General features: G+C 53.5%; 94 protein-coding genes and 1 tRNA gene (1 of these 95 running past the window's edge). 10 read left to right on the top strand and 85 right to left on the bottom strand.

Annotated features, from left to right (window positions below; all coding sequences use genetic code 11):
- From RW023_RS03705 to xerD, 3 genes are all read right to left on the bottom strand, one after another.
- Positions 1–42 carry the 5' end (the start) of a ScpA family protein gene (locus tag RW023_RS03705; RefSeq protein ID WP_315579957.1) on the bottom strand. It extends 747 nt beyond the left edge of the window, so only the first 42 of its 789 coding nucleotides appear in the window; the start codon lies at positions 40–42; its stop codon lies beyond the left edge, outside the window.
- Positions 32–898 (bottom strand): ParA family protein, encoded by an 867-nt coding sequence (locus RW023_RS03700; RefSeq protein ID WP_291459226.1) that lies wholly within the window; start codon positions 896–898, stop codon positions 32–34. Before RW023_RS03700 ends, RW023_RS03705 begins: the two co-directional genes overlap by 11 nt.
- A 68-nt stretch (positions 899–966) precedes the next feature.
- Complete coding sequence (gene xerD / locus RW023_RS03695) at positions 967–1,923, bottom strand: site-specific tyrosine recombinase XerD (RefSeq protein WP_315579956.1); 957 nt, start codon at positions 1,921–1,923, stop codon at positions 967–969.
- Between the two features lie 128 nt (positions 1,924–2,051).
- Between xerD and tkt the strand changes: the two genes are divergently transcribed.
- Positions 2,052–4,133 carry a transketolase gene (gene tkt / locus RW023_RS03690; protein WP_315579946.1) on the top strand — a complete coding sequence of 694 codons (2,082 nt, stop codon included), beginning with the start codon at positions 2,052–2,054 and terminating at the stop codon, positions 4,131–4,133.
- 10 nt (positions 4,134–4,143) lie between these two features.
- Here tkt and RW023_RS03685 read toward each other — a convergent pair whose 3' ends face one another.
- From RW023_RS03685 to uvrC, 9 genes are all read right to left on the bottom strand, one after another.
- Complete coding sequence (locus RW023_RS03685; RefSeq protein WP_315579945.1) at positions 4,144–5,175, bottom strand: YdcF family protein; 1,032 nt, start codon at positions 5,173–5,175, stop codon at positions 4,144–4,146.
- Between the two features lie 68 nt (positions 5,176–5,243).
- The gene (gene secG / locus RW023_RS03680) at positions 5,244–5,489 is read right to left on the bottom strand and encodes a preprotein translocase subunit SecG (protein ID WP_315579944.1); all 246 of its coding nucleotides are present in this window, start codon (positions 5,487–5,489) and stop codon (positions 5,244–5,246) included.
- A gap of 119 nt (positions 5,490–5,608) precedes the next feature.
- Positions 5,609–6,388, bottom strand: coding sequence for a triose-phosphate isomerase (gene tpiA / locus RW023_RS03675; RefSeq protein WP_315579943.1), 780 nt, complete (start codon positions 6,386–6,388; stop codon positions 5,609–5,611).
- Positions 6,389–6,391: 3 nt separating this feature from the next.
- On the bottom strand, positions 6,392–7,585 hold the full coding sequence (locus tag RW023_RS03670) for a phosphoglycerate kinase (RefSeq protein ID WP_315579942.1): 1,194 nt from the start codon (positions 7,583–7,585) through the stop codon (positions 6,392–6,394).
- Positions 7,586–7,695: 110 nt separating this feature from the next.
- Complete coding sequence (gap, locus tag RW023_RS03665; protein WP_315579941.1) at positions 7,696–8,703, bottom strand: type I glyceraldehyde-3-phosphate dehydrogenase; 1,008 nt, start codon at positions 8,701–8,703, stop codon at positions 7,696–7,698.
- 184 nt (positions 8,704–8,887) lie between these two features.
- Positions 8,888–9,871: a DNA-binding protein WhiA gene (gene whiA, locus RW023_RS03660; RefSeq protein ID WP_156335533.1), complete on the bottom strand. Its 984-nt coding sequence runs from the start codon at positions 9,869–9,871 to the stop codon at positions 8,888–8,890.
- A gap of 41 nt (positions 9,872–9,912) precedes the next feature.
- Positions 9,913–10,917, bottom strand: coding sequence for a uridine diphosphate-N-acetylglucosamine-binding protein YvcK (gene yvcK / locus RW023_RS03655; protein WP_315579940.1), 1,005 nt, complete (start codon positions 10,915–10,917; stop codon positions 9,913–9,915).
- A gap of 3 nt (positions 10,918–10,920) precedes the next feature.
- A complete protein-coding gene (rapZ, locus tag RW023_RS03650) occupies positions 10,921–11,877 on the bottom strand; it encodes an RNase adapter RapZ (RefSeq protein ID WP_315579939.1) in 957 nt (318 codons plus the stop codon).
- A gap of 59 nt (positions 11,878–11,936) precedes the next feature.
- Complete coding sequence (gene uvrC / locus RW023_RS03645; RefSeq protein WP_315579938.1) at positions 11,937–13,949, bottom strand: excinuclease ABC subunit UvrC; 2,013 nt, start codon at positions 13,947–13,949, stop codon at positions 11,937–11,939.
- Positions 13,950–14,059: 110 nt separating this feature from the next.
- Here uvrC and glnA point away from each other — a divergent pair, with 110 nt between their 5' ends.
- The 3 genes from glnA to RW023_RS03630 all read left to right on the top strand — a co-directional run bounded on the left by glnA (position 14,060) and on the right by RW023_RS03630 (position 19,364).
- The gene (gene glnA / locus RW023_RS03640; protein WP_315579955.1) at positions 14,060–15,484 is read left to right on the top strand and encodes a type I glutamate--ammonia ligase; all 1,425 of its coding nucleotides are present in this window, start codon (positions 14,060–14,062) and stop codon (positions 15,482–15,484) included.
- Between the two features lie 73 nt (positions 15,485–15,557).
- The gene (locus RW023_RS03635) at positions 15,558–17,417 is read left to right on the top strand and encodes an AMP-dependent synthetase/ligase (protein WP_315579937.1); all 1,860 of its coding nucleotides are present in this window, start codon (positions 15,558–15,560) and stop codon (positions 17,415–17,417) included.
- A 33-nt stretch (positions 17,418–17,450) separates the two neighbouring features.
- On the top strand, positions 17,451–19,364 hold the full coding sequence (locus tag RW023_RS03630; RefSeq protein ID WP_315579936.1) for a long-chain fatty acid--CoA ligase: 1,914 nt from the start codon (positions 17,451–17,453) through the stop codon (positions 19,362–19,364).
- Between the two features lie 132 nt (positions 19,365–19,496).
- On the opposite strand, the gene uvrA is transcribed toward RW023_RS03630, so the two are convergent.
- The 3 genes from uvrA to RW023_RS03615 all read right to left on the bottom strand — a co-directional run bounded on the left by uvrA (position 19,497) and on the right by RW023_RS03615 (position 25,838).
- Positions 19,497–22,361 (bottom strand): excinuclease ABC subunit UvrA, encoded by a 2,865-nt coding sequence (uvrA, locus tag RW023_RS03625; RefSeq protein ID WP_315579935.1) that lies wholly within the window; start codon positions 22,359–22,361, stop codon positions 19,497–19,499.
- Between the two features lie 67 nt (positions 22,362–22,428).
- Positions 22,429–24,840, bottom strand: a complete 2,412-nt coding sequence (locus RW023_RS03620) for an HAD-IC family P-type ATPase (protein WP_315579934.1) — start codon at positions 24,838–24,840, stop codon at positions 22,429–22,431.
- Complete coding sequence (locus RW023_RS03615; RefSeq protein WP_315579933.1) at positions 24,837–25,838, bottom strand: TerC family protein; 1,002 nt, start codon at positions 25,836–25,838, stop codon at positions 24,837–24,839. The genes RW023_RS03620 and RW023_RS03615 overlap by 4 nt, the downstream gene beginning before the upstream one ends.
- Positions 25,839–26,045: 207 nt before the next feature.
- On the opposite strand from RW023_RS03615, the gene RW023_RS03610 reads away from it, so the two are divergent.
- Positions 26,046–26,960, top strand: coding sequence for a hypothetical protein (locus RW023_RS03610; protein ID WP_315579932.1), 915 nt, complete (start codon positions 26,046–26,048; stop codon positions 26,958–26,960).
- On the opposite strand, the gene RW023_RS03605 is transcribed toward RW023_RS03610, so the two are convergent.
- From RW023_RS03605 to coaE, 4 genes are all read right to left on the bottom strand, one after another.
- On the bottom strand, positions 26,936–27,679 hold the full coding sequence (locus RW023_RS03605; RefSeq protein WP_315579954.1) for a phosphatidylcholine synthase: 744 nt from the start codon (positions 27,677–27,679) through the stop codon (positions 26,936–26,938). The two genes, RW023_RS03610 and RW023_RS03605, sit on opposite strands and share 25 nt — an antisense overlap.
- 90 nt (positions 27,680–27,769) lie before the next feature.
- On the bottom strand, positions 27,770–29,878 hold the full coding sequence (gene uvrB / locus RW023_RS03600) for an excinuclease ABC subunit UvrB (RefSeq protein ID WP_315579931.1): 2,109 nt from the start codon (positions 29,876–29,878) through the stop codon (positions 27,770–27,772).
- Between the two features lie 154 nt (positions 29,879–30,032).
- Entirely contained in the window at positions 30,033–31,814 is a 1,782-nt protein-coding gene (locus RW023_RS03595) for a family 16 glycosylhydrolase (protein WP_315579930.1), read from the bottom strand.
- Positions 31,815–32,088: 274 nt separating this feature from the next.
- On the bottom strand, positions 32,089–32,760 hold the full coding sequence (coaE, locus tag RW023_RS03590; RefSeq protein WP_315579929.1) for a dephospho-CoA kinase: 672 nt from the start codon (positions 32,758–32,760) through the stop codon (positions 32,089–32,091).
- Between the two features lie 97 nt (positions 32,761–32,857).
- Between coaE and brnQ the strand changes: the two genes are divergently transcribed.
- Positions 32,858–34,207, top strand: a complete 1,350-nt coding sequence (brnQ, locus tag RW023_RS03585; protein WP_399499311.1) for a branched-chain amino acid transport system II carrier protein — start codon at positions 32,858–32,860, stop codon at positions 34,205–34,207.
- A gap of 227 nt (positions 34,208–34,434) precedes the next feature.
- On the opposite strand, the gene rpsA is transcribed toward brnQ, so the two are convergent.
- Entirely contained in the window at positions 34,435–35,892 is a 1,458-nt protein-coding gene (gene rpsA, locus RW023_RS03580; RefSeq protein ID WP_009409460.1) for a 30S ribosomal protein S1, read from the bottom strand.
- Between the two features lie 127 nt (positions 35,893–36,019).
- Complete coding sequence (polA, locus tag RW023_RS03575; protein WP_315579952.1) at positions 36,020–38,704, bottom strand: DNA polymerase I; 2,685 nt, start codon at positions 38,702–38,704, stop codon at positions 36,020–36,022.
- Positions 38,705–38,732: 28 nt separating this feature from the next.
- On the opposite strand from polA, the gene RW023_RS03570 reads away from it, so the two are divergent.
- Positions 38,733–39,152 carry a PaaI family thioesterase gene (locus tag RW023_RS03570; protein WP_315579928.1) on the top strand — a complete coding sequence of 140 codons (420 nt, stop codon included), beginning with the start codon at positions 38,733–38,735 and terminating at the stop codon, positions 39,150–39,152.
- A gap of 45 nt (positions 39,153–39,197) precedes the next feature.
- Here the strand turns inward: RW023_RS03570 and RW023_RS03565 are convergent, their stop codons facing one another.
- The gene (locus RW023_RS03565) at positions 39,198–39,788 is read right to left on the bottom strand and encodes an ANTAR domain-containing response regulator (RefSeq protein WP_009409463.1); all 591 of its coding nucleotides are present in this window, start codon (positions 39,786–39,788) and stop codon (positions 39,198–39,200) included.
- Positions 39,789–39,860: 72 nt separating this feature from the next.
- Between RW023_RS03565 and RW023_RS03560 the strand changes: the two genes are divergently transcribed.
- Positions 39,861–39,937, top strand: a tRNA-Leu gene (locus RW023_RS03560).
- Between the two features lie 175 nt (positions 39,938–40,112).
- Here RW023_RS03560 and RW023_RS03555 read toward each other — a convergent pair.
- The 16 genes from RW023_RS03555 to aspS form a co-directional block, all read right to left on the bottom strand.
- Positions 40,113–40,328, bottom strand: a complete 216-nt coding sequence (locus RW023_RS03555) for a hypothetical protein (RefSeq protein ID WP_315579927.1) — start codon at positions 40,326–40,328, stop codon at positions 40,113–40,115.
- Between the two features lie 147 nt (positions 40,329–40,475).
- Complete coding sequence (locus RW023_RS03550; RefSeq protein ID WP_315579926.1) at positions 40,476–42,419, bottom strand: acyltransferase family protein; 1,944 nt, start codon at positions 42,417–42,419, stop codon at positions 40,476–40,478.
- Between the two features lie 71 nt (positions 42,420–42,490).
- Positions 42,491–43,939, bottom strand: a complete 1,449-nt coding sequence (gene pyk, locus RW023_RS03545) for a pyruvate kinase (protein ID WP_315579925.1) — start codon at positions 43,937–43,939, stop codon at positions 42,491–42,493.
- 9 nt (positions 43,940–43,948) lie between these two features.
- Positions 43,949–44,896 carry a prolipoprotein diacylglyceryl transferase gene (lgt, locus tag RW023_RS03540; RefSeq protein ID WP_315579924.1) on the bottom strand — a complete coding sequence of 316 codons (948 nt, stop codon included), beginning with the start codon at positions 44,894–44,896 and terminating at the stop codon, positions 43,949–43,951.
- 49 nt (positions 44,897–44,945) lie between these two features.
- Positions 44,946–45,818 (bottom strand): indole-3-glycerol phosphate synthase TrpC, encoded by an 873-nt coding sequence (locus RW023_RS03535; RefSeq protein WP_315579923.1) that lies wholly within the window; start codon positions 45,816–45,818, stop codon positions 44,946–44,948.
- Positions 45,819–45,892: 74 nt separating this feature from the next.
- Positions 45,893–46,597 (bottom strand): prepilin peptidase, encoded by a 705-nt coding sequence (locus RW023_RS03530; RefSeq protein WP_315579922.1) that lies wholly within the window; start codon positions 46,595–46,597, stop codon positions 45,893–45,895.
- Between the two features lie 44 nt (positions 46,598–46,641).
- Positions 46,642–47,490 carry a shikimate dehydrogenase gene (locus tag RW023_RS03525; protein ID WP_315579921.1) on the bottom strand — a complete coding sequence of 283 codons (849 nt, stop codon included), beginning with the start codon at positions 47,488–47,490 and terminating at the stop codon, positions 46,642–46,644.
- Complete coding sequence (gene mltG / locus RW023_RS03520) at positions 47,490–48,899, bottom strand: endolytic transglycosylase MltG (RefSeq protein ID WP_315579920.1); 1,410 nt, start codon at positions 48,897–48,899, stop codon at positions 47,490–47,492. Before mltG ends, RW023_RS03525 begins: the two co-directional genes overlap by 1 nt.
- Positions 48,899–49,369 (bottom strand): Holliday junction resolvase RuvX, encoded by a 471-nt coding sequence (gene ruvX, locus RW023_RS03515; RefSeq protein WP_315579919.1) that lies wholly within the window; start codon positions 49,367–49,369, stop codon positions 48,899–48,901. The genes mltG and ruvX overlap by 1 nt, the downstream gene beginning before the upstream one ends.
- Positions 49,369–52,077, bottom strand: a complete 2,709-nt coding sequence (alaS, locus tag RW023_RS03510) for an alanine--tRNA ligase (RefSeq protein ID WP_315579918.1) — start codon at positions 52,075–52,077, stop codon at positions 49,369–49,371. The genes ruvX and alaS overlap by 1 nt, the downstream gene beginning before the upstream one ends.
- Before the next feature lie 105 nt (positions 52,078–52,182).
- On the bottom strand, positions 52,183–52,806 hold the full coding sequence (gene rpsD, locus RW023_RS03505) for a 30S ribosomal protein S4 (protein WP_009409474.1): 624 nt from the start codon (positions 52,804–52,806) through the stop codon (positions 52,183–52,185).
- A gap of 120 nt (positions 52,807–52,926) precedes the next feature.
- Complete coding sequence (locus RW023_RS03500; RefSeq protein ID WP_315579917.1) at positions 52,927–54,303, bottom strand: replication-associated recombination protein A; 1,377 nt, start codon at positions 54,301–54,303, stop codon at positions 52,927–52,929.
- A 12-nt stretch (positions 54,304–54,315) separates the two neighbouring features.
- On the bottom strand, positions 54,316–55,734 hold the full coding sequence (locus RW023_RS03495; protein ID WP_315579916.1) for a L,D-transpeptidase/peptidoglycan binding protein: 1,419 nt from the start codon (positions 55,732–55,734) through the stop codon (positions 54,316–54,318).
- 97 nt (positions 55,735–55,831) lie between these two features.
- On the bottom strand, positions 55,832–56,449 hold the full coding sequence (locus RW023_RS03490; protein ID WP_315579915.1) for an L-threonylcarbamoyladenylate synthase: 618 nt from the start codon (positions 56,447–56,449) through the stop codon (positions 55,832–55,834).
- Positions 56,450–56,466: 17 nt separating this feature from the next.
- Positions 56,467–58,842 (bottom strand): TIM-barrel domain-containing protein, encoded by a 2,376-nt coding sequence (locus RW023_RS03485; RefSeq protein ID WP_315579914.1) that lies wholly within the window; start codon positions 58,840–58,842, stop codon positions 56,467–56,469.
- A gap of 156 nt (positions 58,843–58,998) precedes the next feature.
- Complete coding sequence (gene aspS / locus RW023_RS03480) at positions 58,999–60,807, bottom strand: aspartate--tRNA ligase (protein ID WP_315579913.1); 1,809 nt, start codon at positions 60,805–60,807, stop codon at positions 58,999–59,001.
- 157 nt (positions 60,808–60,964) lie between these two features.
- On the opposite strand from aspS, the gene RW023_RS03475 reads away from it, so the two are divergent.
- A complete protein-coding gene (locus RW023_RS03475) occupies positions 60,965–62,347 on the top strand; it encodes an MFS transporter (protein ID WP_315579912.1) in 1,383 nt (460 codons plus the stop codon).
- Between the two features lie 12 nt (positions 62,348–62,359).
- On the opposite strand, the gene RW023_RS03470 is transcribed toward RW023_RS03475, so the two are convergent.
- From RW023_RS03470 to glgA, 22 genes are all read right to left on the bottom strand, one after another.
- The gene (locus RW023_RS03470) at positions 62,360–64,348 is read right to left on the bottom strand and encodes a DEAD/DEAH box helicase (protein WP_315579911.1); all 1,989 of its coding nucleotides are present in this window, start codon (positions 64,346–64,348) and stop codon (positions 62,360–62,362) included.
- A 191-nt stretch (positions 64,349–64,539) separates the two neighbouring features.
- Entirely contained in the window at positions 64,540–65,895 is a 1,356-nt protein-coding gene (hisS, locus tag RW023_RS03465) for a histidine--tRNA ligase (RefSeq protein WP_315579910.1), read from the bottom strand.
- A gap of 67 nt (positions 65,896–65,962) precedes the next feature.
- Entirely contained in the window at positions 65,963–66,694 is a 732-nt protein-coding gene (locus RW023_RS03460; protein ID WP_315579951.1) for an MBL fold metallo-hydrolase, read from the bottom strand.
- Positions 66,695–66,702: 8 nt separating this feature from the next.
- Complete coding sequence (locus tag RW023_RS03455; protein WP_315579909.1) at positions 66,703–68,016, bottom strand: DUF349 domain-containing protein; 1,314 nt, start codon at positions 68,014–68,016, stop codon at positions 66,703–66,705.
- A 165-nt stretch (positions 68,017–68,181) separates the two neighbouring features.
- Positions 68,182–70,488: a bifunctional (p)ppGpp synthetase/guanosine-3',5'-bis(diphosphate) 3'-pyrophosphohydrolase gene (locus tag RW023_RS03450; protein WP_315579908.1), complete on the bottom strand. Its 2,307-nt coding sequence runs from the start codon at positions 70,486–70,488 to the stop codon at positions 68,182–68,184.
- A gap of 42 nt (positions 70,489–70,530) precedes the next feature.
- Complete coding sequence (locus tag RW023_RS03445) at positions 70,531–71,073, bottom strand: adenine phosphoribosyltransferase (protein WP_315579907.1); 543 nt, start codon at positions 71,071–71,073, stop codon at positions 70,531–70,533.
- Complete coding sequence (gene secF / locus RW023_RS03440; RefSeq protein ID WP_315579906.1) at positions 71,073–72,140, bottom strand: protein translocase subunit SecF; 1,068 nt, start codon at positions 72,138–72,140, stop codon at positions 71,073–71,075. The genes RW023_RS03445 and secF overlap by 1 nt, the downstream gene beginning before the upstream one ends.
- The gene (gene secD / locus RW023_RS03435) at positions 72,137–74,089 is read right to left on the bottom strand and encodes a protein translocase subunit SecD (RefSeq protein ID WP_315579905.1); all 1,953 of its coding nucleotides are present in this window, start codon (positions 74,087–74,089) and stop codon (positions 72,137–72,139) included. The genes secF and secD overlap by 4 nt, the downstream gene beginning before the upstream one ends.
- A 28-nt stretch (positions 74,090–74,117) precedes the next feature.
- Positions 74,118–74,492 (bottom strand): preprotein translocase subunit YajC, encoded by a 375-nt coding sequence (locus RW023_RS03430; RefSeq protein WP_315579904.1) that lies wholly within the window; start codon positions 74,490–74,492, stop codon positions 74,118–74,120.
- Positions 74,493–74,592: 100 nt separating this feature from the next.
- Positions 74,593–75,627 carry a Holliday junction branch migration DNA helicase RuvB gene (gene ruvB / locus RW023_RS03425; RefSeq protein WP_315579903.1) on the bottom strand — a complete coding sequence of 345 codons (1,035 nt, stop codon included), beginning with the start codon at positions 75,625–75,627 and terminating at the stop codon, positions 74,593–74,595.
- Entirely contained in the window at positions 75,617–76,210 is a 594-nt protein-coding gene (ruvA, locus tag RW023_RS03420; protein WP_314501431.1) for a Holliday junction branch migration protein RuvA, read from the bottom strand. The genes ruvB and ruvA overlap by 11 nt, the downstream gene beginning before the upstream one ends.
- A 50-nt stretch (positions 76,211–76,260) precedes the next feature.
- On the bottom strand, positions 76,261–76,890 hold the full coding sequence (gene ruvC / locus RW023_RS03415) for a crossover junction endodeoxyribonuclease RuvC (RefSeq protein WP_315579902.1): 630 nt from the start codon (positions 76,888–76,890) through the stop codon (positions 76,261–76,263).
- Positions 76,891–76,892: 2 nt separating this feature from the next.
- Positions 76,893–77,489: a pyridoxal 5'-phosphate synthase glutaminase subunit PdxT gene (gene pdxT / locus RW023_RS03410; RefSeq protein WP_315579901.1), complete on the bottom strand. Its 597-nt coding sequence runs from the start codon at positions 77,487–77,489 to the stop codon at positions 76,893–76,895.
- Positions 77,483–78,385 carry a pyridoxal 5'-phosphate synthase lyase subunit PdxS gene (gene pdxS, locus RW023_RS03405; RefSeq protein WP_315579900.1) on the bottom strand — a complete coding sequence of 301 codons (903 nt, stop codon included), beginning with the start codon at positions 78,383–78,385 and terminating at the stop codon, positions 77,483–77,485. The genes pdxT and pdxS overlap by 7 nt, the downstream gene beginning before the upstream one ends.
- Before the next feature lie 3 nt (positions 78,386–78,388).
- Positions 78,389–79,150 carry a YebC/PmpR family DNA-binding transcriptional regulator gene (locus RW023_RS03400; RefSeq protein ID WP_009409495.1) on the bottom strand — a complete coding sequence of 254 codons (762 nt, stop codon included), beginning with the start codon at positions 79,148–79,150 and terminating at the stop codon, positions 78,389–78,391.
- Positions 79,151–79,531: 381 nt separating this feature from the next.
- On the bottom strand, positions 79,532–80,203 hold the full coding sequence (locus RW023_RS03395) for a histidine phosphatase family protein (RefSeq protein WP_315579899.1): 672 nt from the start codon (positions 80,201–80,203) through the stop codon (positions 79,532–79,534).
- 27 nt (positions 80,204–80,230) lie between these two features.
- The gene (locus RW023_RS03390) at positions 80,231–83,254 is read right to left on the bottom strand and encodes a bifunctional [glutamine synthetase] adenylyltransferase/[glutamine synthetase]-adenylyl-L-tyrosine phosphorylase (protein ID WP_315579898.1); all 3,024 of its coding nucleotides are present in this window, start codon (positions 83,252–83,254) and stop codon (positions 80,231–80,233) included.
- Complete coding sequence (locus tag RW023_RS03385) at positions 83,188–84,525, bottom strand: glutamine synthetase family protein (protein ID WP_315579897.1); 1,338 nt, start codon at positions 84,523–84,525, stop codon at positions 83,188–83,190. Before RW023_RS03385 ends, RW023_RS03390 begins: the two co-directional genes overlap by 67 nt.
- 9 nt (positions 84,526–84,534) lie before the next feature.
- Entirely contained in the window at positions 84,535–85,488 is a 954-nt protein-coding gene (locus RW023_RS03380; RefSeq protein ID WP_315579896.1) for an SPFH domain-containing protein, read from the bottom strand.
- 36 nt (positions 85,489–85,524) lie between these two features.
- Positions 85,525–85,956 carry an NfeD family protein gene (locus RW023_RS03375; protein ID WP_315579895.1) on the bottom strand — a complete coding sequence of 144 codons (432 nt, stop codon included), beginning with the start codon at positions 85,954–85,956 and terminating at the stop codon, positions 85,525–85,527.
- A gap of 35 nt (positions 85,957–85,991) precedes the next feature.
- Entirely contained in the window at positions 85,992–86,780 is a 789-nt protein-coding gene (locus tag RW023_RS03370; protein WP_315579894.1) for an ATP-binding cassette domain-containing protein, read from the bottom strand.
- Positions 86,781–86,831: 51 nt separating this feature from the next.
- Positions 86,832–88,043, bottom strand: a complete 1,212-nt coding sequence (gene glgA, locus RW023_RS03365) for a glycogen synthase (protein WP_315579893.1) — start codon at positions 88,041–88,043, stop codon at positions 86,832–86,834.
- Between the two features lie 118 nt (positions 88,044–88,161).
- Here glgA and RW023_RS03360 point away from each other — a divergent pair, with 118 nt between their 5' ends.
- Positions 88,162–89,400 carry a glucose-1-phosphate adenylyltransferase gene (locus tag RW023_RS03360; protein WP_315579892.1) on the top strand — a complete coding sequence of 413 codons (1,239 nt, stop codon included), beginning with the start codon at positions 88,162–88,164 and terminating at the stop codon, positions 89,398–89,400.
- A 58-nt stretch (positions 89,401–89,458) separates the two neighbouring features.
- Here the strand turns inward: RW023_RS03360 and RW023_RS03355 are convergent, their stop codons facing one another.
- The 25 genes from RW023_RS03355 to RW023_RS03235 form a co-directional block, all read right to left on the bottom strand.
- On the bottom strand, positions 89,459–89,974 hold the full coding sequence (locus tag RW023_RS03355; RefSeq protein WP_315579891.1) for an NUDIX domain-containing protein: 516 nt from the start codon (positions 89,972–89,974) through the stop codon (positions 89,459–89,461).
- Positions 89,971–91,239 carry a PrsW family intramembrane metalloprotease gene (locus RW023_RS03350; RefSeq protein WP_315579890.1) on the bottom strand — a complete coding sequence of 423 codons (1,269 nt, stop codon included), beginning with the start codon at positions 91,237–91,239 and terminating at the stop codon, positions 89,971–89,973. Before RW023_RS03350 ends, RW023_RS03355 begins: the two co-directional genes overlap by 4 nt.
- Positions 91,240–91,863 carry a hypothetical protein gene (locus tag RW023_RS03345; RefSeq protein WP_315579889.1) on the bottom strand — a complete coding sequence of 208 codons (624 nt, stop codon included), beginning with the start codon at positions 91,861–91,863 and terminating at the stop codon, positions 91,240–91,242.
- On the bottom strand, positions 91,856–93,034 hold the full coding sequence (locus RW023_RS03340; RefSeq protein ID WP_315579888.1) for a glycosyltransferase family 4 protein: 1,179 nt from the start codon (positions 93,032–93,034) through the stop codon (positions 91,856–91,858). Before RW023_RS03340 ends, RW023_RS03345 begins: the two co-directional genes overlap by 8 nt.
- Positions 93,035–93,955 (bottom strand): lipid A biosynthesis lauroyl acyltransferase, encoded by a 921-nt coding sequence (locus tag RW023_RS03335; RefSeq protein WP_315579887.1) that lies wholly within the window; start codon positions 93,953–93,955, stop codon positions 93,035–93,037.
- Positions 93,955–94,584, bottom strand: coding sequence for a phosphatidylinositol phosphate synthase (gene pgsA, locus RW023_RS03330; RefSeq protein WP_315579886.1), 630 nt, complete (start codon positions 94,582–94,584; stop codon positions 93,955–93,957). Before pgsA ends, RW023_RS03335 begins: the two co-directional genes overlap by 1 nt.
- Positions 94,584–95,147 (bottom strand): HIT domain-containing protein, encoded by a 564-nt coding sequence (locus tag RW023_RS03325; protein WP_315579885.1) that lies wholly within the window; start codon positions 95,145–95,147, stop codon positions 94,584–94,586. Before RW023_RS03325 ends, pgsA begins: the two co-directional genes overlap by 1 nt.
- A 5-nt stretch (positions 95,148–95,152) precedes the next feature.
- The gene (gene thrS, locus RW023_RS03320; protein ID WP_315579884.1) at positions 95,153–97,141 is read right to left on the bottom strand and encodes a threonine--tRNA ligase; all 1,989 of its coding nucleotides are present in this window, start codon (positions 97,139–97,141) and stop codon (positions 95,153–95,155) included.
- Between the two features lie 134 nt (positions 97,142–97,275).
- Complete coding sequence (locus RW023_RS03315) at positions 97,276–98,295, bottom strand: GNAT family N-acetyltransferase (protein ID WP_315579882.1); 1,020 nt, start codon at positions 98,293–98,295, stop codon at positions 97,276–97,278.
- A 13-nt stretch (positions 98,296–98,308) separates the two neighbouring features.
- Positions 98,309–99,559: a carboxylate--amine ligase gene (locus tag RW023_RS03310; protein ID WP_315579881.1), complete on the bottom strand. Its 1,251-nt coding sequence runs from the start codon at positions 99,557–99,559 to the stop codon at positions 98,309–98,311.
- Positions 99,560–99,632: 73 nt separating this feature from the next.
- Complete coding sequence (locus tag RW023_RS03305) at positions 99,633–100,115, bottom strand: metal-sulfur cluster assembly factor (protein ID WP_315579880.1); 483 nt, start codon at positions 100,113–100,115, stop codon at positions 99,633–99,635.
- Positions 100,115–100,582 (bottom strand): Fe-S cluster assembly sulfur transfer protein SufU, encoded by a 468-nt coding sequence (sufU, locus tag RW023_RS03300; protein ID WP_315579879.1) that lies wholly within the window; start codon positions 100,580–100,582, stop codon positions 100,115–100,117. Before sufU ends, RW023_RS03305 begins: the two co-directional genes overlap by 1 nt.
- On the bottom strand, positions 100,582–101,859 hold the full coding sequence (locus RW023_RS03295) for a SufS family cysteine desulfurase (protein WP_315579878.1): 1,278 nt from the start codon (positions 101,857–101,859) through the stop codon (positions 100,582–100,584). The genes sufU and RW023_RS03295 overlap by 1 nt, the downstream gene beginning before the upstream one ends.
- 9 nt (positions 101,860–101,868) lie before the next feature.
- On the bottom strand, positions 101,869–102,621 hold the full coding sequence (sufC, locus tag RW023_RS03290) for a Fe-S cluster assembly ATPase SufC (RefSeq protein ID WP_009409518.1): 753 nt from the start codon (positions 102,619–102,621) through the stop codon (positions 101,869–101,871).
- Between the two features lie 60 nt (positions 102,622–102,681).
- Positions 102,682–103,863: a Fe-S cluster assembly protein SufD gene (sufD, locus tag RW023_RS03285; RefSeq protein ID WP_315579877.1), complete on the bottom strand. Its 1,182-nt coding sequence runs from the start codon at positions 103,861–103,863 to the stop codon at positions 102,682–102,684.
- A complete protein-coding gene (gene sufB, locus RW023_RS03280; protein WP_315579876.1) occupies positions 103,863–105,308 on the bottom strand; it encodes a Fe-S cluster assembly protein SufB in 1,446 nt (481 codons plus the stop codon). The genes sufD and sufB overlap by 1 nt, the downstream gene beginning before the upstream one ends.
- Positions 105,309–105,347: 39 nt before the next feature.
- Positions 105,348–106,040 carry an HTH domain-containing protein gene (locus RW023_RS03275; RefSeq protein ID WP_315579875.1) on the bottom strand — a complete coding sequence of 231 codons (693 nt, stop codon included), beginning with the start codon at positions 106,038–106,040 and terminating at the stop codon, positions 105,348–105,350.
- Positions 106,041–106,177: 137 nt separating this feature from the next.
- Positions 106,178–106,795 (bottom strand): NUDIX hydrolase, encoded by a 618-nt coding sequence (locus RW023_RS03270; protein ID WP_315579874.1) that lies wholly within the window; start codon positions 106,793–106,795, stop codon positions 106,178–106,180.
- A 14-nt stretch (positions 106,796–106,809) separates the two neighbouring features.
- Positions 106,810–107,715: a copper transporter gene (locus RW023_RS03265; protein WP_315579873.1), complete on the bottom strand. Its 906-nt coding sequence runs from the start codon at positions 107,713–107,715 to the stop codon at positions 106,810–106,812.
- A gap of 12 nt (positions 107,716–107,727) precedes the next feature.
- Positions 107,728–108,936 (bottom strand): putative cytokinetic ring protein SteA, encoded by a 1,209-nt coding sequence (steA, locus tag RW023_RS03260; RefSeq protein ID WP_315579872.1) that lies wholly within the window; start codon positions 108,934–108,936, stop codon positions 107,728–107,730.
- The gene (gene recN, locus RW023_RS03255; RefSeq protein WP_315579871.1) at positions 108,933–110,618 is read right to left on the bottom strand and encodes a DNA repair protein RecN; all 1,686 of its coding nucleotides are present in this window, start codon (positions 110,616–110,618) and stop codon (positions 108,933–108,935) included. Before recN ends, steA begins: the two co-directional genes overlap by 4 nt.
- Entirely contained in the window at positions 110,615–111,472 is an 858-nt protein-coding gene (locus RW023_RS03250) for an NAD kinase (protein ID WP_399499299.1), read from the bottom strand. The genes recN and RW023_RS03250 overlap by 4 nt, the downstream gene beginning before the upstream one ends.
- Before the next feature lie 14 nt (positions 111,473–111,486).
- Positions 111,487–112,338 (bottom strand): TlyA family RNA methyltransferase, encoded by an 852-nt coding sequence (locus RW023_RS03245; protein WP_315579869.1) that lies wholly within the window; start codon positions 112,336–112,338, stop codon positions 111,487–111,489.
- Entirely contained in the window at positions 112,338–112,475 is a 138-nt protein-coding gene (locus RW023_RS03240) for a hypothetical protein (protein WP_315579868.1), read from the bottom strand. Before RW023_RS03240 ends, RW023_RS03245 begins: the two co-directional genes overlap by 1 nt.
- A gap of 2 nt (positions 112,476–112,477) precedes the next feature.
- Positions 112,478–114,985 carry an HAD-IIA family hydrolase gene (locus tag RW023_RS03235; protein ID WP_315579867.1) on the bottom strand — a complete coding sequence of 836 codons (2,508 nt, stop codon included), beginning with the start codon at positions 114,983–114,985 and terminating at the stop codon, positions 112,478–112,480.
- Positions 114,986–115,343 lie beyond the last annotated feature (358 nt).

The raw sequence follows: 115,343 nt of genomic DNA, 5'->3' as shown, positions 1-115,343 counted from the left end.
ATCATCAAGCGCCGCTTGAGTCCCGTCATATTCAGGCGACATCTCCACGCGCGATGATCTCTCTGGCCAAACGTCGGTAGGAACGCGCGCCCGGGTGGTTGGGCGCGTAGCTGGTAATTGGCACTGTCGCGACTGAAGCATCGGGGAACTTCACAGTACGCGCAATCCGTGTTGTGAAAACAAGGTCACCGAAGGCCTCGTCAAGTCGTTCCAAAACCTCACGCGAGTGCAAGGTGCGGGTATCAACCATCGTCGCGAGGATTCCATCGATCTTTAAGCGCGGATTAATTCGATCGCGCACTGTTTCAATAGTTTCGACCAGCAAAGCGACACCGCGCAGAGCAAAAAACTCTGCTTCCATAGGAACAATCACGCCGTGTGCCGCGGTCAAGGCATTGACGGTGAGTAATCCAAGCGAAGGCTGGCAGTCAATCAGAATCACGTCGTAATCATCGACGACTGGTCGAAGAACACGCGAGAGCGCTGATTCACGCGCAACCTCGTTGACCAGCTGAACTTCGGCAGCCGAAAGGTCGATATTCGCGGGCACAATATCAAGGCCGGGAATCGAGGTGTGGCACAGGGCCTGATGAATATCTTCCTTCGGATTCATCAGGAGGTTATAGATTGTGTGTTCCAACTCCAGGGTATTGATGCCCAGGCCAACAGATGCAGCGCCTTGAGGATCAAAGTCAACGATTAGAACACGACGTCCATATTCAGCTAGCGACGCAGCGAGATTGATGGTCGTTGTTGTCTTTCCAACCCCACCTTTTTGATTACACATCGCAATAATGCGTGCGGGTCCATGCCCGGTCAGTGGTGCCGGGACGGGGAAATCATTTTCTTCGTTGGCAGGAAGATCCCCGGTAAGCGTAGGCTGAGATGGATTCGTCACGTTCTCCATCTTAGTGCATTGCTCCATACAATTCGCCCTACCCCGCTTAACGTGTGCGCCCGCTTGTCTTATTGGGAGTCCGAGGCCGAGGCCGTAATATCGCTTGGATCGAGCTGCGCGCGCGGATGGGCGGTTCTGTACATTTCTTTAAGGGTCGCAATCGTCACCTTGGTATAAATTTGCGTCGTTGAGACAGAGGAATGCCCAAGCAATTCTTGTACGTCGCGGATATTCGCTCCGCCTTCTAATAAATGTGTGGCAAAGGAATGTCGCAAAGTGTGTGGAGAAACGGGCACCTCAAGCTGCGCGCGCTTTGCAGCACGTTGAATGATGTCCCAAGCAGACTGACGTGAAAGCGGTCCTCCCCTATTGTTGAGGAAGACGTTTGGACACCCTTTCCCCTTTGAAGAAAAGAAGGGACGCGCGCGCACGAGATAGGCTTCAAGAGCCTGTTTCGCCATAGATCCCAAGGGAACGAGACGTTCCTTACGTCCTTTTCCGAACAGACGAATAATCGGAAGTTCTTCATTAAGGTCTAAGTCATCAATCGCCATTGAAACGGCCTCACTGACGCGGGCACCCGTCGCGTAGAGGGTCTCGAGCAGGGCTCGATCACGAAGAGAACGCGGGTCATCTCCGCTGCCCGCTGCCTCTAGCAAGGCTTCGACTTGCTCGACTGTTAGAGCTTTTGGAAGGTGTTCGCCAACTTGAGGAACACGAACGTGGGCGCTTGGATCCTGAACGCTGAGACCTTCTCGAAGTGCGTATTTGTGGAAGGAACGAATCGCCGCTAATGCGCGCGCCACGGAAGACGGTGCTGCAGCATGTCCGTCTTTTGCCTCGCTCAGTGACGCAAGAAAGTCTTCAATCGAACTCTCGGTGATCTGATCGCATTGTTCAATGCCGCGTGCTTCTTGGAAAGCACAATATTTTTCTACGTCGCGCCGATAGTTGGAGACAGTATGCGGGGATGCTCCCTTCTCTACACTCAGGAAAATGAGCCATTCTTCCTGAAGACGCTCCATTTGTTTAGCCACGGGCTCATTGTATTTGTGCAGCACTGATTTGCTGCATATTCGCTGTTCGAGCGCGGCGAGCGGCTACACTTAACCCTGCAGGGAAGCCATCTTACCGATTGCCAGGAGGTCCAATCGTGCCCGCGTCTTGGAATGAGCTCGATAGCCGCGCTATTTCCACCGCTAAAATTCTTGCCGCTGATGCGGTTGAACGTGTCGGAAATGGACACCCGGGAGCAGCGATTTCTCTTGCTCCTGCCGCGTACGCGCTCTACCAGCATCACCTTCACCTAGACCCGTCAGACCCGCACTGGTTGGGCCGCGATCGTTTCATTCTTTCATCGGGCCACTCTTCACTGACTCAATACCTGCAGCTCTATCTTGCGGGAATGGGCGTCGAACTTGAGGACCTGAAAGCCCTGCGTACCGAAGGTGCTCTTACTCCCGGACACCCCGAGTTTGGGCATACGCCGGGTGTTGAGCTCACGACAGGACCCTTGGGTACCGGCCTTGCTTCTGCAGTTGGTTTCGCAATGGCGGAACGTTTTACCCACGGTCTTCTCGATCCCGACACTCCTCATGGTCAGTCGATTTTTGATCACTGCGTGTATGTCATCGCCGGTGATGGGTGTCTTCAAGAAGGTGTTTCTGCGGAGGCTTCTTCTCTTGCAGGGACACAGAAGCTCGGCAATCTCATTGTTTTGTGGGACGATAACCGCATTTCGATCGAAGGCGACACCGATATCGCATTCAGCGAGGATGTTCTCAAGCGCTACGAGTCCTACGGCTGGCACATTCAACGTGTGGACTGGTTGAGTGAGGATGGCTCCTACGTCGAAGATGTTCAGGCCTTGGACGAGGCTTTGGCAGCCGCGCGTGAGAACACTGAACAACCGTCAATCATTGCGCTTCGGACGATTATCGGATGGCCCACTCCCGAAAAATCTAATACCGGGGGAATCCACGGTGCCAAGCTCGGTGAAGAGGCACTTCGCGGTTTAAAGAGTGCATTGGGAGCCGATCCGGATGCTCACTTTGCCGTAGATGAAGAGGCCGTTGCGCATTCACGCAGGCAATTTGCTCAGCGTGCACAGACACTGCGTGGCCAATGGGATCAGCGTTTCGATCAGTGGAAGGAATCAAATCCCGAGCGAGCGGCTCTGCTTGAGCGCCTTCGGCATGGAGAACTTCCGGAAGGCTGGGAAAAGGTCCTCCCCGAATTCCCGGCAGATAAGGCAATCGCAACCCGCTCGGCCTCGGGAAAGGTACTGAACGCTATTGCACCAGTGCTTCCTGAACTTTGGGGTGGCTCCGCTGACCTCGGTGGGTCAAATAACACTTTCCTCAATGGATTAAGCTCTTTCCTCCCGGAAGGGACGTACTCGCGTTCCTTCGAAGCTGATCCATACGGCCGCAACCTCCACTTTGGTATTCGTGAGTTTGCGATGGGCTGCGCGATGAACGGTATCGCCGCTGATGGTCTCACCCGCGTGTATGGCGGCACTTTCTTCGTGTTCTCGGACTTCATGCGCGGAGCAGTACGTCTTGCTGCTCTTATGGATCTTCCCGTCACCTACGTGTGGACGCACGATTCAATTGGCGTCGGAGAAGACGGCCCGACCCACCAGCCAATCGAACATCTTGCTTCATACCGTGCGATTCCGAATCTTGCGGTGATTCGTCCTGCAGATGCTGCCGAGACCGTCCAGGCATGGAAGAACATTCTCGAGCAGCATCATCCTGCAGCTTTAGTCTTAAGCCGACAGAATCTTCCTAATCCCGCCCGCGGCGAAGGAACCGAGCTTGCTGATGCTCAAGGTGTTGCCCGCGGTGCCTACATTCTTGCCGATTGCGAAGGCACTCCCGAGGTTATTTTGATGGCCACGGGTTCAGAGCTAGCGCCTACTTTGGAGGCTCATCGCCTGCTGAAGTCTGAGGGAATTGCTTCGCGCGTTGTCTCGGTTCCGTGCATTGAGTGGTTTGACAGCCAGGACGAGGCCTATCGCGAGTCGGTCCTCCCCCGCGCAGTCCGCGCGCGCGTCGCCGTCGAGGCCGGGATTGCGCTTCCTTGGTACCGCTGGGTTGGCGAGGCCGGACGGATCGTCTCCCTCGAACACTTTGGCGAGTCTGTGGACGGTGCCCGGCTCTTTGAGAAGTACGGATTCACGCCTGAGAACATTGCGGCACAGGCCCGTGAAAGTATCGCTGCCGCTTGCTGAGTACGCCATCCTACTGATTGGGAAAAAGGATCCCCAGTAGGTGACCTAAATACGGCGCAAGAACACTGGCTGCCCAGATCATCGTAATGATGACGTAGGGTAGCCAGTGTTCCTTAGTAATAGCAATAAATTCGCGGATAAACGCTGTTGGAAAGTAATATCCCGCAGTCTTCGAACCGATACCGTCACCCTTAAGTCCAACTTTTGAAGCATAGAGTGCTGTGCGGAAGACGTGATAGTCCGAAGTTACGAAGGCGCAACGGTAGGGTGTTGTTTGACGCGCATCCAGAAGATTCTTCGCAAATACGAGGTTCTCCATGGTTGTCGTCGAGCGATCTTCAAGAAGAATTGAATCCTGCGGGACGCCACGCGCAGATAAATAGCGGGACATGGCTTCAGCTTCGGAAATGACCTCATCACTCCCCTGCCCACCCGAGGGAACAAGGATCGCATGCGAGCCCTGCGCTTTCCAAAGCTCCACAGCTTTATCGATTCGCCCTCTGAGCAGAGGTGTCGGCTCCTCTCCCCTGAGTCCAGCACCGTGAATGATGATGTAATCGAAGCGTCGCTTCCGTGGGAGCCTGCGATAGAACCAGGAATACACAAGTAGTGCGACAAAACTGAAGAAGAACCATAAACCGAGCACCAAGAGCAAGGCCGAAAGAGAAAGAACGACTTTTGAGTCGCTCATTCCGATAGCGACTGGAATACCAATAATCCAACCGACAATTACCAACGCAAAGAGCCCTGGAAGAATGTTTGAAAGAGAAAAGCCCTCTCGCCGAATGACAATCCATGCGTTAACAAGCAAGAACACCACAGTGACGATCGGCGCAAAGGGAATTGCAATCCCTAAGAGAACGAAGATCCCGATGTCCTGGGTGTAGACCGCACATGCACTCAGCGCGAATATCAGCATCAGAAAGAAGAAAATTGCGTTCTTGAACTGACGCGGTTCTCGCCGATAGGACCAAGCAAAGAGAATGCCCCAAAATATGGCAGGTGAAAAGACCAGAAGGGCACTAATTAATCCACTCAGCATAAGTTCATGCTATCGCAGGGTAAATAAATGCTGCATCCGCCAGCGGATGCAGCACAATAAAGAATGTCTTAGGCAGCGAACTTCGCTAACACACCGAAACCGACGATTGAAACCACCCAAATCAGAAGAATAGCCAAAGTGATCCGATTGAGGTTCCGTTCTGCGACACCAGAAGAACCAGCGGATGAAGAGATTCCGCCGCCAAACATATCGGAAAGGCCGCCACCCTTACCCTTGTGCATCAGAATCGTTAGGGTCAGCAAAATGCTGGTCAGAGTAATGATGACGATGAGTGTAATGTTCAGTGCCGCCACGTTCGTTTTTCCGATTCTTTCAGAGACTTCAACGGTGTGTAGTCTAGCGAATAATGCCTAGGTAAGGCCAGCTGGGCACCAAAGTGTTGCGCACTTCGGTGCCCAGAGCCTTTAAAGGGTCACAGCTCCTGGAAGCGAGCCATCGCAGCGAAGGAGTCTGCCTTCAGCGATGCACCGCCAACAAGCGCGCCATCAACATCGGGCTGGCTCATGAGCTCCTTGATGTTTCCAGGTTTTGCCGAGCCGCCGTAGAGGATACGAGTGGAGTCAGCAGTTGCGTCGCCATAGTCAGCACGCAGTGCCTCGCGGATTGCACCGCAAACTTCCTGTGCGTCGTCTGCAGTTGCGGTTTCGCCGGTGCCGATTGCCCAGATGGGCTCGTAAGCGATAACGATCTTCGCAACGTCTTCGGCGTTCCACCCTTCGAGTGCGGCGCGAACCTGACCGAGCACAAACTCAACGTGAGTTCCAGCCTTACGGACGTCAAGAGCCTCACCACAGCACAGGATCGGGGTCATGCCAGCATCGAATGCCTTGCGGGCCTTTTGGCCAACAAGCTGATCGGACTCGTTGTGGTACTCACGACGCTCCGAGTGGCCAACAACCACGTAGCTGCAGCCGAGCTTCGTCAGCATCTCAGAGGAGATCTCACCGGTGAATGCACCATTGTCGTGGACAGAGATGTCCTGTGCACCGTACTTGATCTGAAGATCATCGGCGTCAACAACGGTCTGCACGGTACGAAGATCAGTGAAGGGAGGGATCACTAAGACCTCGCAGCGCGAGTAGTCGAAGTTGTGATCCGAGAGTTCCATTGCCAGACCCTGGACAAGGTGGTTGGCCTCGAGGTGATCGAGGTTCATCTTCCAGTTACCTGCCATCAAAGGGGTACGTGTCATTGTTCAGTCCTCCAGTACTGCGATACCGGGGAGAATCTTGCCTTCAAGTAGCTCAAGGGAAGCTCCGCCACCGGTGGAAATGTGAGAGAAAGTGGATTCGTCGAAACCAAGGTTGCGAACAGCAGATGCGGAGTCACCGCCACCGATGACGGTGAAGGCACTGCCTTCGCTCATAGCGCGCGCAACTGCCTTCGTTCCCTCAGCAAAAGCCGGGAATTCGAAGACACCCATGGGGCCGTTCCACACAACGGTCTTTGCAGATGCAATCGCGCCTGCAAAGAGTTCGCGGGTCTTCGGACCAATATCGAGGCCCATCTGATCCGCCGGGATTGCGTCAGCATCGACCACAGTTGCGGGAGCATCGGCAGCGAACTCAGGAGCAACGACGGTGTCAACGGGCAGAAGAAGCTCGACACCATTCTTCGCAGCGGTCTCCATGTAGCCCTGAACCGTGGGAATCTGATCCGCTTCGAGAAGAGACTTACCAACTTCGTAGCCCTTTGCGGCCAAGAAGGTGTAAGCCATGCCGCCACCGATGATCAGCTTGTCAGCCTTGGACAGCAGGTTGGCGATAACGCCGAGCTTGTCAGAAACCTTCGAGCCACCGAGGACGACGACGTAGGGACGCTCGGGATCATTAACGGCCTTACCCAGGGACTCGATTTCCTTGACAACAAGAAGACCAGCGGCGCTGGGAAGAAGCTTGGCAACATCGTAAACCGAAGCCTGCTTGCGGTGAACGACGCCGAAACCATCGGAAACAAAAGCATCTGCCAGCGACGCAAGCTCAGCAGCGAAAGATTCACGCTCAGCGTCATCCTTCGAGGTTTCAGCTGCGTTGAAACGAACGTTCTCCAGCAAAACAATTTCGCCGGGCTGAGCGGCAGCGACGGCTGCGTGCGCACCCTCGCCAACAGTATCAGCGGCAAGGGTGACCTTCACGCCAGTAAGTTCTTGGAGTCGGCGAGCAACCGGCGCCAGCGAGAAAGCAGGGTTAACCTGGCCCTTAGGACGGCCAAGGTGAGCTACGATTACGACCTTTGCGCCGCCATCGAGAAGCAGCTTAATGGTAGGTAGTGCGGCACGGATACGGCCATCATCGGTGATGTTCTGGTCGCCGTCGAGGGGGACATTAAAATCCGAGCGAAGCAGAACGCTCTTTCCGGAAAGGTCACCCAGGCTATCGATCGTCCTCATGGAATTCTCCTCATATCGTAAAGAATTGAAGTGGTGAGTAGTGAACTGGGCCCGTATACGTTTGCACGTACACGGGCCCAGAACTTAGTACATCACGCTCGGCGCGCCAATCAGGCGAGCTTGGAGCCGACCAGCGAGGTCAGGCGAACGAGAGCGTTCGAGTAGCCCCACTCGTTGTCGTACCAGGAGAGAACCTTAACCAGGTTGCCGATAACCTTGGTCTCGGTCGCATCGAAGATCGAGGTGTGGGGGTTGCCCACGATGTCGGTCGAAACGATCGGATCTTCGGTGTACTCGAGAACGCCCTTGAGTTCGCCCTCAGCAGCGGCCTTGACGGCAGCCTGGATAGCCTCAACCGAGACCTCCTTGGTGGCGACGAAGGTCAGGTCGGTCAGCGAACCGGTCGGGGTGGGAACGCGGACTGCGAGTCCGTCGAACTTGCCCTTGAGCTCGGGCAGAACCAGAGCAACAGCCTGAGCCGCACCGGTCTTGGTGGGGATCATGTTGAGGGCTGCTGCACGTGCACGACGCAGATCCGAGTGGGGAGCGTCGAGAACACGCTGGTCGCCGGTGTAGGAGTGGATGGTGGTCATGATGCCGCGCTCAATACCGAAGTTCTCGTGGAGAACCTTGGCCAGAGGAGCAAGGCAGTTAGTGGTGCACGAAGCGTTGGAGATGATGTTCATGGTGGCGGGATCGTAATCGCCATCGTTTACACCCATAACGAAAGTGCCGTCAACGTTCTTTGCAGGCGCCGAAATGACAACCTTCTTTGCGCCGGCTGCGATGTGTGCAGCTGCCTTCTCACCATCGGTGAAGAAACCGGTGGATTCGACGACAACCTCAACACCGAGCTCGCCCCAAGGCAGGTCGGCAGGATCGCGCTGTGCGAGAACCTTGATGTGCTTTCCGTCAACGATGATGCCCTCATCGTCGTAGGAAACCTCACCATTGAAGCGACCCATGATCGAGTCGTACTTCAGCAGGTGTGCCAGAGTCTTATTGTCGGTCAGATCGTTAACTGCAACGATCTCGAGGTCTGCGCCCTGCTCAAGTGCAGCGCGGAAGAAGTTACGACCGATGCGGCCGAAGCCGTTAATGCCAACGCGGGTGGTCACTGTTGTCCTCCTGCTTGTGCCCCCTGCGGGACACGCTTTCTGTATCAACCATGAAGATGCGGTTTGCATCTATGGCCCGCAGTTCTCTGCGGTTCCAGTACCTCTAATCTACACCTTTACGGTCCAAGATGAGGGTGAACTAAGTCCTTAGAGAGCTGGCCCACATTATGCTGAAAGAGAGATCTCAGTCACCGTCGAGCATGTCCAAAGTCAGAGCAGATTCAGTATCGGGAATACCCCGTTCATGCGCGACCTTGTCTGCCATCGCCAAAAGCCTGCGGATGCGTCCCGCAACTGCGTCCTTCGTCAAAGGAGGATCAGTGTGCTTTCCAAGTTCCTCAAGCGAGGCCTGCTTGTACTGAATACGCAACTCCCCCGCCTGCCTGAGGTGATCTGGAACATCGTCGCCCAAAATCGCAAATGCTCGCTCAACTCGCGCTCCGGCCGCCACCGCGGCACGCGCACTACGACGGAGGTTTGCATCGTCAAAGTTTGCTAAGCGGTTAGCTGAACCCCGGGCCTCGCGACGCTCACGCCTCTGCTCCCAGGCAACATGAGTGGCAGGTGCACCCAGCGCACGGATAAGCGCACTAATAGCCTCGGAATCACGGGCAGTGACGCGATCAGATCCGCGCACTTCCTTTGAACGAACAGTAGCTCCGAGCTTACGTGCGAGCCCCACCATCGCGAGTGCAACCTCGGGTCCCGGGCATGTAATTTCCAAAGACGACGAGCGTCCAGGCTCAAGAAGAGAACCGCGGGCAAGAAAAGCGCCGCGCCACACAGCCGCGGCTTCATCTTTCCCGGAAGCAACCAAGGTCGCAGGGAGACCGCGCACTGGCCTTCCCGCCCCATCGACGAGGCCGGTGAGTCGAGCAAGCTCATCTGCTCGGTGCACAACACGCACGACGTAGCGCTTTCCTCGACGTAACGACGAACCTGAAACTACAACGACAAAGGACTCTACGTTGTACAAGCTGGTCAGGAATGCGCGAAGACGGCGTACGGCTACGGAAGAATCTAACTCCGCTTCGATAAGGATCCGACCACCCACGAGGTGTAGGCCACCTGAGAAACGAAGAATCGCACATACCTCCGCGGCCATCGCAGATTGCGAGGGAACCGCGCTACGCGCTAATTCATCTTTCATATCCGATGTGAGGGACACCTTGTCTCCTTATGTCAGGGTGCACGGGAACGAGGAAGATTTTACGGGAGCCAGGTTTCGCTGCGGCCAACTTCGCCAAGAAAACCGTCAAAAGCATCACGTAATGCTGCAGCAAGTCGTAAAGGATCATGATGGGCTTCGCCATCACCAGTGCGAACCTGGCGCAAAAGAACACGCGCGCCAAGAGCATCGGCAGCCTCGGCAAGATCATCAATATCGTCAGTTGTTGTCGGATCAGCGATCACTACATCCAGTTTGAAGCTGGGGGCATATTGAGCGATCGCTCGAACGTGATCAGCGGTTGTCATTGATTCTGTTTCGCCGCGCTGACGTTCAAGGTTCAAAATGAGTGCGCGGTGAGCTTCGGTTGTTACAAGTGCACGATGAAGATCAGGAACCAGTAAGTGCGGAATTACCGAGGTGTACCAAGAACCAGGGCCAAGAACAACCCAGTCGGCTTCCGAGATTGCATCGATGACTGCTGCTGGAACTTGTGGTTCTTCTGGGCTGAGGCGTACTGCCTCAACATCACCCGGTGCAATTGCGACCTTAGATTGTCCTTTAACGGTGTAGTGCCTCCCGTTATCATTCATATCCGCTTCAATACTCAGCGGATCTATCGACATTGGGAGAACACGCCCCTGCGCTCCCAAGAGACGGCCAACAAAATCGAGACCTTCAACCGGGTCGTCGAGAAGCTGCCACAATCCAGCAATCACAATATTGCCGACTGCATGACCATCCATCGGACCGCTAGTCTTCAAGCGCATCTGGAAGACGTCACGCCAAGTCAATCCCCACTCAGTTTCTTCACATAAAGACGCTAGAGCCATCCTTAAATCGCCGGGGGGAAGAATCGGCATTTCTGCCCGAAGGCGACCCGAAGACCCACCGTCATCAGCAACGGTGACCACGGCTGTGAGCTGACGTGTGATGTGTCGCAGTGCGCGAAGAGTAGCGGATAGTCCGTGTCCACCACCTAGAGCGACGACACGGTTATTCGATTCGCCGCGCTGCATCCACCCAGCAGCATCAACGTAGGTCATCGACTATTCCTTTCCCATATCGCGATGCATGATTCGTACATTGAAACCATGCTCGCGCAGCCTGCGGGCGATGAGCTCTGCGCTCGCCACTGAACGGTGCTTCCCGCCCGTACACCCAACTGCAATTGTTGTGTAACGCTTGAGTTCACCAATATACCCCTTTAGCATGGGCGCAAGAAGATCAGCGTAACCAACAACGAAGTCACGGGCACCCGGCTGGGACAGGACGTATTCTGCAACAGGTTGATCTTTACCCGTCAAATGACGCAATTCATCAACCCAGTAGGGATTCTTTAAAAAGCGCACGTCAAGAACATGGTCTGCATCCAAGGGGAGACCATGCTTAAAGCCAAAGGATTCAACGGTAATACGAAGCGGCACATCGCCAGCCTGAGCAATAACATCACGGATGTGACGTGTCAGGTCATGAACGGACATCCTAGACGTATCAATAATCGTATCTGCGAAACGACGTAGAGGAGCAAGCGCGCGTTCTTCGGCTGTAATCCCGTCAAGAAGAGTTCCCTCTCCCTGAAGCGGGTGGGGACGACGATTTGATTCATAACGCCGGACAAGAGTGTCGGTCGAGGCCTCAAGAAAGATTACTCGATAAGCAACCCCCAACTCTTTGAGCTGTTCAAGGGCGCGAGCAAAATCAGCAAAGAACTCACGTGAACGCACATCAACGACGACAGCCAGTCGGTGGACTCCCCCGCCGTCGGGACTCATCATGCCAACCAGCGCTGGCAGCATTGCCGGTGGAAGATTGTCGACGACGTACCAATCAAGATCTTCAAGTGCACGGGCAGCACCGGTACGTCCTGCTCCTGAGCGCCCGGTGATGATCACGACCTCGTTGCCACCCTCATCAGGAGCATCGGGGGCAATCTGATCGAGAAGTGGGATACCTCCGGGCACAGTTTCCTGCGAAGTGTCGGGTGGGATGGGAGTTTCGCTCATACCCCTATGGTGCCATTGATCAACGAATCTTTCCCGGTTTTCCCTCAGGCAGTTTGGTGCTACTGCATAAGCGGAAAATCTGGATTAAGTGCCTGCCAAATTACGCTCCCCAGGGAGGGGCCGATTCCACTCACCTGTGCAATTTGTTCGGGCGTGGACTCGCGAATCTTCTTAACGGAACCGAAGTGACGTAAGAGCGCTTTCTGGCGAGAAGGACCAACTCCTGCAATTCCGTCCAAAACTGAGCGCTGCTGATTCTTTGCGCGCCGTTTCCTATGCGCTGTGATAGCGAATCGATGGGATTCATCTCTAAGGTACTGAAGCATATAGAGAGCTGCAGAGGTGCGCGGGAAAATCAGCGGGAATTCCTCGCCGGGAATCCACACTTCCTCCAGCCTTTTTGCAAGCCCGATCAGGGGAATATCAATTCCCATTGAATCCAAGGCGTCGCGGGCAGCATTAACCTGCGGCAGACCACCATCAACAACTACTAAATCTGGCCGATACGAAAAGCGCCGTGGGCGTCCGCTCGCATCAACCGGACCGGACTCAAAGGCGATGCCTTCCTCATCTTCACCGTCTTCACCGTTTTCTTCAGCAAGGAGCCTCCGGAATCGGCGTCGAAGGACTTCGTCCATTGCAGATGTGTCATCGGGTGTTCCCTCACCATTTTCACCGTGAATGTTGAAGTGGCGATACGCGTCCTTCCTTGGTACTCCATCTTCAAAGACAACCATTGAGCCGACCTGAAGCTGCCCCTGCGTGTGAGAGATGTCGTAGCACTCGATGCGCAAAGGAGACGCAGGAAGATCGAGGTATTCAGCAAGCTCGTCCAACGCCTGACCGCGTTGTGCAAGATCACCACTTCGACGCGTCTTATGAAGCAGCAATGCTTGCTTCGCATTTTCTTTAACGGTTTCCATAAGCTGGGCCTTCGGACCGCGTTTCGGGACATGAATCTCGACCGCCGCTCCCCTTTTTTCAGAGAGCCACTCAGCGATTGTGCCCCTTTCGGTAGGCATCACACTCACCAAAATCTCACGCGGAACCGCTCGAGTCGGCGTATGAATGACGTCATCGACTGATACTGCCTGTGCCTGTTCAGTGCGTCGTTTTCTTCCCTCAGGAACATCCGGTAGTTCGGAATAGATCTGTTCGAAAAGTCTGGCCATGAGTTCAGCTTCGCTGGCGTCATCGTCGCGTGAAACGACCCACCCTCGAGTGCCACGAATACGGCCACCGCGAACAAGGAAAACATGAACCGCCGCATCAAGTTCATCGCTTACTAAGGCAAAAATATCGGCGTCAGTTCCATCGTTTAAAACCATCGTGTTACGTTCTAGAACCGTCTCTAGTGCACGCAGATCATCACGTTTCTTTGCGGCAGTTTCAAAATCGAGCTCAGCACTAGCTTGCCGCATTTCAGACTCGACCTGACGCAGGATAGGGCTTGCCTTTCCCTCAAGAAAGTCGCACATCGACTGAGCTAAAGCGCGATGTTTTGCTTGAGAAATACGGCCAACGCACGGCGCCGAACACTTGTCGATATACCCGAGGAGGCATGGACGTCCTTGGGCTTGAGCGCGGCGGAATACCCCGGCAGAACAGGTTCGAACGGGGAATACACGGATCAGGAGTTCAATAGTGTCGCGGATAGCCCAAACTTTGGTATACGGACCAAAGTAACGCGTGTCTTTCCTACGCGCTTCTCGGGTCACTTGAACGCGCGGGAAAGGCTCCCCCATACTCACAGCGAGATACGGATAGGACTTGTCGTCCTTAAACATGACGTTAAAACGCGGATTGAATTCTTTGATCCACGTAAACTCAAGGGTGAGAGCTTCAATCTCGTTACGTACAACAGTCCACTGCACCGAGGCAGCGGTCGTTACCATTTTCTGAGTACGCGGATGAAGATTGGCAAGGTCTTGAAAGTAATTAGTCAGACGCGCTCGAAGATTCTTTGCTTTACCAACATAGATGACTGCGCCCTGTTCATCACGGAACCTATAGACGCCGGGGTCTGTCGGGATCTCGCTTGTTTTCGGTCGATAGGTCGAAGGATCAGCCACGCCCCTAGCCTAATCGTGCTATCAATGTGATGCTTGCTCTGCATGGCATTAGAAAACTTTTGGTCTAAGGTTTATCATTTCTTGAAGGTATTGCTGTGGAAAGGTTTGCCATGTTTAGCCAGGCACAAGAGGTTATCGACTTCATCGAAAAGGAAGAAATTGCGTACATCGACGTACGTTTCTGCGATCTTCCGGGAGTCCAGCAGCACTTCACTATTCCCGCAAGCGAGCTTCAAGCTTCGGTCCTCAAAGATGGACTGATGTTCGACGGCTCATCGGTTCGCGGTTTTACACAGATTCACGAATCAGATATGAAGCTGATTCCCGATATTACCTCAGCCTTTGTCGACCCTTTCCACGCTAATAAGACACTCGTCATCATTTTCTCCATCGTCGACCCATTCACTGATGAGCCTTTCTCACGCGACCCTCGACAAGTGGCTGCGAAGGCCGAGGCCTACCTGCGCTCCACTGGCATCGCCGACACCTGTTACATCGGCGCAGAGGCAGAGTTCTTCGTCTTCAACGATGTGCGTTATCAGATAAGCCCTCAATCGACCTTCTACGCTCTTGACTCCGACGAGGCCTACTGGAACACAGGACGCGCGGAGGAAGGTGGGAATCTGGGATATAAAGTCGCACTTAAGGGCGGTTATTTCCCTGTCTCCCCCAGCGATGACTTCACCGATCTTCGCGATGAGATGTCTAACCTCCTGACCGAGGTTGGACTTAAGCTTGAGCGCGCACATCACGAGGTTGGCTCAGGCGGTCAGCAGGAGATCAACTACCGCTTCGATACCTTAACAACTGCCGCAGACGACATGATGAAGTTTAAGTACGTCATTAAGAACGCTGCGCGTGCTGCGGGACTGTCGGCAACCTTCATGCCCAAGCCGCTATTCGGTGATAACGGTTCTGGAATGCATACCCACCTTTCCTTGTGGAAAGACGGCGAGCCTCTCTTCTATGACGAACGAGGCTACGGTTCTCTTTCTGACACCGCCCGCTGGTTCATTGGTGGGCTTTTGGAGCACGCGCCTGCTCTGCTTGCCTTCACAAACCCTTCGGTCAATTCTTTCCGCCGGCTTGTCCCTGGCTTTGAGGCGCCGATTAACTTGGTCTATTCGGCGCGTAACCGTAGCGCCTGCATTCGCATTCCCGTAACTGGTACTTCGCCTGCTGCGAAACGTGTCGAATACCGCGTTCCTGACCCCAGCGCGAACCCCTACTTGTCCTTCTCAGCCTGTCTCATGGCCGGTATCGACGGGATCAAACGCCGAATCGAACCAGCCGCGCCCATTGATAAGGACCTCTACGAACTTCCGAGCGCTGACTACGATTCCATTGCGAAGCTTCCCTCCAGTTTAGAAGCGGCTCTTGAGGCACTTCGTCATGACTATGAATTCCTCACCGAGGGAGATGTCTTTACTGAAGACCTGATCGAAACCTGGATTAACTATAAAGAAACGGTGGAGATTGCCCCAATGCGCGCCTACCCGCATCCTTATGAATTTCAGCTGTATTACGATCTGTGAGCTAGACAGCCGCCATTAGACGCTATATTCATAGTGTCTACTCGTGTAACTGCAGGTCCGAAACGGAGACATCATGAAACGCATGCGTGACGGTTCGTATACGATCAAGCCGAAATTTAAGCTCTCTTCGCAAGAGCTGCTCCCCGACCTGCTCGCTGCACGAGCCTCGGCTCATCCTGATCAGGTCGTCATCGAGACACGTTCCTCCGTTGGCGCAACCCAAAAGATCACTGCTGCAGAACTTCAACGCCAGGTCGAGTACATTTCCTGTGGCCTTGTCGGCCTCGGTATTGAAGCGGGAGACTCGGTCGCGATTCTCGCTTCCACGTCCATGGAATGGCTACTGCTCGACCTTTCTCTTCTCTCAATTGGAGCCATCACGGTCCCAATCTATGAGTCTGATTCGGCCGCGCAGATCCGCCACATCCTCGAAGATGCCCATGTCGTTCAAGTGTTCACTGCAACGACACAACAGGCAGAACTAGTTCGAAGTGTCGCCCCCGCTTTCACGCGTTCAATCGACAGTTTGGACCAGGGAGCACTGCGAGCCATCGCTCGCGCTGCCAAACATGTGTCAATCGACGACGTCAAAGCTCGCCGTTCTTCACTCAACTCTTCTTCGATCGCAACAATTATCTATACCTCCGGAACTACCGGAGTTCCCAAGGGCGTTGTTCTCACCCACGCAAACTTCCTGGCGACGATTGCGGGCGCACGTCAGGTTGTTGGCGATATCGTTGACTCTCCTGATACACGTCTGCTCCTCTTCCTCCCGGTCGCGCATGTTCTTGCACGCCTCGTTATGCACCTCGTGCTTTCTGGAGCAGGTGTCCTTGGATTCTCGCCAAATATTAAGAATCTGCTGCCCGACATTCAGGCTTTCAAGCCTTCTGTTCTGCTTGTCGTACCGCGTGTACTCGAAAAGGTCTACAACGCCGCTTCCGCGAAAGCCGGCGGCGGAATCAAAGGCAAGATGTTCGCATGGAGCGCCAAGCAGGCGCGCACATATGCACTTGCGCAAGAACGTACTTTCGGGCCTTCCCTGCTGAAGAAGGCGCGCCACGGCATTGCCGACGCACTTGTTCTCAAGAAAATCCGTTCGATTCTTGGCCCGAATCTTCGCTACATCGTTTCCGGTGGGGCTCCTTTAGCCACCGACCTTGCCCAGTTCTACGCGGGCATGGGTATCACACTTCTCCAGGGGTACGGTCTCTCCGAGACAACCGGGCCGATCGCTGTTCAGCATGTTGGAAAGAACCCCGTGGGTACCGTGGGTCTGCCGCTTCCGGGAAACTTCATCAAGATCGCAAAAGACGGGGAAATCCTCGTCAAAGGTGTTTCGGTCATGCCCGGCTATTACCATTTGCCTGAGCAAACTCACCAGGTTATGCCCGATGGCGAGTGGTTCCATACCGGCGACTTAGGCTCTATCTCAAAGAGCGGCCAGCTTTCAATCACCGGACGAAAGAAAGAACTCATCGTCACCGCTGGTGGCAAAAATGTCTCTCCCGAGGTTTTGGAAGATTCACTGGCAACTCACCCCTTAATTGCAAACGTCATTGTTGTTGGCGATCAACGGCCATTTATCGGTGCGCTCTTTACCCTTGATGCTGAGATGCTTCCAGATTGGCTGCGTAAGCACGGACTCCCCCGTTGCTCGCCACTCGAGGCCGCCCAGCTTCCCGAAGTGCAAGCTTCACTCCAACGTGCAGTAGACCGCGCAAACAAGGCAGTCTCTCGCGCGGAGTCCATTCGCAAATTCCGAATCATTGATGCGAGCTTCACTGTCGAAAACGGCTACGTGACTCCCTCGTTGAAGCTTCGTCGTGGAAAAGTACTTCATGATTTCGCAGATGAAGTCGACGAACTTTACGGTGGGCCAGTTGAATCTGCCCCGGCAAAGCGCCGCCGTTTTTTCCGACGTGCACGATAGACGCTGAACGAAATACAACCGAAAGGGATACTCATGACAGTACGCAGGCTTGCTGATGGCTCTTGGGAAGCGATTGCAACTCGCGAGGCGAGCCCCGAGATGAATTTGCCATCGATGCTGCGCCTGCGTGCTCAAGAGCATCCTGGTCAGGTCGCCATCGAGCGTCGTTCACCTGTGGGCACGTGGCGCCCAGTTACCATCGATCAGTTCCTTTCGGATGTTGATTCGATTGCTCGAGGCCTCATCGCCCTAGGCCTTAAAGCAGGTGAGCACCTTGCGATTTTGGCGCCAACATCGTACGAGTGGGCACTCATCGACGTCGCCGCCCTGTCCTGCGGTGCGATCACCGTCCCGATCTACGAAACTGATTCTGCCGTCCAAATTGAGCACATCCTGAAGGACGCAGATATCCGCATTGTCATTACCGCGACGACTCAGCAGGCCGAACTCGTTCAGTCCGTCAAGACAGATTCGGTTCGTCATCTCCTCTCGCTTGATAAGGGAGCTCAGCGGGCGCTTGCCCAAGCCGGACTCGATGTTCCAATCGAAGAAGTACGCCTACGGACCGAGGCCGTCAACCTTGAGAATGAAGCCACCATTATTTACACCTCCGGAACCACCGGGGTCCCCAAAGGCGTTGTTCTCACACATGGGAACTTCATCAGCCCCATGCTTCAGGCCTACGATTTCCTCCCCCTTCTGATCAATGATCCGCGCTCTCGCTCGCTGCTATTCTTGCCCGTGGCTCACGTACTTGCACGCTTTGTGATGTACTGCTTGCTCTCGGGACAAGGAGTTGTAGCCTTTTCACCAGATACACGCAACCTGGTTGATGATATTGCGACCTTCAAGCCCTCAATGCTTCTGGTTGTGCCACGCGTCTTGGAGAAGGTCTATAACGCGGCATCAGCCAAGGCCGGCGGCGGTTTCAAGGGACGAATGTTCTCCTGGGCAGCAAAGCAAGCGCGCGCGCTTTCGGAATCGCGCGCCTATGTAGATACTCCTCTTCCCGAGTCCCTAGTTGCTGGTCCCCTGCCAGACACCACGCCCGTACCCGATGCCTCGGCAATTCCTTCTCCCGGCCCCTCCGCTCTGTTGAAGATTCGCGGACATGTTGCTGACGCATTAGTTCTCTCGAAGGTCAAGGCAATTCTTGGGCCAAACCTTCACACAATCATCTCTGGAGGCGCTCCCCTCGCCCTCGACCTTGCAAACTTCTATCGAGGCCTCGGACTGACCCTGCTCCAGGGATACGGACTCTCCGAGACCACCGGTCCCATCAGCGTCGAGATCCCCCAGGATTTCCCGCCGGATAGTGTTGGTTTCGTATGGCCCGGTAATCAGGCGAAACTGGCCAGCGACGGAGAACTTTTAGTCCGCGGAATTTCAGTTTCCCGCGGGTACCATAACCTTCCCGAGGCCACTGCTGAGGCCTTTGTTGATGGCTGGTTTAAGACCGGAGATCTCGCCTCGATTGATGACCGAGGCCACATCCGTATCACTGGCCGCAAGAAGGAGCTCATTGTCACCGCAGGTGGGAAGAATGTCTCCCCTGAAATTTTGGAAGATGCCCTCTCAACCCATCCGTTGATTGCAAATATCATTGTTGTCGGTGACAATCGTCCATATATCGGAGCGCTGATTTCGCTCGACACAGAAATGCTTCCAGAATGGCTCCGCGCCCACGGACAGCCTGTCGTGGATGCGGCTCAGGCTGCAGAGCTACCCGCAGTGCGCGAGTCTCTAGAACGTGCGATTGCGCGGGCCAATAAGCAAGTTTCACGGGCTGAATCAATCCGCCGCTACCGCATCGTCAACGCAGCCTTTACTGTTGAGAACGGATATATGACGCCATCACTAAAGCTCAAGAGGCGTCGGGTTCTTGCTGATTTTGCGGATGAGGTTGAAGCGCTTTATGAATCGGGAACAACTCCCGAAGCTCAGTAACTCCTGTCGCGATCACAGCGTTTGAGTTTCTGAGGCAAAAGCACTGCTTTTCAATGTTTGTGTGGGCTCCCCTTTTGGGAAGCCCACACAACTCTTTTCAGCTCAGCTTTTCAGCGCACGTCGATTGTGCAGCTACTTTGATTTCGCTCCTTGCTGCTGAGAGGCCTCGAAAATCTCCGCAAGGAACTGACCTGTGAATGATTCACGGACCTTGGCGACGTCTTCGGGCGTTCCTTCTGCAACGACGGTACCGCCACCACTACCACCCTCAGGTCCCATGTCAATGACCCAGTCGGCACTCTTGATCACGTCAAGATTGTGCTCGATAACGATCACCGTATTACCCTTATCGACCAGGCTCTGGAGAACAAGCAGTAGTTTACGTATGTCTTCAGTGTGCAAACCAGTAGTTGGCTCGTCTAGGACATACACCGTCCTCCCCGTCGACCGGCGTTGCAGCTCCGATGCGAGCTTGACACGCTGCGCTTCCCCACCGGACAGAGTTGTCGCAGCTTGACCAAGTCGCACGTAGCCCAAGCCAACTTCAACCAAGGTATTCAGGTGACGGGCAATCCGCGAGATTGGAGCAAAGAACTCAGCGGCCTCGGCAATAGGCATATTGAGGACATCTGCGACGCTCTTACCTTTGTAGAGAATCTCCAAAGTCTCACGGTTATACCGTGCACCATGGCAAACCTCGCAAGGGACATAAACATCCGGAAGGAAGTTCATTTCAATCTTGAGGGTTCCATCACCCTTACAGGACTCGCACCGTCCCCCCTTCACATTGAAAGAGAAACGCCCGGGACCATAACCGCGAAGCTTTGCCTCAGGGACTTCAGCAAAGAGCTTACGAATTTGATCCCAGACTCCCGTGTAGGTGGCCGGATTCGACCGCGGTGTACGACCGATAGGCGATTGGTCGACATGCACGACCTTATCAAGGCCATCAGTACCGACAACGGAACGATGGCGTCCCGGAACAAGACGTGCTCCGTTCAAACGGCTAGCCAAGGATCGATAAAGAATTTGATTAACCAGGGTAGATTTACCCGAGCCAGATACGCCCGTCACCGCGGTAAAAGTCGAAAGAGGGAAGGACACCGTAACGTCTTTGAGATTGTTTTCGCGCGCGCCCTTCACCGTAATCTGGCGCTTGGGATCACGCTCCCGGCGAGATTGAGGCACAACAATCGAACGCTTTCCACTGAGATATTGACCCGTCAAAGAGCGTTTATTCTCTTTAAGTTCCTCAAGAGTTCCACTGTGAACGATCCAGCCACCGTTTTCACCGGCTCCCGGGCCCACATCAACGATCCAGTCAGCAGATTCGATGGTCTCTTCATCATGTTCGACAACAATCAGGGTATTTCCGAGGTCACGTAGGTGTTCCAAGGTCGTGATGAGCTTGCGGTTATCACGTTGATGAAGGCCAATCGAAGGCTCATCGAGGACATACAAAACTCCTACGAGGCCGGAACCAATTTGGGTTGCCAAACGAATTCGTTGAGCCTCTCCTCCAGAAAGAGTTGCAGCACCGCGGGAGAGCGTGAGATAAGACAGACCAACATCGACCAAGAAGTTCAATCGCGCCTGAATTTCAGTAAGAATCGGTGCGGCGATGACAGAAAAACGCTCTTCCAAAGTAACGCTGTCGAGGAAGTTTTTTGCATCGCTAATCGACAAATCCGAAAGCTGTGCGATTGAGAGATCGCCGATAGTAACTGCCAAGACCTCGGGACGTAATCTTGCTCCTTGGCACGCGCTACAGGGGACTTCGCGCATGTACGAATCCATACGATCAACGACCAGCTGTGATTCAGTCTCTTCTTTTTTCCGCTGGATATAGGTGAGCGCGCCCTCGAACCCCGTCGTATACGAACGTTCCCGTCCCCATCGGTTACGGAATTTAACTTTTACTTCGTAGTTTCGACCGTTGAGGATTGCATCCTTAACCTTCTTGGGAAGATCTTTCCACGGTGTGTCCATGGAAAAACCGAGCTCTTTTGCCAAGGCTTCCAGAAGGTGTCGGTGATACTTAAAATTCGAGTTCCAAACAATCACGGCGCCTTGGTTGAGCGAAAGTTCCTCATCCGGCACGACAAGTTCAGGATCAACTTCAAGTTTCGAGCCCAAGCCCGAGCACTCGGGACACGCTCCGTAGGGCGCGTTAAAGGAGAAAGTTCGCGGTTCAATTTCATCCAATGCCAAAGGATGGTCGTTGGGGCACGAACGCTTTTCAGAGTATTTGCGTCGACGATCAGGATCTGACTCATCCAAATCAATGCAGTCGATGATCACTAAGCCGTCGGAAAGACGAAGTGCTGTTTCAACGGAGTCGGTCAATCGCTGACGGACACCCTCACGTACGACAAGCCGGTCAACAACAACTTCAATCGTGTGCTTGAGCTTTTTCTCTAGCGGAGGGACATCTTCAAGTCGAAGTAATTCACCATCGACGATTGCTCGCACATAGCCAGATGCCTTGAGCTCCTCGAGAAGATCCTGATATTCCCCCTTGCGGCCCCGAACAACAGGCGACAGGACCTGGAAGCGGGTTCCTTCAGGAAGCGAGCGAACACGGTCAACAATCTGCTGGGGAGTCTGAGCTTGGATACGGGCTCCACACACCGGACAGTGGGCTACCCCAGCGCGCGCAAATAATAGACGCAAGTAGTCATGGATTTCGGTAATCGTACCGACCGTCGAACGCGGATTACGTGAAGTAGATTTCTGGTCGATTGACACTGCTGGAGAGAGCCCCTCGATGAAATCAACATCAGGCTTATCCATCTGTCCCAAAAACTGACGCGCATATGAGGACAGTGATTCAACGTAACGCCTTTGACCTTCGGCAAAAATCGTGTCAAAGGCAAGAGACGACTTACCCGATCCCGATAGACCGGTGAAAACAATCATCGAGCCACGGGGAAGATCAAGGTCGACACCCTTGAGATTATGCTCGCGGGCTCCACGGACAATTAACTGATCATGCACTCCACTAGTTTACGTGTTGACGCATTGCTTTGGTCGAACATGTGTTCTTTTATGCTTCGCTTCACGTTTAGTCTATGGAATGGCCTTCTAACTCTGCTTCTCGAAGCTTACCCATGTAGAGCACCCGCGAGAACGCCTCGATGACGAGGCCGGCAGCAAGTCCTGATCCGATAATCGCCAGCCACAACGGGGCCGTGGGCCATTGGAAGGCAAAGAAGGCTCGCGCAAAGGGAAGGAGGACACCTAAAACTCCCGCTACAGCCATAGCGCAGATCAAAACTACGCGCCACGGTACCAGCGGTCGTGCTGTGATCGACAAAAGCCACAATCCGCCAATCAGAACCGTCATTGCGGCCGCGGTGGAGCCGAGTACCGTACCGTTGCCGACTGAAGAATAGATAGCAAGAGCCGCAACTCCCAGAACGATGCCGCTGGGAATTGCAAGCGACAAAGTTCGAGACAAAAAACCAGGGACATAACGACGATTGTTGGGACCTAAGGCAATGAAGAACGCAGGAACACCAATAGTTAGAGTGTCGACGTAAGTAAAATGTCTCGGCAAGAAAGGATAACGCCACGCAAAAATTGCACTGAGAATGACAAAAAGTGTCGCGTAGGTCGTCTTTGCCAGGAAAAGCGATGAAACGCGTTCCATATTGGCCATGATGCGACGCCCCTCGGCCAAGACACTGGGGAGTACCGAAAACTTTTGATCAACCAAAACCAACTGTGAAACGGCCTTGGTTGCTGCTGCGCCATTGCCCATCGCAATACCCAAATCAGCATCTTTGAGCGCGAGAGCATCATTGACACCATCGCCCGTCATAGCAACACAGTGCTTTTGAGTTTGCAGGGCCTTAACCAACGCACGTTTCTGTTCGGGAGTAACACGTCCGAAAACATCTGTCGCTTCAACGATAGAGACGAATTCAGCAGACGTTGGATCCTGAGGGAGATTCCGAGCATCAAATGCGTGAGGAGCGTCGCCATTAGGTGAACGCAGCCCGACCTGTGCGGCTAGTGCGGCAACCGTAGTCGGACTATCACCCGAAATGATGCGTACACGCACACCTTGGCGGCGGAAGTAAGCGAGGGTTTCGGTAGCATCATCACGCAAGTCTTCTTCCAAAACCAGGAGGGCGAGAGCCGATGGATTTGCCGGAAGGGTGTGGTCTTCAATGGCCTCGTCATAGCGAACGACGACTAATACTCTCAAGCCCTCACTCGCATATGAACGAATATCAGCTCGAAGACTTGCGAGGTTCTCAACGTGGTCAATAAGCATCTCAGGGGCGCCCATGACGATTGATGCACTATGTGTGACCCACGCTGCCCACTTACGTTCAGAGGAGAAGGGAATAGTTCGAGAGGGTTCAGTATCTTCCTGCGGAAGCTCTCCCCTATTGCGCAAATAGTCTTTGATCGCTCGCGCGGTTGCATTTGTTTCATCGTCGTTGAGCACCCACAGCGCGCGGAAAAGCTCATCTTCTCGCTGTCGATCAAGAATCTCCAAGGAGCGCAATCGAATTCCACCGGTTGTGAGCGTACCGGTTTTATCCAGACACAGTGCGTCAACACGAGCCAGCACTTCAACTGCGGGAAGCTCCTGAACAAGAGCGCCTTTCCGCGCCAAAGTCGCTGAGCCGATCGCGAAGTTCATGGAAGTGAGGAGCACCAATCCCTGCGGAATCATTCCGACAACGCTTGCAACAGCAAGAACCAATGCGTGTTGCCACGCGTAGGGGGTAGCTTCTCCTGCAATTCGCGTTTGCGACCAGAGTGTCAAAAGAATAATCGGAGGAAGGGCAATCGAGATAACGCGCAGAATCTTATTAATACCCTGTTGAATCTCAGAAGTGGCAAGAGAGAAAGTCCGCGCATGACGCGCAATCCCCTGCGCGTACAGATCTGAACCCACCGCTTGCACATGCATCACACCAGAGCCTGAAACGACGGATGTTCCGGCAAGAAGACGATCACCGAGCTGCTTAAGAACCGGGCGAGATTCACCAGTGAGCATCGATTCGTCAATTTCCAAACCGGAAACTTCTACGACCTCGCCGTCAGCCGCAATTTGATCGCCGAGTGAAAGCTCGACAATATCGTCGATAACAATACGTTGAACGTCAATCTGCTCGGTGCGCCCATCGCGTCGAACCTTCGCCCGAGGGGCGTCAACGATTGCAAGATCGTCCAGTGTTTTCTTCGCACGAAGTTCGGAAAAAATTCCAATAACCGCATTAATGATCATGATCGCACCGAAAACGGCATCCTGCCAGGATCCGAAGATGATCACAATGACCATTGCGATGCTCAAGATCGCATTAAAAAGCGTCAAGACATTTGCGCGAATAATCGATGCCAGCGATCGCGATGAAGGGAGCTTAGTGATGTTCAGCTTGCCTGCTTCTTCGCGGATCTTTACTTCGGATCCAGTAAGTCCTTGAGCACGATTAGGAGCTTGTGCAGCAAAGGTCATCGGCCGTTAGTCCTCGAGGAATCGCGCTTCGAATAAATAAGCGAGGCTAGAACTGTCGTGATGAGTGTGCCTGCAATGACAGCAAGTGAGACCGGGATTCCGATTTCCGGAATTCCATGAATAGGCTCGCCCCCGTTAAGGAAGGGCAATGAGTTTTCGTGGAGTGCATGAAGAATCAGCTTCACCCCGATGAAGCCCAAGATCACTGCAAGTCCGTAGTTGAGGAAAACGAGTCTTTCAAGAAGGCCATCGATAAGGAAGAAAAGCTGCCGTAGTCCTAGCAATGCAAAAGCGTTGCACGCAAAGACCAAATACTCCTCTTGAGTAAGCCCAAGGATCGCAGGAATGGAATCGAGCGCAAACATAAGATCCGCGGATCCAAGCGCCAAAACAACAAGGAACAAGGGGGTGATTGATGTGCGACCATTATGGCGGTAGAAGAAACGGTCTCCCATGTATCCATCGGTCACGGGAAGAATACGTCGGACAAATCGAACAAACGCATTCTCTTGAATTTCCTCAACTTCTTCCTCTTCATCAGATGCGCCTTCGCGCGCCTGCGAATATGCCGTCCACAGAAGCCACGCGCCAAAGAAGAAGAACATCCACGTGAAACGGTTGACTAAGGTGACACCGACGATGATGAAAAATGATCTAAATATCAGGGCAATGATAATTCCTGCTAGAAGTGCTTTCTGCTGAAACTGCCTTGGCACTTTGAAGGACGACATGATGATGACGAAGACAAAGAGGTTGTCCAGCGAAAGCGACCACTCCATCAGGTATCCGCTATAGAACTGGATAGCGTAGGTTCCTCCGTAGATCGCCCAAATCGCTAGGCCAAACATCACCGCAAGACCAACGTAACCCAGTGTCCACGCTGTTGCTTCTTTCATAGAAGGCGGGTGTGGCTTACGCACGTGTCCAATGATGTCAGTGGAAATTAAGACAATAACAGCGACGGCCAAGCCGATCCAGCCGAGGATATGTACGTCCACGAATGACCTTTCAGGCTGAGATTTGAGGTCTCTTCCCACCCAAAATTGGGCAGCAACACCGGGTATCTGGGAGATACCGCGTTGACGATGGTGCTCTTTTTGGGATTACTCCCCTCGCGACTAGCGTAACAAACGATCCCGCTCACATTCTCAATCAGATCACAAGTCGTTAAGAGCTTCACACGCAAGTGCTTTAGACTCAACAGAGTGAGTGTTCAAAATCGTGCAGCCCAAGTTTCCCGACTGCGTCGCCTGAAGGAGACCCTTCTCGGGTCGACCCGGGCACCTTTTGAACTGCCAGTCGTCCAATCCTGTGCTTTCGATACAACAAATCTCGCGCATACTGCCGGTGTTTCCAGACTTGCCGAATTGGGACGTCGTGAGGTTCGTGAACTCACACCACAGGTATTGTCGACAACCGATAATTTTTACTCTGAAGTACGAGATGCTTTAGAGCACCGAGCTTTGATCTGGTTGATTGGCCCTATTGACACTGAGCGACTGAAAGAACTCGCTGGTCCACTATTCGGTCTCTTCGTGAACGTCGGTGCAGAACATTCTGAGACGCAGACTGTCTTCGGACTACGGGTCAGCGATGTTGTTCATCAGTTACTTCCCGATGCAAGCTTCAGGGCGGCATTAGAAGGAATGAACGCAACACAAACTCCGCGCGGCCTCGCCCATCAAATTGAGGCAGCGGGGGTAAAGGTTTTCAAACGTTCCCTGATCACGCGAGTTCTCAAAGACCCACGTTTCTGGGTTTACGCGGTTGTCTTCGTGTACTCATCACTTCGGGCACTTCCAGTCATCTTTGTTCCACAATTTCACGGCTCTGTGTTGGTCTTATGGGCAATCGACGTACTGACCGCAATCCCGTATACCTGGGGAATTCTCGCGATGCTGACGGCGTCAAGACCATTGGAACGCTACGCCGGCGCAATTGTCGCACTAGCAACGTTCATGGCGCCCTACGTTTATTTCTGGGTACACGGACGCGGATACCCAGGCTCAGTCATCATCATTGTGGGCCTTATGATTGCGGCGTCTCTTGCTACCGAGGTTTGGCGCGGGATTCAGAACACCCGTCTTGTCAAGCGTTACTCTGCGTCACGAAATTCTTGAGGAATTCCCTGAATCGAACGCACAGCGCTCACGACAAGAATCCAGATCCCCGCAACCCACCAAATGCCTGTAAGGATAAACGGGCGCAGGGGTGCATATGCGACAAGTAGAGCCGTTGCCGCAACCCATACCAGTGCTGCGACGATGTTAAGAACACGCAAACGACCGACCCTGAAGGGGTGGACAAAAGCAATCGGAGCAACCGTAAGGATCGCCAAAATTACGGTCGCAATAAAGTTAAAAAGAGCTCCGGTTTGGAAAATCCACATAATTGCTGCAACCACATTCCATGCAGCTGGAAAACCCATAAAGTAGTGGTCTGGTGTCTTCAAGGAAACATTGCAATAACAGAACATTGAGGAGAGACAGACAATTAAGGCCGCAGCGATGCCTAGCCCGCGGGATCCAAACGGCAGATAGAAGACCATGAACAGCGCCGGAATGAAGGTCCAGGTCAGGTAATCGACAATATTGTCCAACGTCGCTCCGTCAAAACCGGGAGCGTATTCAGTAACGCGAACAGCACGCGCGAAACTACCGTCAAATGCATCAACAAGAAGTGCGATTCCCAACCACATCCACATCTGGCGGATATGCCCCTCGTACAGAGCAATTGTCGCCAAAGACGCCCACAGCACACCGGTTAGTGTGAAGAGGTGAGCAGACCAAGCAAGGGCGCGTTTTGAAAAAGGAACGGGACGGGCTTGCGTATGCGCCATCGTAGACACAGTCGACTCCCAGCATTGAGAACTTAGAACACCACTATCTTAGTGCCTTTACTCAAAGGCACTCACCACTTTCCACAAAGATTAGTTTGCTGCTTTCATTGCACGAAGTTCTTTCTTGAGTTCAGCGAGCTCATCACGTAGACGAGCAGCAAGCTCGAACTGGAGGTTCTCTGCAGCTTCCATCATTCGATAACTCAACTGGGCAATAAGAGCCTCAAGGTCATTTTGCGCCATATTGACAAGTTCTTCCCGGCTCCTGGGCACATCCTCTATAGCCTCCGAGGCCATCGCATCTGCGCGAATGTCTGTAGCCGGCCGCTCGCGGCGGTATCCACCTTCGAGGAGTTCTGCAGTATCGACTTCTTCGCGAGCCAGCATGTCAGTAACGTCCGCGATCTTCTTTCGCAGCGGTTTGGGATCAATCCCGTGCTCATGGTTATAGGCCAGCTGGATCTCACGGCGTCGCTCGGTTTCATCTATTGCTGCGCGCATCGAGTCAGTGATGTTATCAGCGTACATGTGCACTTCACCCGACACATTACGCGCGGCTCGGCCAATGGTCTGAATGAGCGATCGGGTTGAGCGTAGGAAACCTTCTTTATCGGCATCCAAAATTGACACCAGTGAAACCTCAGGCAGGTCCAGTCCCTCACGAAGCAGGTTAATTCCTACCAAAACATCAAAGACACCAAGGCGAAGTTCGCGGAGTAATTCGACGCGCCTTAAGGTGTCGACATCAGAGTGCAGGTATTCGACCTTCACTCCCCTCTCACCCAAGTAGGTAGTCAGATCTTCAGCCATCTTCTTGGTGAGAGTTGTGACCAAAACACGCTCGTCTCGCTGAGTACGCTCACGAATCTGTTCGAGCAAGTCATCAACCTGCCCTTGAGTTGGTTTGACAATAACTTGAGGGTCCACAAGGCCAGTCGGACGAATGATCTGTTCGACTACACCGTCAGAACGATCCAGCTCATACTGCCCCGGTGTTGCTGAAAGATAGACAGTTTGACCAATGCGTTGCGTAAACTCGTCCCATTTCAGTGGACGATTATCCATTGCCGAGGGGAGACGGAAACCGTAATCAACCAGAGTGCGCTTTCGTGACATGTCGCCTTCAAACATCGCCCCAATTTGTGGAACCGTCACGTGGGATTCATCGATGACCAGAACAAAATCATCGGGGAAATAATCGAGCAGCGTATTCGGAGGTGTTCCCGGGCCACGTCCATCAATATGACGTGAATAGTTCTCGACTCCAGCACACGTACCTATTTCCTTGAGCATTTCGAGGTCGTAGGTTGTTCGCATCCGAAGACGCTGAGCTTCAAGCAGTTTTCCTTGGGATTCAAACCATTCAAGGCGTTCTTCGAGTTCCTCCTCGATGGAAGCGATCGCGCGTTTCATTCGTTCTTCGCCGGCAACATAGTGCGAGGCCGGGAAGAGGTAGACATGATCAACTTCCTCAATGACATTTCCCGTCACGGGGTGGAGTACTGCCAAGGAATCAATCTCATCACCGAACATTTCAATCCGGATTGCCAGTTCCTCATACACCGGAATGATCTCAATCGTGTCTCCACGGACCCTAAAGGTTCCGCGGGTAAAACCAATGTCGTTTCGCGTGTACTGCATACCGATGAAGGCGCGGAGAAGGTCGTCACGGTCAATGCGCATTCCGCGACTCAGCTCGATCATCCGTGCAACGTACTCTTCTGGTGTACCCAAACCGTAAATACATGAGACAGAGGAAACAACAACCGTATCTCGACGAGTTAGAAGCGAGTTTGTCGCACTGTGGCGCAGCCTTTCAACTTCATCGTTGATCGACGAATCCTTCTCAATAAAGGTATCGGTTTGAGGAACGTAGGCTTCAGGCTGATAGTAGTCGTAATAAGACACGAAGTACTCAACAGCATTATTGGGCAGCAGCTGACGAAACTCCGCCGCCAGCTGCGCTGCCAAAGTTTTATTGGGCTCAAGCACCAAGGCAGGACGTTGAACTTCTTCGATCAGCCAAGCAGTCGTTGCACTCTTACCGGTTCCTGTCGCACCGAGAAGGACTATGTCTTGTTCACCCGCGCGCAGACGTTCCGCTAGCTCATGAATCGCCTTCGGCTGGTCACCAGATGGAGTGTACTCAGAAATAACCTCAAAGGGGTGTTCCGCACGAATGATAGGGCTTTGGCTCACCCTTTAACGCTACGTCATTTCGAACATGAACGCGCCGTGAACGGGTACCTCCGTAAGTGTCCGTAGCTCATTTGCCTGAGCTCACGCACCTCGTGGGTACACGTCCACGGCGCGAATCGCAGTGAACGGCTTAAGACCAAGCGGGTCCTAGCGCTTACTCCTTCACACGACGCTGCGAGGCAATCATCGCAACACCGCCAACAGCAAGCACTCCCGCGAGAGCCAACGACCAGAAGGAGCCACCTGTTTGAGCCAAGGCACGAACAATTGCGGGCTTTTGCTCGATTGCCTGTGCGGTCGTTGCAACAGATGCAGCATTTCCGACAGTCAAAGTATTACCAATGCTTTGAGCTTCTGTGGCACGATCGCGTACCTGGTCCTGTGGGTCCTCAGAGATCTGCGATGACGAATCACTTGGAGCAGAAGGCTCCGCAGTGCTTGGGGATGCCGAAACATCATTACTCGGGGTCGAGACAGCACTGGTTGTCTCCGTTGCTACCGGGCTTGGCTCCGTCTCAGTAGAGCGACGAACTCGCCTGCGGGAATTGGTATTTGAGTCGGAAGTTGGCTTGGGCGCCTCGGTTGTCACGGGCGGAGCAACGGGCTGAGGTGCGACAACATTTGTGTTCGGAACCGGTGTTGTTGCAACTGGATTCGGGGTACTTTCAGTCGGTACAACCGGCTGAGACGCGACAACTGTCGGTTGCGCTGTCGGCGCTACGGGCGCTTCGGAAGTGGCGCTAGGAACGACCGGTTGTGGTGCAACAATAGGAGCTTTGGGTGTTGGTGCAACAGGAGTCTCAACTGTCGCGCTGGGAGTAACCGGAGAGGGAGCCTGAGTAGTAGCCTCCGGTGTCGGTGTCGGTGTCGTCACCTCAGGTGCACTTGTCGTAGGAGTCGGTTCAGGAACGCTTCTTGTTGTCGAGCCCTTCTTCCATACACGCACGTAATCGACGAGCATGTCAGAACCATTTCCCTTGTACGCATCGATGTACTTCGTAGCATCCGTATAGGTTGTATCGCCCTTGTCGGACGCAAGGAATGTTCCACCAACCATCTGATTCAGGCGCAAGATCATACCGTTAGCGTCATTCACGAAGGGGTTGCTCCCCTTCACCTGGTCGTAAGTAACGGTATGCGCCTTACGTCCGTCCAAGTAGAAAGTAATCGCCCGACCGTTTTTCTCAACGCCATAGGTGTGGAACTGGCTTTGTGACGAGCCGTCACCGCCCAACTGTCCCATATGTTGTTCGGTCTTCTGTGGGTTACCGACGCGAGGTGTATGGACATTTGCCTGGAGGAAGTGCGGATCCCAGCCCTTTGCCTCAACTACGTCAATCTCGCCGTGTGCGGGGAAGCTAATTGGATCTGTACCCGTCATCCAAAATGCAGGCCATGATGCGACTGCTGTGGGAAGTTTGATTCGAGCTTCAGCGTAGAAGTCACCGTAGGCAGCCCACTTCACTCCCTTGTTATCGCGAGTTTGAACCATCGCAGAGGTAAATGGAGCCTTGTAAGAATCCGTCTGCCCATTAGAGGTACGTTTGCATTCGCGGTCAACGGTGACCATGGAATGCGTATTACGATCCCACTTCTGCGTCTTTGGCTCATAACGTGCGGTTAGGTGAAGAACGCCGCCTGAAACGCTGACATTTTCCTTGGCATCGGAGTATTGGGCTTGAGAGTGAGCATTCGGATCGAAGCATCCTAGTGCCAAACCCCACTTCGAGGTGTCAAGCTCGCTCCCGTTAAATTCATCCTGAAAGGTCAGGGTGTTGTATCCCAGTGCACGTACTTCATCAGGTCCGGGCACTTCATCGCCAGCCCACGCAAGCGAGAGACCGCCCAAAGTCATTCCTGCGCCAAGGGTCAGTGCACCAAGAGTACGCACCGCCCTGCTTCCAACAAAAGTACGCTTCGTCTTCAACAGCGCCATTTATCCTCATCTCTGCGGTAAATGTCGGCTGGCCTGTTCGCTATACGATGCAGAAGCTCTTCGTTGCCCCCACGAGGAAGACGGTTATCATCGCCACAAGCGACTTTTGCGATATCCGACTTCAAGCGTCCCAGTCACAACCGGTCTAGTTTCTCGTTCAGATAAATTTTTACGTATCAAACTGGTTGTTTCTGGGTGTTTTCCGGGTTATTAATTGAGCGTTACCCGTTGAATTCATGTGAAAGCTGAAGAAATACTGAAGAAGTTTGAACAACTAGTGCACACGTGTCAACCAGCACGAATAGAGCTGCTTGGAAACTTCGGCAAGGTCTTCTTGATTCCCGAGGTTCTCAACCCAGATAGTTGCTAACTTCCGGCGCTCGCTATCCGAAATTTGCGAGCGTATGCGAGCTCGAGCATCTACTTCGCTCAGACCTCGAGATATTAGCCGCTCAACGCGCAATTCCTCTGGTGCACTGACCATAATCACTACATCAAAAAGTGAGGCATCTTCATAGGTCGTCAGAAGTGGAACATCATAGAGCGCACAACCACCTTGGGGAGCAGATTTCAGTCGTTCCCAAGCAAGAGCTGAAATCGCAGGATGCGTGAGCAAGTTCAGCAGCGAAGTCGATTCAGGTGAAGAGAAGGCTCTCTGCGCGAGAAGGCGCCGGTCAAGTGAGCCATCCGGGAATGCAAGATCGGCTCCAAAGTGAGCCAGCACGGCCTCGTACACGGGATGGAAAGGCGAAAGAACTTCGCGTGCCAGTTGGTCCGCATCCACGACAAAGACACCGAGGCCGCGCAACACATGAGCAATCGTGGACTTTCCCGCACCGATTCCTCCGCTGAGTGCAAGAAAAAGTGCCGGTCCTTGAGTGCGCGCCGGCGGTATTGAGCGAAGAAGATAGGCGCTCGCGCCTCCGGATTGAATGACTGTCTTCACATCTGAAGACTAGAACAGTGAACACAGCTTGGCACAACAGGCACGAAGTGAAAGAATCGCGACAGAAATAATTACTTCTACGGCTAGAAGCAGAATAGTGACTGAAACAGCAACAACGCAGACGAAGCGTCCCCAAGGAATGGGACTGCTGATCGCAACCTCCCTCACCTTGTTTTCAATGTTTTTCGGTGCGGGAAACTTGATCTTCCCGCCCATCATGGGCGCCAATTCCGGATCAAACTTTAACCCAGCCATGATCGGTTTCCTCATCGGCGGTGTTGCTCTGCCTGTCATTGCGATTATCGCAATCGCATTGTCAGGAACTGATCTGCGGGACCTTTCTGGACGCGGCGGAAAGGCATTTGGAATCGCATTCTCATGCATGGTCTATCTGTCGATCGGGGCATTCTACGCACTTCCACGTACGGGTGCTGTTTCTTTCTCGACCGCAATTGCACCGATCATTCATTCGACTTCATTCATGAGCTCAATGATCTTTAATGCATGCTTTTTCGGGCTTGCGCTGTTTCTTTCGTGGAATCCTCGTCAAATCGTCAACCACCTCGGCAAAATCCTGACGCCTGTCCTTCTGGTTCTCCTTGTTCTTTTGGTTTTCCTGTCGCTGGCAAAACTTCCACCCTCTGATGCTGCTCCCGTCGGACAGTACGTCCACGCGCCATTAACAGCTGGTTTGCTCGACGGATATATGACCATGGATTCGATTGCTGCACTTGCATTCGGCATCATTGTCGTCGCTTCATTTGATCAAGGAGAAGGAGGAATAAGCGGCGCAAAGCTCATTCGTCGAACCAGTGCGGCAGGCCTTATCGCGGGTATTTTGCTTGGTTTGGTCTATGTCGGTCTGGGTTTGATTGGACACGTTATTCCTGGTGGGCAAGACTACACCGATGGAGCTACACTCCTTGCCGACGCTTCTCACATAACGATGGGGACGGCTGGACAGCTTGTATTTGGACTCATTGTGCTTACCGCATGTATGACAACTGCTGTCGGCTTACTCGCTGCAACTTCAGAATTCTTTGAAAGACTGCTTCCTAAGATCACCTACAAAATGTGGCTTGTCGGCTTCACGATTATCTCCTTCGTACTGGCATCCGCTGGACTCTCAACGGTTCTTAAGGTGGCGGTTCCAATCATTACTTTCCTCTACCCCATCGCCATTAGCATCGTTTTCATTACGATCCTCACCCACCCCCTTCACTACTCAATGCAGGTTCGCTGGACCTTCCGTCTTGGCGTGTGGCTTGCAAGTATCTGGTCACTTCTCACGACAGTGATTTCCTTTGGGGTACTGGACTTCGTTGCGCCTTTGATGGCTTGGAGTCCTGGTCAAGACCTTCAAATCGGTTGGATATTACCGACCGCCATCGCAGCGTTGATCGGCTTCGCAATCGATCTGGTCGTTTCCAAGCGAATCCAGGCCTAGCATCTATTGCCTATGACGATGGCCCGTCTCGTTGCAGACGGGCCATCACTCTTAGCCTCGATAATCTGAAGCGATGATTCCCTAGACCTCAGAGGGCCATCAAGATCCAAAACCTGATCTATTCGATATCGGCCCCAACCATTCCGCCAGTTAAACAATGACAAAAACTGAGGCCCCGGTTTTCACCGGGGCCTCAGAACTGACTATGAGCGCTTAGGCGCTGTGATTCAGTTGTTGGTCAGCTTCTCACGAAGTGCTGCAAGCGCCTCATCGGAGGCGAGGGTGCCTTCGGAGTCGACAGGGGTCGAGTACGAAGCCTGCTCTTCGACTGCGGGAGCTGCTTCGGCGTCCTCTTCAAGGGCCTTTGCAACCTGAGCCTTGTGAGCTTCCCAGCGAGCCTGGGCCTGTGCGTACTGAGCTTCCCAAGCCTCACGCTGAGCTTCGTAGCCTTCCATCCATTCCTGGGTTTCGGGATCGAAGCCTTCGGGGTACTTGTAGTTGCCCTCTTCGTCGTACTCGGCAGCCATACCGTAAAGCGAAGGATCAAACTCTTCAGAGTTGGGATCGACACGCTCGTTAGCCTGCTTCAGGGACAGCGAGATACGACGACGCTCGAGGTCGATATCGATGACCTTGACGAAGACCTCGTCGCCAACCTTAACGACCTGCTCGGGCAGCTCGACGTGACGCTGAGCAAGTTCGGAGATGTGAACCAGGCCTTCAATACCGTCTTCAACACGCACGAATGCGCCGAAGGGAACGAGCTTGGTAACCTTGCCGGGCACGACCTGGCCGATGGCGTGAGTACGTGCGAAGGTCTGCCACGGATCTTCCTGGGTGGCCTTCAGCGACAGCGACACGCGCTCGCGGTCCATATCGACATCCAGCACCTCGACGGTGACTTCCTGACCAACCTCGACGACCTCTGAGGGGTGATCGATGTGCTTCCAAGACAGCTCGGAGACGTGAACCAGACCGTCGACCCCACCGAGGTCAACGAAGGCACCAAAGTTAACGATGGAGGACACGACACCGCTGCGAACCTGGCCCTTCTGGAGGGTGTGCAGGAAGTTGGTGCGAACCTCAGACTGAGTCTGCTCAAGCCATGCGCGGCGGGACAGAACAACGTTGTTACGGTTCTTATCCAGCTCAATGATCTTGGCTTCGATCTCACGACCGATGTAAGGTGCGAGATCGCGAACGCGACGCATCTCGACGAGGGATGCGGGAAGGAAGCCACGCAGGCCGATGTCTAGGATCAGGCCACCCTTGACGACCTCGATGACGGTACCGGTAACAACGCCGTCTTCTTCCTTGACCTTCTCGATCTGTCCCCATGCGCGCTCGTACTGTGCGCGCTTCTTGGACAGGAGCAGGCGGCCTTCCTTGTCCTCCTTCTGGAGAACCAAGGCCTCGATCTGATCACCAACGGCAACCACATCATCCGGGTTGACATCGTGCTTGATGGAAAGCTCGCGAGAGAGGATAACACCCTCGGTCTTGTAGCCAATGTCAAGAAGGACCTCATCGTGGTCAACCTTGACGACAGTGCCCTCGACGATGTCGCCATCGTTGAAGTACTTGATGGTCTCGTCGATAGCGGCGAGCAGGTCCTCGCGGGACCCAATGTCGTTCACTGCAACCTGGGGTGTAGAAACTGCCGGCTGCGAGTTGGTGCTGGTCATGTAGTTGTGTTCTCCGAAACGGACGTATTACTAGATATGGACAATTGCGGCTGCACAGTGCAAATGGCTATTGCACGTAGCAGTACCTTGAGCATTCTAACAGAATAGGGCTAAAAGTCCAGCTCTCCTAGTGCGCAGCATCCTTCCATGTCTCACCAACACCAATTGCCACTTCTAACGGCACCCTCAACTTCATGACGCCTTCCATTCCATCATGGACAAGTTGACGGAGTTGCTCTTCCTCACCTGGGGCAATCTCAAACAGTAGTTCGTCATGGATTTGCACGAGCATCCTCGACAAAAGATCACTGTGATCAAGACGATTTTGAACATCGAGCATCGCCATTTTGACAATGTCTGCGGCACTTCCTTGGATCGGAGCGTTCAAGGCGGCACGTTCAGCCATATCACGGCGCGTCCTATTTGCCGAGTGAAGATCAGGCAGATATCTCCGACGTCCGCAGATAGTCTGAGTCCATCCATCCTTACGTGCTTCATCAACGAGACTTTCAAGGTAGTCACGAACTCCGCCGAAACGCTCGAAATAGCGATCACGCAAAGCCGAGGCCTCGTGAACAGGAATCTGCAGCTGCGCTGACAGACCATAAGCTGAAAGGCCATAGGCCAAACCGTATGAAGTTGCCTTAATACGCGAACGTTCTTCGGAGGTCACATCTGCCGGATCTACGCCGAAGACCATGGCCGCCATGGTGCGGTGAAGATCTTCCCCAGAATTAAAGGCCTCGATCAGGCCTTGATCCTGCGATAGATGCGCCATGATGCGCATTTCAATCTGCGAGTAATCCGCGCTCATCAAGTCAACATAGGGTCGCTTCGCGACAAAACCAGCGCGGATACGCAGGCCATCAGCAGACCGTGCTGGAATGTTCTGCAGGTTTGGGTCCGATGAGGCAAGACGTCCTGTAGCAGCTGCTGTCTGAGAGAAAGTGGTGTGTATGCGTTGGTCATCCCCAATGCATGCGTTGAGTCCATCAACCATCTGGTTGAGCTTAATCCGGTCACGGTGTACCAGAAGATGGCGCAGAAATTCATTCCCTGTGCGCTCAAACAGATCCGTTAATGCTTCAGCATTAGTCGTGTATCCGGTCTTGGTCTTCTTTGTCTTTGGCAGGTCGAGCTCATCAAAGAGAACCGTCTGAAGTTGTTTAGGAGATGAGAGGTTTACTTCATGTCCCAAGACCTCCCATGCACTGCGTTGTGCAGACTCAACATCTGAGGCTAGCTCGTGCGAGAGCGAGCGGAGGAATTCTTCATCAACACCGATTCCATATTGTTCCATCTGTGCTAACAAACGAGCGATTGGATGTTCCAGTTGTTCAAGGAGACGAGTTTGCTCACTCTCGTCCAACTTCGACATGAGGATCGCAGCAAGCGGGTGCATGCGCCCTGCGGCCACTCCAAGTTCGTGTGCTCGTTCTTCGGTAATCCCCATGTCGAAGAGCGTTGTCTCGCTCTTCTTCTCTTCCTCATCAATACCCAAGTAACGAGAGAACAACTGGAAAAGCCTGTAACCACGGTGCTCAGAATTGACCAAATATGCAGCGAGAAGTAGGTCGCAGTAAGGATCGCCAAGTTCCCACCCCCGCGCTCGCAACGCATGGATGCTGCCTTTGAAGTCGTAGACAATGAGGCCATCTTCTGAAATAAGCGATGCGAGTTGAGCATCTTGCTGAGCTGTAAGCAGTGTCGGATCAATGACAAGTGCCTCATCAGCAGTGGCAAAAGTAAGGGTGTTTACCTCCGCACCATTGACTTTTAGTACACCATCGACAAAGAGGGAGAGGTTCTCAGGGTGGTCCTGACGCCACTGACTGAGGTTGGTCCGATCATCCGCAAGCGTCACTGATACTTCATGCGCTGCCACTTCAGATTGAGAAAGACTCTGTTCTTCTTTCTGCTCCGCTTTCCCAAGGCCAATACTGGCGACTGCAAGGATCTTAGAGCGGAGCGAGCGAAATTCCAGCGCATCACAAAGAGCCGCAAGCGACTGCCGATCTGTCACGTCACGACGCAAATCATCCAATTCGCATTCGAGATCCATATCGGTCAGGAGGTGATTGAGTCGGCGGTTTCTGCGAACATCTTCGACATGCTCACGAAGAGCCTCCCCCCGCTTTCCTGCCACTTGATCAGCGTTCTCTAACAAATTATCGAGGCCATCGAAGCGGTTAATCCACTGAGCTGCGGTCTTGGGACCCACCCCCGGAACTCCCGGAAGATTGTCCGAGGCCTCGCCGACCAAAGCAGCAATTTCTGGGTATCGGTACGGAGGAACACCATATTTATCCTCAATACGCTCCGGAGTCATTTCACGAAGATCTCCCGGGGTTAATCCGGGATAAAGCACTGTGACGGTATCGGTAACTGTCTGGAAGCTATCCCGGTCTCCGGAAACGACGAAGACGCGCATGTCTGCCTGCGTGCCTCGATGAGCCAGAGTTGCAATAAAATCGTCTGCTTCAAAGCCTTCGCGAGAGAGCGAGCGAATACCCATCGCGGCGAGAAGATCCCTAATTAGCTCAATTTGTCCTTTGAACTCCTCGGGGGTCGCATCGCGAGTTCCCTTATATTCGGGATATTCCTCAGTCCTAAAAGAATGTCGGGAGACATCGAAGGCGACCGCAACATGGCTCGGCTGATATTTCTCGAGAATCTTAATCAGCATCGAGGCGAAGCCATATACCGCATTCGTGTGCTGTCCTTGCGCAGTCACAAACTTCTCTACCGGTAGGGCATAGAATGCACGAAAGGCCATTGAATGACCATCGATAACAAGCAGGGTCTCCTTCATAGAAGACACACTACGGCGAGAGGGCACGATGCACACCTCGAATGGCGAAATTGGTTTGCCTAATAGCTGGCATGACACACTGATGAATCGGATGGGCATGCGTATTATTTCGCAGAGCCCAGAGCGCACCGTTATCGAGATGCCAATTTCTGGTAATACCCAACCTCAGGGCCTTCTCCATGGTGGCGCTAGTGCGGCCTTGGCTGAAACTTCCGCTTCGCATTCTGCAATTCTCCACGCCCAGAGGCTTATGGGAGACAATGCAGTTGCAGTCGGCGTCGAACTCAATATCTCTCATTTAAAAGCTGGCCGAGGATCAATGATCCGAGCAACGGCTGAGGCACTCCATCTCGGACGAAGCTCAACAGTTTATACAGTCCGTATTACGGATGAAGATCACCAGCTCATCGCCGTTGCGCGCGTATCAAACAGGATTCTCAACATGTAAGAAGGGCGCGGGTAATACCCGCGCCCATTCGTCGACCGAAGGCTCTTAACCCTCAACCTGGTTAATAACCGCGTCTGCAACTTCACGCATGGAAAGGCGTCGGTCCATAGAGGTCTTTTGGATCCAACGGAAGGCATCGGGTTCCGTCATTCCCATGTTCTTCATGAGAAGGCCCTTAGCGCGGTCAACACGCTTACGGGTTTCAAAACGATCGGCTAGGTCAGCAACTTCTTCTTCAAGGGATTCAATCTCTTGATGACGGGAAAGCGCAATCTCCACAGCTGGGATCAGATCGGCTGGCGTAAAGGGCTTAACGACATACGCCATTGCTCCAGCATCACGAGCACGCTCGACAAGTTCTGTCTGGCTGAAGGCAGTGAGCATGACAACCGCGCAAGAAAGCTCCGCAAGGATCTTTTCCGCAGCGGTGATGCCATCCATCTTCGGCATCTTGACATCCATAACACAAAGGTCAGGCTCCAACTCAAGGGCAAGCTTTACGGCTTCTTCACCGTTCGAAGCTTCACCAACAATTTCAAAGCCAGCTCCGCTTAGTGTCTCAACGATATCCAGGCGGATTAATCCTTCATCCTCCGCAACAAGTACCCGTCGCGGCTCAGTAGCTTCTTCACTCATGTCGTCTTCCTTGTCCGATAGTTTGTCACAAGCGCTGGTTATATCTTATCCTTATTAGCGCACTTGTGTGCTGCCCCGATAGCCCAACTGGCAGAGGCGGTCGGCTCAAACCCGGCTTGTTGTGGGTTCGAATCCCACTCGGGGTACCAGGATGTCTAGATCTGACACTTTGCGGCTTAAAAGTCTCCGAAACTTTTAAGCCGCTTTTTCTCTGAGATTATGCGGTTTAACACTGCGGAAATTGCAACAAACTAGTCAGCACATGAATCAACTCCGCCAACCAACATGGTTGACGGAGTTGACCATAGAGAGACAAATCACATCTCAGGCAGCAGGGATAAGCTCCAAACCCAAGAACTGTGCAGCTCGATCACGCATTTCAGGATGCGCCAGGTTATCAAGTGCCTCTTGAATTCGCTGATCGTTCCAGTCTGAATACCAGGGGCGAACGGCATCGCTGAGTTGAGCCACTGGCAGATTCAGAGCCTGCTGGCGACCGTAAGCCGCACGGACCGAAATTTTCGTATTGAGTTGATTCATTTCTTCCTCCTCTTCATTCTTCATCTGTATCTACGGATATGCGCTCAAGGTGCGCAGGCAATCGCATGTAGATACGTTCAGGCATAAGCCCTACATGTCATCCAACGTGGATGAACGTGTAAGTATTCCACAATGATCAGGATATGTCTAATTATCCTGCCCCATGAGGCCGTACTCGATCATTCGTACATAGGCTTTGCGACCGTCTTCTGTTAGATGCTGTCCATCATCATAGAAGTAGTCGTCATGCCCCTCACTGAACTTATACCAATCGAGAATACCGACCTGAGGATACTTCTCAGCGAGCTTGTACATTAACGCATTATTCTCATCCTGGAAAGGATGGGGTGCTCGTACGGTTACGAAGAAGACAGGCCGCTCCCCTGCCGCCTCGATGAGCGGTGCCGCAGACTCCACAGAGGTGATCGGCCCATTGCCACCAAGTGCTACAATCACCGGCGTCCCATCATGGCCTTGTGCCAAATTCTCGCGATAAACTGCAATCCCCTTCTCGAAGGAGCGCCCAACCTCTGTGTCGGTAAAGGAGTCGGGAAATACCGCCGGAATCCAGTAATAACTTGCACCTTCTGCTACTGAATCTCCGATCAGCACAAAGGGAACAGAACACGTGCCCTCTTCATCTGAGCACTGCCATTCTGAAGGATCATAGTTATCGGGGATAACCGCGGCCTGCGGCTCGATAGCCTTTCCATTTTTCTCATGGAAACGAGGCTGCATTGGCGTTGGGGTCGTTGACGTTTCCGTTTGAGCAGTAGAAGGCTCAGCTTGCGGGGCAGAAGGAGTCGGCGAAGCAAGAGTTGACGACACTTTCTTCGACCCAGACTCTAAAACATGACTGGGAACGCAAGCGGTCACGAGGCTCAAGGTTAAGGCGCCGACGAGTAACGACGCAGACGCTCTCACACGACGACTATCTTGCTTTCCTCCTCGAAGTGCTCGCCAGGTCTGTACGCTCGCCCACGATGGCGCCTTCTCAACAAAGCGGTAGGCGACCTCGACAACACAGAGAAAAACTGTAAATTCGAGAACCCACCCCCACCATGGAAGTACAGAGGTTCTGCGTGCAGGGTTCATCAGAAGAATCAGAGGGTAGTGCCAGATATAGGCGCTCATCGAACGTGAAGCAATCAGCTGAATCGGGCGTAATGAGAGCAGACGAGAAAACATTCCGGGAACCATCGCGCCACAGATTAACAACGCGCTCACCAAGGCCGAGAGGAAGAAACCACCACGATAGAGCCACGTCATATAGCCGCGTGCATAAATGGATACGAGGACAAGGAAACCTAAACCAAACCACGACGAAAGCGAAAGAAGAGTACGCACGCGAGGAGACGCATTCACAACATAAGAATCCACAAAAGCAAGTGCCATACCAACTAAAAGTTCAGCCAGACGCGTATCAAGACCGTAGTAGACACGAGAAGAATCTGTCCCAGGCGCAAAGAGAAGCGCCATCTCAACGGCAGAAAGACATGCCAAGACGATGAGGGCGCTGAATGCATGAAAACGCGAGCGGAAGAGCTCTCTGAGCAGTAGAACAATCACTGGAGCCAGCAGGTAAAACTGCATGATGACTGCGACAAACCAAAGATGAGTTAAAGGCGACGGTAATCCTGCCTGCGCAAAATACGGAACTTCACGAAAGATGTAAAACCAGTTTGAGAAAAACGCAAGTGCCGGAATGACATCGTCGTGCATCTTCACAAGCAAGGAAGGAGAAAACACAAAAGATGCAATTGCTGAAAAAGCAGTAACAACCACCATTGATGGCCATAGGCGGGAGAAGCGTCGAATAAGGTAACGGCCGATCGCAATCTCACGTTCAGCGTCCAACTCGCGAAGAAGCGAACGGGTGACGAGGAAGCCAGAAATCACAAAGAACAATGTGACCCCGATGAAACCTCCAGGAGCAGGCGAGCTCGGCCGGATATGGTAAAGAATCACCGCGATGATTCCCAGTGCCCTCAGGCCATTGACACCGGTCAGATAAGAAGTATCCTTCTGCGCGGTTTCACTCGCGATATCGGCATCGCTATTGTCGTGAGATAACCGTGGCACCGTTGTCATGGCTCAATAAACTCCTCAGAGTACGAGGGTGGGTAGACCTCCCGGCCTGCCCACCCTCTGATCTACAGATACTAAGCGTCGCTACGCGATCCACCGATAGCGTAGTCGACCTCGTCTCCCAAGCGATGGACGCGCAGGAGATTGGAAGAACCGGGAGTCCCCGGCGGCATACCGGCAACGATCACCATTTCATCGCCGACCTCTGCCAGACGAGCGGATTGGGCAACCTGATCTACCTGCCAGACCATATCGTCTGTGTGTCTCACCTCAGGAACGCGGTAAGCGTGGATACCCCACGACAATGCCAGCTGACGGCGGGTGGATTCCAAGGGAGTAAAGGCGAGCATCGGGATAGGTGTGCGCAGGCGAGAAAGCAGACGAGCAGAAGTTCCTGATTGAGTGAAAGTCACAAGATAACGGGCATCCAGCTTCTCAGCAATGATCGCGGCAGCACCGCAGATTGCAGACGCGCGATCAAGCTCGATTGGCGTCATAGGTGCAATGCGTTCTCCGCCATTTTCCTCTGTCGACTCGATAATACGAGCCATGGTTCGTACTGCTTCGATCGGATAGGCACCAACCGAGGTTTCACCAGAAAGCATAACCGCGTCTGCACCATCAAGAATCGCGTTTGCACAGTCAGACGCTTCTGCACGGGTGGGTCGAGGATTCTTAATCATCGAGTCCATAACCTGCGTCGCAACGATCACAGGCTTAGCGGCACGGCGTGCCAGCTCAATTGCGCGCTTCTGAACCAGCGGAACGTCCTCAAGCGGCATTTCCACACCGAGGTCACCGCGCGCGACCATAATTCCATCAAAAGCATCGACGATCTCAGAAAGAGCATCTACGGCCTGAGGCTTTTCGATCTTAGCGATAACCGGAAGGCGCTTCCCACATTCATCCATAATTGCATGAACGGAATCGATATCGGACGCAGACCGGACGAAAGACAAAGCAATGAAGTCTGCGTCAATCTTGATACCCCAACGTAGATCTTCTTCATCCTTCGCGCTCATCGCGGGAACCGAAACGGCGACACCCGGTAAATTCAAACCCTTGTGGTCAGAAACATAACCGGGAACCTCCACGCGAGTAACGACATCGGTATCGGTCACCTCGACAACTCGAACTGCAACATTACCGTCATCGATCAGCAGACGATCACCGGGAGCACAGTCGCCAGGCAGTCCCTTAAAGGTTGTCCCAACGAGTTCTTTGGTTCCTGGAACATCGCGGGTAGTGATGGTGAAAGTATCACCAATTTCGAGGTATTGCGGCCCCTCTTCGAAAGTTTCAAGGCGAATCTTGGGACCCTGAAGGTCAACAAGAACGGCGACACCTCGACCTGAGTTCTGTGCAGCTCGACGAACGCGTTCAACGACTTCCTCATGCTCTTCAGCGGTGCCGTGGGAACGGTTAATACGGGCGACATCCATGCCGGCATCAACCAGAGCCTGGATCTGTTCAGCAGAGGCTGTCGCGGGTCCAATAGTGCATACAATCTTTGCTCGACGCATGTTTCTATCCTAACGTGCCTCGGCCTCTTCGACAGGACGACTTTCCGGTGATATAGGACTATCGCCCTTATCTGCATCAGTCTTCTGAGTAGCCGAATCTTCATCCTTGTTATCAGTTGGATCAGAAGTCGCGGACAGTTCGGCAGGATCAACTCGAGTAGAAGCAGAGCGTCGCCCAGCGATGATAAAAATCATCAAACCCAGCAAGAAGACAACAATCGAAGTCCATACATTGATGCGTAGTCCCAAGAAATGATGCGCATCATCAATGCGCAGCATCTCAATCCACACTCGTCCAAGCGTGTAAACCATGATGTACGAAGCAAAAAGCTGACCCGACTTCACCTTGATTTGACGATCGATCAGCAGCAGAACTGCCACCCCAGCTAGATTCCAGAGGCATTCATAAAGGAAGGTCGGGTGAAAAAGAGTTCCTGGAGCATAACCCGAGGGAAGATGTGCATCGTCAATGCTCAGTCCCCACGGAAGAGTCGTCGGTGCTCCAAAGAGTTCTTGATTGAACCAATTCCCCCAGCGACCAAGCGCCTGCGCAGCCAGAAGAGGAACAGCAAGGGAATCTGCAATCGGACCCAAGCGCTGGCCTCGGTGACGAACAACCAGCCAAGCAGCGAGTGCTCCACCTGCGACCGCACCCCAAATTCCCAGGCCGCCGTTCCAAATCGCGAAAGCCATGAGCGGATTTCCGCCCTGGCCGAAATATGCATCTGGTGAGGTGATCACGTGATAAACACGTGCGCCAACAATGCCAGCCGGAACCGCCCACAGTGCCACATCATAAAAAAGGTCCGGGTCTCCCCCACGTTTCTGGTAACGTCGAGCGGACCAATATACGGAAATGAGAATCGCACAGGCGATGATCAAGCCATAAGCGCGAATTGGAATCGGGCCAAGATGCCATACACCGTTACTCGGCGACGGCAAAGCAAGAGCGCGCATGAAAACTAATCCTCGTGAATAACAACTACTTCCCCCCTACCTTAGTAGATTAACCACGTCGAGTATCACTCCAGCTTCCATCGCTACCACGATGTGCCTCGCGAATACGCATCCGCCGATCAGCAAGTAGCGATGGATGATGCCCAGCGCTCACCATTTCAGCAACCAGCTCTTCGGGATTATCACTGCGCATAAGAGCTTCACCGACAAGAACTGCATCCGCTCCCGCTCTCGCGTATTCAAATACATCTCTCGGGCCACGGACACCAGATTCCGCAATAGCCAACACTCCTGGTGGAACCACATCAATAACTTCATCGATCACGTGACGATCAACGCATCCAGTCGCAAGGTCCCGTGCGTTAACACCAATCATCAGCGCTCCTGCTTCAAGTGCCCTCAAGGCATCAAGACGCGAGTGTGTCTCGACGAGGACGCCCATGCCAAGAGACTGAGCGCGTTCAAGAAGACCATTGAGCGCCGCTTCCGAAAGAAGCTGCGCAATCAGAAGCACGACGTCAGCTCCATTACGGCGCGCTTCAAATAGCTGATATGCCGACAAGATGATGTCCTTACAGAGGATTGGAGAGCTTGTCGCTGCCTTTACCCGAGCGAGGTCGGAATACTGCCCGTGAAAGTAAGAAGATTCAGTGACGACGGAAAGCATAGCCGCTCCCCCGCGCTCAAACGCCTGTGCGAGCGGTGCAGGATCGTCAATCGTGGAATACACCCCCCATGGTGATGCACGTTTAATCTCGGCAATCACTGCCGTTGCACCATCAGAACGGAGGAACTCCTCAGGATGCCGAAGAGGATCAGGAACATTCTCACATTCCCGTTTTAAGTCATCCAAGCTGAGGTGTTCTTCGCGAATGGCACGCTGACGCTGTGTGTTTGCGATCAACTCATCAAGTTTGAGCACCGCCACCTCCTTGTGTGAACTCTCGATCTGATGCTAGTCCTCATTGAAGAAAAGAGGTAATCACACGCATTGAGCTAAATGGCGAGATGAAGCAACAATGACAGATCAGTGGAAACATCACGCCACAGAAGGAAGCTCAAAAGAGTCGAACCGATCATCCAGGGGCCAAAAGCAATCCGAGAACGTGTGCCTGCCTGGCCGCTGACGATTTTCCACAGCGCTGCGCAGGCGGCTGAGACAATCGAGACCAAGAGTCCAAAGAGTGCAGCATGCCAACCGAGAAGCCCGAGCAGTGAACCTAGGATCGGCGCAAGCCTAAGATCTCCCTTACCAAAACCAGCTTTAGGAAGCGTGCCCAGCCATAAAGGCAAAGTCCAAATTAACGTCCCAAAAACTACCTGCGCAACAAGTAGATAAGGCTGCGGGTGAAAGTAGATAGTCACTCCGATGCCGCTCAATACACCACAGGCAAGCGCAAGAACGTACGGAGTGGGAAGTCTATGCGTGCGCGCATCAATATAGCCAAGCAGGGTGCCCATCATTGTCAGTGACACTACAGCGGGTGACGCGGGTCGCGCCTGAGCTACCACAAGCACGACTGCTCCCACGAGTACAGCTGCCCACACAACACCATTTCGTTTCAGCGGAGTAAGTGATGCCTCAACAAAGTACCGGCGTTGGATCGCCCATCCAGACAGACTGAGCCACACCGCATACGTAATCCAAACAATGACAGAAAGAAATAGGTTCCACTCTGCCGCCCCTAAGGACGTGTCCACAGTCCTTGAAAAAATAGGAAAAAGTATCGGGAGCGTACCCATACTCAGTTCTTCCCAAGCAAGTCAAAGACGGCAGATACCGCATGATCGTCGGCTTCTAAGCCTGTCATCAGCTTAAATTGCATGATGGCTTGATACACAAGCATGTCTACCCCAAAGGCAACGGGGATTGAACGATCTTGACACATAGCGATAGCAGGAGTCACTCGCGGCGCATAGCTGACATCAAGGAAACTTGACTTTTCTGGCATTGATGCAAGTTGCGATACATGTGCATCAAGAGCCCCAGAAGGTAGAGTCGAGACGACGAGATCCGCGCTTGAACAACAACTTGAGAGCTCGTCGCGCCGCATCAAATCATGACCACGGTAGCTAACGCCCAGATTGAGGGCAACGCGGTGAAAGTCAACAGGGACTTTCCCGTTATGGAAGGCGCGAGCTACAACATGCACCTCTGTAAAACCCAATGAAACAACAGCGGCAAGTGCTGATGCTGCCGTCGCTCCCGAACCAATGATGACCGCTCTTCCGCAACTGTCTAGGTCAGCACGACTTCTACTAAGCTCAATCGCCTGACTCATTCCGTAAACATCAGTATTGAAGCCGGTCTTTAAGCTTCCAGTAGGAATGAGAGTATTGACCGAATTCAATGCTTCAGCTTGCGGATCGACGACATCAAGGAGCGGGATTACCGCCTTCTTGCAGGGCATCGTAATAGAAACACCGACGCATTCATCGTCAATGGAAGAGATCCACTGAGGCAGGGAGTCTTCGGTGACTTCATGCTTCAGATAGGTCCACCCATTCAGTCCTGCGCAATCCCACAAACAGCGATGGATCAGCGGAGACAACGAATGCTCAATGGGTGATCCAATGACGCACGCCCAAGGCATCAGCACTTCCCCTGATGGGTTGAACAATATTCCTCAAGACGCTTCGTATTCTGTGTTTGCTCATCATGGGTCGCAGCAAAGAGAGTTTCACCAGAGTCCAGATCAACAGTCACAAAGTACAGCCAATTCCCCTCGGCGGGGTGAATTGCCGCATAAATGGCCTCGCTAGACGGCTGAGAAATCGGCGATGGCGGAAGCCCAGGATTTCGATATGTATTGTATGGATTGTCAGCGGCAAGGTCCTCGGCAGTAGGAATACCACCGGTTTTCCCAACTCCATAAAGAACAGTCGAATCCATTTGTAACAGCCCACGGGTCTCGCCATTCGTATCGGCAAGACGGTTGGCAATAACTCGCGACACCATCGGTAAGTATTCAGGATTTCGAACCTCACGCTCAAGTATTGATGCTATTGTGAGGACCTTCTGCCGATCTGCCGCAGACACACCGAAATCATCAAGTTGCTTCTTGGTGGCGGCAACCATTTGAGTAATTAATGACTCGGCAGTCTCTCCCTCTGCAAGTTCATAGGAACCCGGAGCCAGCCATCCTTCTACATTCCCATTTGCTTCAGCGGGCAAGCCAATAGTCGTTGCATCCGCCATCGCAGCTTTGACCTGGTCAAGTGGAATTTCTGTCACTAGAGCAATCTGTTCGGCGACCTGATCCTTCGTTTGCCCAGGGGTAACAGTCACCGTATTATCCATGCGATTTGCGTCATCAAGGAGCGCGGCGATTGCGCCAGATGCGCTCATCTCTTTTTTCAAGGTGTAGCTACCTGGACGAATGCCTACAGCAGCCTTATTAGCCTCAAACGCACGAATAAAAGCTGATAGCGACTTGACGACACCGGCATCGACAAGTCGTTGTCCAATCTGCTGGCCCGATTCACCATCATAAATTGTGACGACAACTTGGCCATTTCCTGGGCCCGGGAAATCATCAGCCGCCGCAACTGACGAGGAGGAACCTCGAAGCTGTGTGTAAGCAAGATAAATTCCGCCGGCACAGAGCGTGAGAGTCAGAAGAAGAACAATGAATGTACGAATTGAACGACGGCGCCTACGTTTGCGAACCGCACGTCGTTCTTGCGCAAGGCGTCGGCTCCGCATTCCAGTCGTCTCGGACACCGTCTCTTCATGTACTACACGTCGAGTACGACGCGTTGGAAGACCTGTGGGCACTGCCGTCTCTGGAGCAAGAGTCTCGTCGCTACCCGGGCGAACAATCTGATCAAAATCAGTGTCGTTCACACGTGAGCGTGCGGAGGTACGAGATGCCTCAAGGCTGTCACTAGGCTGGGATTCCTCACGATGCACCTGCGGTTCTGGAGGTACAGATTCTTGCGCGCGGCGTTGGTGAATGCTCGCTCGCTTGGGGAAAGGATATCCGGGCGTATTGTCGCTCATTACTGTCCTTCCTCAAGGACAAGTTCCTTTCCAGGAGCTCGTCCGCTCATTCTTTCCATTTCCAAAGCTGTTTCCAGAATAATAGACGCAGCCACCTGATCAATCATCTGACGATGTTCACGCCGTTCAACTCCGGCTTGGAGAAGACGCTCATGCCCTTCGTGTGAGCTTAGGCGTTCGTCGACTAAGCTCACACGACACTCAGGTAAAACCATCTTAAGCTTTCGCGCGTAGCGACGTGCGCCCTTTGCCGAAATTCCTTCGCCACCGCGCATATGCCTCGGTAAGCCAACGATTATTTCAATGACATCAAACTCATGTGCATAGCGAACGATCTCGTTAATTTCCGAAGCATCGTCTTGGCGTGTCAGCGTTTCGAGAGGAAGGGCCAAGATGCCCCCCGCGTCACTTCGGGCAAGGCCGACCCTAACGGTCCCAACATCGACAGCCAGACGAACTCCCGGACGCATCACAGCTCTTTAATCTGCTCGTTCACATCCGCCAATGCGTCGTCAATTGCAGCGGAGTTCGAGCCACCGCCCTGAGCAAGGTCATCACGACCGCCGCCGCCGCCGCCGAGAATCTGTGCGGCGCGACGAACAAACTGTCCCGCGCGCGCACTGTGCTGGCGCGCTAGATCGTTGGTTGCAACAGTGACCATGGGCTTTCCGTTAATAATTGCCGCAAGAGCAACCAAAACTGGGCTATCATTCCCCAAACGTTCGCGCACATCAGTTGCCATTGCACGGAGCTCATCTGCCGTACCAAGAGCACCAACGGGCGCAACAACCGAAATAAATTTACCGATTTTACGAGCATTCTGCGCAAGAAGAGCGGCTTCGGCTAGAGCCTGCTGCTCTCGAATCTTCTGAAGTTCCTTCTCGGTGTCACGAAGACGAGTCATGACGGACTCAAGTCGCGTCGCGAGTTCATCTGGGCGACCACCCAGCATGGAGGTCAGTTGCGAAACTAACGCGTGTTCCTTCGCTTGGAAGGAATATGCCGCATCACCGACAAGCGCATCGATACGACGCACACCTGAACCAATGGATCCTTCACCCAAGATGGTAATGCGTCCAAGATGACCAGTGGATGGAACATGAGTACCACCGCAAAGCTCACGATCGAAGTTGTCACCGATAGTCACCACTCGGACCTCAGAACCGTACTTCTCACCGAAGAGCGCGATCGCACCCGAGCGCTTGGCCTCATCAAGAGACATAATCTCAGTGTTCACGGGAAGGTTTTGTGCAAGCTTTTCATTGACAAGGCTTTCAATTTCGTTCAGCTGTCCTTCGCCAAGCGAACTTGAGTTCGTGAAATCAAAGCGCAAACGTGAAGGCGAGTTCTCACTACCTGCTTGTTCCGCATCTTTGTTAACAATGCGTCGCAATCCCGCATAGACCATGTGAGTTGCAGTGTGAGCACGGGCGATAGCGAGTCGACGCTCAGTGTCAATCTGCGCAAAAGCCTTCTCCCCCAGCGTCGCAGTCCCCTCAGTCAGGGTGCCGCGATGCACGGAAAGACCGCGAACAGGAGCCTGCACGTCGTGTACCTCGATAACGCCGCCATCAGCAAGTCGGATGGTTCCGTGATCAGCGAGCTGACCACCCATTTCCGCATAGAAGGGGGTTCGGTCCAGAATGATTTCTACTTCAGCGGGCGCACTGACCGCAGGGGTTGGAACGCCATCAACCAGCAAACCGGCAACTTGGGCGTCCGAAGCGCTCTCTGTGTAGCCAACAAAAGTTGAACCGCCGCCGAGTTCCTTTTCGATATCGTGGAAAATACGAACGTCAGTGTGGCCAGTCTTCTTCGCACGCGCATCCGCACGTGCGCGTTCCTTCTGTTCTTCCATAAGCGCACGGAAAGCAGCCTCGTCCACGTGGACGCCCTGTTCCGACGCCATCTCCAGAGTCAGGTCAATCGGGAAGCCATAAGTATCGTGAAGCGAGAATGCCGCTTCACCAGAAATCATTGGAGCACCCGGAGCGGACTTTGCCTTCTCAACTGCGGCATCAAGAATGGTGGTACCCGCAGTAAGAGTACGACGGAAGGCATCTTCTTCCGCGTATGCCACTTCAGAAATTGTTCCCCAATTCTCTTCGAGTTCAGGGTAGGAAGCCTTCATCGCTTCCTTCGAAGCAGTCAGCAGGGTCGGCATCGTAGCCGTATCAACACCTAGCAAACGCATCGAACGAACTGCGCGTCGAATAAGGCGGCGAAGCACATAGCCGCGGCCGTCATTTCCAGGCCTGACTCCATCACCAATCAGCATCATCGAAGAGCGTACGTGATCAGCAACCACACGCAGACGAACGTCATCGTCGAAGGCGGCACCGGCCTCGGGACCGGCCGCACCAAGACCATAGCGCTTACCGCTCATCTCCTCAGCGGCAGCGATAACGGGATAAACCTCATCGATCTCATACATATTCGGCTTGTCTTGCATGACGAAGGCCAAACGTTCCAAACCTGCACCGGTATCGATCGCTTTCTGGTCAAGCTCACCCAGTAGCGGGTAGTCCTTTCCACTTCCCTCGCCGCGCATGTACTGGTCAAAAACCAGATTCCACAGCTCAAGATAGCGGTCGCCGCCCGGGTCAACATTGCCCCCCACGGCCTCGGGACCATAATCAGGACCACGATCGTAGTGCCACTCGCAGCAGGGACCTGCGGGACCGGGCTGACCGGTGTCCCAGAAGTTCTCTTCTCGGGGCAGACGCACAATGTGGCGAGGGTCCATTCCGACCTGCTTAGTCAGAACATCAAATGCCTCATCGTCCTTCTCCCAAATGGTGACCCACATGCGATCACCATCAAGGCCATACTTGCCCTCCGATTGCGAACCAGTGAGCAGATCCCACGCGAAGTGAATAGCGCCTTCTTTGAAGTAATCACCGAAGGAGAAATTGCCATTCATCTGGAAGAAGGTACCGTGACGGGTCGTGCGACCGACGTTGTCGATATCGTTCGTACGAATGCACTTCTGAACGGATGCAACCCTAGGCCAAGGTGCCGGTTCAACACCGGTGATGTAAGGAATGAAGGGCACCATACCAGCGATGGTGAACAAAATAGAAGGCTCAGGAGACACCAAAGAAACAGATGGACGAATCTCGTGTCCTTGTGATGCAAAGTAGTCAAGCCAACGTTGACGAATTTCAGAAGTGCGCATAGTACCCCATAGTAGTGGACATCAATAAGAATCGTGTATTGATAAGACGACTCAACAAAAAGAACAAGACCCCGAGGGAAACCCTCGGGGTCTTAGAAGACACACTCAGCGCGAGTAGTGTTCGACGACCATCTGCACGTCGCAGGTGACGGGAACTTCAGCGCGCTTCGGGCGACGCACCAGCGTTGCCTTCAGGCGAGCAATGTCAACGTCCAAGTAATCGGGAGTTGCGGGAAGAGCTTCCTGGTTGATGCCTTCAGCTGCAATCTCGAAGGGGACGCTGGTCTGAGACTTCGGCTTGACCTGCAGGGTCTGTCCCGGCTTCACGCGGAAGGAGGGACGATCGACGATCTTGCCGTCAACCATGATGTGACGGTGAACGACGAACTGACGCGCCTGCTGGATGGTGCGAGCAAAACCTGCACGCAGCACCAGAGCGTCAAGACGCATTTCAAGGAGCTCGACCAAGTTCTCACCGGTCAGGCCAGCAGTACGACGTGCTTCTTCGAAGACGTGACGCATCTGAGCCTCACGAATGCCGTACTGAGCACGCAGACGCTGCTTTTCCTTCAGACGAACAGCGTAGTCAGATTCCTGGCGGCGACGGGTACGACCGTGTTCGCCGGGACCATACGGACGCTTTTCGAAGTAACGAACAGCCTTCGGGGTGAGAGCAAAGCCCAGCGCGCGGGACTCGCGCACCTGCTTGCGTGAACGATTGTGAGCCATTAAATGACCTTTCCTGTCTCTTATGTCGCATTCGCAAAACGAATGCGGGGTCAACTCCAGGCATATCGCCGTCGGCTAAGACCCCAGGTATACGTTGCCCATTCGGACAACCGGATCAGTTTAACGTACTTTAAGCAATTCGCGAAGCGCAGCTAAGCGTTTCGTGAGCATAGCCTCATTGCCATTCATCGTTGGACGGTAGTAGGACCTTCCGCGAAGATCTTCAGGAAGATAGTGCTGCGCCGCGACATGATGAGGTGCATCGTGCGCATAAATGTAGTCCACGCCGTGCCCAAGAGCTTGAGCGCCACTGTAATGAGCATCCCGGAGGTGCGTAGGAACTGGCCCACCTTTTCCCTGGCGAATATCCCCCAAAGCTTCGTCAATAGCGAGGTAAGCGCGATTAGACTTTGGTGCAACTGCCACCGCAATCACAGCCTCACTGAGAATAATTCGAGCCTCTGGCATTCCGACCATTGCAACCGCTTGCGCTGCGGAAACAGTCGTGGTGAGGACCTCGGGTGCGGCCATTCCGACATCTTCCGCGGCGCAGATCATAATGCGTCGCGCGATGAAACGCGGGTCTTCCCCTGCTTCAAGCATGCGCGCAAGATAGTGGATAGCCGCATCAACATCAGATCCGCGCATCGATTTAATGAAGGCGCTTGTCACGTCGTAGTGCTGATCTTGATCCCAACGCACTAAAGCCTGATTCGCAGCATTCTCAACGTCAGCTATGTCGATTTCCCGAGGCTTACTCCCCTCTTCCGCTAGCTGGCCTTCTCCCCCGCGCTCCAGGCACGAGGCCGCTGCAGCCTCGAGAAGAGTCAGGGCCTTACGAGCATCTGCGCCTGCCAAACGCAACAAAGCTGAGCGGGCATCTGCAGACAGGGAAAAAAGAGACTTCAATCCCGACTTACTTGTCAAGGCACGATCAAGAAGAAGGGAAAGATCTTCACTGCTCAACGCGTGAAGAGTAAGAAGTAAGGAACGAGAAAGGAGCGGAGAAATGACCGAAAAGGATGGGTTCTCTGTAGTTGCAGCTACTAGGGTTACCCAACGATTTTCGACAGCTGGAAGAAGAGCATCCTGCTGCGATTTTGAAAAACGGTGAACCTCATCAACAAAAAGGATCGTTTCCTCTCCTGTTGTTGTCAGGCCTCGCCGCGCTTGCGCGATCACATCACGAAGGTCTTTTACCCCGGATGTAACTGCAGAAACCTCGCTAAATCTGCGGCCAGAAGCACGTGCGATCAGGTAGGCAAGAGTAGTCTTTCCGGTTCCCGGAGGCCCCCATAAAATCACTGAGCTTAAACCCGCAGGGGAATCGGTAGATGGAGCGAGAAGTCTGCGCAGAGGCGATCCAGGCTTGAGAAGGTGTTGCTGGCCAACAATCTCATCAGCGTTTTGCGGACGCATTCGAACCGCGAGTGGCGCATGGTCATCAACTACCGGAGTCCCGAAATCTTCGATCCCCTGCGTATCAAAGAGATCCATCTTCACTCACCTTTAGTAGTGGCTGATAACAACCGTCCCGTTATCCGCCCAGTCATAAATCCAGTGCGCACTGTCAACCGGCATATTCACACAGCCGTGAGAGCCACCGTAACCGGACCATCCGAAAGAGGAACGCCACGGAGCGCCGTGGAGCGCATACCCCGCGTAGAAGTAGGTGACCCACGGGACGCCTTCTGTCCGGTAATTCGTACCATCTGCATTTTCACCTTCCATTGTCTGAGAGGCGTATTGCAAATAGACATGGAACTTGCCGGTTACGGTTGGAGTATTGGGCGCACCCGGTACCATCGGGGTTGGACCGTGAACTATCGTCCGACCTTCATAGGCAGAAACCGTGTTCTTCGACAAGTCGATATCGATCCATTTTTCACCGGCCGAGGCCTGATAAACATCATCACCGTAGCCATCGGGGATATCTTGGCGATCATATTCAGGCTGAATCTTGTCGTAATCAAAATCGCCCGAATAGGATTTCCCATTATTGAGGGCATCCGCAATTCCAGAAACTACAGACTGCGTATTGTTTGCGCGATAACCAACCGTCCCCGCCTTGAGCACACCAACAACGTCACCACGACTATTAACGCCCTGAATTCCTTTTTCGGATTCAACGTTCGTCGATTTTGCAAGATCATTCACCCAAGCTGATAGTGCATCCGAATCAAGCACAGCAGCTCGATCACCCTCTGCACTCACCTTCACCCATTTCATTTTGTCGGCCATGGACGCAGTGAAATCATCAATACCATCAGTGATCGTGACGCTAGGAGCAATCAGTGATTGCGCTTGAGTAAGTGCTTCTTCGGCTCTCTGAGTATTAATCTTCGGTTCTTGAACCTCAACGTTGATAGTTCTCGGAGAAGAGCCCAAATCTTGAGCGACATCCTGTTGGACTTTCGCAAGCTCAGCTGTATTCAGCGCAATACCCTCATGAGAGGGAACCACAGTGAAACCCGATCCATCTTCCTTAGGCGACAGAGCTGCATCACTCACAGGGGTTCCCACGCGCTGAGCTAAAGAGGCTCCGAATTGAGAGAGCTGGGAGTTATCAAGTTGAACGACAGGGATGATCGACCGAGAACGGAAGATCCCGAGGAAACGGGAGAACAAACCTGAATTCTCTGAGAAAGCAGCATCGACTGTCGCGGGGATATCAACAGTGATCCCGAGGTCCTCCAAGGTAGCCTGCTGTGTCGTATCGCCCAACTGTAAAGTAACGCGGGCCGACTCGACGCGATGTTTCAGAGCCTCGCTGACCTGAGCTCGCGAGGACGATGAGAATGACTGACCTGCAATTGAGGTTCGTGGAAGAGCATGCGCGGAATAAAACCAGCCTGAGAACACCAAACCGGCGAACAACAGACCGCATAGACCAAGGAGTGTCCACACTTTGAGGGATAGCTTCTTCATAGCCCTTTCATGCTAGCGGTTCTTCGAGCGAAAACACGGTAACAAAAGGGATAAGAGAAGCGATAAAAGCGTGATGCTGCTTACGCAGCCTTGAAGGCTACTCCCACAGACTTGTATCCCCTGCGCCGCGTCGAGCGACTCGTCCCACGCCATCCGTATAGTCGATAACCGATGTTGCTTCATCTCCTCCTACTGGAGCCACAACAACCAAATCGACAAGTGAACCGATTTTGTCATCGACCTCGAAGCCATCGCTCATCACCTGATCTTCTCCGGGAAGGATGAGAGATGAGGCAACTAGGGGCTGCCCCAGTGCAGCAAGAAGAGACTGAACAACACGGTGGTCAGGGATCCGCACCCCGATGGTGTGTTTCTTCTTATTCAGTGTCATTCTGGGAACTTCTTTTGTCCCGGGAAGAATGAATGTATACGGACCGGGAGTTGTTGCTTTCATTGCCCGGAATTGTGAATTGTCCATAATCACTAAATCACCCAGACGCGAGAAAGCATCACATAGCAACGAGTAATTGTGTTTGTCATCGAGTCTGCGGATCTGTCGAATTCTATCAATTCCCGATTTGTTGCCCATAAGACAGGCAAGCGCGTAGCCAGAATCTGTCGGCAGCGCGATCAAGCCGCCTTCTCGAAGGACGCCAACAACGCGATCAAGAAGTCGCGTCTGCGGATTCACTGGATGAAGCTCGACATAGGACATGATCTGCTCCTAATACTTTAGAGATCTGATGCAATTGCGATCTGGAAAAGCGCTTCACGCAAATCTGGGGCAACACCTGAAGCACTTAAGGCAGCAAAGAAGGCACCACGACCTTCATGCCACGTAGCGTCGAGACGTGTGAGCGTCTCAACCTCACAACGAGCATGAGTCAAAATCCGACGAATCTGCTCTGAGCGTTTAACCTCTTCACTCATCAACTTTGGTTCGAGGTTAAAACTGGCACCCGTGCGCGTGTCAATAAAACCGAGGTCAGTCAATTGGGTATCAATTCCATGCCCATAGGTACGAACAAGGATCTTCCGTCGCACCGGGATCGAGTCCAGATCTCCGTCGGCACCATGAATGGTGAGTCTATGGTGGGCATCGTCCCATTCAAAGAGCGTACGAACAAGAGAAGTATCGCTATCTTGATCTTCAATCAGCTCATAACTTGCATCCGCTCCACAAACGAGCAGTAGCTCAATTTCCTCAGGATTACCGGTACCAACATTAGTCTGGCGTCCAAGCATTCCCAGTGTGCCTTCAGCATCGGGAGCAGCCGCGCTTCCACAAAGTGGAATGATCGATCCACTTTGCGCAAAGAGCGGGCTCCGTGAAAGCTCTGACCACAGTGAAAGCTTTCGATTGCCCTGATAGGCAATATTCGTCATGAGGTCAATCCACATGCCCTCTGGTAGCCACGCTTCTGAGCGACCCCGACACGAGACTTCAGAGAGCTGTTCAGTGACTGGAGCAGCGATAAGCTCGCGTCCAAAGCGGAAGCAATTGGGGACCTCCCAAGCTTGAGCGTGGCCGTCATGCTCCCAATACATCGGACGAACGAGTGGGAGAAGCTCATCGCGGCCGTGGAACTGTTCGGAGTGGAGATACCCAACAAGTCGGTGTCTCAAACGTAGGTATTCCTCTTGGATCGCGCAATGGGGTTCTTCGAATACCCATGGTTCCTTTCGCGTGAATGGATTATTCGATGAATGCAGGCGCATGATTGGGCTAAATACACCACTTTGGATCCAACGAGTCTCCAACTCTGGATCACGTACGCCAAGCATGTGCCCACCGATATCATGGCTCCACCAGCCATAGCCGATATTTGAGGCGGTAGCGGTAAATTCAGGCTGGAACTTCAACGATTCCCAGGTGATGTAGGTATCTCCCGAAAAACCCAGTGGAAAGCGCTGAGACCCTGGTCCACAATAGCGAGAAAGCGTAAGCCCTCGACCATGTCGGTGAGCATTATCAAGGTAGTGATAGTGGTTGAGAACCCACAATGGGTCAAGCCCAGGAATGCTTGAATGCTCCCCTTGTTGCCAGTCAACCCACCAAAAATCGACCCCTTGATCTTCAAGTGGGTGCAGAATTTCTTCAAAATACGCCAACATAAAATTGGGATTCGCTGGTTCAAAGAGGATTGTCTTTTTGCTTTCCGGATCTACACCCATTCTTTGAGCTAAGCGCTCGTATCCCTCTTCAAAATAACGAATGCCATCAGCTGGGTGAAGATTGAGCGAGGTGTGAAGACCGCGTTCATGCAAAGCACCAAGGAATTTTTGTGGATCTGGGAAAAGCTCAGGATCCCAGGTGTACCCTGTCCACCCTGAACCAGCTCCCGAGGGAGGGTTGGTGATATGCCAATCCATATCGATGACAGCGACTGCAAGCGGAACATCATGACGAGCAAATTCACTCATCACTTCCAAATATTCCTCATCTGAGTAGCGGTGATACCTACTCCACCAATTTCCTAGGGCATAACGGGGCAGAATCCCTTGAGGACCGCTTAAACGGTAGAAGGAACGCACGGCCTCGGGAAAATCGGGACCGCAGGCAAAAACGTAAATGTCCAGGTGCTCCGGGCGCGCCGCAAGAAAGACTCCATCAGTAGAGACCGGACAGGTGCCATCAATTAACGAGGTGATGCCGCGGCCATCAACGACACCTTTATCCAGTTCACAGCGTCCATCGACCGTGTCCAGTGTTCTGGTTGTCCCACGCAGGTTTCGCCCTTGAATCCAGGGAAATTCTGCGTCAGTCCCCCAGCGCCAGGTTCCGCCCCAGCTATCTTCTTCCCTTACTTGAGCCCACAATCCATTGGAGCTGGGTTCCTTGCCGTCATAGTGGAAGGACATGTGTGCAGTCTCAATAACTACGCCACCGAATTCGTCATGATCGATACGTAGATCATTCACAGATAGCCACTTGCGCCACGCCATCATTTGAGTCGGTCCATCAAGGAATTCAGCACTCGGATCCCATTCAAGACGGATCACAGTGTCGGAGAGAATTTCGATCCTCCACTGTGGGCCTTCAATCACTTGTTCGGCGGGAGGCGCCTGAATAGGTGAAGGTAGCAAATGGGGTGGAAGAAGCGCCATCACGTATCACTCCTGAGGAATCGGCATTGAACCCTGTTGACTATCAAGATTAGCCTCTCACTCCCCGATCCGCCTATTCACTGAGCAATACAGTCCGGGGTGGTTGATGCGCATCAACCACCCCGGAAACTTGCCAAAAATTAGCCGAAAAGACGTTTACTTTTCAGAGCTATTTTCAGACTCTTCCTCGCCTCGTTTCTTCGGCTTCGCATCAACGCCAGCTTCCTTGCGCTGTGCAGGAGTAATGGGCGCAGGAGCATCGGTCAGCGGATCGTAGCCGCCACCCGACTTGGGGAAGGCAATGACGTCGCGAATTGATTCAGACTTGGTCAGCAACGAAACAATTCGGTCCCACCCAAAGGCGATACCGCCGTGCGGAGGAGCTCCAAACTTAAATGCATCAAGAAGGAATCCGAACTGGGTTTGCGCTTCTTCCTCACCAATACCCATGACCTTAAAGACGCGGTTTTGAATATCGCGACGGTGAATACGGATCGAGCCGCCACCGATCTCGTTGCCGTTACAAACAATGTCGTAAGCGTAAGCCAGTGCGTTTCCAGGATCTTGGTCAAAGGTGTCGAGCCATTCGGGCTTCGGCGAAGTGAAGGCGTGATGGACTGCCGTCCACGCGCTGTGTCCAAGCGCAACGTCACCCTCGGCCTCGGCATCTCCGGTCGGCTTGAAGAGAGGCGCATCAACAACCCAAGTGAACGCCCACGCATCAGGATCGATCAGGTTGCAGCGCTTACCGATCTCGAGGCGGGCAGCGCCGAGCAGCTCGCGCGAGGGGGTGGGCTTGCCAGCCGCGAAGAAAATGCAGTCACCGGGCTTGGCACCAGTGGCCTCGGCGAGGCCAGCGCGCTCAGCTTCGGTAATGTTCTTCGCAACCGGACCGCCCAGGTTTCCTTCGTCGTCGATCGTGACGTAAGCCAAGCCCTTGGCACCGCGCGCCTTGGCCCATTCCTGCCACTTGTCGAAGGTTCGGCGAGGCTGAGAGCCGCCGCCGGGCATTACGACAGCACCGACGTAGGGTGCCTGGAAGACTCGGAAAGTCGTGTCCTTGAAGTACTCGGTCAGATCAACAAGCTGATATCCGAAACGAAGATCAGGCTTATCAGAGCCGTATTTCTCCATTGCGTCCTTGTACGTCATGCGAGGAATCGGGGTTTGGAGGTCGTAACCAATGAGGGCCCAGACATTCTTCAAGATCTCTTCTGCAACGGCGATCACGTCATCCTGATCAACGAAGCTCATCTCGATATCGAGCTGGGTGAACTCCGGCTGACGATCCGCACGGAAGTCTTCATCACGGTAGCAACGCGCAATCTGGAAGTAACGTTCCATTCCGGCAACCATCAGCATCTGCTTGAAAAGCTGCGGGGACTGCGGTAGCGCATACCAAGAGCCGGGTGACAGACGAGCGGGAACAATGAAGTCACGCGCGCCTTCAGGGGTGGAGCGTGTCAGCGTCGGCGTTTCAATTTCGACGAAATCGTGAGCGTAGAGAGTATCGCGAGCAGCGCGCGAAACCTTTGAACGCAGGCGCAGAGCATATTGCTCGGGTTCACGACGCAGATCAAGGTAGCGATACTTCAAACGCGTTTCTTCACCAACATTGCCTGAATCTTCAGCGTTGGAAGAAACCTGGAAAGGAAGAGGTGCCGAGGTATTGAGAATCTCAATGTCATCGCCCATCACTTCAATGGCACCCGTAGCAAGATTCGGGTTTTCATTACCTTCGGGGCGAGCGCAGACCTCTCCGGTCACTTTCAAAACGAACTCGCTGCGCAATTCGTGGGCAACGCGTTCATCGCGAACGACCACCTGCGCAATTCCCGAAGCATCACGGAGATCAATGAATGCAACACCGCCGTGGTCGCGGCGTCGATCGACCCATCCGGTCAGGGTGACGGTTTGGCCGACAAGGTCGAGGCCAAGCGTTCCAATATTGTGAGTGCGAAGCACTGTTTTTCCTTTCGTTGGTACCATCCGCGAGACGAGCGGCGGCACGGACATCATACTCCTTTCACTGCGACGAGCCGGGAAAATACTTGCGTCCTCACGTAGTTGATCAGGCAAGTATTGTAGAAGTGCCCGTTGAAAGTGTGTAACGTGTATTGCTATGGGTTCACGCTCCGATTCTCAGGCGTGGTCGAGTGCCGAAAAAGGGCTCATGCTCTCCGCAGTCATTTTGATCACGCTTTCCGCTTTTGAATCGCTTGCAACAACGACGATCATGCCGAACGTAGTTGCGTCTTTCCATGCAGACTCTTGGTTTGCAGTTGCCTCGGGAACCGCGCTCATTACGAACCTCATTGCCAACGTTCTTGCCGGTGGACTCAGCGATGCGATCGGCGTCAAAAAAGTATTTGCATGGGGGCTCATATTTTTCTGCGTTGGATTACTCATTAGTGCCTTTGCCCCGCATATCGCGGTCTTCGTTCTTGGCCGTCTCGTCCAGGGCCTCGGAGGCGGTTTTATCATCGTCCCCCTCTACGTCCTCGTCGGAGCAATAGCCACTCCCCTGCACCGTCCGCGTTACTTTGCAGCATTCTCACTATCGTGGGTTTTCCCAGCCCTCGTCGGTCCCGCTCTTGCCGGATTCATCGCAACCTACTGGGGATGGCGAATTGTTTTTGGAGTCGCACCCTTCCTCGCAATTTTGGGAGCCATCCCCCTGCACTCGGTTCTCAAGGGACTGGTCAGTACGCCTCATGGGCGTCTGCCCTCTGCACGTTTCCTTCGCTTGGCATTGGGCTCAGGTTTGGGTATCTTCCTTTTGCAGATCTCGGGAACTTTTCACTCGGTGTGGGCAATGTCAGCGGTTGGAGCCCTCGGCTTCGTGCTCTCAATCCTTACCCTGCCTCGACTGCTTCCAAAGGGAACCTTCAGACTTAAGCGCGGAATCCCTGCTCTTGTCATGACGCGTCTGCTGATGATGGGAGCAGTAACCGGTGCGGAAGTCGTTATGCCTCTTCTACTCCAGCGCATCCACGGCTGGAGTGCGAATACGGCTTCACTTGCCGTCACTATCGCTACGCTTTCATGGGCGAGCGGCGCTTTTATTCAGTCGCAGTTTAAGGATCGACGCGTGCGCATCCTGCTTCCCAAAATTGGTTCTTGCATGATCGTGATCGGTCTTGCTCCCCTGTCGATGCTCCTCAACCCTTCCCTGCCGAAATGGCCTGTCTTCATTGCCTGGCTTTTGTCCGGTATCGGAGTTGGCCTTACGCATTCTACGATTTCAGATCTCACGCTTGGCTCAACCGATCCTTCAATGCACGGACGAGCATCCTCGTGGCTTCAGGTTGCCGATTCAGCTGGCGCAGCGGTCGAGCTTGCTTTCGTTTCTCTTGCGCTGGCTCTGTGGAGCGCTATCGGATTCACCGGCCCCATTGCTTATCTCCCCGCAACGTTTATCGCGCTCGGAATTGCTGTTGTCAGCGTATTCGCGGCAATGAGAACGCGCGAGGAAGATCTTCTCCCCCGTGCGTCTGCTCAGTGATCTAGTTGGCGCTCACCGTCCGAAGCGGCGCCCCTTCCCCAGCTTTTTCGAGGCCGATTTCCGCTGAGGTTGGGTAGCTCTCCCACTCCTAAAGGAGGACTTTTCGCCGAACTCGCGACTGCCTCGCCTATCATCGCGACGATGATCATCTCCATGGCCTAAACGGTGCCCACGTCCGTGCTCCGTGCGAGACTTCGCTAAGTCTCGGGAATCTTTTCGTGAAAGCGCAGCCTTCCTCGGGGAATGAGCCTTCCCGTCGGGTCCTTCATCAACACGGATTCTCAGTGCACGTCCTGAAACATGCGCCTTTGCAATCCGAGCCATGGCATCCGGACGAAGGTCTGTATGGATTTCAACTAGAGAGAAGGTTGGGTAGATATCAATATGACCGATATCTGCACCGGCAATACCACCTTCACCGGTGATGGCTCCGACAATCGCACCGGGCTTGACGCGGTCCTTCTTCCCCACTTCGATGCGGTATCGAGTGCCAGTCCCAACCGTGTGCCGAGGCGAAGCCCCCTGTTTACGTGCCTTGAGTGGGCGATCATTGTCGCGGCCACCCTCAAAGTGAGCGCGTGAAAATTCGCCCGATTCGTCAAGTTCTTCCTCGCGGCGGATCTTTCCATTACCGCGACGGTCCTCAGCAATGCGTGCAGCGGGTCCTTCATCCCCCACTGCCTGGGCAAGAAGTGCGGCCGCAATATCCTCAATATCCAATGAGGTCGTGTCATGAACCTCATCAAGAAGCTGCCGGTAAAGATCAAGTCGTCCGCGTTCAACACGCGCGCCAATTCCATCCAAGATTCTGCTGGCTCTGAACTGTGAGACAGCAGCGGGTGAAGGAATCTCAACCTCTTCCATGGGGGTACCGGTAAGCTTCTCGATCTTGCGAAGCCGACCATGTTCCCGAGGCGTGAAGAAGGTCAACGAACGCCCCTCACGCCCGGCGCGCCCAGTACGTCCAATTCGGTGTACATAAGCTTCTGCTTCACGGGGAACGTCAAAGTTAACGACCAGACCAATTCGTTCAACGTCGAGGCCTCGAGCAGCAACATCGGTTGCAACCAGAACATCGAGGGAGCCGTTCTTTAGACGTTCCACCATACGTTCGCGTTCGGTCTGAGCGACATCTCCCGAAATACCTGCGGCCTTAAACCCTCGTGAGTTCAGTTCAAGAGCAATTTCCTCAACATCCATACGCGTGCGGACGAAGACAATTGCAGCATCAGATTCTTGCGCGCTCTGGTGTTGAGCACGAGTAGCAAGAACACGCGAAAGCGCGCCAATCTTGTGCTTGTAAGGAACAACAGCATAGGTTTGGTGAATCGTATCAACAGTTGAAGACTCTTCAGAAACAGCAATCTTCAGAGGATCCTTCAAATGCGTTTGCGCAATCTTTTCAATTGCGGCTGGCATTGTTGCAGAAAAAAGCGCTGTGAGGCGATCGGATGGAACTGAGGCGGTAATAGTTTCAACGTCCTCTGCAAAGCCCATGCGGAGCATTTCATCTGCTTCATCAAGCACCAACATGACGACGTTGCTGAGATCCAACGCGCCTTTCTCAATAAGGTCGATCACGCGGCCGGGAGTGCCGACAACGACCTGCGCACCGCGCTTAAGCGCACCGATCTGAGGGCCGTAGGCGGAGCCCCCATAGACGGGTACGACATCGATATCGCGGCTCTGAGCGGCGAAATCAGAAATCGCCTGAGCGGACTGCATTGCCAATTCGCGCGTAGGCGCAAGAACAAGTGCCTGCACATGGCGTTGATCTGAATCAATTAAAGCTAAGAGCGGCAGGCCAAAGGCTGCGGTCTTTCCAGTTCCCGTCTGAGCAATTCCAACGACATCATGGAAGTCAAGAAGCGCTGGGATTGCCTCAGCCTGGATAGGGGTTGGAACCTCATAGCCCATGTTGGTGATGGCTTTGAGAAGATCATCGGGCAGTCCAAGATCTGCGAAAGTAGTCTCGGTAGTGTTTTCGGGTGCAGTGGACACAGTTTTCCTTACAATTAGCGTCGCTCAGGGTCGACTTCACGGATGAAGCGCGACCCCACACCGTTTTCACCGCCGAGGCTATGCTCGACCACCATTGGGTAGCGCCTCGTTGCCTAGCAAGGCTATCAGGTCAATGCCCCGGAAACAGTAGTGCCTTCGGTGAGATCGCACACCGAAGGCACTAAAACGACTTAGGAATCCATTTCGTCCGTAGGACGGATCGCAGGACGCAGATCGTCTTCAGGAGGTTGCCAACTGTAGATGTCAGCCTCTACCTGTTCGCCTGAGCGAATATCCTTCACAGTATCAGCGCTTCCATCCGAACCGGGGAACCATACGAAGGGGATCCCTCGCTTATCAGCGAACTTAATTTGCTTGCCGAATTTTGCGGCGCTAGGTGCCACATCGGTAGGGATACCACGCCTACGCAAGATAGTTGCCAAGGCATTGCAGTGCCTACGCTCTGACTCATCAGCAACGGCAATAACGACGCAGGTCGGTACTTTCCGCGAAGCGGAAACCATATCCTGCGAAAGAATTCGCGAGACGAGACGAGAAACGCCAATTGAGAGTCCTACTCCCGGGTAGGTCCGCTTCCCGTCCTTGGCAAGTGAGTCATAGCGCCCACCGGAGCAAATAGAGCCAAGATCTTCATGACCCACAATTTCGCTTTCGTAAACCGAACCGGTGTAATAGTCGAGGCCACGAGCAATCTTGAGATCAGCGATGATAACTCCCGGCATTGCAGCATTTGCCTCGTCAACAAGAGCACAAAGCTCAGTGAGCCCTTGATCAAGAGTTTCACTGGAAACGCCTAAAGCAGCTACTTCCTTCTGAAGATGTGAAGCATCTTCAGTACGAATCTTCGCCATGCGTAGAAGAACGTCAATCTGCTTGGGGCTCAACCCTGCCTCGGTCAGTTCTTCCCTCACACCCTCTGGACCGATCTTGTCGAGCTTGTCCAATCCCCGAAGTGCCGATTCAACATCACTCACACCAATGCCTTCACAAACTCCCTGAACAACCTTGCGGTTATTCACGAGAACATGAATAGGCGGGATCGGTAAAGACATCAAGGCCTCGGCCATGACAAGAGGAAGGTCGACTTCGTAGTGGAAGGGCAACTCCCCCAAACCAACGACATCGATATCAGCCTGAGTAAACTCACGGAAACGTCCGTCCTGCGGGCGTTCTCCGCGCCATACCTTCTGAATCTGGTAACGCTTGAAGGGGAAATCCAGCTCGTTTGCGTTCTCAATGACGTATCTTGCGAAGGGCACGGTTAAATCAAAGTGAAGGCCCATCTGGCGTTCTTTGGAAGAGCGCTGTCCCTCATCTTTCAGCGCCTGTAAGCGATCAAGAACATAGATCTCTTTCGAGGTTTCGCCCTTGGATTGAAGCTGTTCAAGTGTTTCAACCGCTCGAGTTTCGATACCCGCAAATCCATGGAGCTCAAATACAGAACGGATGTGATCAAGAATCGCTTGTTCAACGATGCGGCCCTGTGGGAGCCACTCGGGAAATCCTGAAAGTGAAGTACGTGCCATAATCCCTATTCTTTCACGGAGGAGCTCAGCTGTCGGCCCGAGCCCCGGGTACGACAAGAGAGAGAAATTAACCGATGCTCTTCGCGCGACGTAGATAGGCATTATTCGCCAATTCATCACCCATCGTCGTCGCTACAGAGTGCCCCGGGAAAAGAATCGTCTGCGGATCAATCACATTTGCAAGGGTTCGCAAAGTATGCCGCATCTGGGTCTCGTCACCGCCAGGCATATCAGTTCGTCCCACCGAACCAGCAAAAATAACGTCGCCACTGAGCGCCCATGGAACAACAACCCCCGTGTCTAGAGCGCGTACGCCATTCCAATAGACAGTAAGTGCCGAGGCTCCCAAGAAAAGCGCCGAACCTTCAGTATGCCCGGGAGCTGGGACCATGCGGAGAACAAGGCCAGGAACATACTCAAAGGAGTCGACCGGGCATTCCTTGATCACTGAAGGCTTGCGCCATCCTTCACTCACTTCTTCCGGAAGCGGGAGCGAAACGTAGGATGCAGGATCATCGAGGCGGTATGCGTCCGGTCCGGGGATCCACACAGGAGCGGGCCCCTCCGGGGCCCACGATGCAACCTCAGCACAGTCCCACACATGGTCAGCATGACCATGTGTCACTAAAACCGCGCCGACGTATGCTCCGTCTTCCTCAAGTGCCCGACGAATTTCTTCACGCACGCCAAAAGAAGGATCGACAACAAGCGCTCCCACTTGCCCGTCTCCCTGAGACTGAGGCGTAATCACACAGCAATTCGCTCCATAGAAGGGAGTCGGGATAACGTGGATTCGAATGTTCTCGTTCACGACAGAGACGAGGAAATCTGATCGAACCAAGCCTGCTTCGTTTCCAGTGCCTGCGTCAGCTCGCGAACCTTCACCTCATCACCCGAAGTCTTCGCTTCTTCAAGGTCAGCGCGCAACTGATCGAGCTGTTCTTCAAGCTGACCAAGCATTCCCGTGGCACGAGCACGAGTCTCAGGATTCGTACGGCGCCATTCAGCTTCTTCAGCCTTACGAAGCTCGTCCTCAACTGCACGAAGCCGGGCTTCGATCTTACGGAAGTGCTCTGAAGGAACACGACCAATTTCAGCCCAACGGTCTTGAATCGACCTCAGAGCAGACTTGGCCTCTTCGTGGTCACTGATTGGCAGAAGCGCTTCAGCTTCCTTCAGTAGTTCTTCTTTCGCACTCAGGTTCGCTTGGTACTCAGAATCAACAGCAAGATCGTTGCGATGACGCGCATCGAAGAATGCCTGCTGGGCGGCGCGGAAACGTGCCCACAGTGCATCATCTTCACGACGCGAAGCACGCGGTGCGCGCTTCCATTGCTCCATCAATTCGCGGAAGGCATTGGACGTTTCACCCCAATTGGTCGAGTCCTTCAAGGCTTCTGCACGAGCAATAATTTCTTCCTTGACGCGCTTTGCCTGTCCCTGTCGCTCATCGAGCTCAGAGAAATACTGCCGACGACGACGATCAAATTGCGTACGGGTCGCAGAGAACCGCTTCCACAGTTCGTCTTCTGCGGCCTTATCCAAGCGCGGTCCACGACGCTGGAGTTGCTTCCATTCTTCAAGCAGATCGCGCAGAACCTGACCCGATTGCTTCCAGTGAATCTTGCTGGACTCTTTAGCAAGAATTGCCTCCGCGCGCTCAACAAGAGCAGTGCGCTCTTCCAGAGCGTGTTCCTTTGCGAGGCGACGTTCTTCCTTCGCTTCTTCCTTACGCGCTTGCGCCCTTTCCTCTACAGCTTGGACGCGTGTGCGCAGCGCCGGAAGATCACCAATAGCATTGGGCAGTTCAACAGCTTCCTTGAGTGTGGCAAGAGTCTGGTCGATTTCCTTCGGCCCAAGGCTCGCCAAACGGTCTTCAAAGAGCTTAATCGTCGCTTCGAGGTCCGCGTAGCGACGCGTGTAAAGCGCGAAAGGATCCGATGGAAGGCCCTCGGGGAAGGATCCGATCATTCGCTCAGTATCACCGTCTTGAACCCACACATTTCCCTGGGAATCAATTCGACCAAAGTCGATCGAAAGCTCGGTCGTTCCGGCCGGTTCGACAGTACGTGCAGCGGCGACTTCAGGCTCAGCGGCCTGGGTTTCAGGCGAAGTAGTCACGATATTCCTTCGAGGTTGGGACAGTTTCCCATCCGACGCGATGCATGGATTTTCCACACAGGCATACCTTCAGCGGTACATGCTCCATCCTAAAGGAAAAAACCGCCAATCTCATAAAAAATAGGGTGACGTCTCACGAGGTTGCCTCAAAATGAGACAGGGTAACTAACTCGTGGAGGTCGAAACACGTACCGCTTCGAACACCCCATCCACACGCCGGAGCGCAGCGAGAACCGCATTCAAATGGCTCATTTCAGCCAAATGGAAGCTAAATCGCGCAGTTGCGACCTGGTCTCGCGTTGAAACAGTAGACGCAGAGACGATATTGACTCGATATTCGGTCATAACTTTCGTCAGATCTGCAAGCAACCCGGGGCGGTCCAGAGCTTTCGTCTGAATTTGAACGAGATACTGTGCTTGAGAATGCTCGTTACTCCACGAAACCCTGACAAAACGCTCCGGATGCAGTCCTTCCAGACGTACAGCATTGGGGCACGAGCGCTGGTGGACAGAGACGCCTTGACCGCGGGTAATAAAACCGACGATGTCATCACCGGGAACTGGTGTGCAGCACCGTGCAAGTTTCACCCACACCTCATTAGCGTTCATCCCATCAACGCTCACGCCTTGTCCCTTCGCGTTGAGCTCAGGGGCAGAATGGAGATGTCCTCCCGGGGTGACTGCCTCGGAGAGTGTTTCTTCGGTGCCATCTCCCCCACCGAGATTTTCAACAAGCTTCGAGACAATATTCTGCGCAGAAATATGGCCATCGCCAACGGCTGCATAGAGACCAGAAATATCTGGATATCCCAGTGATGTCGCGACTGAAAGAACGGAATCGTGGTTCATCAGACGCTGCAAAGGCAAGTTTTGTTTGCGCATTGCGCGCGCAATACTTTCCTTACCCGCCTCTACTGCTTCTTCTTTTCGTTCTCGCGAAAACCATGCTTTGATCTTTGACCGAGCACGCGGCGAAGCAACAAAAGCAAGCCAGTCGCGCGAAGGACCAGCTTTATCTGACTTTGAAGTGACGACTTCAACGGTTTGCCCGGACTCAAGTCGAGTATTAAGCGGGACGAGGCGGCCGTTAACCTTTGCGCCTACAGTCCGATTTCCAACCTCTGTGTGCACTGAGTATGCAAAGTCCACGGGAGTTGCCCCGCGAGGAAGTACGACCACTTCTCCCTTAGGTGTGAAGACATAGACTTCGTCGCCAGAAATCTCATATCGAAGCGAATCAAGGAATTCTTCGGGATCCCCCGTTTCACGTTCCATATCAACCAGTGCGCGCAACCAGTTCATCTGTTCATCAGCGCTCATCCGGTCAGAATCCAAAGAGTTTGCATTCGGATTCTGCTTGTATTTCCAGTGTGCCGCGACGCCATGTTCTGCATGTTCGTGCATCTCATAGGTGCGAATCTGAATTTCAACCGGTTTACCGCCCGGGCCGATCACCGTTGTGTGCAGCGACTGATAGAAGTTGAACTTCGGCATCGCAATGTAGTCTTTAAAGCGCCCTGGAATTGGATTCCATCTTCCGTGAAGCGCCCCTAGAACCGCATAGCAGTCACGGACGGTTTCGACCAACACGCGCACTGCGACAAGATCAAAGATCTCATCAAATGCCTTATTGCGGACGATCATCTTCTGATAAATCGAATAGTGATTCTTAGGGCGCCCGGTCACCGTTCCCTGTGTACCTGAGCGTCGCAAATCTTCTTCGATCTGAGAAATAACTTCGCGTAAGTAAAGATCGCGCTCAGGTGCTCGTTCCGCAACCAGATGGTCAATCTCTTCATAAATTTCGGGATAAAGGATTTTGAAAGAACGCTCTTCCAATTCCCATTTGATCATATTCATCCCGAGGCGGTGCGCTAAGGGTGCGTAGATTTCGAGAGTTTCCCGCGCTTTCTTCTTCGCCGATTCGACGGGGACAAAACGCCAGGTACGGGCGTTGTGAAGACGATCGGCAAGCTTAATGAGGAGCACTCGAATATCGCGGCTCATCGCGACAATCATCTTGCGCAGAGTTTCGGACTGCGCACGTTCGCCGTAACGAATCTTATCGAGTTTAGTGACCCCATCAACCAGCTGAGCAATAGCTGGACCGAAATCAGCTGTGAGCTGGTCAAGACTGTAGTCGGTATCTTCAACCGTATCGTGAAGAAGAGCTGCAGCAAGCGTAGGTGAAGTCATACCAACTTCAGCCAAGATTGTCGCTACTGCAACGGGATGAGTGATGTACGGTTCGCCGCTCTTACGCATCTGGCCGCGGTGTGCTTTCTCGGCAGTCGCATAGGCGCGCTCAATCAGGGAAACATCAGCTTTCGGATGGTTGGCACGAAGAGCGCGAACCAAAGGTTCAATCTCTGGCGTCGTGATCTTCGAACGAGCACCGAACCACACCAGACCTGAACGCACACGTGACCCGGCCGCAGGTGGCCGGGTCACGTTGTCATTTTGCTCACTCATTCCTCAATGATACAAGCGATCATCGGGAATGAAAGCCTCGAGTTAGAAAACGACAGCAGTTTCAACCTTAACGTGAGGTTCAAGCTTGGATCGTCCGCCAAGAGCTTCAAGTTCCAAAAGGATTGCGACGGCCTCTACCTTCGCACCACACTGTTCGAGAAGCCTGACAGAAGCAGCTGCCGTTCCGCCAGTAGCCAAAACATCATCAACGACTAAGACACGCGCGCCTTCTTCAACGAGACCCGGATTAAGCTCCATCCGAGCCTTACCGTATTCAAGCTCGTAATCGATGCCGATTACCGGACCGGGAAGCTTTCCTCCCTTACGCACAGTGATCATTCCAATGCCGAGCGCAGTCGCCAAAGGTGCTGCAAGGATAAAACCGCGAGATTCCAGGCCTGCAACCGCGTCGATACTCCCGCGGTAGTGGTCAGCCAGCAAGCGAATCAATTCCGCGAAGGCACCGCCATCCGCCAAAAGAGGGGTGATATCGCGGAAAAGCACGCCTTCTTCAGGGAAGTCTTGCACTTCGCGGAGATGGGTGCGGACAAGTTCGCTAACTTCTGCTCCGAGCTCTGCGCTCATCAGCGGGCCTTCTTCCTCTTGGGTTGGGCTTCATTTCCAAGGCGACGACCAGGCTGGACCGGGGCCACACGTACATCGTCACCGGAATGACCTTCGCGTTCGCGTCGCTTCGCGACCAAAGCATCGTGTTCCTTGGTTGACGAGCGGCGTTCTTCCAGCATAACCAACAAGGGCGAAGCAATGAAGATCGAGGAATACGTTCCGACGATCATACCGACGAACAGAGCAAGAGAAATGTCGGTCAATGTGCCCGCACCCAGAAGAATCGAACCGATGACAAGAATTGAGCCAACCGGAAGCAAGGCCACGATCGAGGTATTGAGCGAACGTACCATTGTCTGGTTCACAGCAAGGTTGACCATGTCGCCATAGGTATAGCGATTTTGATCGTTAATGCCCTTTGTGAGTTCTCGAACCTTATCGAACACCACGACGGTGTCATAAAGCGAATAACCCAAAATCGTTAGGAAGCCGATAACTGTTGCTGGCGAAACCTCAACACGAGTAACTGCGAAGAAACCAATCGTCGTCGCGATATCGTGGAAGAGCGCGAAAATCGCCGCGACGGACATCGTCCACGATCTGAAGTATGCAGCCATCAGCACTGCGACAAGCGTCAAGAAAATTAGAAGCGATTGCGCAGCTTTAGCAGTAACATCGCGCCCCCAGGAAGGACCGATAGACGCAGACTGAACATCCTTCGCATCGACCTTGTAGGCGCTTGCAAGGGCTTCGCGAACGTCGAGTGTCTTTTGCGAATCCAAAGATTCGGTCTGGACTCGAATGCCGTCAACGCCGACAGAGGAGACACGAACTTCAGAGGCAAGGTTTCCCTTTTGGATAGCATCGTATGCCGGCTGCTGGGAAGTATCAGAAAGACCCGTCAAAGTGAATTGTGAACCGCCGGTGAATTCGAATGACCGATTAAGCCCGAAGATTCCAATGAGAATCGCACAAATTACTATCACGGCCAAGGCTGCTCGGACAAAAATCCGACGCTTCGGGACAATCCGATAGGACTTCTCGCCCGAATAAAGGGCGTTGCCCCACTGGGCATAACTCATCATTGTTCTTCTCCTGCCTGCTCGGAAGAAGTGTTGTCCTCGGCTTCTTGACTCCCCTGCTCGGCCAAACGTGCTGCACGCTTACGTTCTGCCAGAGAAAGCGGCTGGCCCTCAGCGTTGGTCTCGGGAGTGCTGCTAGCTGAACCAGCACCCGAAATCACGACTCGGCCTCGGCCGGCATAGGTAACCGCCGAACGGGCACCGAGGTGCTCGGGGTCAAGACCGGAGAGCTTATGTCCCCCACCGAAGAACTCGGTACGGATGAGCAACTCCATCATCGGGTGTGTGAAGAGGAAGATCACGATCAGGTCGACGACTGTGGTCACGCCAAGGGTAAATGCGAAGCCCTGAACGCCACCAACAGCCAGGATGTAAAGAACCACTGCAGCAACGAGGTTGACCGCATCCGAAACCAAAATGGTTCGCTTGGCGCGATCCCAACCTTCATCGACAGCGGCGCTGAGCGGACGGCCATCACGCACTTCGTCGCGAATACGCTCGAAATACACGATGAAGGAGTCTGCTGTCACACCGACTGAAACGATCAAGCCGGCAATACCCGCAAGCGACAGACGGTATCCGACTGCCCATGACAAGACCGTGATGACGAGGTAAGTCAAGCCGCCCGCGACGACAAGCGAACCAGCAGAGATGATTGCCAAGCCTCGGTACTGCCAAATCATGTAAAGCACAACAAGAACCAGACCAACCAAGCCTGCCCACAGGCCCTTCTCCAAGTGCTCGGAGCCAAGGGTTGCCGAAATCTGCTGCTCAGATTGGACCTCGAAGTTCAACGGGAGCGAACCGAAGCTCAACTGGTTAGCAAGAGCAGCGGCACTCTTTGCAGTGAAGTTACCCGTAATCTGCGCGGTACCAGTGGTAATCTCAGCGTTCATCGACGGCGCGGTGATCACTTGGCCGTCCAAAACAACGGCAAAGTGATTCCGGTCCGGATTACCGTAGCTCGTCCCACTCTGTGTGTCATTACGCAGATCGTAAAGACGCTTTGAAGCCTCAGCAAACTGCTTGGTTCCCTCAGCGTTGAAGGTCAGATCAACGCCCCACTCACCGGTGGAGTGTCCCTGAGAGTTCATGACCATCCCGGCAGTGGCTTTAGAGAGGTTCGAACCTGAAACATCAACGGGACCAAGCAGGTACTTAATCTGTCCGTTTGAATCACATGCAGCATAGGGCTTATCGGCAGGTCCTTCGGTGCGACCACCGCGGCCGGTCGTGCAATCAAGAGTGTACAGATCGTAGATAGCTTGCTCGGTCGCCCACTTCAGATCTGAGTTGTTCTCAGGCTGTTCAGTGGGAGTATCCGAGAGCTGACCATCCTTATTCTGATCGGCCAGTTCTCTTGCTTGCTCAGGGCTCAGCGCGGAGCTAACAGTTGAGGGGCTCGCCGAGGCCGAGGGAGATGCAGATTCGCTGGGCGTGGCAGACTCAGACGCTGAGGGCGTTGGGCTTGCAGAAGCCTCAGGATTGTTCACCTGCGTCTGATCACTAGAATCGGTCGCGCTCGGGGTCGGGTTACTTTGCGATTGAGTAACCGCGGGAAGCATCGCTAGAACCGGGCGGAAATTCATCTGGGAGGACGAGCGGATCAGGTTCAGAGTTTCCTGTGAAGGAGTACCCGGAATCGACACCGAGATATTCGATGAGCCCAGGGAAGAGATCTCGGACTCGGATACACCTGAGGCGTCGATACGCTGACGAATGATATTGATCGCCTCGGTAATGTCGTTCTCAGTAACCTCGCGATCCCCCCCTCCAGAAGCAACCGGAGTCAGGATCAACTGCGTACCACCCTGCAAGTCCAAAGCAAGCGAAGGAGTGTATGAAGCACCTTTATTCGTTAGTTTTCCAACAACAAGAGATGCTGTACCAAGAACAAAAATAAAGATCAGGGTAAATAGAGCGCGCCAAGGATGGCGCTTTTGAGTTGTCACGATGGTCTACCTTTAGTTCCCCTCGGGATCACTTCGTCTCGGCCGAATCGTCCTGCGAATCCAAGCCGAGAACCGGCTCTTCTTCAGAGTCACCAGAAGCGTCGTCTTTCTCTGCATCAGTGATCTGGAACGGAAGTTCCTCAGCCACGTCCAGAATTGCCCGCTGATCCCAATAAGTTTCGTGGCCACCGGGGGTCTCAAGAATGACGATCTCACCATCTTGGTCAACGAAACGTCCCCAGAATCCAGAGCGCATACGAACCCACGCTCCGGGGACCATCATTTCCTTACGACGTGCTTCAGCCTTCTTTTCCTGTTCAGCCATACGCTTTCGAGCGCGACTATTAAAAATAAACATGACGACAAGCATCAGGGCGGCGAAAAGCAGGAACGGTGTATTCACGATCAATCTTTCTTCTTGGGGTAGGAATGCATGAAAGCTATCCGCATACAGTGTAATAGGAAGCAGCACATTTGGGTGACATCCCAATGTAAAAACGAGATTACTCAAAAAGAGCAGATTCAGCTGGTGGCGCTAAACCAAGGTGTTTCCACGCTTTAGCGGTTGCCATCCGACCGCGTGTCGTCCTCAGAATAAAACCTTCACGAACCAAATAGGGCTCTGCGACAGTCTCGACGGTTTCTGCTTCCTCGCCAACAGTCACTGCAAGGGTGGTAAGACCAACCGGCCCTCCCGCAAATCGGCGACACATTGCGTCAAGAACGGCACGGTCCAGACGGTCAAGGCCAAACGCATCGACCTCGAAGAGCTCAAGAGCACCTCGCGCGGCCTCAAGCGTGAGCTGACCATTGCCTCGGACTTGAGCGTAATCAACAACACGACGCAGCAGCCTATTGGCGATTCGAGGAGTGCCCCTAGAACGCGAGGCGATTTCATGGGCTGCTTGCGCATCAATGGGAGTAGAAAGAAGCTCTGCAGAACGCCGAACAACCATTTCAAGGTCTTCCGTCGAGTAAAACTCGAGATGAGCGGTGAAACCAAAGCGATCACGAAGTGGTGCAGGAAGAAGGCCAGAACGAGTTGTCGCACCAACAACAGTGAAGGGCGGGAGGGTCAGCGGAATCGACGTCGCACCAGGACCTTTACCAACGACTACATCGACTCGGAAATCCTCCATTGCGAGGTAAAGCATTTCCTCAGCGGTACGGGCAAGCCGATGAATCTCATCAATGAAGAGAACATCACCTTCCTGAAGCCCCGATAAAATTGCCGCTAAATCACCAGCATGTTGAATCGCTGGTCCTGAAGTGAGGCGCAGAGATGTCCCCATTTCAGCAGCGATGATCATTGCCAGTGTCGTCTTGCCCAGTCCAGGCGGTCCCGCTAGTAGGACGTGATCGGCGCTCGCACCACGAGCTCGCGCAGCATCCAGCACTAACTGAAGCTGATCACGGACAACCTTCTGGCCAACAAATTCGCTCAAACGCTTGGGGCGGAGCGCAGCCTCGGCGGCCCTCTCAAGTTCTCCCGCGTCTGGAGCAACGATATTGACAGAGGTCTCGAACTCACCGGCCATTTGCGCCTCCCAGCTTAATCAATGCTGCGCGTAAGAGATCCGACGCATTGAGACCATTTCCACCTAACTCGGCCAGCGCAGCGTCTGCCTTTGCATCATTCCATCCCAAGCCAATCAGCGCTGCCTTTACCTCTGCTTCGACTACTCCCGACATTGGTGCCGAGGCCTGAGGAAGTTCAGCCGGGAGTCCGAGCTTATCGCCCAGCTCCACAAGCATGCGCGAGGCAACCTTCTTACCAACACCGGGGATCCTAGCAAGAGCTGCGGTATCTTGATCTGCCACAGCCCGCCGTAGATCATTCGGGGTGAAAACAGAAAGAGCTGCCAGGCCAATCCTGGGGCCGATACCGCTTACTGACATGAGAATTTCGAATACTTCGCGCTCTTCTTCAGTCTTGAACCCATAGAGTGTTAAAGAATCTTCACGAACAATCAGATGGGTATAGAGCTCAACATCATCACCTTTGTGGAGTTCACTGGCAAAAGGTGGAGTGACGAAAACCTGAAAGCCGATACCTCCGTGGACAACAACGACGTCACCCACACCGATGCGTGCGATGCTGCCGAGAACTCGGGAAATCATGCTTTCTCCTCAACAATGCTCTTGATGGGACCGAACATACGTACGATACCCTAGCTACGTCGACGACGGGGGTCGACCGCGCCGGTTCGGCGCTGTGCAGCTTGAGCCTCTGCCCACATTTGTTGTGCTGGAGTCAGACTCCCCCTAGCCGAAAGCTTTCCTGACTGAGAAACGGCAACTGTAGAGTCTCCCCGAGCTCCAAGCAATCCAGTCCCTCGCCATGCATGGCAGATTGCGATAGCTAATGAGTCAGCGGCATCAGCGGGTTTCGGGGGCTTATCTAATCCCAGAATACGAGCAACCATGTGCTGTACCTGCGCCTTATCAGCATTGCCATTCCCCGTCACTGCGCTTTTTACTTCTGATGGGGTATGTATCGCCATGGGAAGTCCAGCTCGTCCCGCAGCGGCGAGTGCAACTCCCATAACCTGCATAGTCGTCGAAACCGAACGAAGATTGTCCTGAGCGAAAACCTGTTCGATGGCAACGACCTCAGGTTCGTATAGGGAGATTACATGATCAATTGCATCAGCGATCTTGGCTAACCGAAAATGCTGGGCTAGTTCGGTTGAAGACCGGGCAACTCCGACAAAAACCATCGACGCACGCCGAGAGGGATCGACGTCAACAACGCCCAAGCCACAGCGTGTAATACCCGGGTCAATTCCCAAAACTCGCATGATTAAGATTCTCGCTGAACCATCCGTGTAAAGAGTTCGTGGAAGCGCCAGTCCGTGCCGATCTCCGGGTGGAAGGAGGTTGCGAGTGCCTGACCGCTGCGGACAGCAACAATAGGTCCATCGGGAGTATTTCCGGCGCGTGCGAGCACGTCGACAGACTCACCCACTGACTCAACCCAAGGCGCCCTAATAAAGACGGCGGGGAAAGGCTTGCCCTCGATGCCTTTGATATCAAGCTCTTCTTCGTAAGAGTCCACCTGACGGCCAAAGGCATTTCGACGCACAACCATGTCGATGGCGCCAAATGAACGCTGGTCCTCCCTGCCATCAAGAATCGTCGTCGCTAGCATAATCATTCCCGCGCATGTCCCATAGACCGGCATGCCGTTCGATATCTGCTCAGCGAGCTGATCAAAAATGCCGAATGAAAGCAGCAGATTGGACATTGTTGTCGATTCGCCGCCAGGAATGACCAAACCGTCAACAGACGCGAGTTCCTCGCTACGTCGCACTAGGACAGCGCGGGCGCCGGATTCTTCCAGCGCCCGCACATGTTCGGCGACATCACCCTGAAGGGCGAGAATGCCAATATTTACCATCCGCGTTCAGCCAATCGATGGTCAACGGGAAGGTCGTCAACATTAATACCAACCATTGCTTCACCAAGCCCACGCGAAACCTCTGCAATGACCGAAGGATCATCGTAGAAAGTCGTCGCCTTGACGATAGCGGCCGCACGCTTCGCAGGATCACCCGACTTGAAAATGCCAGAGCCAACAAAGACGCCTTCGGCACCCAGCTGCATCATCATGGCAGCGTCGGCGGGGGTGGCAATGCCACCGGCCGTGAAGAGCACGACGGGGAGGCGACCCTCGCGAGCAACCTCAGCAACAAGCTCGTAGGGTGCCTGGAGTTCCTTGGCCGCAACGTAGAGCTCATCCTCGGGCAAGGAGGTCAAGTGGCGGATCTCGTCGCGAATCTTGCGCATATGCGTCGTCGCGTTGGAAACGTCACCGGTGCCGGCCTCGCCCTTAGAACGGATCATGGCCGCGCCCTCGTTGATACGGCGCAGCGCCTCACCGAGGTTGGTCGCACCGCAGACGAAGGGGACAGTGAACTTCCACTTGTCGATGTGGTGGCTGTAGTCGGCGGGGGTCAGCACCTCGGACTCGTCGATGTAGTCAACACCAAGGGACTGCAGAACCTGTGCTTCAACAAAGTGACCGATGCGAGCCTTTGCCATAACCGGAATGGAGACAGCGTTGATAATGCCGTCAATCAGATCAGGATCTGACATCCGAGCAACACCGCCCTGCGCGCGAATATCCGCAGGGACACGCTCGAGTGCCATAACTGCAACGGCACCAGCATCTTCAGCGATCTTCGCTTGCTCAGGAGTGACGACATCCATGATGACACCGCCCTTGAGCATCTGAGCCATTCCGCGCTTGACCTGAGGGGTTCCAACCTCGCGAGTTGCCGTCTGCTCAGTCATCACTCACTCCTCTTCTTCCAGCTGGGCCTGCACCTCATCAGAAAGAGACATATTGGTATAGATGTTCTGCACATCGTCAGAATCTTCAAGTGCGTCAATGAGCTTATTGACCTTAAGCGCACCTTCAAGATCGAGTTCAACTTCGGTGGAGGCGACAAATTGAACTTCCGCCGAGTCATAGTCAATACCCGCTTCCTGCAGCGCCTTGCGGACTGCAACGACATCGCTGGGCTCGCACTCAATAACGAAGCCCTCACCGAGGTCTTCAACTTCTTCGGCACCGGCGTCAAGAACGGCTTCCATGATGGAGTCTTCGTCTACACCATCTGCAGCGGGCACCTCAATGACACCACGCCTCGAGAACAGGTAGGCAACCGAACCTGGATCGGCTAGCGAGCCGCCGTGACGAGTGAATCCCAGACGAACATCGGATGCCGCACGATTACGGTTGTCAGTCAAACACTCAACCAAGAAGGCGACACCATTGGGGCCATATCCTTCGTACATGATGGTTTCGTAATTTGCACCACCGGCTTCTGCACCCGAACCACGCTTGACGGCGCGATCGATGTTATCTGCGGGAACAGAGTTCTTCTTTGCCTTCTGAATAGCATCAAAGAGGGTGGGATTTCCGGCGGGGTCACCGCCACCGGTACGAGCAGCAACTTCAATATTCTTAATCAGTCGTGCGAAGAGCTTACCGCGCTTGGCGTCAATCGCCGCCTTCTTGTGCTTGGTAGTCGCCCACTTAGAGTGTCCCGACATTACTTCTCCCTTTTGGGCTGGATTAATACTGTGCCAGTTTACAGCTCATACCCTCACTTCCCCACCGGGCGCGCGTTTTATGGGACAATGCACCTCGCCAGCATTGTGGATGTTCGCAGAAAATCCAAGTATTGACCTGGCTCTTCCAGGAGGGAACATGTCTTTAGGACGCGGTATCGAGCACTGCGTATGCTCTGCAAGAGAATGCGAAACTTCAGCGGTTTTCATCATCGAATGGTCAAATCCGAAGATTCATACCGGTCGGACTAAGAAGTGGCTTTCATGCGAAGCACACCGGCAATTCCTCATCGATTACCTCAAGTACCGGAACTTTCCCTATGAAGTGCGCACTTATAATCCGCCGCAGACTGGAGCCACGTCTCAGTCACCGCAAAGTTGATCCCCGTCCCAACTGAGCGCAGAAAGAGAAGCAAAACTCCCATCACTACTGAGGGCGCGAATCTCTTCGATATCAACGTTAAACACCACAATTCCGGTATTTGACATAAAGCGAGTAAGCGGAATTCCCCGGCGAATATCCTCACTGAGATATGCAGAAATTACGCGGATCAGACCTCCATGAGCAACAAGCGCACCAGTCCCCTCGCCCCCCGCTAAGCGGTAAGCGCGTTCCATCACGGCTTGAATTTCGGGGATGACCCGCCCGAGAAACTCGTAACCATCCTCAGCGCCGGGCATGCGATGCGAAAAATCTCCTTGCATCCACGCTGCGCAGGCTTCCACATAAATCCTGATTGCGACGGGATCGCATGACATCTCAAGATCACCGGCACTCACTTCGCGAATCTGTGCCGTCACTACTGGTTTCACTCCAAAAAGTTCACACAACGGTTCCGCTGTCTGCTGCGTACGTTTCATCGCAGAAACAGTGAGGGCATCCAATCGTCCTGCCACTTCACGTACAAAACGCTCTTTCAGGCTCTCGGCCTGTGAAAGCCCAAGTTCGGTCAGCGGCAAGCCCGGGAGGCGAGTATCCAAAGAGGCTGTGATGTTTGCTGGAGTTTGTCCATGTCTAATTAATGCAAGTTTCATGCCGCTCCCCTACTGCTACACCTAGATTCACGAGATATTCCAAAACAGTTTCTCAAAAACCTCCCGCATTTTACGTGAGGAGGTCAGCCATTTCGTCGTCATTTCTTCACGCTCATCGCGCGCATAACCCATGAGCATAGCCATCGCAACAAGTTGCTCACTATTTGAGGGAATAACATCGTTTTTTGAGGCAGACGGGCCAGCCGCTATGACCCGGGCGCGCCTCAGTTCTTGCCCAAATTCCCAAGTCGAGGCCGCACGTTGGTAGTCGCTTTGGGTGAGTTTTCCTCTGTGAAGTAGTGCCAGCAAAGCTTGTCTTGTAGAGGATGTACGCAGGTCGCCGTGCTCACTGCCCGACTGTAATTGCAGAAGTTCGACAAGCCATTGGATGTCAGAAAGACCTCCGGGGCCAAGTTTGATGTGCATCCGCGGGTCAATCCCCCCGGGAATTCTTTCTCGTTCGACACGGACCTTCATTAATTGAATATCACGGGTTTCATCGTCACTCAAAGGCGAGTGGAAACAATATGCTTGCGCAAATTGATACAGCGCATCTGCGGTGTTCCCGGTACCAAGGGGACGCAGACGAACAAGCATTTGTTTCTCCCACACCTGCGCCCAGCGTTCGTAATACTCCGTATAGGAGTCGAGAGTGCGCACTAAGGCTCCGTTTTTTCCCTCGGGACGCAGAGCAAAATCTAAAGCTACAGGCAGAGCCCGGCTTGATGCAGAAAGCAATTGCTTAAGCCGCGTGATTCGATCATGCGCACGTCGTAGAGCGTTGGTATCACCGCTATCGGCAACGACGGCAAGAACATCCAAATCAGATGTATAGGACAGCTCCCGCGCCCCATAACTACCCAAAGCGCACAGCTCGATGTGCATATCGGGAACGTGCTCTTCACCGTCGTCAAAAATATTAAAGGTTTCGAGCGCCGAGAGCACACACGCATCGGCAACAACACAAAGGTCCCTACCCACCCCTTCTTTTGAACCTGTGGCCTCGCGAAGTGCAATACGCAAAACTTCACGCGTACGAATAAGGCGAATCTTCTCAATCGCCTCGTCAATGTTCCCCGCCCTTCCCGCAACCGAACGCATTTGGCGGGAAAGCACCTCGAATGAAGGTGTCGCAAGCAATTCAGGTGAATCAAGCCAAGAGACGGCCTCGGGGAAAAGACGGATTAAGGAACCAATCCAAGCGGATGCGGAAAGAACCCGACACAGCTGCGAGGCCGCATAATCGCTATCGCGTAGAAGCGCTAAATACCAATGAGAATCACCAATCTCATCGGAAAGAACCCTGAAATTAAGCAAGCCCATATCGGGGTCTGCACCATCGGCAATCCATGAGAGTAATACGGGAAGGAGATGACGCTGAATCATCGCTCGCCGGGAGGTTCCCGCGCATAGAGACTCGATATGTTTGAGGGCGCTGCGCGGGTCCAAGTAACCGATCGCTCGTAGACGATCCATGGCTCCTTGGTCATCAAGATGAATAAGATCCTCATCCAGACGAGCGCTTGCAGCAATAATTGGCCGGAAGAATACCGAATGGTGAAGCTCGCGCACCCGCAATCGAAGTGCCCGAAGCTGCTCATGAAGCTGCTCAACTGTGGCGGGCATTCCGTGAAGCGAACGCAGAAGGCGTTTGAGTTGGCGAGGACTACTGGGAAGTGTATGGGTTCGGTGCATCCTAAGCAGCTGGGAGCGATGCTCAAGGGTACGCAAGAACGCATAGGCCTGCCGAAGATTAGCAGCATCCGTACGTGCAATATATCCACGTGCACTTAATGCTTCGAGTGCACCAAGAGTCGATCGCTGTCTGATCTGGATATCGTTTCTCCCGTGGACCAACTGCAGAAATTGAATTGAAAATTCGATATCACGCAGTCCCCCCACGCCCAGTTTCAATTCACTGTCACGCACCTTCGCCGGCACTGAGTTTTCAACTTGAGCGCGCATCGAACGAACGTCGTCAACAAAACCTGGACGCGCCGAGGCTTCCCAGATAAAGGGCGCAGCATACTCAAGAAAACGCGCACCAACTTCCATGTTGCCAGCACAGGGACGCGCCTTGAGGAGCGCTTGAAACTCCCAGTTTTGCGCCCAGCGTTCCCAGTAGGCTCGGTAAGAATCAATGGTGCGCACAAGTGCGCCATCACGGCCCTCCGGACGTAAATTCGCATCCAGGCTCCACAGCGGCGCCTCTTTGCCGGGACTGGAGCAGATGGATGCTACAAGACTTGCGATACGCGTTGCGCGCTCGAGGCGTAAGCGAGTAACTTCTGTGTCTTCCGTGGGTGCGCTATCCGCTAGGACGTACATGACATCAACATCGGAAACATAATTGAGCTCACCTCCCCCAGTCTTTCCCATGGCAATAATGCACAAAGGCACCTCAGCATCGGGGTCTTCTAGTCGGCTAGCAATGTAGAGGGCGCCTTGAAGAGCCTCGTCTGCAGCTAGCGAGAGACGTCCAGTAATAGATTCAACATGGTCGGGTGCGTAGGGGTCCTCGGCCAAGAGATCATCTGCGATGATGTCAAAAAGCCTTCTTCGATAGATCATCCGAAGGTACGAGGCCGCCTCTTCGCAGCGAGAATCAAGAGCACCGTCCGCAGCCGTCTCAGGCCATCCTTTGGGTAGCAGTCGTTGGAGTTCATCGGTCATACAGAGCTTTGTCGCGCCGGGAGCATCTGGAAGGAAGAAACCCGGGTTCTGGAGAAGGTAGTCTCCCCACCACGATGAGAAACCGAGGACCACAGCAAGACGTCTGGCACTGGCAGCATCATTTTGTAGCAGGTTGGTCAGCCAAGGGGCTTCATCGTGTGCTCTTGCGCAGAAAACCGCGAACTGTTCGATATCCGCACATATTTCAAGTGAGTCAATATGGTCAATATCGCTCAGACCAGAGGATTCGAAGAGTGTACGAATACGCTCAGGCTGAGTCACGCCATAACGGCGTAATTGCCGATCAGAGATCATCCATTGACCTTGAGGAATTGACGGAGTTCTGCCGGAGTAATCTGCCGACGGTACTCGCGCCACTCATTCTCTTTTTCGCGAAGAAGGTGCTCGAAAACCTGCTCCCCCAGTGCTTCGGCAACTAAATCCGATGAACGCATCGCACGCAGGGCATCAGAAAGCGACGAAGGTAGCGGGTGAATGCCTAAAATCTGACGCTCTGTTTCACTGAGTTGCCACACATTGTCCTCTGCTTCTTCAGCGAGAGGCATTTTGTTTTCGATACCGTCAAGACCAGCGCTAATAAGCACAGCGAGTGCAAGATAGGGATTTGCTGCAGGATCAAGTCCCCGATATTCAATGCGCGCGCTGCTCCTCTTTGAAGGCTTATAGACGGGAACGCGAACGAGCGCCGAACGATTATTGTGACCCCAACAAATATAGGAAGGCGCTTCTCCCCCGCCCCATAGGCGCTTATAGGAATTCACATGCTGATTGGTAATCGCGGCTATTTCACGCGCATGGTGGAGCAGACCGGCAATGAAATAGCGACCAATCTCTGAGAGCTGGTAGCGCCCGGAAGGATCGTAGAAAGCATTTTCATCCCCTTCGAACAGGGAAAGATGGGTGTGCATTCCCGATCCTGGGCGATCAATGAAGGGCTTTGGCATAAAGGTAGCGAGCATTCCCTCAGCCAGTGCTACCTCTTCAATCAACGTCCGGGCAGTCATGATGTTATCGGCAGCATGAAGAGCATCAACTGCACGAAGATCAACTTCATTTTGGCCAGGCCCACCTTCATGGTGCGAGAACTCTACCTGGATACCTGTCTCTTCTAGAGCACGAACAATCTTGCGTCGAAAATCATTAGATAGCCCGCGAGTCACATGATCGAAATAGCCCGCTTGGTCAACCGGTTCAAGATGATTGATATCGACCGGCTGACGAAGCAGGTAAAACTCAATCTCCGGGTGGGCGAAGACTGAGAAGCCCATCTCCGAGGCACGCTGAACTGCGCGCTCGAGCGCGCCTCGGGGATCGGCTGGTGATGGCAAACCATCCGGGGTGAGGACATCACAGAACATCCGCCCGTGAACATCAGTGCCATCTTTTGTATGCAGACGCTGAAAAGTGCCAGCATCAGGGCGCAAGAGCATATCGGATTCGTAGACGCGAGTCAGACCTTCAATGGAAGATCCGTCAAAACCGATTCCCTCGCTAAAAGCCTCTTCGAGTTCTCCGGGATCGATCGAGACCGATTTGAGCACTCCAGCGACATCCGTAAACCACAAACGGATGAGCCGGATATCTTCCTGGGCAACACTACGAAGGACCTGTTCCTGCTGCTGTTTCATCTGCTTACCTTAGGAGCGACCAAAACCCTTGGAGATGGCATCCAGTGCACCGGTGAGATCCGAAGGAAGAACCCACAACTTTGAAGCCTGACCATTAGCAATGCGAGGCAGCATCTCCAAGTACTTGTAGGACAACAGTTCAGGAGTTGCATGCCCCTGATTGATCGCATTGAAGACAACGGAAATTGCTTCCGCTTCACCCTCTGCGCGGAGGATCTGCGCTTGGCGTGCACCCTCAGCTTGAAGAATCAGTGCTTCCTTCTCACCACGTGCTTGAAGCACTTGGGCTTCCTGCTGCGCTGATGCGGCAAGAACCGCAGCCTGCTTAGCACCTTCTGCCTTCTTAATTTGCGCCTCACGCTCGGCTTCAGCGGTCAAGATGGTGGCGCGCTTCGTACGTTCGGCGGTAATTTGCTGCACCATTGCAGAGAGAACATTCGGCGGTGGCTCAATTGACTTGAGCTCAACGCGTGTCACGCGAATACCCCACGGACCGGTTGCTTCATCAAGCACACCACGAAGTTGCTTGTTGATGGATTCACGGCTGGTCTGAGTTTCTTCCAGATCCAAGGAACCGATGAGGTTACGAAGAGTAGTTGCAGTCAGCTGTTCGATCGCCTGCAGGAAGTTAGCGACTTCGTAGGTTGCACTACGAGGATCGGTAATCTGGAAATAGATGACCGAATCAATTTCAACCATCGCCTGGTCTGCAGTAATCACGGACTGCGAAGGGAAATTGACAACCTGTTCGCGCAAATCGATGCGTGCAGCAACGCGATCAACGAAGGGAACAAGCAGGTGAATCCCACCATGCAGAACGGAACGGAAACGACCAAGTCGTTCCACGACATATGCTTCAGACTGCGGGACAATACGAACAGCGCGAGCGATAGCGATCATGACGAAAATCGCCAGCACAGCCCCGACTATCATTACGATGCTCCCGACGGGATCTTCATTCATCAGTCGCTCCCCTTTCTATGAGTAAACCGAATGAAATTAAGAGTGAAGTGGTTGAACAACTGCGGTGGCACCGTCAATGGCGACAACCGTCACCTCGGCGCCGACAGGAATCAAACCTTCGGCACTTCGTGCACTCCACTCACCACCTGAAAACTGAATTCGACCATCACGTTCACCCACCAATTGGGTGACGTAACCGGTCTTACCGATCAACGCATCAGCATTGGTTCGAACATCCTCACCTGAGCGTTGAATACGTCCTTTCATCAACGGACGAATCGCGAAGATCAAAAGTATTGAAACAACGACGAAAACGACGAACTGGGCTAGGGTTCCTCCACCGAAGAGCGCGACAAAACCTGCCGCGATTGCAGCGATGGCAAACATTAGGAAAACGAAGGTAATACTCAAGAGCTCGACGATGCCGAAGACGAGCGCGGCAAGAAACCACATCCACCATGCAATCATTGGTTTTCACCTACTTCTGTGTACCGAAAAATTGATCAACGGCGTAATCCACGAGCGAACCAACGGCCGTTTTCGTTCTCTACGCTGAGTGCTAGTTCGAAGGCATCTGAAAGTACTCGGCCATTCAGCACCTCATTGACTGTGCCGGCAGCGAAGATCTCTCCGCCTTTCATCACCGCTGCGTGGGTAACCCCCTGTGGAATTTCTTCAAGGTGATGCGTCACCAAAATAACCTGAGGGGCATTCTTTCCTGCGATGATCTCTTCCATCGCGGCAACGAGAAGCTCTCGCGCTCCAAGGTCGAGACCAGCAGTGGGTTCATCAAGAATGAGCACTTCGGGATCCGACATCAAGCCGCGTGCAAGAACAATCCTTTGGCGTTCACCCTCAGACAAGGTGTGGAAAGGACGTTCCTCAAGGTGATCAACACTGAAAAGACCGAGCAAGTCACGAGCACGCCGGGTATCGATATCTTCGTAAGTCTCTGCGAAGGGTGCAGAGACCCCCCACGCTGCTGAGCGCACCACATCAATCACGCGCATACTTGCACGTAGTCGTTGGGTGGTCGACAAAGATACTAACGAACAGCGCGATGCAAGTTCTTGGGGCTGGAGATCATTGATCGGATTGCCATCAAAACGAACACTTCCGCTTGTCGGTTGAACTTTTCCGCTCGCAACCCGAACAAGAGAAGTTTTTCCTGCCCCATTTGCACCCAGAACGGCCCACTGCTCGCCGCGATGGGTATTCCACGTGATGTTGGTCAGAATCTGCGTTTCGCCACGCGTTAAAGCAACGTCATCGAGCTCAATTACCGTATTCATTGTCTTAGTATCCCGCAGCTCACATTAGGTGTCCTCTTCAAAGCCATCAGCTCAGTGAACGAGCTTTTGATAAAGCGCGACAGTCTTATCACCGATCGCATCCCACGAGAATAATTCACGTGCGCGGCGCAAACCTGCTTGCCCCATTTGTTGAGCCTTCTGAGGCGACGACAGCACCTCGATCAAGCGATCAGCCATATCGCGTTCAAATTGTTCAGGATCCAGCGGGGTCCCGGTCCCATCATGAAGCTGCTCGATCGGCACAAGATAACCTGTCTCACCATCGACAATGACATCTGGAATACCGCCCGTTGCTGTTCCAACAACAGGCAGACCAACAGCCATAGCCTCCAAATTAACGATGCCAAGAGGCTCATAGATCGAAGGAGTAATAAAGACAGTCGCGGCATCTAAGAGGGCAATAAGATCGGCACGAGGGAGCATTTCGGAGATCAAAACGACACCATTACGACTATCGCGTAGCTCGGCCACTAGTCCTTCAACTTCGGCGGCAATCTGCGGCGTATCTGGCGCACCAGCGCAGAGGATTACCTGGACTTCCTCGGGAAGACGACGTGCAGCGCGCAGGAAGTAGGGCAGTCCCTTCTGGCGAGTAATTCGCCCAACGAAAATCACTGAAGGCCTGTCCGGATCTACACCCCAGTGATCAAGGACCTTAACCTGATGTTCTTTCTCAACATCGGTTGTTGGAATATGCCATTGAGACAGATCAATTCCGTTATGGATGACATGAACACGTTCGGGATCCACGGCGGGGTAGGCGCGCAAAATGTCCTCGCGCATTCCGTGTGAAACCGCAACAATACCAGCCGCGGCCTCGTAGGCAGAACGCTCAACGAAAGAGGAAACGCGGTACCCACCACCGAGCTGCTCAGCCTTCCATGGGCGCAGCGGCTCCAGCGAATGAGCCGTGACAACGTGGGGAATATCGTTCATCAAGGACGATAGGTGCCCGGCAAAATTTGCATACCACGTATGTGAGTGCACGAGATCAGCGCCAACCGTATCGGCCGCAATGGCGATATCAACGCCAAGCGTGCGTAGAGCAGGGTTGGCATGTGCCAGCTCCGGGAGATCCGAATATCCGATGACGTCTCCCGCATCTTCGCGAGGACCGTCAAAAGCGTGAATACGAAGCTCATCCACTCGAGAGCGAAGAACCTTAGCTAATTCAGTAACATGAACTCCCGCGCCTCCGTAAATATGTGGCGGGTATTCTCTGGTCAACAAGTCAACGCGCATGTGAGCTCCTTCGACGCATGGGTGCTTCTAGCTTAGCGGAAATTTCTCTCTCAATATGTTCTTCACCACGTTCTAAAATCGGCAACCAAAAAGAGGAATTTACGCATACTCTAGAGCCATGGCTAAAAATCATGTTCTCGCGATCGTTCTAGCCGGAGGCGAAGGTAAAAGGCTGATGCCTCTCACCATGGATCGGGCAAAGCCTGCCGTTCCCTTCGGTGGTCATTACCGACTCATTGATTTCTCACTGTCAAATATGGTCAATTCCGGCTATATGAAGATCGTTGTACTGACTCAGTACAAATCGCATTCATTAGACAGGCACGTAACTCGTACCTGGTACACCTCTCCTCTGCTTGGCAATTTCATTGCCCCAGTTCCCGCCCAACAGCGTCGTGGGCCACACTGGTACTTGGGAAGCGCGGATGCTATCTACCAGTCACTCAACATCGTTGATGATGAAAATCCCGACTATATTGTCATCACTGGTGCTGACAATATTTACCGTATGGACTTCTCACAGATGGTCCAACACCACATCGATTCCGGGCTTCCCGCAACAGTCGCAGGAATTCGCCAGCCCATCGAAGTAGCATCGGCCCTCGGGGTAATCGAAGGCAAGGATGGCCACGTCGATAGGTTCGTTGAAAAGCCTCAGAATCCAGTTGGCCTCGAGGATGATCCCACCCAAGTTCTGGCTTCGATGGGCAACTACGTCTTCACAACTCAGGATCTGATTGCCGCGCTTCGGGAAGATGCTGAGGACCCCCTGTCGAAGCACGATATGGGCGGGAATATTATTCCGTGGTTCGTTGAGCGTGGTATGTGCGGCTACTACGACTTCAAGGACAACAACGTTCCCGGTTCGACGGATCGAGACCGCGATTACTGGCGTGATGTCGGTACCTTGGACGCCTACTATGAGGCAAATATGGACCTCATTAGTGTTCATCCGGTCTTTAACCTCTACAACAGGGATTGGCCCACGATGACGCTTTTGGATGGCTCATTGCCTCCTGCGAAGTTCGTTTATGGAGATGAGCATTCGCGGATGGGACACGCAGTGGACTCCTTCGTTTCGCCCGGAGTGATTATTTCGGGTGGCGAGGTTTACCACTCCATCGTTTCTCCAAATTCCTATGTCCACTCATGGGCGCAAGTCACTGACTCGGTGATCATGCACGGTGTGCGTGTCGGGCGTTCCTCACAGGTCGTGAAGACAATCCTGGATAAGAACGTCGTCGTTGAAGAAGGCGCGATCGTCGGTGTCGATTTGGAACACGATCTCGAACGCGGCTTCACAGTCACGGAATCAGGAATCACCGTCGTCCCCAAGGGAACAATAGTGACCCGTTAGTTCGTGAGAACCTAGTGAGCCCCCTGCGTGGATCATCACCGCAGGGGGCTCACTCTAGTTATTCAATGATGTTTACAGCTCCATCCCACCCGTTAAGACATTGCCCAATAAGATCACACAGTGAGCGTGGGTATACCTCATGGTTCTCGGCATATTTCTCGAGTTCATGAAGATCCCACCAACGGTATTCATCGATGACTCGTTGTTCTTCTGGGGTCCAATGAGAATCACTGAGAGGCTGCGCGTGAACGCGTGCCCAGAAAATTTCTTCATCTTGGCGAGCAGTAAGACTCTTAAAGTCAAATATTGCCTGTCGACGTGCGACCGGCCCAATGAGTTCATTCTGCCGAAGTTGTATACCGGTCTCTTCGAAGACTTCTCGTAGGGCAGTTTCTTGGCTTGTTTCCCCGTCCTCAACTCCCCCACCAACGGTGAACCACCATGAGCGCGTGGGATTATCAGCGTCGTGTCCTCTTACAAGAAGAACACGATTTCCTTCGTCGATGAGGATTACCCGCGCTGCGTTTCGATGTGGGAAGCCTTCCTCATCACGAGGCCACTGTAGAACGCTCACGCGCTCACCCGTCGTGCCGCTTGCGAAAGTTCCGTCAACGAGAGGAACTTCTTCCGCGCTTCAACCGCTTTCGTCAGCAGTTCACGATCGTAAGCATCGCGTGCGGGATCTTCACGCTTTCTTAAAGGACGCGCATACTCATCAAGACCAATGGCGGCAAGAGAATTCAAAAAGAAATTCATTGCTTTACGGGCCTCTGAACCTGCGCTAGCAGCCCACTTGATGGCATTTCGACGCTGCGCACGGTCGGTAACCATTTGAAGCTCAACAGGAAGCACCCAGCCTTGAACGACATAAGGAGTTAATCCCTGCTGGATATGTTTTGCTTCACGTGAAGATTGCGTAATCAGATAGATCAACCAACACGTAAAAATCGGAACCTCAATGGTGATGTAAGAATGGAACCAACCGCCGACACCATTACTGCTCGCAAGAAAATTCCATAGACCATGGAAGAACACCGCGGTTAGGTAACCAAGTACGACTCGAATAGTGCTCCACAATGCACCGTAGCGACGAATCAAAACAAGTGCGATGGCCATTCCAGTAAAAGAGGTTGCCATCGGATGGACGAATGGCGAAAGGATACCTCGGGTAAAAACCGTCGTTGTCAGCATAAATGCACCGGAAGAGCTGGTTCTCAGAAAGTACTGAATATTCTCAATGAAAGCAAACCCTGCACCAACGATGCCTCCGCAGATCAGACCGTCAAGTCGCGAATTAATGGAATTTCGGCGTGCAAGGACGAAGATGATGACACCAATGCCCTTGAAGAATTCTTCAGCAACCGGTGCAACAAAAACAGCCACGATGACCGCTGCAGAATCTTGATCACCGAGTGTGCGAGCAATATCTAGATTTAAGGTGCTATTGACGACCAACGAAGAAAGCGTTGCGACACCTGCTCCCCAAATGAAGCAGATGAAATTAGATTTCCAGCCCTCACGCTCCCATCGATCAAGGTAACTCAGCACTCCGAGGACAATAACAAGCGGGATTAATGCCAAGGTCGTCATGACTGCAGCGGAGACAACACCACCCGTACGTACGTACGTCACCATGAGAACAATGACACCGATGGTTCCCAAAATTGTGAAGATAATTTCAAGGAAAGGCAGCGAGCGGACACGTTGAGGAATTCGCCATGTGGGAGCTTGCGCGGGTGCGGGGTCTTCAGGACCGAATAGTTCAGCTTCGGTCGTTCTGATCTTCTTCAGCCGATAGTCCTCACCGGGACCTCCCCAACGCGGGTGTGTTTCACTCATTTAAAAGCCGTATCCGTCTTCAATCGTGTCGTCATCAAAATCAATTGTCTGCGCCATTGGCGCATGTCCTGCAAGATGTGCAATCCGTACCCAGCTTCTCTCACGAATCTTATGCGTCTGAGTAACGTAAAGGTTATGCATTGATCGCGCTAGTTGGACCTTATAGGAGACCTGGTCCAGTTCGCGCAGTTCGCGAGACCAATAATCATCGCCATCAATCTCTTTACGGAGCTCTACGTTAAGTGCGCTTCGAAGAATTCTTGAAAGTTGCGACTGAATCTCAAAAAATTCGATGACCTTCTCACGTGTTTGGGTGTCGCGGATGCTTGCCTCGCTTGTTCGTCGATCTAGTCCATCGGCAACAAGAGGAATCATCTGCCGGCGCGCCCTGGTCGAAGTCTCCCGGATCTCTTGAGATTCGTCAGAGGTGAACCCCGGATAGTCAGCGATCCTCTCGCTATAGCGTGCTCGTTCATCAAGAAGAAATGCCAGCGAATCCCTCGTCGTTAAAATCCGCCAATGAAGACGGTCAAGTCGTGTTGCAAGAATTGCTGATTGACGCACAACAATCGCCAGTGCGACCAAAACAAGAACCAAGAGAACAAGGGTCAAAGTATTACTCATCGTCTTCGGCCTCGTTCCTGCCACGGATAAGATCGAGCGTCGTCGGGTCCGATGGCTGCGCTTGCGCAGAGGCTAAGACGGTCTGATACAAGGCTAAGACTTGGTCGGTGACCGTATCCCATCCATAACGGGAACTCGCAATTTTTCCGCGGTGCGCAAGCATTGCGAGTCCCTCAGAGTCACTAAGAAGTTTGACTAGTTGACGAGCCAGATCCTGACTATTTCCGGCCTCAAATAGGGCACCTACTTCTCCTTGTTCAAGGACTGCTCTAAAGGCCTCGAGATCAGAGGCAAGTACTGCACAACCGGCTGCCATTGCCTCGACAAGAACAATTCCAAAGGATTCCCCACCGGTTTGGGGAGCAACATAAACACTTGCGCCCTTCAGTAACGAAGCCTTATCTTCATCGCTCACACCACCAAGGAATTCGACTGAGTCCCCAAAACGCTCCAATTGTGAGCGGTATTCATGTGCATTTCCGCGTCCAGCAATAAGAAAGCGGGCACCTGGGATTTCTGCAAGCACCGTTTCGATCGCTGCAGAGAAGACTGGCAATCCCTTCCGGGGTTCATCAAGACGGCCGAGGAAAACAACGACCGGGCGCTGTGGAGTTGCTTCCCATTCGGGTTTGATCTGGGCCTGCTCGAAGAAATGAGTATCAACCCCATTGGGGATAATCACCGCATCGCCACCATTATGCTCAACGAGCGTCCGGCGTGCTTCTGCTGAAACAGCAATACGGGCAGCAAGTTTTTCCAATAGCGGGTCAAGCGCAGAGGAAGAAACGGAACGAGAGAAGGAATAATCCAATGCTGCATGGAAAGTTCCAACAACCGGAATCTCGGCTGCACGCAACGCCAACATTGAAATAGAGGGTACTTCTGGTTCGTGGACATGAAGAAGATCAAAGTAGCCTTCATCAATCCAACGTTTCGTTCGTATGTTAGCCAAAGGAGTAAAGGAGAGACGTGCGACTGAACCATTAAAAGGAACAGCGACCGATGAACCCACGGTGGTGATCCACTCGGGAAGATCATCAGTATTTTTCGCAGGAGTGAGGACGCTCACCTCGTGTCCACGCTTCATTAGCTCCAGCGCGAAATCGCGGATGTGGAACTGAACGCCACCCGGCACATCCCAGGAGTAGGGGTTAACGATACCGACTCTCACCTATTCTCCTTTCTGTGCCGCACGCTTACGCGCCCGAGCCAAGCGCTCCGGATCTAAATCCTCAACAAAAACTGCTTGCATCATATGCCACTCACGAATCCGACGTTGAAGAATCGGAAGGAGCGCAGTCACCCATTTCTGGGTGAGCTCAGGTACGTCTAAGTCCTCGACCTGTGGATCATAGAGATTCTCAGTAACTTCTAAACGCACAAATTCTGGGCTACCAGAAGCATCAACATCTGACACAACCCCAGCTATGAGCGGGGCGTTGAGCGCTCGTGCAAGTGCTGCTGGCCCCGCGGCAACCAAAGCAGATTTGGTACCGAACTCAACCTCGATACCGGTTCCGGAGATATCGCGGTCAGCAAGAAGCGGGATCACAAGGTTTTTCCTGCCCTTTGCTTGCTCAAGCAAGGAATGAAAAACACTATCTCCCGGTGAGACCCCGATAATCTCCATCCCGACGTCCGTGCGCAGCTTCACGAAGGCATCGAAAAGCTCAGGAGGATTCAATCTCTCGGCAACAGTGAGTACGGAAATGCCCTGCGCGCACACAGCAGCACCTACACGATCGAAGGTTCCCGCATGCGGTAAAGCCAAAACAACTGGACCTTCGCTGGCAAGACGAAGGAATTCTTGTGCCTGGCTGAGATCAACACGTGCACGAAGCTTCTCACCAACGCTGCCACCAAAACTCAACTGCTCAACATACGCATTGATATGCGAGCACACGGCATCTCGAAGCTCACGTTGTGAAATCTTGCGTCCGAGAACACGCTCATGGTTGGCTCGCATTCTGCGCACGCTGGAACCATTGAGAAGACACATGAGATCGGCTCCACGTCTGCCGAGCCATGTGACCAAGGAGAAAGGTAGTCGAGGAACTACTCGGAAAGCCCATACCAAGGCACGCCCTGACATTAGGACTCCTGGGGTGAAGGAAGATGCGTTGCTGTGAAATGCACCCGCTGGATAACAGTAACGATCGATGCAAAAGCAACCCAGCATAGCCCTGCGGCAAAGAAGAAGGCTGGAGCACCCCAACCGTAAAGAGCTGCTCCCAATAGAGCAACAATCAATCGATCAGTACGCTCTGCAATCCCCACTTTGGCAATAACACCGACAGACTCTGCGCGCGCACGGGCATAGGGAACGGTCGCCGCGCCAACAATCGCGATGAGGCCCGCGATAATCGCTACTGTTCGCGTTGTCGAAGGTTCCATGGTGAAGACGGCGAAAGCGACAAGAGAAGCAAAAACAGCACCGTCCCCCAGGCGGTCCATCGTCGAGTCGAGGAAAGCACCAAAAGGCGACGATGTCCCACTCATTCGAGCGAGAACACCATCAATCGAGTCGCAGAAAAGAACGACAGCGAGAGCAAGGGCTCCTTGCCAAAGGTAGCCAAACGGGAAGGTCGTGACAGCAACCGCGATCGTCACAACGGTTCCGGCAATAGTCACCATATTGGGAGTAATGTGCGCTGCTAAGAGCACTCTCGCGACAGGAGTAAAAATAGCTTTCGTTATCGAGCGTCCGTGGTTTCCAAGCACTATTCCTCCGATGATATGGGCCATGCAGCGGCTAGCCGAGCACGCGCATCCTCAAGTAGTTCAGGCACTGCCTTGGTACGGGCAATGATTGGGAAGAAGTTTGCGTCTCCTGCCCACCTGGGAACAACGTGTTGATGGAGATGGGCAGCGATCCCCGCACCCGCAACATCACCTTGGTTCATACCCAGATTGAATCCTGCGGGATTCGCCGTCGCACGCTCCACACGCATTGCAGTGGCAGTCAAACGACCGAGTTCAATACGTTCTTCGTCAGTCAGATCCGTGTAGTCAGAGACATGGCGGTAGGGACAGACCAAGAGATGCCCGGAGTTATACGGGAAGAGATTCATCAGAACGAAACAGCTCACACCGCGATGAACGATGAGCCCCTCTTCGTCTGTGCGCGATGGCGCAACACAAAAAGGACACTCTTCCGACGAGGAATCGGCGGGCTTGTGATCGCCATTAATATAGGCCATTCGGTACGGCGTCCATAAACGGTCGAAACCGTCGGGAACGCCAGCGAATTCCCGGGAATCCTCGGTCGGAAGAGTGTCACTCATTGCTATCAGTCCTCAGCGCTGGGATCAGCGTTATTGCGGGTCGTGATGTGGTGAGCAATACGCTCAACCGCCTCGTCAACGGGAACACCATTGAGCTGGGATCCATCGCGGAAACGGAAGGACACTGCCTGCGCTTCTTGGTCTTCCCCGCCCGCAATCAAAGTGAAGGGAACCTTCTGCTTTGCGGCGTTACGGATCTTCTTGCCAAAGCGATCATCGGAATGATCGACTTCGACGCGAATACCACGCTCGCGCAAACGCTGAGCAACCGTATCCACGTACTCATCGAAGGCCTCGGCAACGGGAACAAGGCGTACCTGCACGGGCGAGAGCCACGCTGGGAATGCTCCTGCATAGTGTTCGGTCAGCACACCGATGAAGCGTTCAATCGAACCGAACTTCGCCGAGTGAATCATAACCGGCTCGCGGTGGCTTCCATCGGGAGCGGTGTACTCCAGACCGAAACGGTGCGGTTGGTTGAAGTCGTATTGAATCGTCGACATCTGCCAGGTACGACCAATTGCGTCCTTGGCCTGAATCGAAATCTTAGGACCGTAGAATGCAGCACCGCCCGGATCAGGAACAGTATCCAAACCGGTTTCTTCTGCGCAGCGACGCAAGATTTCGGTGGCTTCCTCCCACTGCTCATCAGTTCCGATGAACTTATCCTTCTTCTTCCCATCGGTATCACGGGTAGAGAGCTCGAGGTAGAAGTCGTTCAAACCGAAATCGCGAAGAAGCGTCAAGATGAAGTTCAACAGGTGCTTAATTTCATCACCCGCTTGCTCGGGCATCACATAGGAGTGCGAATCATCCTGAGTGATGGAGCGAACGCGAGTGAGCCCCTGAAGAACACCGGACTTCTCATTGCGGTACACAGTGCCGAACTCAAAGAAGCGCAGCGGAAGCTCGCGGTACGAACGGCCTCGGCTCCTGAAGATCAGGTTGTGCATGGGGCAGTTCATGGCCTTGAGGTAGTACAGCTGACCGTCATCATCCATGGGCGGGAACATCCCATCCGCATAGTACGGAAGGTGACCCGAGGTGTGGAAGAGATCTTCCTTTGAGATGTGGGGGGTACCCACATAGAGGAATCCGTTTTCAATGTGGGCTTCGCGCACGTAATCTTCCATAACGCGCTTGAGCACGCCACCCTTGGGGTGGAAAACGGGAAGACCAGCACCAAGCTCCTCTGGGAAGGAGAAAAGATCAAGCTCAGCACCGAGACGACGGTGATCGCGTCGTTCAGCTTCCTTGAGTCGTTCTTGGTAAGCGATAAGGTCGTCTTTCGAGGCCCAGGCAGTTCCGTAAATTCGCTGCAGTTGATCGTTAGCTTGGTCACCGCGCCAGTAAGCGGATGAAGACTTGGTCAACGCAAATCCGTTACCAATGAGTTTTGTCGAAGGCAGGTGCGGACCACGGCAGAGGTCTTTCCAAGCGGTGGTCCCATCACGGCGGACATTGTCGTAAATGGTGAGTTCCGCACCACCAACCTCAACAGAAGCATCCTCTGCTCCCCCACCCTTAGTGGTGATGAGCTCAAGCTTGTAGGGCTGATCGGCAAGTTCTTCGCGTGCTTCTTCCTCAGTGACAACGCGGCGACGGAAAGCCTGGCCTTCCTTCACAATTCGCTTCATGCGTTTTTCAATATCGCGCATGAGCTCAGGAGTGACGGAATCAATATTCCCGAAGTCATAGTAGAAGCCGTCAGTGATGAAGGGTCCAATTCCCAAATTCACATCGGGGAAGATCTCTTGGACTGCCTGCGCCATAACGTGAGTGCAGGAGTGACGCAGGATCTCTAGGCCTGCTGGGGAATTCAGAGTAATTGCGTCAACAATTGCGCCGGCAGGAATTTCGCGGGAAAGATCCCATGCGTTCCCATCGACCGTCATCGCGACGACATCACTGCGGGATTCGTAGTACTGCGTTCCGGTGCAGCCTTCTTCAATTTCGACCGCAACACCATCAATAGTTGCGTTGATAACAGGCACGAGCTGTGCTCCTTCGGGTTCTGGCGTCTTGCGCCATCTCTACCCACTGACTGCACGCATACGATGGCGTGTCAAACGCTCTTTCGAGAATCAGCAGGCTTGGACCCTTCTATCGTAGCCGCCTCGCCCCAATGTCACGAACGAAGAGCACGCTTAATTGAGAGTAGATTTCGCAGACCCGCATACAGACGCGGACGCAAAGGCAGATCCCATGCTCCCGGGACGTCCGTATAGCCCTGCGCAAAACTCAACTTGTATTTCCCGACTGTAAATAGTTCGGGAACCCGAGGTGAGTGAATTCCCATCAGGTCAATACCGCCATTGACATCAAGCTCAGGTCCCAATATGACGGCACACTGAACATCAAGCTCAGGCATTACTCCCAATTTGCGAGCCTTCGCAGTCGTTGCGCCGTAATAGCATTCAGCCTGACGATCGTTGATAAGGATCAAATTCCATGCGACCACTTCCCCATCGACTCGGAGGACGAAGAGGCGTGAATGCTCAGGGCCAAGGATTTTCAACATAGTTGAGTAGACCTGGGCGGGGTGAGGACTGAAACCATCGCGCTCGGCGGTCTCTTTCAGTACCTCGTAGTACTCAGCGAAATCTTCCGCAGCCTGATCGCGCTCGTCAGCAATCGTTGTCTGGACTTCAGCCAATGCTTTGCGTGAACGCCGGAGCTGACGGCGTCCTTCCTTTGGCATATCTGCAAGGATCTTTTCCTCGTCACCACCATAGGAACGGATGATGACGGTGCGGTCGTAGGTAATAATCTGCATGACATCGCGAAGATCGGTGTCATTAAAAATCGCATTGAGGCGAATAAAAACGATCGATGAGTCTTTCTGACGAACGTAACGTCCAAGCGCATCACGAAAAGCACGTTCGCGGCTCGGTGTGGCCTCCTTGAGCCACACCGGTCCGTGTTTCGCCCAAAGGTAGCGTGCACCTCGCATTGAGTACTCGTAGAGCGCGACAAGAGCAATGCGCTTGCCATTTTCTAAATACTCAAAACGTCCCCAGAGCTTGCGCCCCTCAACTGCCTCGTACTGCTCCCAAATTGCGGACTGTTCAATGGGCAGAGGAGTCACTCCGGCAGCGCCAATACGCATTTCCTCGGCAGTGATCTCACGAAGCTGTGAATCTGTCATAAGAAAAGTCCCCTTAGAATGAACGATCGTTCGCTTGAGGGTAGTACCTATGGAACTTTCGATAGTGATTGAGTTTTTGCAGGTGAAGTGTCAGTGAGCGACGCAGGTCCGAATCGGCTGAGTAGAAGAGCGGATCGAAACGCTTCCCGCCTCGAATCAAACTACGCACTCGCTGGGCAAGTTCGGGCTCTCGGATGTATCGCAAGAGCAATCGATCGGGAACCATCGAATAGAGGATTTCCTCGTGTACTTCTTCAGGGCTATGTTCCACACCGCGAACAAGATCATCAACCATTGGAATCATGGGGTTATGTCCCGCCGCGGTCATATACCAAGAGTTCCGCCCAATTCGCGGATTCACTTCAAAGAAAAGCGCGCGACCATCACGTGGATCAATCTTCACATCGAAGTTAGCAAAGCCACGATAGTTCGCTGCCTCAAGAATGCGTCGTGCATCCTCCCACAACTGAGGAAACGCCTCGGTAATCATTGCAACGGGATTACCAATCATGGTTGGCGCGTGGTCTTCCAAGAGAACACGCGCGGAACCAATCAAGGTCATATGCCCGTGAGAGTCGACATAGGCGGTGACTGAACGCATCTGCGTGTTATCTCCAGGAATCAGTTCCTGAACAATAAAGTCACCACGGAAGCCAACACGTCCCAAAAGATCCCAGAGGTCGTTCAGTTCCTCTTGGCTCTCGACAAACCAGATCTTGCGTTTTCCTTCAAATTCCAAGGCATCGTAATCATTACCGCGCGCAGCTTTTGCCACCACGGGGAAATCAAACGGAATTTCGGGACGGACAGGAGCCTCGGAAGAAAAATTACGGAAAGAAACCACACGCGTCGCCGGCGTGGGTACTCCCAGTTCATCACAAAGCTGAGCAAAGGCGCCCTTATCCGTCACGCGGTCAATAACGTCCATTGAGGGAAATGGGAGTGCGTAATGTTGGCTCAGAGCATCCCAATGACGCGCAACAAATTCAGAATGAAGGTCATGATTAGCAACAAGGACCAGAGAACGATCCGAATAGGTATCGGCTAGTTTCCCAAGCGTTGCCAGAAGGTCCTCATCGGAAGCATGCGCAACGATCGGCTCAACCCGGCAAAAGGCAGAACGCGAGATCGCAACAGTCGGCGCGTGAGACAGTACGATCGAAGTCACACCATAGGCCTCGTGGAAAGAACGCGCAAGAGCATAAACTCCAAAATCTCCGCCCAAAAGTACAGGCTGCACAACAGGGGCATCGGCCACGGTCATTGCTTCTCTTTCTCTGTAACAGGTGAACCCCTCCAGCATAGCGGAAGGGGTTCACGGACACGTCGCTACTCGCTCAGACGTTAAAACCAATCGCACGCAACTGTTCGCGACCATCGCTTGTGATTCGATCAGGGCCCCAAGCAGGCATCCAGACCCAATTGATCAAGACATCATCCGAGAGCGAAGCCAGTACCATCTGAGCCTGGCGCTCGATAATGTCAGTCAGAGGGCATGCCGCGGAGGTCAAGGTCATGTCGATAACAATTGAATCATCCGTTGCAACCTTGACACCGTAAACCAAACCAAGGTCAACAATATTGATGCCTAGTTCGGGATCGATGACATCTTTGAGTGCCTCAAGTACATCAAGGCCGGCGATGCTTCCGCCCTCGATGATGTCAGTTCCTTCGACATTAAATACATGCGCCGAGGCCGCATCGGGAGCAGAAGCAGAACCCTGCTCGGACGTGGCAGAGCTTGCAACTGCAGAAGGCGCAGGGGCGAAGCGCTGCTCGACAGCATCAGTTTGTGCCATCGGGTTGGAAGAGGTATCCATTACTCGTTTTCTCCTGCAATATCGGTTCCTAGCTGCGCGAGAGCATCGCGCAATGCATACCATCCAAGGAGCGCGCACTTCACACGATTCGGGAACTGTGACGTTCCCTCCAATGCAGCGGCATCACCAAGGATGTCGAGGGTATCGTCATCCACGCCCAGTCCGCGTGAATGCATCATTTTCTCCATGGCAGCATAGAGCTCACGGACATGCTCCAAATCAGCTCCGCTCACCATGTCATGGAGCATCGAGAGAGATGCTTGTGAAATCGAGCAGCCATCACCATCCCATGTCAGTGCCTCGATCTGACCGGAGTCAGACAGAGTCACACCAAGTGTAGTCTCGTCTCCACAAGTCGGATTCACCTGATGCGATGAGGCTGCAAGACTTGAGGGATCACCAGTCCCGTGGCGCTCACGCGCATGATCAAGAATCACCTGCTGATACATCTGTTCAAGGCTTGACATCATTTGCCTCCGAAGTAGGAACGAACCTGTCCTAAGGCATCGATGAAACGATCAATCTCTTCACGAGTTGTTGTCGGTCCAACGGATGCTCTCGTCGAGGAACGGACTCCAAAGAAGTGATGCAATGGAATGGCACAATGATGGCCGACTCGCACCGCGATGTCCTGCGAATCCAAGACCTGTCCAACATCATGCGGGTGGACTCCCTCAACGGCGAATGCGACGACACCGATCCGTTCTTTATCCGCACCCGGTCCCAACACGCGAACACCGTCAATTCCAGAGATGCCTTCAAGCATGTAGGAAGTCAGAATGCGTTCGTGCTCAGCAATACGTTCCATACCGATACCACTGAGGTATTGAAGAGCAGCACTCCAGCCAACGATCTGAGCAATCGGCTGGCTACCGGCTTCAAAACGCTCGGGGGCAGGCATAAAAGTCGAGGACTCCATGGTGACATCCTCGATCATCGAACCACCGGTCAGAACAGGGGGCATCTGTGAAAGAAGCTCGGCTCTGCCCCACAGTGCTCCGATACCGGTTGGGCCCAGCATCTTATGCGAGGAGAAGACCGCAAAGTCAACTCCGAGTTCCCTGACATCGACCGGCATGTGTGCACTGGACTGACAAGTATCAAGAAGCACAAGAGCGCCGCATTGACGTGCACGCGAAACGATCGCCTCAACAGGAGAAACCGCACCGGTCACATTCGACACATGTGTGAAGGCAACCAGACGCGTGTGATCATCAATTACCCCAAGAGTCTCACAATCAATCCGGCCATCTTCATGAAGGTCGAGCCAGCGAAGCTCCGTCCCGGTTGCAGCACAGAGCTGCTGCCATGGAACTAGGTTTGCATGATGTTCTGCTCGGGTAATAACAATGTTATCTCCCGCCGCAAGCTTGACAGGTGACGGCTTCGCAGCACTGTCTAGCGATGCATTTCGCATTGCTAGTGCAACTAAATTAATTGCCTCTGTAGCGTTCTTTGTCCAAACGATCTCATTGGCACGACCACCAATAAAATCAGCCAGAATCGAGCGTCCTTCTTCGAAGGCAGCAGTCGACTCGTCACCCAGCAGATGCGTCCCACGATGTACTGCGCCATTGCTGGTGCGGTAGAAATTACTGATCGCATCGATGACCTGTACGGGCTTTTGCGAAGTCGCACTGAAATCGAGATAGGCAATGGGCCTGCCACCGCGGCCGACCCTCCCGAGGATGGGAAAGTCAGCACGCAGCCGCGAGAGTTCTTGAAGCGAAAAGTCTTCAGTCACCGGAAAAGCTCACTTCTCCAGGTAGGAATCGTAGCCATTCTCTTCCAGCTCATCAGCAAGTTCAGGACCACCCTGAGCTGCAACCTGACCGTTGACAAAAACATGAACATGGCTGGGCTTGATGTAGCGCAGAATACGGGTGTAGTGCGTAATGAGCATAACTCCGCAGCCGGTATTGCCATGGACACGATTAACGCCTTCCGAAACGATGCGGAGCGCATCGACATCCAAGCCAGAGTCGGTCTCGTCAAGGATCGCGAAGGAGGGCTTGAGCAGCTCCATCTGGAGAATCTCAAGGCGCTTCTTTTCACCACCGGAGAAGCCAACATTAACGTCACGTTCTGCGAAGGAAGGATCCATCCGCAGATTCTCCATAGCCTGATTCACGTCCTTCACCCACTGACGAATCTGGGGAGCGTGACCGTCAACCGCAGTCTTTGCTGTACGCAGGAAGTTCGAAACCGAAACACCAGCAACTTCGACCGGGTACTGCATTGCCAAGAAAAGGCCAGCCTTCGCGCGTTCATCAACGCTCATGTCCAGAATCGAAGCATCATCGAGGTAAGCCTCGCCACTGGTGATTTCATAGGCGGGGTGTCCTGCAAGAGCGTAGGCAAGAGTTGACTTGCCCGAGCCGTTGGGGCCCATAATTGCGTGAATCTCACCGGAGTTAATGGTCAGGTTCACACCCTTCAGAATTTCCTTTGGTCCTTCAGCGGTCTCAACGGATGCGTGAAGGTCTTTAATAGTCAAAGTCGACATTTTTTCTCCTCTTCGGCGCTAGACGCCGCACTGTAGTTGTCGTCCTACTGTCGTGTAGCCTCAGGCGCCAAGAGCGGCGCGTTCCAGTTCCTTTTCAATTGCGTTCATCAGGTGTTCTTGAACCTGCGGAACGCCGATTTGTTCAATAAGTTCGGCGAAGAATCCACGAACGACCAAACGACGTGCATCAGCTTCGTCGATGCCGCGGCTCATCAGGTAGAAGAGCTGTTCATCATCAAAGCGTCCGGTTGCGGATGCATGTCCAGCACCGACGATTTCACCGTTCTCAATTTCGAGGTTAGGAACGGAGTCGGCCTTCGCTCCCTCACTCAGCACAAGGTTACGGTTGAGCTCGTAGGTATCGGTTCCATCGGCAGCTTCGCGGATCAGGCAGTCCCCAATCCACACTGAGTGTGCGTCCTTCCCCTGAAGTGCACCCTTGTATGTGACGCGCGAGTAGCAATTGGGCTGCGAGTGGTCAACGAAGACTCGGTGCTCAAGGTGCTGACCAGAGTCGACGAAGTAGAGGCCGAGCATGGTCAATTCGCCACCAGGACCGCGATAGTCAGTATCGGAGCAGATACGTACGAGGTCGCCACCAAGGCTAACGACGATGTGACGAACCTTAGCGTCACGACCAATCGCAATGCGGTGATTCGATGCGTGTACGTAGGTGTCGTCCCATTCCTGAATTGAGACGATTGTCAGATCCGAGGCGTCACCTGCCTCAATCTCAACGGTCTGGTTCAGCGCACCTTCGCCGCCGCCTCGGTGATTAATAACAACGGTTGCGGCAGATTGGCTTCCAATACTGACAAGCAGATGCTGAACGCGGGAGTGCTCGTCACCGTCAATATCAATCATGACGGGGTCAGTGACCTCGGTACGTGGAGGAACAGTGACGATTTGTGCCCGGGTGAAAGCATTCCACGCAACAACCGACGTGCGGTCGCCAGGAGCGAGAACACTTCCCAGACGCGAATCATCGCGCCCGACCTCTTCAACAGTCACTTCAGCAGGTGCATTCACCTGCAAGCCCAAGGGCTGTGACTCAAAGAAGCCCGGATCAAAGAGTTTCTCAATTCGACGAAGCGGAGTAAAACGCCAATCTTCTTCGCGCCCATGAGGGGCAGGAATCTCTTCAAGCGAGAAAGAAGTGGGGCGATCGCCTCGGGACGAATGCGCTACGGGTGCTCCCGCTCCGTGAGAATGCGGACGGGCAGCGGTCTCTTGGGTCGTCATCAGCCAACAGATCCTTCCATCTGCAACTCAATGAGTCGGTTCAATTCAAGGGCATATTCCATGGGGAGTTCCTTAGCGATCGGCTCAACAAAGCCGCGGACGATTGTCGCCATCGCCTCGTTCTCATCCAAACCGCGGCTCATCAAATAGAAAAGCTGATCGGCGGAAACCTTAGAAACAGTAGCTTCGTGTCCCATTTCGACGTCATCGGTACGGACATCGACGTAGGGATAGGTATCAGTACGCGATACCTTGTCCACAAGAAGCGCGTCACACAGCACGTTGGACTTCGAGTGACGGGCACGTGCATTGATCTGAACAAGGCCGCGGTAAGAAGTGCGGCCACCACCACGAGACACCGACTTCGACACGATCGAAGAAGAAGTGTGGGGTGCCATGTGAACCATCTTTGCACCGGTGTCTTGCTGCTGCCCCGGACCAGCGAAACCAATGGAGAGAGTTTCACCGCGAGCATGCTCACCCATGAGGAAGCAAGCAGGGTACTTCATCGTGATGGCAGCACCCATATTGCCGTCGACCCATTCCATTGTGCCGCCTTCTTCGACCATTGCACGTTGAGTCACAAGGTTCAGCACGTTTGTCGACCAGTTCTGCACCGTGGTGTAACGAACACGCGCATCCTTCTTCACAAAAATCTCAATGACACCGGAGTGCAAAGAGTTCTCATCGTAAATAGGAGCGGTACAGCCTTCGACGTAGTGAACGTAGGAACCTTCATCAGCAATAATCAGGGTTCGCTCAAACTGTCCCATTGCCTGGGTGTTGATACGGAAGTAGGCCTGGAGAGGAATATTGACGTGTACACCCGGCGGGACGTAAACGAAGGAACCACCAGACCATGCTGCGGTATTCAGAGCAGAAAACTTGTTGTCTCCAGCCGGAACGCACTTACCGAAGTACTCTTCGAAAATCTCCGGATGCTCGCGCAAACCAGTGTCGGTGTCAGTGAAGATTACGCCCTGCTTCTCCAAGTCATCTTGGATCTGCTGGTAGACGACCTCGGATTCATACTGAGCAGCAACGCCAGAAACCAAGCGGTTCTTCTCAGCCTCGGGAATACCCAGACGATCATAGGTATCACGAATTTCTTCAGGGAGATCTTCCCAGTCATTCACCTGACGATCAGTGGGACGCACGTAGTACTTAAAGGCATCGAAATCGACACCCGAAAGATCAGGACCCCACGTCGGCATTGGCTTACGCTCGAATAACTCCAGCGCCTTCAAACGCCGTTCGCGCATCCACTGCGGTTCGTCCTTTACATCAGAGATGAAACGGACAACCGACTCGTTAATACCAAGGGGGACATCTTTCGAATAGTCATCGTTATCGTGCCACCCGTACTCGTAGGCGCCGATGGAGCTAATGATCTCATCGTCACTCATCTGAGTAGTTGCGTCGGTGACCGGTGGTGACTGGGTCATATTTTTCCTCGTCAATTCGGTTATTTCAATGATGGGCTGCTACTTGCGAAGAGCAGCTCGCGCAGCGGGAGAGATGACAGGTGCAGAAACCGGAATATTGGTTGTGCACACGTGTTCCCCACCCGCAAGTGTTGCAAGTCGTTGAACGTGAACATTGAGCAGTCGCGAAAACGCAGCAGTCTCTGCTTCACACAGCTGTGGAAAGTCCCCTGCAACCTGCCTAATTGGGCAATGCCCCTGACAGAGCTGTACAGCGTAGCCGCCGCGACCAATATCGCGAACCGTTGCTGCGTAGCCATCTGCAGTAAGTGCATCTGCGAGAGCTTGTGCACGCAGTCTCGGGTCGCTACCTGCCTCACGTACCGTAGCCGTATAACGCCTCTCGATTTCTCGAGAGCGAGCTGCAGCAAAAGAATCAATTGCTTCTCCCCCACCAACTTGCCCAAGGTAACTAAGGGCTTTCGAGGCGAGGTCTGAGTAACTTTCGGCAAGTTTTTCATGCGCCCGAGCAGTAGCAACATAGTGACGCGCGGGACGTCCGCGCCCACGTCGCCCAACCTGTCCCGGTTCATGCTCAGCAATTTCGTTATCAGAAAGCAAGATGGTGAGGTGACGACGCACTGCTGCGGTCGTCAGTCCGAGAATGCGCGCAATTGTCGAGGCAGTTACCGGCCCCTTCTCAACAACAAGGTCACGTACCTGCTGCCGGGTGCGCGCATCACTGCTCTCCACGGCGCCCTCCAAGCGAATTACATTCACGACTGTTGAATCTCATGAAAAGCATACGCTCTTTATGAAACATTTTCGTTGCGAAATACGGCTCGATTGGCGCGACTCGCATCACAAGTCTTAGGTCAAAGGTCCTTCAGTTAGCGAAGCCATTGAGATGAAAGGCCGCGGAGCTGCCAGCCTCGACGGCGCGCAGCATCTGTTGCGAGGACAGCAGAAACGGTTGACGCATTATGAAGGCGCCCATCAAGTGCCGCGGTTACGGCATCATCAAGGCTCACCCACTGGTATTCAAAATCAGCTTCTTCATCCTCGCGGTTAAAAGTTTGACCTGTTGACTCTAGGCCTCGCGCAAGAAAGATTCGAATTGATTCAGACGAACATCCTGGGGAATTAAAGATATCGAGAAGAACGTCCCAGTGTTCTGCCGTCAAATCAGCTTCTTCAGCCAATTCTCTCTGAGCACCAATCAGCGGGTCTTCCCCCGGAATATCAAGGAGTCCGGCGGGCACTTCCCACAGTTTTGCGCGGACCGGATGACGATACTGGCGTTCCAGAAGAATTTCCTCATTGCCATCATCTCCGCGAAGCGCAACGATGACCACTGCACCAGGATGTCCCATGTATTCACGAACAATGGTTTGTTGAGAGTGCGCAAGAGTCAGCTCATCACGTTGGATATCGAAGACTTTTCCTTCGAAAACTGTTTGAGACGACACTAGGCGAACAGGGACATGCTCATCTTGAAATTCATTCACGGCTCTATTATCCCTCACTGAGCGGGAGGGAAAACCGAGGTCGCGCCACTACCGACACCGAAGGAACGCGCACTTGAGTGGGCATCCTTAAGGGCCAAGACCGCGCAAATCGTTCCCTGTGTCGTTCCAACCTGATCGACAGTGGTTGCCGCAACGTTTGCATTACGGAGGGCGCTAATGGTGGAACGGTCACTTGAAGCATCACCAAGAATAACGCCGCCAACCGGCGCATTTCCGATCATCTTCGCCAAGCCTTCCCATGATGCTTGTGACGCCAAGGGAGCTGCGGTCGAAGTCTCATTCGCAGATGTCGTGTTTGCTCTGGGACCGATAACGACGATTGCCTGAGCACTACCCTGAGGATCCTTAGAAATCTTCATAACGGGGGTGTCTCCACCCGTGAGGATTTGCTTAACAAGATCAGGCTCAGATCCAGTTTGAGTCAATGAAGACACGATTGCCTGCGCAATCACTGCCTCGGCCCCTGCATCTGCTGGCAAACCACTCAAGTGCGAAGCAAGAGGCGTCGATAAAGTACTACGGAAAGTCGCAGAATCTGCGCTCAGCCACGTATTCGTCAGCTCGGCCTCGCCCGAAACCTGCGCGCCAGCCTGTCCGAGGGTTTGACGCATTGAGTCAACATCCGCAGAATCTGTCCCCGGCACTGTCACTAGCGCGACCGAAACCCCATTGAGAGAACCGTTGAGTCGACTCTGTGCGAGTTCAGAAACAGCACGTGCTTCGATCTTGCCGTTGTTCTGGGCCTGGGCAAGTGCCTCGTTTGACGAGGCCGTGGTGGCGTTTGACGCCAAGCCTGAAGAAATTCGCGACTGAAGCGGTCCCGCACCGAGGACAACGCCTAGGCACAGCGCAACAAACACCGCGGTCAAAGAAACAATGTGATAGCGAAAATTCACCATGAGATATCTTCCTTAAGCAGTGAGTGCGCCAGCCCAGTTGGCTAGCTCAGAGGTTGCTGAATTCGTCGGGGACCACAGGTGCGAAACCCAATCCCACACTCCGGTAAATAGGTCGTGTCCCCAAGGAGTTGACCAGAGCGCAACACCCATTGAGATTAGAAGAACGCACGACAAGAGGAAGAGCGAACCAGCGCGTATACGGCTTCGATAAGTTGCACTGACAGCCCGCGCTGGAATCAAAAGATCACCGGCTCGCAAACGAATAAAGAACGCGGGCGTGACAACCGAACGCGAGAGTTCAAGATAGTCCTCAAGCTCGCGTGCATCTCCCGCAACAACAATCGCGGCCGGATCCATAAAGCTCAGAACGCTGATCGCCACATCAACTGCTGCTGCAGTGAGATCGACCTGATGATAGTCGACGCCCATACGATTGAGGCGATCGCGCCCTTGATCACCATCGTGAGCACGCGGAACAATAATTTCTGCGCCGCTGCGCAGGATCCTATCTGGCACCTCAGTCATATCACCGACAATGATTGCCGGCTTTAGATGCGCACGCCGCGCGCGAAGTGCACCCCCCTCAACCGCGACGACAATAGGCTGCGTGTCGCGAATCCACTGACGAAGATCTTTCAATTGCTGGCTGGATCGCGGGGAATCACAAACTAGAAGAACCTGCTGACCCGCAATCTTGGTCGATAGCTTCGGATAGCCTTCGCCATGAAGAACCGCAGCACCTTCATTTTCTAGGAATGCGGCTGTGGATGCTTCAAAAGCCTGTAGTTGGTCGGAAAGAGTCTGATCAGCATCGGGAAGCTCATCCTCTAGCGGAGAGCGCGAATCGTACCGGTTTCCCTGCGCGATTCGCTTTCCCTTACTTTGAATTTCAGAACCAACGATCCTCACCGTATCGCCGTCTTTGAGGGCCCACACATCTGGTCCGCAATCGTCAATCAGCACAATGCCTGCATCAAGAAGTGCCTGGGGGCCGCGGCTTCGAACGCGACCGGTCACCGAAAGCAGTGCATTAATCACAACTCGCGCGCCGCTTTCAATAAGAAGTTCCGCGTCTGCCTGAGTGAGATCGTTGTCCTCAATCAGTAAAAAATCACCGTTGTCGAGCTGAGGAATCTTCTGGTGTAGGTCTCTGGCGATCCATACACGTCCCTCAATCGAGGTAGCATCGCTACCTGAAAATCCTGATTTTTCTTCTGTCACGCCTTCGATTGTGGCATGTCCTGGCCTAGGAGCTCATAAGCATGTCGGCGCGCCGCCTCAGAGTGCGCATCCCCACTCATCATGCGCGCAAGCTCAGCGGCGCGTTCTTCGCCCTCAAGCACACGGATTGAGGTTCGGCCATCCAATTTCTCGATATAGAGATGCTGATCAGCATAAGCGGCAACCTGCGCGAGATGAGTCACGACAATGACTTGGTGATGTTCAGCAAGACGAGCAAGACGAGCCCCGACTTCCACTGCCGTTTTCCCACCAATTCCTGAGTCAATCTCATCAAAGATAAAGGTGACATCACTGTCAGACTCCCCCAAAATCACTTCTAAGGCAAGCATGACGCGAGAGAGTTCACCTCCGGAGGCACCCACGCCTAGGGGGCGCGGCGGCGCTTGCGGATGCGGCTGGAGAAGCATTACGGGGTCTTCAAGACCATGCGACTGCGGAGTGTGTTCCTCCCAATCGACGCTAAAAGACGCATCAGGCATCGAAAGAGAGTGAAGTTCGTGTGTCACCTTTGAACTGAGTTCTTCCGCCAATTGTCGGCGCGACTGAGCCAGCGCTTCACCAACTACGAGGACCTGTGTTTGAGCTTTCTCAAGCTCCTTCTCCACAACCTCTGGACTGTCGTGTTGTGCAGTTAGTGCTTCGAGGCGTGAACGCGCGTTCTTCTCCCACTCGAGAAGTGAGGGAATATCACTTGCTCTTCCCTCCATGAGTTGACGCAGGGAGGAGCGGCGAGAGTGCAACGCAGCCAAGGCCTCGGGATCGGCTTCAACAGTTGAGAGGTAGTGTGCTAGATCATCACGGACACTGGCCAGTTCCATTGAGGACTGCTTAAAGCGCTGTCCGATAGAGGCAAGTGCATGGTCCAGACGCGCCCCCATCCGAAGCGAATCAAGAGCACGACCAATCAAATCGAGGATGCCATCGGTGTCTTCATCTCCATCAAGGAACTTAACTGCAGTGCCAACATGACGGCGGAGATCTTCCGTGTTGGTGAGGCGCTGAATCTTCGAAAGGATCTCTTCTTCTTCGCCTTCTTGAGGCTTGAGAGAATCAAAAAGTGCCAACGCGCTCGAAAGCTCAGAAATCTCTTCCTGTCGGTCACTCGAAGAACGCCTCAGTTCACGCAAACGCGAGCTAAGATCGACGGCTTGCTTCCATGCCGCGCTGTACTCATTGATCAGATTCTGGTGCCCGTCTCCACCGTAGGAATCCAGAGCCTCTCGTTGAGCGCTCGTCGAACGAAGACGAAGCTGATCTGATTGACCATGAATAGTGACAAGGGAACCAACGATCCTCGAGAGAGCAGCAGCCGGCATCGCGCGTCCTCCGAGGGCAGCACGCGATCGTCCGTTTCTCGGAATTGTCCTCGAAACATAGAGGAGGTCGTCATCGAGCTGTGCGCCCATCTCTTCCAGTTCGTCAGCAAGAGCGCGCGGAACCGAAAAAACCCCGTCAACACTTCCACGATCAGAGGCATTTTCGTCGCTGCTTTGACGAACAATCTGGGGGTCGGCTCGTCCCCCTAAAAGCAGGTTGAGGGAAGTAAGAACCATGGTCTTGCCTGCACCTGTCTCCCCGGTCAGCACGGTAAAACGTGGACCGAAATCGACATGAGAGCTTTCGATAACTCCCAGGTTCTCGATATCCAAAGACTCGATCACTTGGCGTTTCCTTCCGGGTTCCTCCATCCACGGACAGGCAAGTTAAACTTCGTCACCAGACGCTCAGCGAAAGGAGTATGCTCCATTCGAACCAGGCGCACTGGATTTTGCGATACTCGTGCGACTACTGAGGTACCGGCGGGTGCAATCGTTCGACGGAGACCATCGCACCAGACTTCAGGAGCACTCCAATGCTCTTCATTAATCACAACTTCAATCGTCGACCCGGGACCCACAACCAGCGGTCGAGTGAAAAGCCCATGCGCCGCAATCGGAGAAATCACAACAGCTTCCGTATCGGGCCACACAACCGGACCACCGGCAGAGAAAGAATAGGCGGTCGATCCCGTGGGTGTCGCGAGGATCATTCCATCTGCACCATATGTTGAAACGTCCTGGCCATCGACAACCAATACAAGGTGTACAGGGTGCGCAGGATCGGTGTGTTTCACAACCGCATCATTAAGCGCCCAATCGGTGATGAGATTTTCACCGGGGAGCTTGATGGAAATATCCAGAGTTGAGCGTTTTTCCTCGTGGTACTCCCCCAGCGCAAGGCGATGCATGAGGGTGGGAATTGACTCCGGCGAGGCCTCGGCAAGGAAACCCATATGGCCAGCATTGATGCCGAGCAGGGGAATATTGAAGCGCCGAGCTGATTCAGCAGCCGCAAGGATAGTGCCATCTCCACCCATCGCTAGGACCAGATCAGGCCCATGATCATTGGTAAGGTTCTCCGCCTCATCTTCACTAATAACTTCTATTCCAAGTTGCGTGAGCTCACGCACTGCCACTTCAGTTGCGGCAATAGCAGCAGGGCGTTGAACGTGCCGAACCATGAGAATTCTTTTCATGAATACCCTTCTCCCTATGCATCCTTTTGCATGTGAGTGCCGGCACTGCGTCCTGCAGGACCCTCGTCAATGGCTTTTTGAATCGATTCAGGGATCTGAGAATCCTCAAGGGCTTCAGGATGGTTTGCGCGCATAGAAACAAAATACTCGACGTTCCCAGATGGGCCGGGAAGCGGCGATGCTTGAACAGCGGCAATCCCCAAACCGAGGCCTCGTGCACAGTCGATCACCTGAGTAATTGTTTCGCGGTGATGATCAAGGTTGCGCACAACCCCACCGCTACCCAAACGATCTTTTCCAATCTCAAATTGTGGTTTGACCATTAACAGGAAGTCAGCACCGGGTGCGGCAACACTCACAAGGGCCGGAAGAACGAGTGTCAAAGAAATGAAAGAGAGATCCCCGACAACCAGCTCTGGGGGTGGGAGGATATCGCCTGCCTTCATTAGGCGCACATTGGTTCGATCCATAACTTCGACTCGCGGATCACTCTGAAGACGCCATGCCAGTTGTCCATAACCAACATCGACGGCGACAACGCTAGCTGCACCGCGACGAAGAAGCACGTCAGTAAAACCGCCGGTAGATGCTCCTGCATCCATACATCGACGCCCCTGGACAATCGGCGCGTGTTCACCCAACGCATCCAATGCACCCGCAAGCTTAAAAGCTCCGCGAGAGACATAATCGGGATCATCGCCCTGAGTAATCACCAATGCCTGGGCTGGATCCATTTGACGAGCAGGTTTTTCAACAACCTGCCCATCGAGAAGAACCCTTCTCTGGGCAATGAGTTCTTGCGCATGAGAACGCGAACGGACCATCTTGCGCCGAACAAGCTCAGAATCGATACGCCGTAATTTCATCAGTTTAGGTGTCCTTCTAGTTCACCACGAAGGCGTTGATCGAGCTGTCGAAGCAGTTCGATCTGCTGCGCAACGGGAAGCTCATCAAAGTTATCAGGCAATGATGAGCCGCCCGCCTCGCTTGCCTCTAAGGACACGATCAGTCGTCCTCTCCGTCAAGATCGCTGGTCTGAGCCAGAAGCTCTTGGAGGTCTTCTTCACCGGGGAGGAACTCTAGGGTTTCAGCCACGCCAGAGACATTCTCTTCGGGAACGACTCCTTCTTCGGATTCCTCAACAGGCTCATCGAGAGCTTCGAAGAAACCCGAAGGATCGTCATTAGGTACCACAACCAAAGTCGGGCACACAATCTCAATCTCTGACGGCGAATCCCATGCAGCTGCTGCAAGAGCGCGGTAGGAGTCCATACTGATGACGGCTCCTTCTCGCAACTCAACGTCATCAAGGGTCAAGTGTCCATCACGACGCAGGCGTGCAACCTGAGAAATACCGCAAGTCCACGTTCCGTCAGCATGGTGCTTGGGAGAAGGATGCTCTTCAAGTAGTCCGCGCATATCCAATGCGAGGTAGCTTGGACGCTGTCCACGAGGCGCACAAATCACTGCACGGGCATCATGAACACCGGTGAGCACGTGGAGCGCAGGAATACCCGCAGCGACCGCGCCGAGGATATCGGTTTCAAGTCGGTCACCGACTGCGATCGGGTTTTGGCTCTCGATCAGTTCTGCACCACGCTGGTAGATTCCAGGTTCTGGCTTACCCGCAGCAATCGGACGCTTGCGAGTTGCATAGCTGACTGCACGTACTAATGCACCATTGCCCAGTGCGAATCCGCGCTCTTGTGGAAGCGTGGCATCCAAGTTGGTTGCAAAGAACTGAGCACCGCGTTCCAAGGCAAAAGCAGCCTCAGTAAGCTGGGCCCACGTAACCGACGCATCAAAGCCCTGAACGACTGCTTCAGGCTGATCGTCTGCGCTCTCTACCAAGACATAACCTGCCTCGCGAAGAGCCTGACGCAGTCCCTCTCCACCAACAACGTAGACTGAGGCACCCTCATCGAGGTGTTCGCTCATCACTGCAATGACATCCATGGCAGAGGTCATAATGTCAGATGGCTGTGCCTTGAACCCAAGCTCATCAAGCTGGGCAGCAATCATCGCTGGGGTGCGTGAAGCGTTATTGGTGACAAAACCAATCTTCAGACCTGCTTCACGAGCCTCTTCGGCTGCCTGTGCGGCATGCTCGATTGGAAGCTTGCCCGCGTACGCAGTGCCATCCAGGTCCAAAAGGGCTGCATCAAAGTTGGTGTAAAGAGCACCCTTCGAGCCCTTGAGAGGTGAACGACGATCATCCACATCGGCATCTGCAAAGAGGCCAACATCGACGATATCCGGGTCTTCTTCCTCTTCTGGAATTTCAGCCTCCACCTGAGCTGCTTCTTCTTCACGTCCGAGTTCACGAAGACGATCTGCCTTCACTGACATAAGACGGCGAAGGAATTCAGGATCCGCATCCGAGCCGAGTGTTGCAATCGCATCATCAACGATGACAAGACCAACTTCGTTTTGTCCCAGATCGGCACGTGCACCGGAGGAAACAAGCACGAGTTCGACTTGTTCTGCAAGATCAAGCTGGGAAGTGTCAGTCTGGTCGATAATTTCGATGGCGCGCTCAGGGCGTCCCAATCCACGTTCGCAGTCTGCTTCGATGGCGCGCAAGGAAAGATCACCACGGAGGCGTCGCATAGCACGAACCTCGCGCAGTGCTTCCTCGTAGTGGCCAGCAGCGTAAGCAGTAAGGGCCGAGGCCTCGCGGACAACGTCGACACGTCCCGCGCGCGATGCTGCAGCCTTTGCGTGCTTATAAGCAAGCTCAGGATCGAGGTCGATCAGTTGGCCCGCCATCACAAGTTGGCGCGCAACGATATCGCGATTGATTCCTGAAAGCGTGGACAGTGCGCGAAGCGCGTCTTTATCAAGTTCTTCAGCAGAAACGCCTGCGGGAATCGTAGGTTCGTCACCATTGGGAGCGGTGTATTCGTCGCGCGAACGCGGCGCGCTCGAACGTTGGGTATCACGGAAATTACGTCCTCCGCGCTGATCATCACGACGATCACGAGAGAAACCACGCGAATCACGATCAAAGCGGCCAGAACGCTCACCACTCTGGCGACGATCACCATACTCAGAAGAACGGAAATCGCGATCAGAACGCTCAAAACGACGTCCTCCGCGCTGATCACCGCGTTCATTACGGTCAAAACGACGATCCGAACGCTGACCATCACGACGATCACGAGAGAAACCACGCGAATCACGCGAATCCCGATCAAAGCGGCCAGAACGCTCACCACCCTGGCGACGATCACCATACTCAGAAGAACGGAAATCGCGATCAGAACGCTCAAAACGACGTCCTCCGCGCTGATCACCGCGTTCATTACGGTCAAAACGACGATCCGAACGCTGACCATCACGACGATCGTAACGATCTTCCCGGTTACCTCCAGAAAAACCGTCGCGGCCGTTACGACGGTCTGAAGAATCAAAACGACGCGGTCCACGAGAGGAATCCCCGCGAGAGTACGAACCGTTGCCTCCACGGGAAGTACGTCCACGACGCTGCGAGGAGTCAAACCTATCTGCCACAATTCCTACTTTCTTGGGGTCCGATGACCGCACCTATCTTGAATTAAAACTATGAACCTAACCAGCATAGTGGGCTGTGCGGAATCAAGCTAGTGGGCATAAGGGGCTATGGAAAGGCGACTCGTGTGGCTTTCATCGCTAGAGCGACAAACCAGCCGACTCGAAAAGGAGGAAATATGTATACGAACCTGCGAGTTCACGCTTAAAAGAGAGACCACCTATGCAGGCATTGTGTTTGCGCGTGGTTGTGCATGTAAAGGGGGGTGGGGTCTTGGAATGTTGTGTTCCAAGACCCCACCCCTTTTGAAGAGTGTTGTGGCGGTGTCCTACTCTCCCACACCCTCCCAGGTGCAGTACC

Origin of the sequence: uncultured Actinomyces sp. (genome assembly GCF_963542285.1) — a bacterium.
Taxonomy (GTDB): domain Bacteria; phylum Actinomycetota; class Actinomycetes; order Actinomycetales; family Actinomycetaceae; genus Pauljensenia.
Note: the sequence above shows the minus strand (reverse complement) of the source record. Positions and strands in the feature narration are given on the sequence as shown.

Bases quoted from the DNA above. Each gene is read 5' to 3' on its own strand.
- xerD (WP_315579956.1), bottom strand. From the start codon at position 1,923: ATGGAGCGTCTTCAGGAAGAATGGCTCATTTTCCTGAGTGTAGAGAAG.
- RW023_RS03685 (WP_315579945.1), bottom strand. From the start codon at position 5,175: ATGCTGAGTGGATTAATTAGTGCCCTTCTGGTCTTTTCACCTGCCATA.
- tpiA (WP_315579943.1), bottom strand. From the start codon at position 6,388: ATGACACGTACCCCTTTGATGGCAGGTAACTGGAAGATGAACCTCGAT.
- RW023_RS03670 (WP_315579942.1), bottom strand. From the start codon at position 7,585: ATGAGGACGATCGATAGCCTGGGTGACCTTTCCGGAAAGAGCGTTCTG.
- yvcK (WP_315579940.1), bottom strand. From the start codon at position 10,917: ATGACCTACGTTGATGCTGCTGGGTGGATGCAGCGCGGCGAATCGAAT.
- rapZ (WP_315579939.1), bottom strand. From the start codon at position 11,877: ATGAGCGAAACTCCCATCCCACCCGACACTTCGCAGGAAACTGTGCCC.
- glnA (WP_315579955.1), top strand. From the start codon at position 14,060: ATGTTTAGCCAGGCACAAGAGGTTATCGACTTCATCGAAAAGGAAGAA.
- RW023_RS03635 (WP_315579937.1), top strand. From the start codon at position 15,558: ATGAAACGCATGCGTGACGGTTCGTATACGATCAAGCCGAAATTTAAG.
- RW023_RS03630 (WP_315579936.1), top strand. From the start codon at position 17,451: ATGACAGTACGCAGGCTTGCTGATGGCTCTTGGGAAGCGATTGCAACT.
- RW023_RS03620 (WP_315579934.1), bottom strand. From the start codon at position 24,840: ATGACCTTTGCTGCACAAGCTCCTAATCGTGCTCAAGGACTTACTGGA.
- RW023_RS03605 (WP_315579954.1), bottom strand. From the start codon at position 27,679: ATGGCGCATACGCAAGCCCGTCCCGTTCCTTTTTCAAAACGCGCCCTT.
- RW023_RS03595 (WP_315579930.1), bottom strand. From the start codon at position 31,814: ATGGCGCTGTTGAAGACGAAGCGTACTTTTGTTGGAAGCAGGGCGGTG.
- rpsA (WP_009409460.1), bottom strand. From the start codon at position 35,892: ATGACCAGCACCAACTCGCAGCCGGCAGTTTCTACACCCCAGGTTGCA.
- polA (WP_315579952.1), bottom strand. From the start codon at position 38,704: ATGAAGGAGACCCTGCTTGTTATCGATGGTCATTCAATGGCCTTTCGT.
- RW023_RS03570 (WP_315579928.1), top strand. From the start codon at position 38,733: ATGCACACCTCGAATGGCGAAATTGGTTTGCCTAATAGCTGGCATGAC.
- RW023_RS03565 (WP_009409463.1), bottom strand. From the start codon at position 39,788: ATGAGTGAAGAAGCTACTGAGCCGCGACGGGTACTTGTTGCGGAGGAT.
- RW023_RS03555 (WP_315579927.1), bottom strand. From the start codon at position 40,328: ATGAATCAACTCAATACGAAAATTTCGGTCCGTGCGGCTTACGGTCGC.
- RW023_RS03550 (WP_315579926.1), bottom strand. From the start codon at position 42,419: ATGACAACGGTGCCACGGTTATCTCACGACAATAGCGATGCCGATATC.
- pyk (WP_315579925.1), bottom strand. From the start codon at position 43,939: ATGCGTCGAGCAAAGATTGTATGCACTATTGGACCCGCGACAGCCTCT.
- lgt (WP_315579924.1), bottom strand. From the start codon at position 44,896: ATGCGCGCTCTTGCTTTGCCGTCGCCGAGTAACGGTGTATGGCATCTT.
- RW023_RS03525 (WP_315579921.1), bottom strand. From the start codon at position 47,490: ATGCCTTGGGCGTGCGTCATTGGATCACCCATTGAGCATTCGTTGTCT.
- mltG (WP_315579920.1), bottom strand. From the start codon at position 48,899: ATGAGCGACAATACGCCCGGATATCCTTTCCCCAAGCGAGCGAGCATT.
- ruvX (WP_315579919.1), bottom strand. From the start codon at position 49,369: ATGCGTCCGGGAGTTCGTCTGGCTGTCGATGTTGGGACCGTTAGGGTC.
- alaS (WP_315579918.1), bottom strand. From the start codon at position 52,077: ATGCGCACTTCTGAAATTCGTCAACGTTGGCTTGACTACTTTGCATCA.
- rpsD (WP_009409474.1), bottom strand. From the start codon at position 52,806: ATGGCTCACAATCGTTCACGCAAGCAGGTGCGCGAGTCCCGCGCGCTG.
- RW023_RS03500 (WP_315579917.1), bottom strand. From the start codon at position 54,303: ATGGATCTCTTTGATACGCAGGGGATCGAAGATTTCGGGACTCCGGTA.
- RW023_RS03495 (WP_315579916.1), bottom strand. From the start codon at position 55,734: ATGAAGAAGCTATCCCTCAAAGTGTGGACACTCCTTGGTCTATGCGGT.
- RW023_RS03490 (WP_315579915.1), bottom strand. From the start codon at position 56,449: ATGTCCTATGTCGAGCTTCATCCAGTGAATCCGCAGACGCGACTTCTT.
- RW023_RS03485 (WP_315579914.1), bottom strand. From the start codon at position 58,842: ATGGCGCTTCTTCCACCCCATTTGCTACCTTCACCTATTCAGGCGCCT.
- RW023_RS03475 (WP_315579912.1), top strand. From the start codon at position 60,965: ATGGGTTCACGCTCCGATTCTCAGGCGTGGTCGAGTGCCGAAAAAGGG.
- hisS (WP_315579910.1), bottom strand. From the start codon at position 65,895: ATGGCACGTACTTCACTTTCAGGATTTCCCGAGTGGCTCCCACAGGGC.
- RW023_RS03450 (WP_315579908.1), bottom strand. From the start codon at position 70,488: ATGAGTGAGCAAAATGACAACGTGACCCGGCCACCTGCGGCCGGGTCA.
- RW023_RS03445 (WP_315579907.1), bottom strand. From the start codon at position 71,073: ATGAGCGCAGAGCTCGGAGCAGAAGTTAGCGAACTTGTCCGCACCCAT.
- secF (WP_315579906.1), bottom strand. From the start codon at position 72,140: ATGATGAGTTATGCCCAGTGGGGCAACGCCCTTTATTCGGGCGAGAAG.
- ruvB (WP_315579903.1), bottom strand. From the start codon at position 75,627: ATGGCCGGTGAGTTCGAGACCTCTGTCAATATCGTTGCTCCAGACGCG.
- ruvA (WP_314501431.1), bottom strand. From the start codon at position 76,210: ATGATTTCCCGAGTTCTCGGCAGCATCGCACGCATCGGTGTGGGTGAC.
- ruvC (WP_315579902.1), bottom strand. From the start codon at position 76,890: ATGCGAGTTTTGGGAATTGACCCGGGTATTACACGCTGTGGCTTGGGC.
- pdxT (WP_315579901.1), bottom strand. From the start codon at position 77,489: ATGGTAAATATTGGCATTCTCGCCCTTCAGGGTGATGTCGCCGAACAT.
- pdxS (WP_315579900.1), bottom strand. From the start codon at position 78,385: ATGACTGAGCAGACGGCAACTCGCGAGGTTGGAACCCCTCAGGTCAAG.
- RW023_RS03400 (WP_009409495.1), bottom strand. From the start codon at position 79,150: ATGTCGGGACACTCTAAGTGGGCGACTACCAAGCACAAGAAGGCGGCG.
- RW023_RS03395 (WP_315579899.1), bottom strand. From the start codon at position 80,203: ATGAAACTTGCATTAATTAGACATGGACAAACTCCAGCAAACATCACA.
- RW023_RS03385 (WP_315579897.1), bottom strand. From the start codon at position 84,525: ATGAAACAGCAGCAGGAACAGGTCCTTCGTAGTGTTGCCCAGGAAGAT.
- RW023_RS03380 (WP_315579896.1), bottom strand. From the start codon at position 85,488: ATGAATGAAGATCCCGTCGGGAGCATCGTAATGATAGTCGGGGCTGTG.
- RW023_RS03375 (WP_315579895.1), bottom strand. From the start codon at position 85,956: ATGATTGCATGGTGGATGTGGTTTCTTGCCGCGCTCGTCTTCGGCATC.
- RW023_RS03370 (WP_315579894.1), bottom strand. From the start codon at position 86,780: ATGAATACGGTAATTGAGCTCGATGACGTTGCTTTAACGCGTGGCGAA.
- glgA (WP_315579893.1), bottom strand. From the start codon at position 88,043: ATGCGCGTTGACTTGTTGACCAGAGAATACCCGCCACATATTTACGGA.
- RW023_RS03360 (WP_315579892.1), top strand. From the start codon at position 88,162: ATGGCTAAAAATCATGTTCTCGCGATCGTTCTAGCCGGAGGCGAAGGT.
- RW023_RS03350 (WP_315579890.1), bottom strand. From the start codon at position 91,239: ATGAGTGAAACACACCCGCGTTGGGGAGGTCCCGGTGAGGACTATCGG.
- RW023_RS03345 (WP_315579889.1), bottom strand. From the start codon at position 91,863: ATGAGTAATACTTTGACCCTTGTTCTCTTGGTTCTTGTTTTGGTCGCA.
- RW023_RS03335 (WP_315579887.1), bottom strand. From the start codon at position 93,955: ATGTCAGGGCGTGCCTTGGTATGGGCTTTCCGAGTAGTTCCTCGACTA.
- RW023_RS03325 (WP_315579885.1), bottom strand. From the start codon at position 95,147: ATGAGTGACACTCTTCCGACCGAGGATTCCCGGGAATTCGCTGGCGTT.
- RW023_RS03315 (WP_315579882.1), bottom strand. From the start codon at position 98,295: ATGACAGATTCACAGCTTCGTGAGATCACTGCCGAGGAAATGCGTATT.
- RW023_RS03310 (WP_315579881.1), bottom strand. From the start codon at position 99,559: ATGACCGTGGCCGATGCCCCTGTTGTGCAGCCTGTACTTTTGGGCGGA.
- RW023_RS03305 (WP_315579880.1), bottom strand. From the start codon at position 100,115: ATGGATACCTCTTCCAACCCGATGGCACAAACTGATGCTGTCGAGCAG.
- sufU (WP_315579879.1), bottom strand. From the start codon at position 100,582: ATGTCAAGCCTTGAACAGATGTATCAGCAGGTGATTCTTGATCATGCG.
- sufC (WP_009409518.1), bottom strand. From the start codon at position 102,621: ATGTCGACTTTGACTATTAAAGACCTTCACGCATCCGTTGAGACCGCT.
- sufD (WP_315579877.1), bottom strand. From the start codon at position 103,863: ATGACGACCCAAGAGACCGCTGCCCGTCCGCATTCTCACGGAGCGGGA.
- sufB (WP_315579876.1), bottom strand. From the start codon at position 105,308: ATGACCCAGTCACCACCGGTCACCGACGCAACTACTCAGATGAGTGAC.
- RW023_RS03265 (WP_315579873.1), bottom strand. From the start codon at position 107,715: ATGGTGAATTTTCGCTATCACATTGTTTCTTTGACCGCGGTGTTTGTT.
- RW023_RS03250 (WP_399499299.1), bottom strand. From the start codon at position 111,472: ATGAAAAGAATTCTCATGGTTCGGCACGTTCAACGCCCTGCTGCTATT.
- RW023_RS03245 (WP_315579869.1), bottom strand. From the start codon at position 112,338: ATGAAATTACGGCGTATCGATTCTGAGCTTGTTCGGCGCAAGATGGTC.